This is a genomic window from Alkalinema sp. FACHB-956 (assembly GCF_014697025.1).
In the GTDB taxonomy this organism is placed as follows: domain Bacteria; phylum Cyanobacteriota; class Cyanobacteriia; order Leptolyngbyales; family Leptolyngbyaceae; genus Alkalinema.
The window spans coordinates 1-115,343 of sequence record NZ_JACJRC010000006.1 but is presented as its reverse complement, the minus strand read 5'-3'; the positions used below and the strand labels follow the sequence as shown (position 1 = coordinate 115,343).

Annotated in this window: 94 protein-coding genes and 1 pseudogene; 28 read left to right on the top strand and 67 right to left on the bottom strand. The window is 50.8% G+C overall.

Annotated features, from left to right (window positions below):
• Positions 1-77: 77 nt before the first annotated feature.
• From H6G21_RS09475 to H6G21_RS09460, 4 genes are all read right to left on the bottom strand, one after another.
• Complete coding sequence (locus H6G21_RS09475) at positions 78-338, bottom strand: hypothetical protein (protein WP_190573064.1); 261 nt, start codon at positions 336-338, stop codon at positions 78-80.
• 112 nt (positions 339-450) lie between these two features.
• Entirely contained in the window at positions 451-2,076 is a 1,626-nt protein-coding gene (locus H6G21_RS09470) for a C39 family peptidase (protein ID WP_190573061.1), read from the bottom strand.
• A gap of 64 nt (positions 2,077-2,140) precedes the next feature.
• On the bottom strand, positions 2,141-2,320 hold the full coding sequence (locus H6G21_RS09465) for a hypothetical protein (RefSeq protein ID WP_190573059.1): 180 nt from the start codon (positions 2,318-2,320) through the stop codon (positions 2,141-2,143).
• A gap of 60 nt (positions 2,321-2,380) precedes the next feature.
• Entirely contained in the window at positions 2,381-2,830 is a 450-nt protein-coding gene (locus H6G21_RS09460) for a peroxiredoxin (protein WP_190573057.1), read from the bottom strand.
• Positions 2,831-2,996: 166 nt separating this feature from the next.
• Between H6G21_RS09460 and H6G21_RS09455 the strand changes: the two genes are divergently transcribed.
• Positions 2,997-3,710 carry a TPM domain-containing protein gene (locus H6G21_RS09455; RefSeq protein ID WP_190573054.1) on the top strand — a complete coding sequence of 238 codons (714 nt, stop codon included), beginning with the start codon at positions 2,997-2,999 and terminating at the stop codon, positions 3,708-3,710.
• A gap of 80 nt (positions 3,711-3,790) precedes the next feature.
• On the opposite strand, the gene H6G21_RS09450 is transcribed toward H6G21_RS09455, so the two are convergent.
• The 13 genes from H6G21_RS09450 to argS form a co-directional block, all read right to left on the bottom strand.
• Positions 3,791-4,177, bottom strand: a complete 387-nt coding sequence (locus tag H6G21_RS09450; RefSeq protein WP_190573052.1) for a DUF4346 domain-containing protein — start codon at positions 4,175-4,177, stop codon at positions 3,791-3,793.
• Positions 4,178-4,402: 225 nt separating this feature from the next.
• Positions 4,403-4,903, bottom strand: a complete 501-nt coding sequence (locus H6G21_RS09445) for a hypothetical protein (protein WP_190573050.1) — start codon at positions 4,901-4,903, stop codon at positions 4,403-4,405.
• Between the two features lie 175 nt (positions 4,904-5,078).
• Positions 5,079-5,756: a hypothetical protein gene (locus H6G21_RS09440; protein ID WP_190573047.1), complete on the bottom strand. Its 678-nt coding sequence runs from the start codon at positions 5,754-5,756 to the stop codon at positions 5,079-5,081.
• Positions 5,757-6,309: 553 nt separating this feature from the next.
• The gene (locus H6G21_RS09435; protein ID WP_190573045.1) at positions 6,310-6,681 is read right to left on the bottom strand and encodes a clan AA aspartic protease; all 372 of its coding nucleotides are present in this window, start codon (positions 6,679-6,681) and stop codon (positions 6,310-6,312) included.
• On the bottom strand, positions 6,678-6,977 hold the full coding sequence (locus H6G21_RS09430) for a hypothetical protein (protein WP_190573043.1): 300 nt from the start codon (positions 6,975-6,977) through the stop codon (positions 6,678-6,680). Before H6G21_RS09430 ends, H6G21_RS09435 begins: the two co-directional genes overlap by 4 nt.
• Positions 6,978-7,254: 277 nt before the next feature.
• Positions 7,255-7,767 carry a universal stress protein gene (locus H6G21_RS09425; RefSeq protein ID WP_190573040.1) on the bottom strand — a complete coding sequence of 171 codons (513 nt, stop codon included), beginning with the start codon at positions 7,765-7,767 and terminating at the stop codon, positions 7,255-7,257.
• Between the two features lie 60 nt (positions 7,768-7,827).
• A complete protein-coding gene (locus H6G21_RS09420; protein ID WP_190573038.1) occupies positions 7,828-10,557 on the bottom strand; it encodes a cation-transporting P-type ATPase in 2,730 nt (909 codons plus the stop codon).
• A gap of 453 nt (positions 10,558-11,010) precedes the next feature.
• Positions 11,011-11,229, bottom strand: coding sequence for a hypothetical protein (locus H6G21_RS09415; RefSeq protein ID WP_190569303.1), 219 nt, complete (start codon positions 11,227-11,229; stop codon positions 11,011-11,013).
• Between the two features lie 403 nt (positions 11,230-11,632).
• On the bottom strand, positions 11,633-12,259 hold the full coding sequence (gene ruvA, locus H6G21_RS09410; RefSeq protein ID WP_190573036.1) for a Holliday junction branch migration protein RuvA: 627 nt from the start codon (positions 12,257-12,259) through the stop codon (positions 11,633-11,635).
• A gap of 43 nt (positions 12,260-12,302) precedes the next feature.
• A complete protein-coding gene (locus H6G21_RS09405) occupies positions 12,303-12,857 on the bottom strand; it encodes a hypothetical protein (protein WP_190573034.1) in 555 nt (184 codons plus the stop codon).
• A complete protein-coding gene (locus H6G21_RS09400; RefSeq protein ID WP_190573031.1) occupies positions 12,854-13,585 on the bottom strand; it encodes a hypothetical protein in 732 nt (243 codons plus the stop codon). Before H6G21_RS09400 ends, H6G21_RS09405 begins: the two co-directional genes overlap by 4 nt.
• 2 nt (positions 13,586-13,587) lie before the next feature.
• Positions 13,588-18,567 (bottom strand): CHAT domain-containing protein, encoded by a 4,980-nt coding sequence (locus H6G21_RS09395; protein WP_190573029.1) that lies wholly within the window; start codon positions 18,565-18,567, stop codon positions 13,588-13,590.
• A gap of 297 nt (positions 18,568-18,864) precedes the next feature.
• Positions 18,865-20,616, bottom strand: coding sequence for an arginine--tRNA ligase (gene argS, locus H6G21_RS09390; protein WP_190573027.1), 1,752 nt, complete (start codon positions 20,614-20,616; stop codon positions 18,865-18,867).
• A 403-nt stretch (positions 20,617-21,019) separates the two neighbouring features.
• Here argS and H6G21_RS09385 point away from each other — a divergent pair, with 403 nt between their 5' ends.
• Positions 21,020-21,805, top strand: coding sequence for a C39 family peptidase (locus H6G21_RS09385; RefSeq protein WP_190573025.1), 786 nt, complete (start codon positions 21,020-21,022; stop codon positions 21,803-21,805).
• 324 nt (positions 21,806-22,129) lie between these two features.
• On the opposite strand, the gene H6G21_RS09380 is transcribed toward H6G21_RS09385, so the two are convergent.
• The 14 genes from H6G21_RS09380 to H6G21_RS09315 form a co-directional block, all read right to left on the bottom strand.
• The gene (locus H6G21_RS09380) at positions 22,130-22,951 is read right to left on the bottom strand and encodes a metallophosphatase (protein ID WP_190573023.1); all 822 of its coding nucleotides are present in this window, start codon (positions 22,949-22,951) and stop codon (positions 22,130-22,132) included.
• A gap of 29 nt (positions 22,952-22,980) precedes the next feature.
• Positions 22,981-23,655, bottom strand: a complete 675-nt coding sequence (gene folE, locus H6G21_RS09375) for a GTP cyclohydrolase I FolE (RefSeq protein WP_347277999.1) — start codon at positions 23,653-23,655, stop codon at positions 22,981-22,983.
• A 199-nt stretch (positions 23,656-23,854) separates the two neighbouring features.
• Complete coding sequence (locus H6G21_RS09370) at positions 23,855-25,096, bottom strand: GTP-binding protein (RefSeq protein WP_190573021.1); 1,242 nt, start codon at positions 25,094-25,096, stop codon at positions 23,855-23,857.
• 203 nt (positions 25,097-25,299) lie between these two features.
• Positions 25,300-26,463: a porphobilinogen synthase gene (gene hemB, locus H6G21_RS09365; protein WP_242041739.1), complete on the bottom strand. Its 1,164-nt coding sequence runs from the start codon at positions 26,461-26,463 to the stop codon at positions 25,300-25,302.
• A 121-nt stretch (positions 26,464-26,584) separates the two neighbouring features.
• A complete protein-coding gene (locus H6G21_RS09360; protein WP_190573019.1) occupies positions 26,585-27,412 on the bottom strand; it encodes a metallophosphoesterase family protein in 828 nt (275 codons plus the stop codon).
• Complete coding sequence (locus tag H6G21_RS09355; RefSeq protein WP_190573017.1) at positions 27,409-28,362, bottom strand: hypothetical protein; 954 nt, start codon at positions 28,360-28,362, stop codon at positions 27,409-27,411. The genes H6G21_RS09360 and H6G21_RS09355 overlap by 4 nt, the downstream gene beginning before the upstream one ends.
• Positions 28,363-28,577: 215 nt before the next feature.
• Complete coding sequence (locus tag H6G21_RS09350) at positions 28,578-29,858, bottom strand: SufS family cysteine desulfurase (RefSeq protein WP_190573233.1); 1,281 nt, start codon at positions 29,856-29,858, stop codon at positions 28,578-28,580.
• 146 nt (positions 29,859-30,004) lie between these two features.
• Positions 30,005-31,390, bottom strand: coding sequence for a Fe-S cluster assembly protein SufD (gene sufD / locus H6G21_RS09345; protein WP_190573015.1), 1,386 nt, complete (start codon positions 31,388-31,390; stop codon positions 30,005-30,007).
• Positions 31,387-32,163, bottom strand: a complete 777-nt coding sequence (gene sufC / locus H6G21_RS09340; RefSeq protein ID WP_190573013.1) for a Fe-S cluster assembly ATPase SufC — start codon at positions 32,161-32,163, stop codon at positions 31,387-31,389. Before sufC ends, sufD begins: the two co-directional genes overlap by 4 nt.
• Before the next feature lie 123 nt (positions 32,164-32,286).
• Entirely contained in the window at positions 32,287-32,907 is a 621-nt protein-coding gene (locus H6G21_RS09335; RefSeq protein ID WP_190573011.1) for a restriction endonuclease subunit R, read from the bottom strand.
• A 211-nt stretch (positions 32,908-33,118) separates the two neighbouring features.
• The gene (locus tag H6G21_RS09330) at positions 33,119-34,153 is read right to left on the bottom strand and encodes a hypothetical protein (protein ID WP_190573009.1); all 1,035 of its coding nucleotides are present in this window, start codon (positions 34,151-34,153) and stop codon (positions 33,119-33,121) included.
• A gap of 23 nt (positions 34,154-34,176) precedes the next feature.
• The gene (locus tag H6G21_RS09325) at positions 34,177-34,611 is read right to left on the bottom strand and encodes a clan AA aspartic protease (protein ID WP_190573007.1); all 435 of its coding nucleotides are present in this window, start codon (positions 34,609-34,611) and stop codon (positions 34,177-34,179) included.
• A 33-nt stretch (positions 34,612-34,644) separates the two neighbouring features.
• The gene (gene sufB / locus H6G21_RS09320; protein ID WP_190573005.1) at positions 34,645-36,087 is read right to left on the bottom strand and encodes a Fe-S cluster assembly protein SufB; all 1,443 of its coding nucleotides are present in this window, start codon (positions 36,085-36,087) and stop codon (positions 34,645-34,647) included.
• 62 nt (positions 36,088-36,149) lie between these two features.
• Positions 36,150-36,506 (bottom strand): ferredoxin-thioredoxin reductase catalytic domain-containing protein, encoded by a 357-nt coding sequence (locus H6G21_RS09315; RefSeq protein ID WP_190573003.1) that lies wholly within the window; start codon positions 36,504-36,506, stop codon positions 36,150-36,152.
• Between the two features lie 259 nt (positions 36,507-36,765).
• Between H6G21_RS09315 and sufR the strand changes: the two genes are divergently transcribed.
• Positions 36,766-37,413, top strand: a complete 648-nt coding sequence (gene sufR, locus H6G21_RS09310; protein WP_190573001.1) for an iron-sulfur cluster biosynthesis transcriptional regulator SufR — start codon at positions 36,766-36,768, stop codon at positions 37,411-37,413.
• Between the two features lie 61 nt (positions 37,414-37,474).
• Here sufR and H6G21_RS09305 read toward each other — a convergent pair whose 3' ends face one another.
• The 4 genes from H6G21_RS09305 to H6G21_RS09290 all read right to left on the bottom strand — a co-directional run bounded on the left by H6G21_RS09305 (position 37,475) and on the right by H6G21_RS09290 (position 41,246).
• The gene (locus tag H6G21_RS09305; protein ID WP_190573000.1) at positions 37,475-38,068 is read right to left on the bottom strand and encodes a Uma2 family endonuclease; all 594 of its coding nucleotides are present in this window, start codon (positions 38,066-38,068) and stop codon (positions 37,475-37,477) included.
• Between the two features lie 41 nt (positions 38,069-38,109).
• Entirely contained in the window at positions 38,110-38,703 is a 594-nt protein-coding gene (locus H6G21_RS09300) for a Uma2 family endonuclease (RefSeq protein ID WP_190572997.1), read from the bottom strand.
• Positions 38,704-38,745: 42 nt separating this feature from the next.
• A complete protein-coding gene (locus H6G21_RS09295) occupies positions 38,746-39,360 on the bottom strand; it encodes a Uma2 family endonuclease (RefSeq protein ID WP_190572995.1) in 615 nt (204 codons plus the stop codon).
• 221 nt (positions 39,361-39,581) lie between these two features.
• On the bottom strand, positions 39,582-41,246 hold the full coding sequence (locus H6G21_RS09290; RefSeq protein WP_190572993.1) for a CTP synthase: 1,665 nt from the start codon (positions 41,244-41,246) through the stop codon (positions 39,582-39,584).
• Positions 41,247-41,407: 161 nt separating this feature from the next.
• On the opposite strand from H6G21_RS09290, the gene H6G21_RS09285 reads away from it, so the two are divergent.
• Positions 41,408-43,408, top strand: coding sequence for an N-acetylmuramoyl-L-alanine amidase (locus tag H6G21_RS09285; RefSeq protein WP_242041738.1), 2,001 nt, complete (start codon positions 41,408-41,410; stop codon positions 43,406-43,408).
• 22 nt (positions 43,409-43,430) lie between these two features.
• Here the strand turns inward: H6G21_RS09285 and glnT are convergent, their stop codons facing one another.
• The 5 genes from glnT to H6G21_RS09260 all read right to left on the bottom strand — a co-directional run bounded on the left by glnT (position 43,431) and on the right by H6G21_RS09260 (position 48,632).
• A complete protein-coding gene (gene glnT / locus H6G21_RS09280; RefSeq protein ID WP_190572991.1) occupies positions 43,431-44,732 on the bottom strand; it encodes a type III glutamate--ammonia ligase in 1,302 nt (433 codons plus the stop codon).
• An 86-nt stretch (positions 44,733-44,818) separates the two neighbouring features.
• Positions 44,819-45,832: an alpha/beta fold hydrolase gene (locus tag H6G21_RS09275; RefSeq protein WP_190572989.1), complete on the bottom strand. Its 1,014-nt coding sequence runs from the start codon at positions 45,830-45,832 to the stop codon at positions 44,819-44,821.
• 48 nt (positions 45,833-45,880) lie between these two features.
• Positions 45,881-46,933: a fatty acid desaturase family protein gene (locus H6G21_RS09270; protein ID WP_190572987.1), complete on the bottom strand. Its 1,053-nt coding sequence runs from the start codon at positions 46,931-46,933 to the stop codon at positions 45,881-45,883.
• 174 nt (positions 46,934-47,107) lie between these two features.
• A complete protein-coding gene (locus H6G21_RS09265) occupies positions 47,108-47,611 on the bottom strand; it encodes an NUDIX domain-containing protein (protein WP_190572985.1) in 504 nt (167 codons plus the stop codon).
• A 157-nt stretch (positions 47,612-47,768) separates the two neighbouring features.
• Positions 47,769-48,632: a tetratricopeptide repeat protein gene (locus H6G21_RS09260; protein WP_190572983.1), complete on the bottom strand. Its 864-nt coding sequence runs from the start codon at positions 48,630-48,632 to the stop codon at positions 47,769-47,771.
• A gap of 908 nt (positions 48,633-49,540) precedes the next feature.
• Here H6G21_RS09260 and H6G21_RS09255 point away from each other — a divergent pair.
• A complete protein-coding gene (locus H6G21_RS09255; protein ID WP_190572981.1) occupies positions 49,541-51,016 on the top strand; it encodes a glycosyltransferase family 2 protein in 1,476 nt (491 codons plus the stop codon).
• A gap of 159 nt (positions 51,017-51,175) precedes the next feature.
• Here H6G21_RS09255 and H6G21_RS09250 read toward each other — a convergent pair whose 3' ends face one another.
• The gene (locus H6G21_RS09250) at positions 51,176-51,664 is read right to left on the bottom strand and encodes a hypothetical protein (protein WP_190572979.1); all 489 of its coding nucleotides are present in this window, start codon (positions 51,662-51,664) and stop codon (positions 51,176-51,178) included.
• A gap of 278 nt (positions 51,665-51,942) precedes the next feature.
• Here H6G21_RS09250 and H6G21_RS09245 point away from each other — a divergent pair, with 278 nt between their 5' ends.
• The 3 genes from H6G21_RS09245 (at position 51,943) to metK (ending at position 55,552) form a co-directional block, all read left to right on the top strand.
• Complete coding sequence (locus H6G21_RS09245) at positions 51,943-53,184, top strand: sensor histidine kinase (protein ID WP_190572977.1); 1,242 nt, start codon at positions 51,943-51,945, stop codon at positions 53,182-53,184.
• 50 nt (positions 53,185-53,234) lie between these two features.
• Entirely contained in the window at positions 53,235-54,047 is an 813-nt protein-coding gene (locus tag H6G21_RS25660; protein WP_242041737.1) for a response regulator transcription factor, read from the top strand.
• A gap of 272 nt (positions 54,048-54,319) precedes the next feature.
• Positions 54,320-55,552, top strand: coding sequence for a methionine adenosyltransferase (metK, locus tag H6G21_RS09230; protein ID WP_190572975.1), 1,233 nt, complete (start codon positions 54,320-54,322; stop codon positions 55,550-55,552).
• A 163-nt stretch (positions 55,553-55,715) separates the two neighbouring features.
• On the opposite strand, the gene H6G21_RS09225 is transcribed toward metK, so the two are convergent.
• Positions 55,716-56,492 carry an HAD family hydrolase gene (locus tag H6G21_RS09225; RefSeq protein ID WP_190572973.1) on the bottom strand — a complete coding sequence of 259 codons (777 nt, stop codon included), beginning with the start codon at positions 56,490-56,492 and terminating at the stop codon, positions 55,716-55,718.
• Between the two features lie 172 nt (positions 56,493-56,664).
• Entirely contained in the window at positions 56,665-57,618 is a 954-nt protein-coding gene (locus H6G21_RS09220; RefSeq protein ID WP_190572971.1) for a 30S ribosomal protein S1, read from the bottom strand.
• 1,169 nt (positions 57,619-58,787) lie between these two features.
• On the opposite strand from H6G21_RS09220, the gene H6G21_RS09215 reads away from it, so the two are divergent.
• Positions 58,788-60,557: an EAL domain-containing response regulator gene (locus tag H6G21_RS09215; RefSeq protein WP_190572970.1), complete on the top strand. Its 1,770-nt coding sequence runs from the start codon at positions 58,788-58,790 to the stop codon at positions 60,555-60,557.
• 111 nt (positions 60,558-60,668) lie between these two features.
• On the opposite strand, the gene H6G21_RS09210 is transcribed toward H6G21_RS09215, so the two are convergent.
• From H6G21_RS09210 to H6G21_RS09200, 3 genes are read right to left on the bottom strand one after another with little or no spacing between them, the layout of a single operon-like run.
• Complete coding sequence (locus H6G21_RS09210; RefSeq protein WP_190572968.1) at positions 60,669-61,499, bottom strand: sulfite exporter TauE/SafE family protein; 831 nt, start codon at positions 61,497-61,499, stop codon at positions 60,669-60,671.
• A gap of 2 nt (positions 61,500-61,501) precedes the next feature.
• Positions 61,502-62,323 carry an ABC transporter permease gene (locus H6G21_RS09205; protein ID WP_347277998.1) on the bottom strand — a complete coding sequence of 274 codons (822 nt, stop codon included), beginning with the start codon at positions 62,321-62,323 and terminating at the stop codon, positions 61,502-61,504.
• Positions 62,310-63,242, bottom strand: a complete 933-nt coding sequence (locus H6G21_RS09200; protein WP_190572966.1) for an ABC transporter ATP-binding protein — start codon at positions 63,240-63,242, stop codon at positions 62,310-62,312. Before H6G21_RS09200 ends, H6G21_RS09205 begins: the two co-directional genes overlap by 14 nt.
• A 257-nt stretch (positions 63,243-63,499) precedes the next feature.
• Here H6G21_RS09200 and H6G21_RS09195 point away from each other — a divergent pair, with 257 nt between their 5' ends.
• Positions 63,500-64,042, top strand: coding sequence for a phycobiliprotein lyase (locus H6G21_RS09195; RefSeq protein ID WP_190572964.1), 543 nt, complete (start codon positions 63,500-63,502; stop codon positions 64,040-64,042).
• A 104-nt stretch (positions 64,043-64,146) separates the two neighbouring features.
• Here the strand turns inward: H6G21_RS09195 and H6G21_RS09190 are convergent, their stop codons facing one another.
• Positions 64,147-67,431: a phycobilisome rod-core linker polypeptide gene (locus H6G21_RS09190; protein ID WP_190572962.1), complete on the bottom strand. Its 3,285-nt coding sequence runs from the start codon at positions 67,429-67,431 to the stop codon at positions 64,147-64,149.
• Between the two features lie 267 nt (positions 67,432-67,698).
• Positions 67,699-68,214: a hypothetical protein gene (locus H6G21_RS09185; RefSeq protein ID WP_190572960.1), complete on the bottom strand. Its 516-nt coding sequence runs from the start codon at positions 68,212-68,214 to the stop codon at positions 67,699-67,701.
• Between the two features lie 408 nt (positions 68,215-68,622).
• Between H6G21_RS09185 and H6G21_RS09180 the strand changes: the two genes are divergently transcribed.
• Entirely contained in the window at positions 68,623-70,917 is a 2,295-nt protein-coding gene (locus H6G21_RS09180) for a tetratricopeptide repeat protein (RefSeq protein WP_190572959.1), read from the top strand.
• A 12-nt stretch (positions 70,918-70,929) separates the two neighbouring features.
• Here H6G21_RS09180 and H6G21_RS09175 read toward each other — a convergent pair whose 3' ends face one another.
• Entirely contained in the window at positions 70,930-72,312 is a 1,383-nt protein-coding gene (locus H6G21_RS09175; protein ID WP_190572957.1) for an ATP-binding protein, read from the bottom strand.
• A gap of 1,451 nt (positions 72,313-73,763) precedes the next feature.
• On the opposite strand from H6G21_RS09175, the gene H6G21_RS09170 reads away from it, so the two are divergent.
• Positions 73,764-74,504, top strand: a complete 741-nt coding sequence (locus tag H6G21_RS09170) for a hypothetical protein (protein WP_190572955.1) — start codon at positions 73,764-73,766, stop codon at positions 74,502-74,504.
• 72 nt (positions 74,505-74,576) lie between these two features.
• Here H6G21_RS09170 and H6G21_RS09165 read toward each other — a convergent pair whose 3' ends face one another.
• Positions 74,577-75,935, bottom strand: a complete 1,359-nt coding sequence (locus tag H6G21_RS09165) for a tellurite resistance TerB C-terminal domain-containing protein (protein ID WP_190572953.1) — start codon at positions 75,933-75,935, stop codon at positions 74,577-74,579.
• 490 nt (positions 75,936-76,425) lie between these two features.
• Between H6G21_RS09165 and H6G21_RS09160 the strand changes: the two genes are divergently transcribed.
• The 5 genes from H6G21_RS09160 to ftsY all read left to right on the top strand — a co-directional run bounded on the left by H6G21_RS09160 (position 76,426) and on the right by ftsY (position 81,910).
• Positions 76,426-77,262, top strand: a complete 837-nt coding sequence (locus H6G21_RS09160; protein ID WP_190572952.1) for an HpsJ family protein — start codon at positions 76,426-76,428, stop codon at positions 77,260-77,262.
• Between the two features lie 172 nt (positions 77,263-77,434).
• Positions 77,435-78,376, top strand: coding sequence for a glycosyltransferase family 2 protein (locus tag H6G21_RS09155; RefSeq protein WP_190572950.1), 942 nt, complete (start codon positions 77,435-77,437; stop codon positions 78,374-78,376).
• A gap of 283 nt (positions 78,377-78,659) precedes the next feature.
• Positions 78,660-79,403 carry a DUF502 domain-containing protein gene (locus H6G21_RS09150; protein WP_190572948.1) on the top strand — a complete coding sequence of 248 codons (744 nt, stop codon included), beginning with the start codon at positions 78,660-78,662 and terminating at the stop codon, positions 79,401-79,403.
• Between the two features lie 37 nt (positions 79,404-79,440).
• Positions 79,441-80,082 (top strand): transcription antitermination factor NusB, encoded by a 642-nt coding sequence (gene nusB, locus H6G21_RS09145; protein ID WP_190572944.1) that lies wholly within the window; start codon positions 79,441-79,443, stop codon positions 80,080-80,082.
• A 106-nt stretch (positions 80,083-80,188) separates the two neighbouring features.
• Positions 80,189-81,910 (top strand): signal recognition particle-docking protein FtsY, encoded by a 1,722-nt coding sequence (ftsY, locus tag H6G21_RS09140; RefSeq protein ID WP_190572942.1) that lies wholly within the window; start codon positions 80,189-80,191, stop codon positions 81,908-81,910.
• 88 nt (positions 81,911-81,998) lie between these two features.
• On the opposite strand, the gene H6G21_RS09135 is transcribed toward ftsY, so the two are convergent.
• Both H6G21_RS09135 and H6G21_RS09130 read right to left on the bottom strand, forming a co-directional pair.
• The gene (locus H6G21_RS09135) at positions 81,999-82,673 is read right to left on the bottom strand and encodes a response regulator (RefSeq protein ID WP_190572939.1); all 675 of its coding nucleotides are present in this window, start codon (positions 82,671-82,673) and stop codon (positions 81,999-82,001) included.
• Between the two features lie 46 nt (positions 82,674-82,719).
• Positions 82,720-83,865, bottom strand: coding sequence for an ATP-binding protein (locus H6G21_RS09130; protein WP_199307122.1), 1,146 nt, complete (start codon positions 83,863-83,865; stop codon positions 82,720-82,722).
• Positions 83,866-84,218: 353 nt separating this feature from the next.
• Between H6G21_RS09130 and H6G21_RS09125 the strand changes: the two genes are divergently transcribed.
• The 3 genes from H6G21_RS09125 (at position 84,219) to nblS (ending at position 89,035) form a co-directional block, all read left to right on the top strand.
• On the top strand, positions 84,219-85,538 hold the full coding sequence (locus H6G21_RS09125; RefSeq protein ID WP_199307121.1) for an FAD-binding oxidoreductase: 1,320 nt from the start codon (positions 84,219-84,221) through the stop codon (positions 85,536-85,538).
• Between the two features lie 17 nt (positions 85,539-85,555).
• A complete protein-coding gene (locus H6G21_RS09120; RefSeq protein ID WP_190572937.1) occupies positions 85,556-86,983 on the top strand; it encodes a heterodisulfide reductase-related iron-sulfur binding cluster in 1,428 nt (475 codons plus the stop codon).
• Between the two features lie 96 nt (positions 86,984-87,079).
• Positions 87,080-89,035 carry a two-component system sensor histidine kinase NblS gene (gene nblS, locus H6G21_RS09115; RefSeq protein ID WP_190573228.1) on the top strand — a complete coding sequence of 652 codons (1,956 nt, stop codon included), beginning with the start codon at positions 87,080-87,082 and terminating at the stop codon, positions 89,033-89,035.
• A gap of 277 nt (positions 89,036-89,312) precedes the next feature.
• Here the strand turns inward: nblS and ribBA are convergent, their stop codons facing one another.
• On the bottom strand, positions 89,313-90,968 hold the full coding sequence (gene ribBA, locus H6G21_RS09110; protein ID WP_190572936.1) for a bifunctional 3,4-dihydroxy-2-butanone-4-phosphate synthase/GTP cyclohydrolase II: 1,656 nt from the start codon (positions 90,966-90,968) through the stop codon (positions 89,313-89,315).
• A 432-nt stretch (positions 90,969-91,400) separates the two neighbouring features.
• The gene (locus tag H6G21_RS09105) at positions 91,401-91,862 is read right to left on the bottom strand and encodes an SRPBCC family protein (protein ID WP_190572934.1); all 462 of its coding nucleotides are present in this window, start codon (positions 91,860-91,862) and stop codon (positions 91,401-91,403) included.
• Positions 91,863-92,515: 653 nt separating this feature from the next.
• Between H6G21_RS09105 and H6G21_RS09100 the strand changes: the two genes are divergently transcribed.
• Positions 92,516-94,090, top strand: a complete 1,575-nt coding sequence (locus H6G21_RS09100; protein WP_190572933.1) for a mechanosensitive ion channel — start codon at positions 92,516-92,518, stop codon at positions 94,088-94,090.
• Between the two features lie 180 nt (positions 94,091-94,270).
• On the opposite strand, the gene H6G21_RS09095 is transcribed toward H6G21_RS09100, so the two are convergent.
• Positions 94,271-95,890, bottom strand: coding sequence for a SpoIID/LytB domain-containing protein (locus tag H6G21_RS09095; protein WP_190572931.1), 1,620 nt, complete (start codon positions 95,888-95,890; stop codon positions 94,271-94,273).
• Positions 95,891-95,986: 96 nt separating this feature from the next.
• Positions 95,987-96,250, bottom strand: coding sequence for a sulfiredoxin (locus H6G21_RS09090; RefSeq protein WP_190572929.1), 264 nt, complete (start codon positions 96,248-96,250; stop codon positions 95,987-95,989).
• Positions 96,251-96,369: 119 nt separating this feature from the next.
• Here H6G21_RS09090 and H6G21_RS09085 point away from each other — a divergent pair, with 119 nt between their 5' ends.
• Positions 96,370-97,674: a glutamate-5-semialdehyde dehydrogenase gene (locus H6G21_RS09085; protein ID WP_190572927.1), complete on the top strand. Its 1,305-nt coding sequence runs from the start codon at positions 96,370-96,372 to the stop codon at positions 97,672-97,674.
• A gap of 66 nt (positions 97,675-97,740) precedes the next feature.
• On the opposite strand, the gene H6G21_RS09080 is transcribed toward H6G21_RS09085, so the two are convergent.
• From H6G21_RS09080 to H6G21_RS09055, 6 genes are all read right to left on the bottom strand, one after another.
• Positions 97,741-98,568 (bottom strand): hypothetical protein, encoded by an 828-nt coding sequence (locus H6G21_RS09080; RefSeq protein ID WP_190572925.1) that lies wholly within the window; start codon positions 98,566-98,568, stop codon positions 97,741-97,743.
• Between the two features lie 161 nt (positions 98,569-98,729).
• Positions 98,730-99,440 carry an HAD family phosphatase gene (locus H6G21_RS09075; RefSeq protein WP_190572923.1) on the bottom strand — a complete coding sequence of 237 codons (711 nt, stop codon included), beginning with the start codon at positions 99,438-99,440 and terminating at the stop codon, positions 98,730-98,732.
• A gap of 199 nt (positions 99,441-99,639) precedes the next feature.
• Positions 99,640-100,512 (bottom strand): class I SAM-dependent methyltransferase, encoded by an 873-nt coding sequence (locus H6G21_RS09070; RefSeq protein ID WP_190572921.1) that lies wholly within the window; start codon positions 100,510-100,512, stop codon positions 99,640-99,642.
• Positions 100,513-100,894: 382 nt separating this feature from the next.
• A complete protein-coding gene (rpmA, locus tag H6G21_RS09065) occupies positions 100,895-101,164 on the bottom strand; it encodes a 50S ribosomal protein L27 (protein WP_190572919.1) in 270 nt (89 codons plus the stop codon).
• 125 nt (positions 101,165-101,289) lie between these two features.
• On the bottom strand, positions 101,290-101,625 hold the full coding sequence (gene rplU / locus H6G21_RS09060) for a 50S ribosomal protein L21 (RefSeq protein WP_190572917.1): 336 nt from the start codon (positions 101,623-101,625) through the stop codon (positions 101,290-101,292).
• 90 nt (positions 101,626-101,715) lie between these two features.
• Positions 101,716-102,945 (bottom strand): metallophosphoesterase, encoded by a 1,230-nt coding sequence (locus tag H6G21_RS09055; protein WP_190572915.1) that lies wholly within the window; start codon positions 102,943-102,945, stop codon positions 101,716-101,718.
• Between the two features lie 175 nt (positions 102,946-103,120).
• On the opposite strand from H6G21_RS09055, the gene trmB reads away from it, so the two are divergent.
• A complete protein-coding gene (gene trmB / locus H6G21_RS09050) occupies positions 103,121-103,753 on the top strand; it encodes a tRNA (guanosine(46)-N7)-methyltransferase TrmB (RefSeq protein WP_190572913.1) in 633 nt (210 codons plus the stop codon).
• A gap of 62 nt (positions 103,754-103,815) precedes the next feature.
• Here the strand turns inward: trmB and H6G21_RS09045 are convergent, their stop codons facing one another.
• The 3 genes from H6G21_RS09045 to H6G21_RS09035 all read right to left on the bottom strand — a co-directional run bounded on the left by H6G21_RS09045 (position 103,816) and on the right by H6G21_RS09035 (position 107,790).
• Complete coding sequence (locus H6G21_RS09045; protein WP_190572911.1) at positions 103,816-105,483, bottom strand: phospholipid carrier-dependent glycosyltransferase; 1,668 nt, start codon at positions 105,481-105,483, stop codon at positions 103,816-103,818.
• Positions 105,484-105,597: 114 nt separating this feature from the next.
• Entirely contained in the window at positions 105,598-106,962 is a 1,365-nt protein-coding gene (gene codA / locus H6G21_RS09040; protein WP_242041736.1) for a cytosine deaminase, read from the bottom strand.
• 447 nt (positions 106,963-107,409) lie between these two features.
• A complete protein-coding gene (locus tag H6G21_RS09035) occupies positions 107,410-107,790 on the bottom strand; it encodes a hypothetical protein (RefSeq protein WP_190572902.1) in 381 nt (126 codons plus the stop codon).
• A 584-nt stretch (positions 107,791-108,374) separates the two neighbouring features.
• On the opposite strand from H6G21_RS09035, the gene H6G21_RS09030 reads away from it, so the two are divergent.
• The 5 genes from H6G21_RS09030 to nuoK all read left to right on the top strand — a co-directional run bounded on the left by H6G21_RS09030 (position 108,375) and on the right by nuoK (position 112,740).
• On the top strand, positions 108,375-109,511 hold the full coding sequence (locus H6G21_RS09030) for a citrate synthase (RefSeq protein WP_190572900.1): 1,137 nt from the start codon (positions 108,375-108,377) through the stop codon (positions 109,509-109,511).
• A 355-nt stretch (positions 109,512-109,866) separates the two neighbouring features.
• Positions 109,867-110,985 carry an NADH-quinone oxidoreductase subunit NuoH gene (gene nuoH / locus H6G21_RS09025; RefSeq protein ID WP_190572898.1) on the top strand — a complete coding sequence of 373 codons (1,119 nt, stop codon included), beginning with the start codon at positions 109,867-109,869 and terminating at the stop codon, positions 110,983-110,985.
• A 59-nt stretch (positions 110,986-111,044) separates the two neighbouring features.
• A complete protein-coding gene (gene ndhI / locus H6G21_RS09020; protein ID WP_190572896.1) occupies positions 111,045-111,659 on the top strand; it encodes an NAD(P)H-quinone oxidoreductase subunit I in 615 nt (204 codons plus the stop codon).
• Between the two features lie 79 nt (positions 111,660-111,738).
• Positions 111,739-112,347: an NADH-quinone oxidoreductase subunit J gene (locus H6G21_RS09015; protein ID WP_190572894.1), complete on the top strand. Its 609-nt coding sequence runs from the start codon at positions 111,739-111,741 to the stop codon at positions 112,345-112,347.
• A gap of 87 nt (positions 112,348-112,434) precedes the next feature.
• Positions 112,435-112,740 carry an NADH-quinone oxidoreductase subunit NuoK gene (gene nuoK / locus H6G21_RS09010; RefSeq protein ID WP_190572893.1) on the top strand — a complete coding sequence of 102 codons (306 nt, stop codon included), beginning with the start codon at positions 112,435-112,437 and terminating at the stop codon, positions 112,738-112,740.
• Positions 112,741-113,300: 560 nt separating this feature from the next.
• Here the strand turns inward: nuoK and psbC are convergent.
• Positions 113,301-114,683, bottom strand: coding sequence for a photosystem II reaction center protein CP43 (psbC, locus tag H6G21_RS09005; RefSeq protein ID WP_190572891.1), 1,383 nt, complete (start codon positions 114,681-114,683; stop codon positions 113,301-113,303).
• A pseudogene (locus H6G21_RS09000) lies at positions 114,667-115,343 on the bottom strand (photosystem II D2 protein (photosystem q(a) protein)); the annotation flags it as partial. The pseudogene H6G21_RS09000 and the gene psbC, both read right to left, overlap by 17 nt.

Here is a 115,343-nt window from a genome sequence, read left to right as displayed (position 1 = left end):
ATCTAGCCATTTGCAACTCAACAGAAGATTGTTGGGAATAGCCATTGTTCTAGCAATCTTAGCTGTGACGGTCTTCATTAAGCCCAGCGATTCACTTCCTGTTGTAGCCACTCATCTACCGGCTGTCCATCTTTACGTTTCAGTTCAATCTCCGTGACCATAACTTCTCCCGATCCTGGAGGAGCCGGTTTTTGGTGAAACAGAATGCTATATTCTGCGGGATTGTGGCCCCGTTCCTTGAGCCATTCCTGTACCTTCATGGGTGCAAACAAGGATTGTCCCTGCTGGAACATGCGGGTAATTTGCATTTGCAAGGTGTATGGATTGATGCGGGGCATAGTTGGCTCAGTCCTCTTGATGACAAATCGGCGGTCCCATCCCCCAACCTAACGCCGTTGGGAAGATGGGAACTCAAGCGGGATGGGGTCTGAAGTTGGGTTTTGGGGATCTTTAGGCTCTCCGGATAAAGTGCGCCCACACATCCCCATCGACCCCACACATCTGCGTCGTGTAGTCGTAGGGATAGATTAACTTACGGCCTTCGGTGCTGGCATAGCCGTAATAACCATCCCCCCAGGGATCGTTCACAATGTAGCCTTGCGGCGTGTAGCCCACAACGGTAACAATGTGGCCCCCGTGGGTGAAATAGCCGCAGAGCACCACGGGTCGGCGATTGATCAATTCTTCCTTGATGTCCTGCCATTTATAGGTTGTACTAAATTGGCTCTTAAATCCGTAGGCTTCGATTAGCTTAATCAATACACTGTGGTCAGTTTGGGAGCCTGCCCCGTAGCGATCGAGGCACCATTGCAGCAGTTCATCTTCCAGTTGCCCACCATCCTTCGATCGCACGCCGTAGTAGTAAAACACCATGGCGATCGAGGTGACGTTACAAGTAGACCAATAGAGGCGTGGATTATCCCGTTGGGAGAAGTAGGGCACGTTCAATTCCACCTGGGGCGGAATGGGATTAAACGATCGGCCCCCCCGCTGCATTTGCACAAAGTTCGGGAAAATATAGCCCGTGTTGCCAAAGCCGGGGAATTCTTCGGTGGTCGAGAGCTTGATGTGACCGCCTTCGATCGTGTAGCTGGAGACGCCGTAGACCCGACCCGCAGGCAGGCTGACCTTGTCTTGGGCCGCGAGCTTGGAAGAATCCACGGGGGATTTTTTCAGCACTGTATCTTGGAGAATCCGAGCGGTGAGGGCATCGGGATCGAAGGGAATTTCCTGGCCGAGGCGGGTTAAGCGCACATGCCGCCAGTAGATGAATCCCACATCGCCAAACCCGGCGATCGGGTCTGCCAAGGTCACCCGAAAATGTCCCCCCAGGCAGGCATAGCCTTTGATCTGCAAGGTTTGTCCCTGCATCAGTTGGGCTTTCTGGTTGCTTGGCAGACTATCGGAATCTTCCCGCGATTTCTTCAGAAACGTGGTGGTGGTGACCAGCATTTGGATGCCATCGCCGGGGGTGTCGGGCACATCGTCCACCGTAAAGCGCAACACCTGGGTGCCTTTGCTCAGTTGGACGTGGGCTTCGTAGAAATAGCCAAAGTTCCCCACTGGGGCAATACTTTCCGCCAGTTCCAATTTCAAGTGGGCATCCATGGAACCGTAGCGGTTAACGTGAAAGATTTGCCCTGCCTTGACCAGAACCTTTTGTTGGTTATTTAACTTAGAGGAATCCTGGGGCGTGGCTTTAAAAAAAGTATCTCGTAAGACTTTCAGGGTCAGCGCCTGGGCCACCGTCAGGGGATCCCGGCTAACCGTCATATAAAAAATTCGACTTTCAACTTGTTTGCCAGCTTTGTCGAAGCCTTGGACGCGGAACCAGCGTGCCCCCGGAGAGGAAAAGCCCTTGGGCATATTGACTTCCCAGGTGCCGTTTTTGAGGGTGACGGGCAGGGCAAATTTATCCTCTGCTCGGATGGTTAATTTGGTAATCCGCGAGGCGTCATAACTGCCTTTAAGAAGCACGGGTTTCCCCAGGAGCACTTCTTTCGGCCCGCTGTAAACGGGAGGATTGGTGACCTTGGGGGCGAGGTTAGTGGTGTCCAGATTTGCTGTATTCGTCATAGGAGTATCCGGGAGGGATGCACAGGCTGCTGGCCTAGGTTTGCAAGAGTGTGAATTGCAGATTTTAAGTTGCAAGTTCTAGGGCAGCTTCAACCTCTTCAGGGTAACCTACGGATTTTCGATCGAGCCAATTTCCACCACCTGATCCACCAAATTGCTCTGGATCCTGGAAAGCCCAAGCCACAAAAATTGACAAAAGTTTACGCTTGGTGATTTCTCCATAGAGAAGCCAAAAGGGAGGCATAGAAAACCCGATCGAAACTTCGATCGGGGTTCTGCGTTCCTAAGAAATTAAGACGTGACCTTACAGGCCCAACGCGCTCAGGATATCCGTGGCGTGGGTTTCGGTGTTGACCGTTTCATAGACCTGCTGGATGTTGCCATCGGCCCCGATCACATAGGTCACCCGCTTCGCATATTTGAAGCCGTTCATTTCTCCGGCTACGTCGTAGGCTTGGGTGATTGCGCCATCGGTGTCGGCCAGGAGGGGAAAGGGCAGATTGAACTTGCTGGTAAACGCTTGGTGGGAGGCGGAGTCATCCATGCTGACACCGAAGACCGTAATGCCCTGATCCAGGTATTGCTGGTAGTTGTCCCGGAAGCTGCAAGCTTCTTTGGTGCAACCGGGGGTGTCATCTTTGGGATAGAAGTATAGGACGACGGTTTTGCCTGCGTAGTCAGCTAGTTTAACCGTGTTGCCGTTGGTGTCTTGAACAGTAAAGTCGGGGGCAGTTGCGCCAACTGGTAAAGCCATATGCTTCAAAGCCTCTTGATTCTCGTTCAAGATTGTACCGTGGGAACTTCCTGGAGAAAATTGTGGGGGAGGATTCTCGATCGGTTTTCCCGGAGCTGGCCCATCTTTTGACCCACTGAAAACGGTAACCTAGTGAAAAGAATTATCATGGCAATATTTTGAACTTATGAATCAACTCCTCCACCGGACTGATCAAGCCCTGCGGCGGCTTTGCACGATCGGTCTGATCTGCCTGTTGGCAACCCAACTGTTCCTGGCTCCCGCTTGGGCAACCAGTATTTACGAAGTGCCAGATTTTGAAGAAAATTCCCATGTGGTGGATCAGGCGGAAGTGCTGAGCCGCTCGACGGAAGGGCACATCAATGGGACGTTCCGTGACTTGGAGAAAAGCACGGGGCAGGAAGTGTATGTGGTGACGATCCGTCGTTTGGATTATGAAGAGACGATCGAGAGCTTTGCCCAGGCGCTGTTTAAGCGGTGGTTCCCCGATGCGGCGGATCAAACAAATGTTACCTTGGTGGCGATCGATGTCTTGACGGACAATAGCGCGGTGGTGTCGGGCGAGGGTGCCAAGGCGCGGTTGACCGATGAGATTGCTGAAAGTGTGGCGAAGGAAACGATTTTGGTGCCGCTGAAGTATGGCAATCGCTACAATCAAGCGTTCAATGATGCGACCGATCGGATTGCGGCGGTACTGTCTGGCCAAGAGGATCCTGGCCCCCCTGAGGTGAAGGATACGGTGAATGTAGAAAGTACGTTTGCTTCGCCGGAGGAAACGGAGGAAAGTAATGCAACGGTCTGGGTGATTGTGTTGCTGGTGTTGGCGACAGCGATTCCCATGGCGACCTATTACCTCTACGTTTATCTGGGGAATCGCTAAGGTTTGTTCCCATCCCGTGAATGAGTCAGGGCGTGAATGATGTCATTCACGCTTTTTTATGGGTTGGATTGGGTGACAGTTTAATCTTGGACGTATTCCTGGCCTGCGTAGAGGGCGATTTCTGCCCGTACGAATTCCCGGCCTAGGTAGGCGGCATGGTCTAGCCGCAGCACGAGGGGGGGGGCTGGTTTTTCAAACAGTTCGATGCAGAGTTCTTTGGCGGTTCTGCCCCGAAAGACGGCGATCGGTTTGCGTTCTAATGGGCCGTTGCAGGGGAGGGGTTCTCCGGTTTCGGGGTCGCAGGCGAGTCCTTTGTCGTTGATGGTGTTGCTGTAGAGATCGGCGCAGATGTGGCCAGCGGTTCGATCGAGGTAAATCAAGAAATATCCGGTTTCGTCTAGTTCAATGAAACGGTTGGATAGTTTGTCGTCTAAAACTTTGGCGTCGGTGAAGGCAAGGATGGTCATGGGCTTTTTCAATCTGAGAGGGTGGAAGGTTGGATAGAGGATGGGGGCGGTGAGCCTGCTGGGGATAGGGCGTTTCGATCGTATTATAGTTCTGTCCCGTTGGCAGCGATCGGTCTAGGATGTCCGATGGAGAACTTCGGGATTGGCATGGGTGCGTTGCGTGACTAAAGATGGTTTCGACAACCCGCTAGTCGTACAAAACATTCCCGCTAATCGTACAAAGCATTAGCGACAAAGCTTTTCAAATCGATCCAAATCTGTTTTAGGCACTGAACATTGATAGGTTCCTATGAGAGTTCGACCGTTTGAACTGATCTGAAAGTGATGTAATTCCACTGGAGGCGGATTTGCGCCTACTCTGGAAGCTTCCACCTGGAGATTCTCAAAGGTTGACATCATACAGAAGTTACGGTCAGCAGTCGGAACCTTAGCGTTACTGTCTGGAGGACGGGTAATTACAGATAGAATGAGTCGATTATCGCTGGCACTGGGACTTTTCCACTCATAAAATGCAAGCGGTACATTGTCTAGGCTGTAAACACCACAGGGTGTGTTTTCTCCCTTGCCACCCTTTAAATTGAGAAAAAGCCATTGCAGGCGAGTAGGGGTATAAGGTTGTTGCCATAGGTCTTGAGAGGGTGCAACTTCAGCCCAAACGGGTTGCTGAAATAGGGCTGTAATGCACATAGCTGCAATCTTAGAGAGAACGAGAACTTGCTTTTTCATAAAACCCAGTACTACACGCTTAATCAAACACTCGACTTATCAAACACTCGACTAACGGATCTCACAACCTTGTTTGACCCAAAGATCGGCAGGGTAAAGTCAAATTCTCATCTGAGCCTTATGAGGTCTAATGTCCTGCCTCACCGGCTGCTAGTGCTCTCGCGGATTGGGCTCACTACTCGGCCTTCATGCATTCAAGCATGGCACTGCGTGCTTTCATAAATCCGGTCATACTGGCACGGAATACCTCTTTGCCGTCAAGTTGCAGTGTGACTTCATTTTCTGCATTTGCACGACGCATCATTCCGACCATGTCAGTTAAGACTAGAATGCCAGAATTTTTGCCGTAGGGGATCAGTGCTGCATCGATCGGTATCGGTTGAGCGCCTTTGAAGGTGAGAGTGGGTTGAATCTCTTTGATTTCAGGGGTTGCAGGCATGCCAATTCCTTGAAAGAGGATTGCCCCTGCGCCCTTTTGCGTTGGGCCGGAGAACAAGACAATGTTGGATACGTTGGGGGTTTCGGTAAATGAGACGGCACAATTTTTTCCAGTTCCATCCCCTTCAGAAGTCATTAACCAGATTCCTACGTTCGGTTCGTAAAACAGAATTCTTCCGTATTTTGCTTCAAATTCTGCCCGTTGAACCAGCGAGTCTAGCACGTTCATCATGGCTGGGTCTGGAGGCAGTTTGGGGAAGTCGGGGGCTGGTTGCTTGGGTTCCGGAAGATCTGGGTTGATCGGTGGTGCTTCTTCGACCCACGCGCAGGCAATCCCAGAATTGTTGGGTTGACCGCTGCTAGGCTCTGGCACCCCGACTGGGCATTGCCACCTAGCCTGAGCTTGAGTTGTCATGATTGCGCTGGTGGCAACGATCGAGAAAGCAGACAACGCTAGTTTTGTAGATAGAGAAGCAATTCTAGTGAAATTCATAGGTACTTGGTGGCAACGAAAGAAACTTAGTTGTCAATATAAGCAACTTGGACTGAGGCTGCTTTGTGGGCTGAGGATGGTTTGGATAGATTTACGTTTCGTGTCTAGGGAGGTTATGCAATTTTATTGTTGAAGCGCGTTTCTACGATCGCTGTTAATGTCTGATGAATTGTTCTGAGTAATTCATAACGGCACAATTGGGGTGGATTTCCAAGACGAAAGACCCTGTTCTAGGATGTTTCCCAAAGGATGTTTCCAGCGTCGATCGAAATCTATCAATATTTGATTGACCGATCGCTGGACGATCGGTATTTACAATAAACTCTGCTGTAATATCTCTAAACCGTACCTCTGCCTTCTTGCGGTTAGCTGGCAAATTACCGTCAGTTTGATGCTACTTCGATGCTATCTGGACGACTTTGCTTAAGGCTTGCTCAACGACTGGTTGACTGTGCCTCAACGGAGAGACTGGTAACTACTCAACAGGCTTGATGGTGACGTTACCACCTTCTACCGCCCGGATATACAAATCGTAGCCATACAGTAAACTCATTCCGACTAATGGATCAGTCTCCGCTTCATTAACAGGAATATTCCGGTATTGTCCGTCCCAAATAATGGTTGCGGCATAAACCTCAAAAGTAACTTCGCTACCATCGCCTAAAGTTCCACGATCGAACCCTGTCCAAGGAAGGTTTAGGGTAACAATGATTTCACGCGGCAGGCTCAAAAATCCTGTATAGCCTGTATCAATTACTGCATCAATCAGGTGGGTCTGACGATTTGTATTGCTCACAACTAGAGAAATTGTCGCCTCACAGCTTGAATTGACGATACCGTGCATCATATGGGTTTTCTCAAGCTCCGTGCGCCAAAGCGATGAACGGCGCGATGTCCGATTCGGACGATCCACGGCTGGGCATCTGGAACACGTTCAAATAGGCGATCGGTGGCCTCTAAAATTTCGTCTGCGACTTCAAAGGCTCCGGTTTCGATGTCGATTGCGACAATTCTCCCGTGGTTGCCTGCTTCGACCTGCGATCGCACCTGGGATTCGTAAATTTCATCTCCCCGTCGGGTAAATTCTTCTTTGCTGTATCGGGGTTGGCGTTGGTGAAATCTCTCTTCTGAAGAAACTGCCATAGGGGTGACCTCGCTAGGACTTCAGTGGCCTCATTATAGCTTGGGGGGATGGGCAACCATAATTCACATAAAGATGCCACAGTGCTGAAGCATGCGCTTATCCTTGAGTTGTGTTAGGAGATAGGTAAAGACCTGACCAGTGAATTGATTAACAATTGACCCGATCGGAAAAGTATCAGCAACAGTAACTCGTTAGTCGCCCACCCTACAACATGAATGGTTTTAAAGGGAGAAGGATTAGAGTTGCTCATCCCCTGACCCTATCTCGCTGGAGCGTTTAAGAATGCACGATGAGTACTGAGCAGGGTGCATGGTGCATGACATAATTACTCACACTGCCTAAAATCAGCTCACTCAGCCCTGTACGACCCCGGCTTCCCATCACAATCAAGTCGGCTTTCCAGGTTTGTGCTATTTTCTTGATTGCTTGACCAGGCTTGCCTGGAATTTGAGTGAACTCGGTCTTGATCCCCATCGCGATCGCTTGTTCGCTGTAGGATTGGAATTTCTCACGGCTTTCCTTCTCATATTGCTGCCACTGCCGCCGATGGGCTTCCCAATTAATCTCATCATAAACTGAGAAGAACATAGGGGTTTCTTGACATGTCCCTGATTGATCACTACCCTCGACCATGCCCAGAGGCCAACCCGGACTACCTTCATCCTCCGCAGACAATACATGTAACACCATGAGACTAGCGTTCATTGCTTGGGCTAAAGCAACAGCCTTTGTAAAAACAGCTTGGGCTGTGGGTGTACTGTCCATTGCAACTAGAATTTTCTGAAACATAAGCGTGTCCAAGAATTAAGTATTTATGGTTGAAGAACTTGAAGAACTGATCTAGATACTTCATCTTTGTCTGCAAGGGGGGTCAATCGCATTCGCAAACATTGCCCACGGCACCATCGGCACCATTGGCAATAAACAGATTACCCATTGATTCCAGGTGAGCGGTGCGGTTTCAAAGAGCGTGTTCATCACCTGCCACTGGCTAAACACAACTTGCAGGACAACCGCCGCAACAATACCCACCATGAGAATGGGTGCAGTTGTGATGGATGGAGTTTGACGGCGCACATAGGCGATTAAACTGGTTCCCAATTGACTAATACTGATCAGGTAGATGATGCGTGCTGCCACAAGGGATTGAATGGCCATTGTGCGGGCGACAGCAATATTACCTGTTGTGGATTGAGCCCATTCAAACATCCCGAAAATCAGAACCCAGTTAAATGATGAAACAGCTACGATTCGGCGTAATAATTTCTGGGTGAGCAACGGTTCGTTAGGGTTGCGGGGGGGGTGTTGCATCAAGCCCTGAGATCTTGGTTCAAAGGCGAGGGGAACTGTCATGGTAATGGAGTTGATCATATTCAGCCAGAGCACTTGCAGGGATAGAATCGGCAACTCCCGTGCCAACAGAACACTGATTAGAATTGTTATGGATTCTCCCCCATTCACAGGCAGGAGAAAGGCGATCGCCTTTCGCAAATTCTGGTAAACCGTGCGCCCTTCTTCCACAGCTGCTTTAATGGAAGCAAAATTATCATCGGTCAACAACATGTCAGCGGATTCGCGGGCAACTTCTGTACCGCCTTTGCCCATCGCAATACCAATATCCGCCTGCTTGAGTGCTGGGGCATCGTTTACCCCATCTCCCGTCATGGCGACGATATTGCCTCTGGCCTGGAGTGCTTCCACTAGTTGCAGCTTTTGTGCCGGGGCGACTCTGGCAAAGACAGATCCTTCGACGGCAGCATTATGAATCTCTAACTCATTCATTTGGGCTAACTGTTGCCCAGCAAAGGCGACAACCCCTGAGCTGGTTTGAATTCCCATGCGTTGGGCGATCGCCCGTGCGGTGGCAATGTGATCGCCCGTGATCATCTTGACTTGAATCCCGGCGGACTGGCAGGCATGAACGGCAGCGATCGCCTCTGGACGGGGTGGGTCAATCATGCCTTGGAGTCCCAGAAACACGAGATCAGTGGCAATATCTTCATGATCGATGGCATGTTGCTGTATCGATACCGTCTTTTGGGCAAACGCCAGCACCCGTAGCCCCTGTCCTGCCATGTCATCAACTTCCTGTTTGATCAGGGTAGAGTTGAGGGCGATCGCCTGTCCCTGGGCATCGAGCATCTGGGTACACCGACGCAGCAGGGCCTCCACCGAACCCTTCACATAAATTATGTGCGGCTGCGCCTCATGCAGCGTTGCCATGTACTGATACTCCGACTCAAAGGGAATAGCATCCATGCGAGGGGTGTCAGTCGAAAGTCCAGCCTGACTCAGCCCTGCTTTTTCCGCCACGGCAATTAAGGCTCCTTCCGTTGGGTCGCCCACCACCGTCCAATCTGTCCCCGTTTGTTTGAGTTGGGAATCGTTACAGAGAACCCCTGCCGTCAAACACTGGGCTAAGGCAGGGGGTAATTCCGCCGCATCCAGCCCTATCTCCTTGCCGTTGCTGACCTGGGTAATGTCGCCTTTGGGACTGTAGCCCCCGCCGCTGACGCGATAGGGTTGTCCCCCTGCGTGAATTGCCTGAACCGTCATCTGGTTTTCCGTCAACGTCCCGGTTTTGTCGGAACAAATTACCGTGGCACTGCCCAACGCTTCCACCGCTGGTAGTTTCCGAATGATGGCGTTGCGGTTTGCCATCCGGTTGACGCCGATCGCCAGCGTGATGGTTACAACCGCAGGTAAACCTTCGGGTATCGCACTGACTGCCAGGGCGACTGCCGCCTCAAACATATCAATCCAGGAGCCTCCCTGCCCCAACCCCACTGCAAAGGTGAAGGTCGCCAGGGGCAAGATAATGTAGAGCAGAGTACGGCTGAATTGCTCAAACTTCCGGGTCAGGGGGGTGGTGAGGCTAACCCGATTTTCCATCGATCGCGAAATTTGCCCCATTTCCGTGGCATTGGCAGTCGCAACGACGATGCCCTGTCCCTGCCCAAAGGTGACAAAACTACCTGCGTAAGCCATATTGCGCCGTTCAGCGAGAGGAGTATCCTCAGGTAACACCTGGACAGATTTTTCAACTGGAACGGATTCCCCGGTCAGAGCAGATTCATCTATCTGTAGGGTGCGAACTCGCAGCAACCGCAAATCTGCCGGGACTTTATCGCCCGATGTCAGCACCACTAAATCCCCCGGCACCAAATCCCGTGAGGGAATCCGCAGCGGTTGCCCTTCTCGCAGAACGGTGGTTTCAGTGGTGACGGCTTTGGCGAGAGAGGCGATCGCCCCTTCTGCCTTAGCTTCCTGGACATAGCCGATAATGGCGTTAATCAGCGTTACCCCCCAGATGACCCAGGCATTCGTCCAGGAACCCAAAAACGCTTTAACAGCTCCAGCCAGCAGCAAAATATAGAGGAGTGGCTGATGAAATTGCACCAGAAACCTTAACCACGCAGGTTTCGCAGGCTTAAACTGCAACTCATTCCAGCCATGCTGCTCATAGCGACGAGCAACTTCCTCAGGCGTTAAGCCGCTTTCTGCGCTGCTTCCCAAGCTTTTTACGATTTCGTGGTCAGTAAGCGCATGATAAGAACGTGAATGGAATTGAACAATCATCACATCCTCCAACTTCTAAACTTACTTTCCCAGATAACCCATTACTCAGGGAATTGACAATTACTATTTTGAATAGTTGCCATTCATAGAGGCTAGACCAAAAATCAAGTTCAGTTTTTGGATAAGCGGTTAGAAACGTGCATTTGGCACACAAGGCTAATAACTGCTTATGCGGAAAATTTCTGTATATCCCCGATTTGGCTGGATACCCCGAAAATTTCTGTATATTTCCCCGATCGGGGTGGATACCCCGAAAGTTTCTGTGTCTTTCCCTCTGTTTCCCATCAGATATCCTGATTTTATCGGGAGATACAAGCTATTTGTTTTAAGAAAAGTGAATGATCATGGATACTTGTCACCAACTGTTGATCGCAGTAGATTGTGTCCTGAGATTGCAGTGCCCGCAGTCTATGGGAGCATTAACGCACCTGCGGGACACTGATGCTACAACTGTTATCGCAGCCGTTCGCGACTGAGGATGCTGATGTATTGCCCGTCGGAATGCACGATCTTCATCGGTTGACTCCAATGAATCCTGTCCGCGATCCGATGCGCATGGAATTGATTAATCGTGTCCTGCACGAACTCCTTGTGACCGATTAAGTGAATCTGTAAGCGTTGTTTCTCATGTTGAACTTCACGATCGCTCCGATCGCTAGAACCTTTCGCCATAACTGAGCTTCTCCTTGTTGTAGTGAATCCCTTCCCCCACGGCAAACTTGCCCCCTTCTCCTGCAGGAGAAGGGCCAGGGATGAGGGCGAAGAAAGCCCAAAAATTTAGAGCCACCCCGTTTGACATCACAAACAAGAGTGGCTCGGTCAGATGCTAAAATCCTCATCAAGCCTCCTTGCTGCACTCTCAGCGAGGGGGAATAGCTACTTGGGGTTGTTGGCCCAATCCCGAGTAGTGCCCTAAATTTTCAGGATCCCAGCGACCCCGTGCTTCATGTTTAACCATCTCGCGAAAGAAGGATGTTCACGGAACCGCTATGAAATGCTAGGTTACGAATAAACCCCTAGCCCTGTCAATCCGTACTGCAAAAAATAATTTAGGTATCATTTAACACCTCAACCCTCACTGACTCAACCACGCGATCGCCAACCGAATCCACTCCTCCCCATCCGCCGTCTTAGACAACGTACTGCTCTGCCCCACCGCCGTCAGCGCCTGCGTAATCTCCCGCTCCGTATAGCCCAACGCCAACAGCGTCATCTCCACATCCTCCTGAATCGACGCCACCGGCCCCGCTCCCGGCTGCATCGACAATCCAGAACTCTGTCGCCACTCCGCCAGCTTCGTCTTCAGTTCCAGCGCAATCCGTTCCGCCGTCTTGCCCCCCACCCCCGGCGTCTTCGACAACAACCGCGTATTGCCATTCACGATCGCCTGCACCAACTCCTGCAAACTCAACGTATCCAACAACGCCATCGCCAACTGCGGCCCAATCCCACTCACACTAATCAACTGCCGAAACAAATCCCGCTCCGCCGCATTCGCAAAGCCAAACAACGTAATCTGATCCTCCCGCACACTCAAATGACAAAACGCCTGTGTTACCTCCCCCGGTGCAGGCAACTGCTGCCAATGGCGCGTCGTAATCTGCAAATCATAGCCAATCCCATTCACCTCGATCGTCAGACCCACCCGATTGTTCTGACTCTTTTGCGTACAGACAACTTTGCCCTTCAGATAACTCAGCATGGAATTGCACAATTAATATAACCAAGAGACAAGTGATAAGTAGCTACGGTTGATCTGGATCTTGTTCATTGGATTTTTTAGCGCGTATAGCTGCTACTCCTCCACCCCCCGCAACAAGTCCCAACGTCCCTGTCCAGACTCGATCTGCCAAGGTTGCATCTTTTGAAAAAGTCGCATATCCCACAGAAGCGAGGAAAGAAATAGCGAAGGTAGCAATCATCAGTCGAATATTGTTTTTACTGGCTACATCAGCTTTGGTTTGGCGATCTTCAACCTTAAGTGCCAATTCATGCTTATTGTTGATTTCTTTTTCTCGCAAGCGACGCTCTTCCCGACGTTCTTCTTGTTCTTGTTGGAGTTGCTGGTCGCGAAGGGAAACTAATTTCTCAAAAATACCTGATTTTCCAGCTTGAAGCTCTGCTTGGATAGCTTGGCTGACTAAACTCATTAAGTCTGAGCTGGGTAGGTCTGGGCTTTTGGGGATAACAATAGTTTCAATAACTTCGATAGGTTTGGTGGTTGGTTCTTGGGGCGTGCTATTCGCTGAAGCAGAGATTGGCGTTGACTGATCGCCCGTTTGGGCTTGCGAATCACTCATAGTTTAAAACCTGCAAAAAGATCCTGAATCAGTTGGCTAGTGATGTAGGTTGCGTAGAGCGTCCTATATTTTTCGTTGTTGCAGACCATCACATAAGCCTCACTTTCGTTATCTGTACAGCGGTCGCGAGTGAGAATCCAGGAGGGATTGAGGCGCTGGAGTTCGGTGACGTAATTCTGAAAGTAATGACGATCGTGCTCTGTTGTATTGCTGGGCAGTACAAAACGATAGATTGGTGGTGGGGATGTTTCCTGTTGGTCAGATTTGGGAAGGGGGAGGGGTTCCTGGAGTGATGGAGAGTTGGGTTGAGTATTGTCGGGATTTGGCGTGCTATTAAAGATTTCCTCCGAGTAGGAGAATGAGTTAACACTCACTAAGTCAGGCTGGGACACACCATAACTAGACACACCATGACTACCAAAGGTGTTGATTCTGACTAAGTCAGATTGGGACAATCGATGACCTGTTTCTGTTGTCATCATGTTTGGTGTGAGGCGTTTTTGACGATCGCCCTCTGCTTGGCGTAATAGCTTGCGAGCAGTGCGATAAGCAGTATTCAACTGGGGATGCTGCTTAGCAATCTCGCCTAGCGATTCAACATGGCGGTCTGGCGATTGGGCAATCAACCAAACGCTTTCGGGTAACTGAATACCTTCTTCGCGGCAGGTTTCCACAGCAGCGACAAAGGCATCCACTGCAAGTTGTTCAAGCGGTTCAAGCGGTTGCATGGTTAGCCTCCGAGTCCTGTAAGCGTAAAGGCGGCCCAGTAGTAAGGATGACGATAGCGGCATTCATCTGGCTCTATTCTATCAAGCTCATTCCGCTCCTCTTCCAGAAACTCCCGAACTTGGCTAGGGAGGTCGAGGCTGAGCCAGTTATCGTAGCGGGTTTTCAGTTGAGTGACGGTGAGGCATCTTAGGGTTTGACGTGTGTGGTGATAGGCAGCAGCGGGGCCAAGATGGAGGTGGCTGTAAAATTCGGCCATGAAGACCATGCTGGCGGCAGATTCTACTGTCCAGAGGGTGCTGAGAATGTCAGGAACCCCCTGAGCAAGAAAGGCGCTGGTGATGCCAACGTATTCACTGGTGATGGTTTGATTGCCACTGAGAGCGGTTTCGCAACTGGCAAGGGTGACTAGGCTATAGCTATTTAGGGGAACTTGGAGCAGGTTTTGAACAGTGAGTTTATCTGTTGCGGCAAGCGCTAGGGCAGAGCTTTTCGGGTCTGCAAAGTTGTAGGCAGCGTGGCCATTAAAGTGAAAAATTTGGTGGGGCTGAGCTAGGGCGTGACTGACAGCCGCCTGGGTTGCTTTACGGGCGTCGATCGATTCAACGGAGTAGGTTTTTGCTAGGAGTTGATTGATCAGGTGAGTTTCAGCTTGGGCATGGTAGAGGGGAGATAGGTCTTGGTGGATGGGGGCGGTAATGGTGAGTCCGGAACTATTGGATTCACTTGATTTGAGGGGCAAGGCTGAGGGACGGAGGCTATGACCGATTTGGAGGCTGGGTAGGGTGGTGGTTGGATAGGCTGGGAAGAAGGAGTGCAGCGGCAGGCGATGGATGTCGCGGTGGGGAATGAGGGTAAGGTGGGTGAGATTTGGGGGGAGATGGGTTTTGATCTGATCAATTTGGAGAATTTCGGCGAGTTGATCCAATAGATCGGGCAGGGTATTGAACCAGTCAGATTTCTCGTGAGGGTCAGTATTTTTGCTTTTGTTGATGTGATTTTGGTAAGTCTGGTTCCAAGTTTTGAGCCAGGTTTCCAGTTGACTGACCTGTTGCAGCTCCGCTTGACTATTGCTAGTAGTGCGGCTGATCACGGTGGGGTGTAATCTGTCCCAGCGTAAGACGAAGGTGGTGAGGGCATCAGGACTGAGGTGCCAGTAAACCATGGCGGTATGGGGGCGGAGCAATTGCCGCATGGCTTCGTAGCTGGCAGTGGGAATATCGTCTGGGTTTTGCCAGTGCAGTAACCAAGTCATCAGCCAGTTTTTATCTTTTTCGGCAGTTTCCAGTGCTTGAATGAGTTCTCCTTGCTGAACCAATAGGTCAACCGTGGCTTGCCCAAAGCTGGCAAATTGCAGGCCCAGTCTTTGCTTTTGGGCATCAGAAGAGCTTTCCCTTAAGATTCGTTTTAGGAGTTCAGTACCCTGGCGTGCCAGTGCATCTACAATCTCATCTTTTTCCTGGAGAGCACGATGGGTGCGAATTAGGAGAGCAAGAACCTCTAGCTGTGCCTGGGGAAAGGTGTCTGCTGTGAAAATATCCAATGCCTTGTTGTAGCAGGCAAGCGCTTTTCGCCAAAACGGGAAGGAACTTTCCTGGCGATTGCCCCAGAGTCGATGGGCTTCGCCTAAGGCTCGGTGTAATTGACCCCAGGCTTCACTGCCTTCTGGGCTGTGCTTGAATCCCTCCTGGATGGAAGCTAGGCAGCCCTCATAGCCCCGCAAATCTAGATCGGGGTTTTGGAGTTTTGGGGGCAGGGATGCCGTTACCAAGGTAGGATTGCTCCAACCCTCGTTCATGGGGTTAAGGGCGGAATTGAAGGCGGCGAATCCGCGACTAATCCAGGCATCAGTGAAGTTAGGTCTGAGGCTTAAGGCTCGATCGTAGTTGGCAATTGCTTCTTCATAACGCCCCAGATTGGCGAGGGCAAACCCACGACCATGTAAGGCTATAGACATATTGGGGTTGAGTTGTAATGCCCGATCGAAGTCAGCGATCGCTTCCTCATTACGCCCCAAACTAATTAAAACGGCACCGCGACCACCCCAAGCTACGAGGAGATCAGGTTCATACTGCAATGCCTGATCGTGATGCTCAATGGCTTCCTCATAGCGCCCCAAGTCTGCCAGCACCCCACCACGACCTGTCCAGGCTGCAGCATTATCTGGTTCGTAGTGCAATGCTCGGTCATAACTAGCAATGGCTTCTTCATAGTGAGTTAGCCCATCTAAGGCAAAACCTTTGATACGCCATCCTTCTGCTGATTCTGGCTGGAGCGCAATCCCCCGTTCAGTAGACTCAAGGGCTTCTTGAAACCGTCCTAAGTTGTTTAACGCTGCTCCTCGATTGTTCCAAGCACTGGAGAAATCAGGATCAAGTGTCAATGCCTGGTCGTAGCTTGAGACTGCCTCCTCATAGCGTTCCAATGCCCCCATTACCCCGCCACGACCTGTCCAGGCTGAGGCATTGTCTGGTTCGTAGTGCAACGCCTGGTCAAAGCTTACCAACGCCTCTTCGTAGCGCCCCAATTCAGCCAAGACAACACCGCGATTTCGCCAAGTAGTGGGATGATCCGGTCGATAGCGCAATGCCTGATCGCAACTGATGACCGCCTCTTCATAGCGTTCTAACTCAGCTAATGCAGCACTACGATTACTCCAAGCTTCATAATCGTCCGGTTTACACTGCAATGCCTGATCATAGTTGGTAAGTGCTTCTTCATAGCGTCCTAACCTAACAAGGACAACTCCTCGGTTGCTCCAGGCTGAGGAGAAGTTAGGTTCATGCTGCAAGGCTTGGTCACAATTGGCGATCGCTTCCTCATAGCATTGCAATCCAGTTAGTGCTGCACTACGACCACACCAAGCGTTGGCAGAGTCCGGCTTACAGTGCAATGCTCGATCGTAACTAGCGATCGCCTCTTCATAACGTTCTAACCTAACCAGTGCAGCTCCACGATTACTCCAATCTTGAGAATCGTTAGGCTTATAGTGCAATGCCCGATCAAAGCTAGCAATTGCTTCCTCGCTGAGTCCTAAGCTATGCAAGGCAAACCCTCGATCACCCCAAACTTGGGCAGATTCCGGCTGATACTGTAATGCCTGATCAAAATTCGAGATTACCTCTTCGTAGCGCTCTAAACTGAGGAGTGCTAGCCCGCGATTGTTCCAGGCAAGGGCGTGGTCTGGCTGATACTGCAATGCTTGATCTAAATCTGCGAGAGCCTCTTCATATCGTTCCAACTTAATCAGAGCCAATCCCCGATTATTTAAAGCCATCGCATCGTCAGGTTTGTACTGCAATGCTTGGTCACAACTATCGATCGCCTCTTTATAACGCTCTAGCTGGGCTAGAGCAGCGCCCCGATTTGTCCAAGCAAGGGCAAGGTCAGGCTGATATTGTAATGCTTGATCCAATTTCACTAGAGCCTCTTCATAGCGCCCTAATTGAGCAAGTATCGCACCAACCTCTCCCCACACTTCAGGGTTGTCCGGTTGATACTGCAATGCCTGGTCGAAACTAGCGATCGCCTCTTCATATCGCTCTAGGTTAAGCAGTGTAGTCCCTCGGTTAACCCAAGTTTGAGGTTGCTCAGGGTTGTAGTGTAAGGATTTATCAAAGCTAGCGATCGCCTCTTCATGACGATTTAACTCGAGCAATATATAACCATACTCTTTCCAATAATCAGGGGCATCAGGTTTACATTGAAGTGCTTGATCGTAGATAGTAATCGCATCCTGATAACGCTCTAGTCTCTTCAGTGCATAACCTTTAACATACCAGCCATGGGCGTCTTCAGGTTGGAGTGTAATAGATTTTTCGGCAGATTCAATCGCTTCTTGATACCGTCCACAATTATTTAGACTCACTCCCCGACTAATCCAAACTGTAGATAATTCGGGGGTGCGTTGCAACACTTCATCGTAACTAGCGATCGCCTCCTCATAGCGCTTTAATTCGTCTAATGCAATACCACGAACATACCAAGTTCCAGTATTATCTGGTTGATACTGCAATGCATGATCAAAGGCAGCGATTGCCTCTTCATAGCATTTCAGTAACATCAATCCTGCACCTCGACGAGTCAAAATATCAGGATCATCTGGTTTATGCTGCAACGCTCGGTCAAAACTCGAGATCGCTTCCTCAAAGTGTTTTAAGTTGGCGAGCGATGAGCCTCGATCGCGCCAAGCCAGAGGATCGCTAGGATTACGTTGCAACGCTTGTTCGTAACTGTTAACGGCATCTTGGTAATGCCCCAATTTATCCAATGCATAGCCTTTAACATACCATCCGTGGGCCTCTTCAGGCTGTAGGGAGATGTACCTTTCCGCAGATTCAAGTGCTTCTTGATACCGTCCAGTGTTATTGAGTGCTGCTGCCCGACTACTCCACACCCAGGATAATTGGGCATTGAGATGCAATGCTCGATCGTAACTGGAGATCGCCTCTTCACAGCGCCCTAAGTTAGAAAGTGCAATACCACGATTGCTCCAAGCCAAAAAATCATCAGGTTTGTAGTGAACTGCCTGATCGTAACTGACGATCGCGTCCTCATAGCGGCCTAAGCCATTTAGTGCAAAGCCACGATAATACCAATCTTGTGCATTCTCAGGTTTGTATTGCAGTGCTTGGTCATAGCTAGAGATCGCCTCCTCGTAGCGCCCTAAGTTAGTTAGCGCTCCACCTCGATTGCTCCAAGTTTCAGAGGCACTAGGGTTATGCTGCAAGGCTTTGTCATAGTTATCGATAGCCTCTTCATAACGGTTGAAGAAGTAGAATGCATTACCCCGGTTTACCCAGGCTTCAAAATAGTCAGGTTTCAGTTGAATAGCCGTGTCAAAGGCAGCGATTGCATCCTCACAGATGCCTATATTCACCAAGGAATTGCCCAAGTTATTCCAAGCTTCCGGGAAATCAGGTTGGAGCGCGATCGCCTGTTTAAAGCTCAACACAGCTTGCTGGTGAGCTTCTTGGTTATCCATGCAACGCCCCTCAGCACTCCAAAGCCTACCAATCTGTCGCCAGATCTCGGCTGGTGGGGGATTGGAGTATCCGTTTGCCAGGAGTTGCTGTAACTCAGCAATCTTGGTATGCCTTTCCGGGGAGGTGAAACCGCAGTAAGTATCCCAATCTTGATCTCCTACAATCCTCCCCCAATCATTATTTGGATGAGTCTTTGGATTTACCATATCAGTTGTTCCCAGCTAACAATTATCAGCATCAAACCCGAAAAGGCCAGTTCCTGAAAAAGTCAGTTAATCAGTCAGTTGATTTAGACTCTACATCCGCTCCAACACTGGAATACCCAACAGCGACAACCCTAACTTGAGCGATCGGGCAGTCAAATCACACAACACCAACCGCGAAGTCTTCAACGCTTCCTCCGCCTTCAACACCGGACAAGCATCATAGAACGTATTAAACTTCTGACTCAGCTCAAACAAATACTGACACAAACGGTTGGGATACAGATCCTCACCCACCTGCGCAATCACTGACTCCAACTGCAACAAATGCTTCGCCAGAATCAACTCCGACTCCTCCTGCAATTGTAACTGCGCCGTTAATGATGAGAAATCAATATTTCCCTTACGGCTAATGCTCTGCACCCGCGCATAGGCATACAGCATATAGGGAGCCGTATTGCCCTTATCCGCCAGCATCTTGTCATAGCTAAAGATGTAATTGCTCGTGCGGTTCTGGCTCAAATCCGCATACTTCACCGCACTGATTCCCACCCCTTGGGACACCTGCGCCTTAAATTCCGCCGTCTCCTCGCGGCCTTCCTCCTCCGCAATCTTCGTATCCAAATTCGCCCGGAACCGCTCCACCGCCTCATCCAGCAGATCCCGCAGCCGCACCGTATCCCCCGATCTGGTCTTCAAGCGCTTGCCATCTTCCCCCTGCACTAGGCCAAAGGGCACATGCACCACTTCTACCGTCTCCGGAATCCAACCCGCTCTCCTCGCCACTTGAAACACCTGGGCAAAGTGATTACTCTGTCCGGCATCCGTCACGTAAATAATCCGTTGGGCTCCGTCTGTGCCAATGCGATAGCGAATCGCTGCCAAATCCGTTGTCGCATAGTTAAATCCACCATCGGATTTCTGAATAATTAGCGGTAACGGCTGCCCTTCCTTATTCGTAAATCCTTCCGTGAAAACGCATTGCGCGCCCTGATCCTCAACCAATAACCCCGTCGTTTTCAAATCTGCTACCACCGCAGGCAAATAGGGATTGTAAAAAGATTCGCCCCGCTCTTCCAGTTGAATATCTAGCAGGTCATAGATCACCTGAAACTCCCGGCGGGACTGATCGCACAGCAGCTTCCAAGCCCGCAGCGTGTCCTCCGCCCCAGATTGCAGCTTGACCACTTCCTCCCGCGCCGCCTGTTGGAACGCTTCATCCTCATCAAACCGTGCCTTGGCTTTTTTGTAGAACGCCACCAAATCCCCCAGGTCGATCGCGTCCGCTTGGGTCAGTGCCGCCGGAGCCACTTCCCGCAGGTAGGTGATCAACATGCCAAACTGCGTCCCCCAATCCCCCACATGGTTCAGCCGCAGCACATCATGACCCTGGAACTCCAAAATCCGTGCAATGCAATCCCCAATAATCGTCGATCGCAGGTGCCCAACGTGCATTTCCTTAGCAATATTCGGGCTGGAAAAATCCACAATCATCCGTTGGGGCGTCTGGGTGGGGGCAATGCCCAAGCGATCGTCCGCCTGCATCGCCTGCAAACTGGCTTGCAAATAGTCCGTCTTAAACCGCAGGTTAATAAACCCTGGCCCCGCAATTTCCGGCGTTTCAAACCACTCCGCCACCTCTAAGCGATCGATGACTTCCTGGGCCACTTGGCGCGGTTGTTTCCCTAACTTTTTCGCCAAGGACATCGCCACATTGGCCTGATAATCCCCAAACTTCGGATTATTCGTCGCGGCCAACAGGGGATCGGTGTCCGCAAATTCTGGCCCAAACGCAGCAACGAGGGCTTGTTGAAGACGGGTTTGCAACTGGGCGACGGCGTTCATAGGGAAATACGCAAGGTTCAACTAAAAGGTTCAACTCAGAAGGTTCGACTCAGGGCGACTTCAGGTGACTCCGGCCTTACAATGTCCAAAAACGACGGTTCATCCCCCGTTCGAAGCCGTTGTAAACCCAGTCAACCCAGCACGCCCATAAGCCCATCTAGTTTACCCTATGGCCTTCCCCCTCGGTCGATCGCGGAACTTTCCATCCTTCCGAAAAGCACTCCGATTCCCGTGAATCTACTCTCCGTCTTCCCCAGATCAATTTATCTAGAATGAAAATAGTGGGCTTGAGAGCAATTGCCGATGCCTTCTATTGTTCTTCGAATATTGTTCTTTGAACGCTTGTTCTCTGAACGCTTGTTCTCTGAACGCTTGTTCTTCAAAATTCCCTAGCTGAAGTTCTATGAAAACCATTCTCCGCACCGTCACTACTACCACGTTTAAAAAGAAACCCATCCAATCCTCCGAACTGCCTGAGGATCTCAAAGCCAAGGTCGAAGCCAACCAAGAATTCGAATTGGCCTCCTTCACGATCGAGCGGGATCACCTGCGCTGCACCTTCGCAACTCCCTTTAAAGACAGCGTGCAGTGGTATGTCTTTAGCAAGCATGTCGAGATCCGCAACGACAGCCAACTCTCCTTCCCAGCGGTGCTCCCCACCAGCGTCAAACTCGACATTCCCTACAAATCCCAGCGGGATAACGTACTGAACCCCGATGGATCCTGTAATGTCACATCCATTGCCATGTGTCTGCGGTTCCTGGGTGCCCAGCGCAAGAGCACCGTTGGCCAGTTTGAGGATGAACTGTACGACTATGCCGAACGCAATCGCCTCAGTCGCCACAGTCCCTACGATCTAGCACGGATTGTGGAAGCCTACGGTTACCGCGATGACTTCCGCCCCGATGCCACGATCGAACAGGTCAAGGCTTGGCTCGCCAGCGGCAAACCTGCCGTTATCCATGGCTACTTTACCGACTTCGGGCACATCGTCGTCTTAGCGGGCTACGACGAATACGGCTTTATCGCCCACGATCCCTATGGGGAATGGTATTCCTGGGGCTACGATTCCAACGATGCCTGGGAATTCGACACCAAGGGGAAATTTGTCCACTATTCCTACGATCTCATTAAACGACTCTGCATCCCCGACGGTAACTTCTGGGTGCACTTTATCTCTAAGCCCTAATTTCTAATGCCCAATTGAGTTATCAATTTGAGTTATCAATGCTACAACCCCGATTCTCCTAGCCCTCCTTAAAAAGGGAGGAGCCAGAAATATCTAGGAAATTGATGGAATTGTTGTGAAATCTGAAGATTCTCCCAAAATCCCCCTTATTACGGGGGATCTAGGGGGATCGTCATGGGTTGCAAGCATAAATTGATTGGGTATAAGGCGTTATCTCTAAAGCGTTATCTCTAAAGCGTTATCTCTGGCGTGTAATTCGCGTATCTGCTGCACGCTACACGCTGAATCCTGCACCCGCAATGCTAAATCCAGGGTACAACCGGGCTACGATCGCGACTGCGATCGACTTTGCGAGAATCCTTTGGCAGTGCCATAACGGACTGTCCGAAATTCAAGATTGCCCGCATAGGGTTGATAGAGCGTATAGGTCGCCTGTCCGGGTACCCGTCCCACATTGCCAACCCCAATAATTTTTCGAGGTCGTAATGTCACGGTTTCAGCCTCAGTTAACGGCTCCGATCGTGGGTCTGCTAGATGGGCTGAAACTGGTGCTGGAACTGGTGCTGGAACTAGTTCTGGGACTGGCGTGAGGGTGGTCATTTCAGAAACCACACTACCCCGGTGAATGGCATATTCAAACGCCAAACCCGATCGACCGCAAAATAAATAATTCGCATCCATCCTCAACAAGCGATCGAGCATGAAAATTGCATCGGTATCCGGCGTTAATTCATCACTGACACTAATGCTGCTACCGTGAACCAACAAACAATCGAGTTCAAACAAGCCAAAATCTAAGGACTTGATCCAATCAACCAACGATCGTGAACTGCCATCCCAGAGTTGTTTCACAACGGACAGGCCATACCGATCGATCAGTTCTGTGGGTTCTGCCGATCGTCCTAGCCCGTGCAAAGTCAGTAACTGCTCCTCCCACCAGCCCTGGCAAACCTGGGGTTCGAGTTCTCCCGATCGTGGATAGCACAGCCGTTGCATGATGGCGGTGTTATCCGCAACGGGCGAAATCACATCCCCCAGGATATAGAGAGCGTCAATGGGCGATCGTTGGCGTTTTAGATCAGCCAAAACCGCTTCATAGGCGGCCAGATTTCCCTCAATACCACTCAAAATCGCCCACATAGTCACTCCTTAACAATCTTGATCAACCGCCGCAATTAATGAAAAGCAGGCCGATGTTGAATCAGGCTCATAAATTCCTGGCGAGTTTTGGGATCCTCTGCAAAGACGCCTTTCATGGCGCTGGTTGCGGTCCAGGAACCGGGCTTTTGCACCCCGCGCATGGCCATGCACATATGCGTGGCTTCAACCACCACAGCCACCCCCTGCGGCTTGAGCAAGCCCTGCAACGCATCAGCAATCTGTGCGGTCAGTCGTTCTTGCACCTGAAGGCGTCGGGCGTACATTTCACAAATGCGGGCAATTTTCGACAGCCCAATCACCTTCCCATTGGGAATGTAGGCAACATGAACGCGCCCAATAATGGGCAAAATATGGTGTTCACAGGAGCTAAATAGGTCAATATCTCGCACGAGCACCATTTCATTGGTATTTTCGTGGAAAACAGCCCCATTGAGTAATTCATCGAGGGATTGGTGATAGCCCTGGGTGAGGAATTGCAACGCTTTGACCACTCGTTTGGGCGTGTCGCGCAGTCCTTCCCGATCGGGATCTTCCCCCAGTCCAATCAGCAAAGTTCGCACAGCCTGCATCATTTCTGCATCGGAAACGGGAGGGTGGGCTTGGGTCTTCAGGGCTGCGATCGTGCTATCTGCCGTGGGTTCAACCAGGCTACGTTCGATCGACGATTCGGTCATGGAAGGATAATTCATGGGGGTCTCTAACAGAGTTTGCAGTAGATAAGGGTGGGGAACGGGTTACCTGATCAAGAACCAGACAGGTTTTCTACACAGGCAGGTTTTCTACAAGGGTGGCGAGCACTCTTGCGAGATATCTCACCATAGGCCCTGCGAAAATGTCATGAAAGTCTCGATGAACCTTCGCAACTGTAGAAACTTAGGAAGTTACGCCTTAGGAAGTCACGCCACTGAGGGGAACTGTGGGGACCGTCGTAACTTGGCAATCGGCCAGGGCTTTTCGAATACCTTCCGTATCCAAATCCCGCCCGATTAATACAATTTGGTTGCAGCGTTGAGTTTTCCATTCATCGACCTCTAGGCTACACCGTTTTCCACTGAGTTGAAAAATGTGTCTTAATTGGCTTTCCGCAAACCACAGAATCCCTTTGCCTCGAAAAATCGTCTGCGGCAAGTGATCCAGAAATGCTTGAAACTTAGTCAACTCAAAGGGCCGATCGCTAGTGTAGGAAACCGCTACAAAGCCATCATTTGCTAAATGATGAGAAATAGGATGGGCTTGATGATCATGATCGTGGCCGTGATCGTGGCTGTGGCTATGACCGTGGCTGTGATCGTGGTTATGACCGTGGCTGTGATCGTGACTGTGATCGTGACTATGGTTATGAGCATGGTGAGCATGGTGATCAGAGTGATCCTGCTCGTGCTGACCATGATGCTCGTGATGCTCGTGCGCTTGGGCTGAGCGATCGACGGAATTTCCTTCTCCCAACAGTTCTGCGTAGGCATTGGGGTTGTTATAGCCCACATCTAGAAGTAACGGTAAGGGAACCTCCCCATGCTGACAGCGGATGATTCGTGCACCGTCTTTGATCGTATGAATGTAGGTTTCTAGGGCTTCTACTTGTTGCGGGGGGGCTAAGTCCGTTTTATTCAGAAGCACAATATCGCCGTAGAGGATTTGGTGAATGGCGGCCTCGCTGTCAAAGTGATCCGGCGTAAAGGTTTCTGCATCCACTAGGGTCAGGATGGAATCTAAACGAACCAAATCCCGCAATTCCGTCCCAAGGAACGTCATGACGATCGGTAGAGGATCAGCCACCCCCGTCGTTTCAATCACGAGGTAATCCACCCGATCGTCCCGTTCCAACACCCGATACACCGCATCCACCAAGCCATCATTAATCGTGCAACAAATGCAACCATTACTCAGTTGCACCATGTCTTCGTCGATCGAGACGAGGAGTTGGGTGTCGATATCAATATCGCCAAACTCATTGACCAACACCGCCACTTTCAAGTCATTGCGGTTATTCAAAATGTGATTGAGCAACGTGGTTTTTCCGCTGCCCAGAAAGCCCGTAATCACCGTGACGGGCATTCCTCGCTTCGGCAAATCGATAATGGATGGCAGGGTTTGATGTTTACCAGTTGGATGATTTTCCGGGTGTTGCATTACCTTTCCTCCAAGGAATGTTTAGGGCAACTCTAGCAGGAATGCTGACAGGTCATCACTGATTTCTAGGAACTTGTAAATCTAACTTGTAAATCTAACTCGAAACTCAATCCTGTGACTTGAAGATCCGGTTAGTTCAAACGGTTCTGTTAGTTCAAACGGTTCTGTTGGTTTCAACGATTCTGTTACTTCAAACGATTCTGTTAGTTCAACATCTTAGCAACGGTTTTGGCAAAGTAGGTAAGAATCAAATCTGCGCCCGCCCGCTTCATGCTGGTCAAGGTTTCCAACACGACTTTGGATTCATCAATCCAACCCTGCGCGGCTGCCGCCTTAATCATGGCGTACTCACCACTGACGTTGTAGGCCGCGATCGGTAAATGGGTTTGCTGTTTAATCTGACAAATCACGTCTAAGTAAGCCAAAGCGGGTTTGACCATCAAGATATCTGCGCCCTCAGCAATGTCCAATTCCACTTCCCGAATCGCTTCCCGGATGTTAGCGGCATCCATTTGATAGGTTTTCTTATCCCCAAATTTGGGCGCAGAATTTAGGGCATCTCGGAAGGGGCCGTAATAGGCCGAAGCATACTTCGCAGAGTAGGCAAGGATGCCCACATGAATCCAACCGGCTTGATCTAACGCTTGGCGAATCGCTTTGACTCGACCATCCATCATATCCGAGGGTGCTACAAAATCAGCCCCCGCCTCCGCTTGGGTCAACGCTTGTTTCACTAAAATGGCAACGGTTTCATCATTGAGAATTTTGCCGTCTTGAACAATACCATCATGCCCTTCACTGCTGTAAGGATCAAGGGCTACATCCGCAATGACAATCATCTCCGGAACTGCTTGTTTGATTGCCCGAATGGCGCGGGGCACGAGCCCTTCGGGATTATAACTTTCGGTGCCTGCATTGTCTTTTTGGGCATCAGAAATCAATGGGAAAAGGGCGATCGCGCCAATTCCCAAATCGTAGGCTTCCTGTACTTCTTGCAGCAACAAATCTAGGGTATAGCGGTAACATCCCGGCATCGATTCCACTTCGATCGTGCGATTGTCGCCCTCCATCACAAAGACGGGATAAATTAAATCTTCCACATGCAACGTTTGTTCCCGCACCAGACGGCGCAAGGTTTCCGTCCGGCGTAACCGTCTAGGCCGATGGGTAAGATGGAGTTGAGCAGAAGCCGCTGTTGCTGCTATTGATTCTGAAGCTGACTCTAAAGTTGACTCTGAAGTTGATTCTAAAGTTGATGCTGGTAAGGAGGCATTCGTTGGTAGCTCAGTTGAGACTGCTGTAGATTCAAGCTGTTCCAGGGGGGTGGTCATAACATTCAGTGTTGATTCTTGGGAATTAGCAACCATATGGTTAACCTCGTGTTCTAAGTTGTATTGAGCGTGATATTAATGCAGGGTGATATTAGTGCAGGGTGATATTGATGGATGGGTAATGCAATGCCCGATCGCGTAAGCCAGCGCTTCGCATTTATCGCTCACAGATATGGGTTGGGTCATCCGCTCGCTCTGCAAACTCCAATCCCCGCGCCAACCGCCATGCAAAGATTGCGGGCAATCCTTTTTCAATAATGTCAGCACAGGTTTTTTGATAGTTGTATTCCACTTCCCGCAACGTGATGCGATCGCAATTCGTGTCATACATCACATAGGTCGCATTAGGCCGACCATGGCGTGGTTCCCCCACGGAACCTGCGTTAACAATGCGTTTTAGCGGTGTTGTCACGGTGCGATCGGTGACAATTTGGGACTGACCATTGGGCTGAGCCATTTGGACTTTAATGTGGAGTTGTCCGCTGTCTAAGGTGCGGACATAGGGGATGTGGGTGTGACCACAAAACAAAATATCTGCTCCCGCCGCCATCACCCGCTCCATGGCCACAAAAGCATCCATTCCGGGCATGAGATATTCGTGCTGGTTATGGGGACTGCCATGGACAAAGCAGAGGTTATCTTCCCGGAGGCTGAAGGGAAGATCGGCTAAGAACGATCGCGTTTCAGGGTGAATGACTTGATTCGTCCATTCGTGGGCCAGTCGGCCCCGTTTCTCTGCCAGCACGGATGGATAGCTACATTCACAGGCATTCAACCCTTCCACAATGTCCTCATCCCAGCAGCCCTGACAGGTGGGAATATCCAGCGATCGAATCATCTCAACCACCGCATTGGGATGGGGGCCATAGCCGACTAAGTCCCCTAAGCAGTAAATTTTGTCGGCATTTTGCGCATCAATATCTGAAAGAACGGCATTGAGCGCTTCGTAATTGCCATGGATACAGGATATCACCGCAATTTTCATGACACGGTTGCTCCTTGGGATACGCTTTGGGATACTTCTGGAGAAGCTGCTTGGGATGCGCGGATTTGAGCTTGGTAATAGGCGATCGCTGCATCCTCTAAACAACAGTCAGTCAGGGTTTGTACAATGCTGGGTTGATCTAACTGTGTCCCAACCACTTCCAAGCCACTGAACCGATCGGGTGGCCCCTCCAACCAACGGGGTAGCGAAAGCTCCAACGGTTCGACAGCAGCATGGCCTGCCCGATAGTTCAACAAGAGCGCACGGCCATCCACGAGTTCAAAAATTCCCTTAGCCCGCTGGAGGTGACCGTAGGCTCCATGAGTCAGTTCATCCCAAAAGGTTTCTAAACTATTGCCGTCTAGAATTTTGCCCCGGAGGTACGATCGACGGATTTGCAGAGTTGTCTCTGGTGTTAGATCAATTGATAGCCGTGATGATTCATAAGCTTCCGTCGGCAAGTGATCTAGAAAATCTTCCGGTGACGCCACAGGCGAGATACAAGTCCATCCCGTCCACTCATCGTTCTGTTGGTCTTGATGCAACAATTCCGATGATTTAGTTGATGAAATCAGCAATTGCGATTGAGATTCCGATCGTGATTCTACATCTGTAGACTGACTTAATTGTGGAGACTGCACCAAGAGAATTTTTCGACAAGCATCAGGTTCGATCGGCAATTCCAAGGAAGCGGGATCGATGTGAAACCCAAGTTCAATAAACAGCGGTATGGACTGATCCGATCGCTGGAGAAATTCACTCAACTCATCAACCGCGATCGCAGTCAGTTGAGGGCATTCTGTGCTCAGGTAGGTGGTGTCGATCGGGAAATTCTCTGCCCCTAAATTGAGGTAAGCAGCAGATTGAGCCAAACTGGCCTGCTGGTAAATCCAGGTGGTTTTGCCAACCCCTGGGGCACCGGCGACTAAGGTAACAGGAAACGATTGCATAGCAGCTTAAGGGAATTCCCGAAAAAACCTGCCTTGGAGACGCACCACTGGCTGATTGATTCGATCAGCTTGATCAGCGCTCTTGATAGAACAGAGGCTTTGGGTGGGAGTCACACAGGAGGACTTGTAGGATTGATTCAAACCCTTGCTATGCTAACACAAAATCAGATAATGATAATCATTATCATGTCTGACAAGCTGTGGAGCTACTGGATCTACAGTAATTCTGAGAAAAATTCGATCGTCTCCTTCAAGGCACTAACAAAGACATCAATTTCCTCAAACGTATTGTAGAAATATAGGCTGGCCCGTGCGGTGGAACTGAGATCCAATTGATTGTGTAGGGGTTGGGTGCAGTGATGCCCCGATCGAATCGCCACACCGGATTGATCCAGCAACGTCGCTAGATCATTGGCGTGTAACCCTTCATAGGTAAAGGCCGCTAGGGCCGCCCGTCCGCTGCCGTTAGCCTGGGGTTTAGGGCCGTAGATGCGCAGATTGGGAATCGTGGCCAATTGCTGGAAGAGGTAGGCGGTCAGTTCTTCTTCGTAGGCGTGAATTTTATCCATGCCGATCGCCGTGAGGTAGTCGATCGCTGCACCTAGGGCAATCACCTCGGCGATCGCGGGCGTCCCGGCTTCGAACTTGTGAGGCAATCCCGCATAGGTGGAATGATCCAAAAAGACATCTTGAATCATTTCCCCACCGCCTAGGAAGGGATTCATCGCTTCCAGAATCGCCTGCTTGCCGTAGAGAAATCCCGCGCCCGTTGGCCCGCACATCTTATGGCCCGACGCGACAAACCAATCACAGTCGATCGCTTGAACGTCGATCGGTAAATGGGGCGTACTTTGGCAACCGTCGATCAGCACCTTCGCGCCGACTTGGTGGGCCGCAGCACAGATTTCTGTCACCGGGTTAATGCAACCCAGAGTATTCGACACATGAACAACCGAAACGAGTTTAGTCTTTTCCGACAGCAGCGAGGTGAAATGCTCGAAGTCGAAGCCCTCTTCTGCATTTAACTGCACATGTTTCAGCACGGCCCCCGTCCGCTGGGCCACAAACTGCCAAGGCACCAAATTACTGTGGTGCTCCATCACCGTCAGAATAATTTCATCCCCCGGCTGCAAGCTCCCCATGCCCCAGGCATAGGCCACCAGGTTGATCGCTTCCGTGGCGTTGCGGGTGAAGACGATCTCGTTACGGGAGGCTGCATTGACAAACTGGGCCGTTTTATCCCGTACCGCTTCGTAGGCTTCCGTGGCCCGCGCGCTCAGGGTATGGATGCCGCGATGGACGTTGGCATTGTCCCGCTCGTAGTAATGGTGAATGGCGTCTAACACCGCGATCGGCTTTTGCGAAGTCGCCGCATTGTCCAGATAAACCAAGGGTTTGCCGTTGACTTCCTGGTGCAGGATGGGGAAGTCCGATCGGACTTGTTGGGCCAGGGTGGGCGTGGCTTGGGCGGAAGGGGTGGCTTGGGTGAGAGTCATGGGTGGCGGTGGGAGAGAGGGCGGCGGAGACGTTGGCAATTTTATCGTTTTCCCGAGAAGTTCGATCCCCCCTAGCCCCCCTTAAAAAAGGGGGAACCGGATTACTTTCAAAGTCCCCCTTTTGAAGGGGGATTTAGGGGGATCAACTACGATGCAGCTTGCCGATCGCGCATCATTTGGGTGAGGGATTGCCGCAGGGAGGCGACGGGAATTTGGTTGATGATTTCCGTGGCGAAGGCAAAGGTCAGTAACTTGCGGGCGGCGTCTGCACCGATGCCCCGGCTCTGGAGATAGAAGACTTCATCGTCCTCCAGTTGGCTGACGGTGGCTCCGTGGGCGCATTTGACGTTATCCGCCACAATTTCCAACTGCGGTTTGGTGTCGATCCGCGCCTTGGAGGACAGCACCAAGTTTCGGCTCATTTGGGAGGCATCGGTTTGTTGCGCCAACTTCGGTACGTAAATCCGCCCGTTAAAGACCCCGTGGGCCTTGCCATCTGCGATGCACTTGTTCACCTGGGTGGCGGTGCAGTAGGGCTTGCTGAAGGCGATGAGGCTATGGGTGTCGGCGGTACGATCGCCATCGACGATCGTCAAGCCCATCAACTGGCTATGGGTCTGCTCACCCTGGGAATACACCTCAAAGTGATGCCGGGACACTTGGCCGCCGAGGCTAATCGCAGTGCAGATGTAGCGCGCATCCCGCCCTTGGGAAACGGCGGTTTTGCCAATGTGGAACGCCTGTTGGTTTTCCCATTGGATGCGGGTGTGGTTCACCTGGGCATTGTCTCCCACCACCACTTCCGTCACGGCATTGGTGAAGTAAGTTCCTGGCGCATCAGCGGAGGAATATTCTTCCACTAGGGTGACTGCACTGCCCGTTTCCGCCAGGACTAAGCAGCGGGGTTGGGCGATCGTCGTTGTGCCAGCGGTTCGGGAGAGAAACACGAGGTGAATCGGTTTTTCCACTGCGACGTTACGGGGAATACAAACGATCGCGGCATCGGTCAAGCTGGCGGTATTGAGGGCGGTAAAGACTTCCTCTGCGCCGGTTTGGTGACCTAATGCGGCTTGAACGGCGGCAAGGCGATCGCTGGGCAATTGCGCCAAGTTGCCGACAAACACGCCTGCGGGTAAGTCTTCCAGCTTGGACAGATGGGGCTTAAACACGCCATTCATGAAGACCAAGCGACAACCCGCTTCTGGCAGGACAATGCTGTCACAGGCTTTCAGGTCGATCGCGGGATCAGGTTGCTGCCAGGTTTGCGCCACCAAAGCCGACAGGTCGGTAAAGCGCCAGTCTTCGTCGCGGGTGGTGGGGATGGCTAATTCCTGAACGATCGCAGCGGCTTGGTTGCGCAGTTCCTGGAGCCAGGGCAGATTTTCCACGGGCGATCGCAGGCTGAGCAAATTGCCCAGGTAGGCAGCCCGATCGACCTTGGTGGAGACTTTGGCCGTCCCGACTTCGGGGTTCGTCAAAATTGAGTCAGTGGGGGTAGAGACTGCCATAGGGGTAGAGACTTCGATCGTCATGCCGCTGCTCCTTCCAAAATCCAGTCGTAACCCTTCGCTTCCAGTTCCAGTGCCAGTTCCTTGGTGCCCGTTTCCAAGATGCGACCGTTGGCCATGACGTGCACGTAGTCGGGGGTGATGTAGTCCAGCAAGCGCTGGTAGTGGGTGACGAGCAACATGGCGTTATTCTCGTTGGATAACGCATTGACTCCGCTGGCGACAATCCGCAGCGCATCGATGTCTAAGCCGGAGTCGATTTCATCCAGAATGCCTAAACTCGGCTCTAGCAGCGCCATTTGCAGGATTTCGTTGCGCTTTTTCTCCCCACCGGAGAAGCCTTCGTTGACGCCCCGATCGAGGAATTCCGCATCCATTTTCAGCAGACCAAGCTTTTCGTGCACTAGGTCATCAAAGTCGAAGGCATCCATTTCTTCCAAGCCTTCGTGTTTGCGTTTGGCGTTGTAGGAGACGCGCAGAAAGTCGAGGTTGCTGACGCCGGGAATTTCTAGGGGGTATTGGAAGGCCAGGAAGATCCCCGATCGGGCGCGTTCTTCCGGTTCCAGTTCCAGTAGATTTTGGCCTCGGAAAATAATTTCGCCTCCGGTCACTTCGTAGGCGGGGTGGCCTGCGAGGATTTTGGAAAAGGTGCTTTTCCCGGAACCGTTCGGCCCCATGATGGCGTGGACTTCCCCTGCTTTGATCTCTAGGTTTAAGCCCTTAAGAATCTGGGTTCCGTCTACGTTGGCGGTCAAGTCTTTGACCGATAGAATAACTGGTTGATTGTCCGTTACCACCGTGTTCTCTCCCTCATTAACTGCGTCAAAACTGCGTCAAGTTTGCGTTAAATTTAGTCTGCAAGGCAAATCGTTTTCGTTCGTTTAGAATTCCATTGATGATTAGCGTTTCATATCAGCAATTCATAATTGAGCAATCCGTTTCAAAATCTTCAAGACATCATACAGGTCGTTACCGGGATTCCGAATTTCAAAAATTCGAGATAATCCGTATTGATTCACCGCTCCTTGCACTAATTTGATGAACATAAAGCTACCGCCACTGACAATTAACCCGTAGCTAGGTTTCTCCCGATCGGGGTTTGCTAGCAGGTAGCTGAGAGTTTGAGGCAGTCCCGCTTCAACGGAGAACTCCGCTTCCTTGGACTCAATCACCAGTACCCAAAAATCGGTCTTGATTAAGAGGACATCAATGCGACCTCGAATCAGTTGATCACCATCTTCCGCCGCAATTTCGATCGACTTTTCAGCTTGGATGTGAAAGGGCGGTAGATAAAAATCGCCTAGCAACAAAATGGGGCCGAGGACGGAAATTTGAATGGCTCGCTCCAGCAGAGGCGGATGTTCAACCAAATTCCAGTAACCCGTCTGGATTTTGTCGAGGACTTGCCGCTCATTGTCCGTCAATTCGGTGAGCCCTTCTCGCCATTCTGGGAAGAAGGCCGGGTCGCGGGTTGCCTGGAGGTTAAACCGCTGGGTCAACTCCCTCAAATCAACTTGGCTGGCTGAGATGGCTTGCACCATGGGCACCTCACATCAACATCATCTTGGCAACATCCGGGCTATCGGGATTGACGATCAATCGTTCTCGCTCTTGATCTTAAGCCCTTAAGGATTTAGATTTCATCTACATCGGCAGTCAAATTTTTGACCAATAAAATCAACTCTGCATTATTGCGAATCACAAATCATCTCCTCTGTAATCAAAATTTAGTCTCAGGGCATGACTCAAGGGCTAGGCGCTGTTGAGCAGTTCGGAAATTGTCATCGGATGTTTGATCAAACTTGAGAGGGGAACATAGCGTTGACCGTAGGTGAAAGCATAGGGTTTCCCAGCGTCATTTCTTAAGTCATTACGGATATCTTGCTTTAACTGAATCGTTTCCTGGGAATCCATTGCTGATAGCAGGAAAACTTTCACGGTATCTCTATAGGCCCATGCTTGATCGATTTTTACCTTCTGAACTAGATCTCGTAGACTAGCGCGGATAGTGTCATCTAGGTTACTGAGTGCCTCAGCCTCAATTCCCTCTTCATCCAATACCACACTCTCGATTGGAGGAGCTAGAACTTTTGCAATTCTGCGATCGATGACACCGTTGTGATAGAAACCGATGTATTCGACCTTTTGAAACGATCGATTAGGCTGACACAGATAAACTGAATAGTTTTCATAGTCCTTAATTGCTCCTCTAGCTGGAACAATTAATACGGCATCAGATTTACCTGAATTGAGCAAACCTTCCGCCAAAAACATCTGCACCAGTTCTCGCAGCAGAAATCTCTCTTGTTCACTGGCTAAGGGAAAATCAGAAGTCAACCAGGATTCATCGGTTTTCAAGACTTCTGCGATCGCATTTGCCAAACTGTTGAAACTCGCCCAAACAACTAAAGGTGAATTGAGCTGCGTCACTGCTTCAGGTGTCTTATCATCGGGCGTCAGAACAATCAGTTTTTTCTGGGCAATATTTGGGTATTCCTGAAGAGCCTTAAGATGTTCCTGAAGTTGGCCATACCAGACAGCATTAGGCACAACTTTTGTCTCAATCCAGTAGGCAAAGGATGCTTGAATAGCCCCATCCGGAATAGACTTAGCGCCCTTGACCTTTATCTGATTTTTGACTTCTAAAAGAGCTTGGTTAGGCTCTTCACAAAGAATTTGTAGAATCCGCTCAACCAAGGAAAATGAAATTCGCTCGAATACCGCCAGAATACTTGCAGTCACTCGATTTTCTCCTTGGCTATATCGCGAGAATAATGGATTAGACATAAATTACAACCAATTCCGGGTACCTACATTAATAAAACCTTGGCAACATCGGGGCTGTCGGGATTGACGATCAATCGTTCTCGTTTTGGATCAATCAAAACATCCATCCCTTCCATGGGAATTTCCCCTAGCAACACTTTGGTGGAATTGGGGATAACGAGGGCCTCAACGGAAGTTCGACGGTTTTGGAATCGTACTTCAACGGGGCCAACTACGCCATATGGTTCACTAGAACCGTCAGCAAACTCAGCTTCTACGCTTCTGATGACTCGAAGATTAAGCTGCTGCTGAACTTCCGGTGAAATGACCAACATCGTTGATTTGCGATCGACGGTTGCAGTCACGACACACCGATGAACCTCTAGCTCTGTGAGATGGCCTGCTCGCAATAGCGCTAGATCGATTCCCGATACAAGCTCAATTTCAGCGTCAACTAACTCCAGTTCCAGCGGTTCCATCAGCACGCCTCCGTTGAGACCGGAACGATCAACCTACCCCACGCTACCTTCCAACTTCAGCGCCAACAGCTTATCAGCCTCCACCGCAAATTCCATCGGCAACTGATTAAACACATCCTTACAGAAGCCGCTGATCATCATCGACACCGCGTCTTCCATGGAAATGCCCCGCTGAGCAAAGTAGAAAAGCTGGTCTTCCCCAATCTTAGAAGTTGACGCTTCGTGTTCCACCTTACCCGTATTATTCTGCACCTGGATGTAGGGGAAGGTATTGGCCTCCGCACCATCGCCAATCAGCATCGAGTCGCACTGGGAATAGTTGCGCGCCCCCGACGCCTTCGGGCCAATTTTCACTAAGCCGCGATAACTATTTTTGGAATGCCCAGCGGAAATCCCCTTGGAGACGATCGTGCTCTTGGTGTTTTTGCCAATGTGCACCATCTTGGTCCCCGTGTCGGCCTGCTGGTAATTATTCGTCAGCGCCACGGAATAAAACTCACCCACAGAATTGTCACCCACCAGTACACAACTGGGGTACTTCCAGGTGATGGCCGAACCCGTTTCCACCTGTGTCCAGGAAATTTTGGAGTTCTTGCCCTGACACAGACCGCGCTTGGTCACGAAGTTGTAAATGCCACCCTTACCGTTCTTATCCCCGGCGTACCAGTTTTGCACGGTGGAATATTTAATATCCGCATCATCCAGCGTCACCAGTTCCACCACCGCTGCGTGGAGTTGGTTCGAGTCATACATCGGTGCCGTGCAACCTTCCAGGTAGCTCACCGACGCCCCTTCCTCCGCCACAATCAACGTCCGCTCAAACTGCCCCGACTCCCCGTTGTTAATCCGGAAATAGGTGGACAGTTCCATGGGACACTTCACGCCCTTGGGCACAAAGACAAACGAGCCATCGCTAAAGACCGCCGAATTCAACGCGGCATAAAAGTTATCGGCGATCGGAACCACGCTGGCCAAATACTTTCGAATCAACTCAGGATGGTCTTTGATCGCCTCGGACATCGAGCAAAAGATCACGCCATGCTCTGCCAACTTGTCCTTAAACGTCGTCGCCACGGACACACTGTCAAAAATGGCGTCCACAGCCACATTCACGTTAGCCAAGCGCTTCTGTTCCGACAGGGGAATGCCCAATTTCTCAAAGGTATCGAGCAGTTCCGGATCGACCTCATCCAGGCTCTTTTTCTTTTCCTTCACCTTAGGCGCGGAGTAGTAAATGATGTCCTGGTAGTCGATCGGGGGATAGTCCACATGGGCCCACATCGGATCAGTCATCTTCAGCCACTGGCGATAGGCCCGCAGCCGAAACTCCAACATCCATTCCGGCTCTTCCTTTTTGGCGGAAATGAGCCGAATGACGTCTTCGTTCAACCCTTTGGGAATCGTGTCGGACTCAATGTTGGTCACGAACCCGTACTTGTAGGGCTGATTGACCAGGTTCTGAACAGTTGCACTCATGGTCGTGTTCTCGCAGTCTCTCGCGGGCAGTTGGTTGAGTGGGCAGGATGAATGGGCAGTGATTAGTGGCCGGTTAGGGTGCGAATTTCTTCAACGGTGATGGATTGTTTGTCGCCAGCGAAATCATTGTCCGGCGTCAAGAACAGCATACAGTGGCACTCCTTACGCTCCCGCATGGGCACGCAGGGGCAGTTCCAATAGGTGGCTTTCACCTCGGCTTCCTTGTCCTCGTAGTGACGACAGGGACAGAGCGCAGCACCCAGGTCTTCCTTATGCTTGGCCAATCCTTCCAGCACCACCGCAGTCACGCCAGGATCTACGCAAAAGTAGGTTCCTGTCCGCTTCGCATAGCTTTCTGCGAAGCTTTTCATGATTTCGAGGTTCTTTTCAGAGGCTTGCTTGGGGGGTTCTAAACTCATAGCAACAGCGTAATTCGCTTAAACGACAACAGTTAACCGTTGATCTTATAATTAAAACAACACCTATGTTGCTCAACTTTAATTGTAGAGTACTTTGGCAACACCCATGTTGTCAAAGTATGTTGTCAAAGTCTTTCGTGGCATCCAGCCATTCAATTTCATCGTCTAATTCTCACGATCTAGGTTTTCAGGATCTAGATTTCGTCATCAGTTAAGTGCGATCGCTTATAGACTCGCTTAGTAGAGACTGCGCAACGGTATGACCCAAACACAGCAGCCATCGACAAAGCAAGATATCCTGCAATTTCTATTGAAGCAGGGTGAATCTTCCGCGCAGGATTTGGCGCAACAACTCCAGGTGTCCCCCCAGGCCATCCGTCGTCACCTGAAGGATTTGGAAATTGAGGGACTGATCCACCACAAAACGGTGCAGGCCGGGATGGGTCGCCCTAATCATATTTATGAGTTGAGCAAAAAAGGCCGATCGCAGTTTCCCGATCGCTACGATGAGTTTGCGGTGTCGCTGCTGGATACGCTGGCGGAAACGGTGGGGAAGGATCAGGTCAACGACATTTTGCGGAAACAGTGGGAACGTAAGGCCCAGGATTACCAGGACGCCCTCGGGAGTGGCACGCTGGCGGAACGGGTGCAGGCGTTGGTGGAACTGCGACGGGCGGAAGGCTACATGGCGGAGTTCTATCTGGTGGATGAGGATGCGACTCGCCCGAAATATGTGATGACGGAATATAACTGCGCCATTTCCCACATTGCGGAATCCTTTCCCAATATTTGTGGCCATGAGTTGGAAATGTTCGCGATCGCCCTTCAGGATTGCTCGGTGGAGCGTACCCATTGGCTGGTGGATGGTGAGCACCGTTGTGGATATCTGATTCAACTCAAGGGTTGAGGTTAAAAAGCAACTGGAGAGAACGGTTAAAGGGCGATCGAACAGTTTCCAAGAACTCGCTTCAGCCTAAAGTTCCAGCATTGAGCACTTGCACGGCGGTCAACGTGAGTCCGGGAAACGTGGGAGACACGATCGGATAATCCCCGCGATACAGGGCATCTTGATACCGTCCGTTCTCCAGTCTACAAATCGTGATGGCTGCGTCAGTCGGATCCACAATCCAATATTCAGGAATGTTTAGCACTGAGTATTCTGACCATTTCGCGCCATAATCATCCGGCTTAGTGGACGTACTGACGACTTCCACAACTAAGCTAGGCGGGGCTTCCGATAGACGAATCACCGCTTCTCGCCCTTTCATCTCGGCCCATTGGCTAGACGATAGCACGGTAATATCGGGAATCCGTGAAGTATCCCATCGTCCTCCCCGAGGCGACTGAACACCGATTAAGGCCGGTCTCGCCACCCAGTCAAGGTCTAACCGTTGAATCTCTTGCTCCAATACACGGGTTAAATCCCAGATGATTTCGCCGTGCAACCCCGTTCCTAGACTCATAGGGATTAAGTCACCATTGACCAATTCGTAGCGGGTATCTGTTCCATCCTCAAAGGTCAAATACTCCTCAAACGTTAGCTTGTGAGTCGCGATCGTCATCCCGCACCTCTTCTATATTCTGCTTATGATACTTTTCCTACTTAAAACCCCTGTCCTGCTTGCAACACTTGTTCTGCAGTCAACGTGAGTCCGGGGAACGTGGGAGACACGATCGGGCTGTCGCCTTGAAAGGGTTGAAACTGGTAACGCTGATCCATCAGAACCCCGATCGAGACAACGGATCGCTCCGGATCGACAATCCAATATTCGGCAATGCCCCGTGCTGCGTACTCAGTCGGTTTCTGCACATAATCCCGTTGGTAATTATCACTGGATTCCGATCCAGGGGAGACCACTTCTATCACCAATTGGGGCGGGGGCATATCTGGGGTGATGATCGATCGGGCTGTTCCCTGTAGCGCGATTCTTCCTGGCACTGTTAAGACTGTGAGGTCAGGCTGGCGACTGGTCGCAACTTGGCTAGAGACTACCAATTCCGTTCCTCGCCGCAACAGATAGTGGGGGACAAACTGAAGCAGAACCGAAAAGAGAAATCCTGCAATTTCAACGTTAATATCACTTTCCGCACCCATCTCTACTAATACCCCATCCACCAATTCATAGCGGGTATCAGTCCCGTCGTCATAGGTCAGATATTCCTCAAGGCTCATTTTTTGGGGGGTCGCGATCGTCATCCCGCACCTCATTCTATATTCTGCTTATAATACTTTTCCTACTTAAAACCCCTGTCCTGCTTGCAACACTTGTTTTGCGGTTAACCGGAGTCCGGGAAACGTGGGAGACACGATCGGGCTGTCGCCTCGAAGGATTTGTTTTTCATAGCGATCGTTGTGTAGGGTGCAGATCGTCAGGGTGGGTTGCTTCGGTTTACCGATGAAGTCAGTTCCGCCTAGCCCTGCATAGTCCACAATCCAATATTCAGGAATCCCCAGGATGGCATATTCATCGGTTTTGCGAGCGTAGTCGTTTTGCCAGTTGCCACTCACCACCTCTACCACCAGCTTAATTGACCTACCTAAGGTGATGATCGGTTCCCGTTGCCAGAGGGGTTCGGCCTCCCAACTGTCCCGATCGAGCACCACCAAGTCCGGACGCAACCCTGTCCAATCCCCAGACGGTTTAATCACACAGCGCTGGGGAATGAAGTAGGGCAAATCCAGGATGTCGATCTGGACGTTTAGCTTCCTGGCAATAAAGGCTCCTACCTGCTCGTGGTTGCCCGTCGGTTCCAAGTCGAATAGCTCCCCATCAATCAACTCATAGCGATCGTTGTCGCCATACTGTCCCCAAAATTCATCAAAGGTTAACGGTCTATGCTTGGCGATCGTCATCCCTCAGCTCCTGTCTTGGGTGGGCCAGTGTTGCCTTTTTCCCGAATGTGTTTCCCAAATGTCAGCATTCCTAACCAGCACTCACATTAAAAAGTGCTAGCACTTCCTTGCAAAATGCTAGCACTTTCAATTCATGGCCGAACTGCTGGAGACTAGAGGGTCTTTGAATCCGGCTCCCCTTCCTATTTTGGAATAAGGGGCTGGGGGATGAGGGCAAATCCCTAGCCCACGGTTGCAGCTTCTGGTTGGGTTTCTTCCGTAGGAGGCGAGATCGCCTCGGATAACGGTTGCACCTGTTGTACTGCTGCTTCCATAAAGCCTCGGAACAGGGGATGGGAACTGCTGGGTCGGGATTGGAACTCGGGGTGGAACTGGCTGGCGATAAAGAACGGATGGTTCGGGAGTTCGATAATTTCTACCAAGCGGCCATTGGGAGAAGTCCCGCTGACTTGATAGCCCGTTTCCAAGAACAGCGGACGGTATTGGTTATTGAACTCGTAGCGATGGCGATGACGCTCGTAGATAATTTCTTGACCGTAGAGTGTCATCGTCTGGGTGTCCGGTGTCAGCTTACAGGGATAGACCCCTAACCGCATCGTTCCGCCCAAGTCCACCACATCTTCTTGCTCCGGCAATAGGTTAATCACCGGGTGCTCCGTTTCTCCGTTAAATTCCGCACTGTGGGCATTGGGTAACTTCGCCACATTGCGCGCCCATTCAATCACCGCACATTGCATCCCTAAGCAGAGGCCCAGGAAGGGAATTTTATTTTCCCGAGCGTAGCGAATGGCATCAATTTTTCCATCCACACCTCGGATGCCAAATCCACCGGGCACCACCACCCCGTGAACGCCCTTCAGCAAGGCTTCAGCGCCCCGAGTTTCAATGTCCTCGGAGTTGATCCAGCGCAAATTGAGGCCGCTGCCCGTGACGATCGCGGCATGGCGCAACGCTTCCACCACCGACAGGTAGGCATCGCCTAACTGGATATATTTGCCCACCAGCGCAATTTCAATCTGCCGCGCGGGGCTGTAGAGCCGTTCCACTAGGGTTTGCCACTGTTGTAGATCGGGTTGGCGAGGCTCCAAATTCAGCAGCTCGATCGTTTGGGTGGCCAAGCCTTCCTGCTCCAAAATCAGCGGTACTTCATAAATGCTTTTGGCATCGGGAGATGTAATGACCGAAGAAACTGGCACATCACAGAACTCTGACAGTTTTGCCTTCAAACCTTCGCCAATTTCCCGATCGCAACGGCAGACCAAAATGTCCGGTTGAATCCCGATCGATCTCAGTTCCTTCACGGAATGCTGGGTGGGCTTGGTTTTTAATTCTCCAGAGGTGGGAATATAGGGAACCAGCGTCACATGCATATACAGCACGTTCTGCCGACCGACATCCTTACGGAATTGACGAATCGCTTCCAGAAAGGGCAAAGACTCGATGTCGCCCACCGTACCTCCAATTTCCGTAATCACCACATCGGGATTCGTGTTCCGCGCCACCCGATGCACCCGCTCCTTAATCTCCGTGGTGATGTGGGGGATCACCTGCACCGTGCCGCCGTGGTAGTCCCCCCGCCGCTCCTTATTAATCACCGCTTGGTAAATCGATCCCGTGGTGACACTATTCAGCCGCGACATGGACGTATCGGTGAAGCGCTCATAGTGCCCCAGGTCTAAATCCGTCTCCGCCCCGTCTTCCGTGACAAACACTTCCCCATGTTGGTAGGGACTCATGGTGCCGGGATCGACATTAATGTAGGGATCGAGCTTGAGGATTGAAACAGAATAGTCACGCGATTTCAGGAGTCTCCCCAAACTGGCTGCTACGATTCCCTTCCCAATGCTCGAAACCACGCCACCAGTGACAAAGACAAATTTCGTCATAAGACCTTAGAGTGCCCACGCCGCAGAATTACCCCAGATATTGTAGGGCAACGATGGGTCAGATCGGAGGGGCGATCACAGCTAACCCTGGATCAACGACGTAGACTACGGAAAGAATCGTTTGACAATCTTGTTCTCGGTGCGGGTGAACCGATCGTAGTATGCAAAATTTTTTGGGCAGATATTTAGTAGATCAAGTAGATCAAAGAGTTGGCAAGCGTGACCGATCGGCGGTGATTCTGACTTCCTCGATGACACTGGCTCTAGGGTTACTGGTCATGGCGCGATCGGTGCAGGCCCAGCCAGCCAGCCAGCAGCCTGCTCCAGGAAACCCGCTGGAAAAAACCGCTGAAGCACCGCAACCCCAGTCAGTGCAATCCCAGTCAGTGCAATCCCAGTCAGCGCAATCCCAGTCAGTGCAATCCCAGTCAGCGCAACCGCTCCAAGTGGTGTATCCCCGACCTAACCACGAAACCACAGCGCAACAGATTTTTTTAATTGGCACTGCGCCCCCCGAGGGACAGGTGTGGATCAACGGTAAAGCGATCGTGCGTAATGTCGCTGGACATTTTGCGCCTAGTTTTCCATTACAGGTCGGAAAAAATCAATTTGTTCTGAAACACAGTAATGGGCAAGTCTTGACGATCGAAGTCACCCGCAAAACCAGCCAAGCAGAGCTGCCCCAAGGGTTAGCCTTTGGCAAGGATTCTCTACTTCCCGCAGTGGATATTAGTCGGCAACCGGGGGAACCCATATGCTTTAGCGCGATCGCTCCTCCCCAGGCCAAGGTTCGAGTCAAACTAGGCCAACAAACAATTCCGCTTCAGCTTCAGCCCGTGGTGGAACTCCCCAGTAATTTAGGGGTTCTGACGGGCAAAACCCATCCCCAGGAATTGCCGGGACAATTTACGGGTTGTGGCAAGTTCGATCGGGACAGTGCGGTTAAATCAGAGGGTTCCTTGACCAGCGGAATGGTGAATCTAGGTCAACCGGAATATCAACTGGAATGGAACCAGCAACGGTTGACGCAACTGGCTCCGGGGAAAGTTGAAATTCTCTCGCCAACCCAGCCCTTGACGATCGAAGTCACAGCAGCAGCAGGCACAGCCCGCACGGGAGCCAGTACGGATTATTCCCGCATGACGCCCTTACCCAAGGGAACTCGCGCCACGGTGACCGGAAGCGAAGGGGACTGGTATCGCTTGGATTACGGCGCTTGGATTCGTAAGTCGGAAACGAAGCCGATCGCGAGTGCAACCCCCGTGCAATCGATGATTCGGGGGATTCGATCGCAGAGTAAAAACGGTTGGACAGATGTGTTCTTTCCTTTGCAAGCGCCGGTGCCGCTGACGGTGCAGCAGCGCGATCGGGAATTTACACTCACGTTGCATAATGCGACGGCACAAACGGATACGATGCGGCTGGTGACGAATCCGGTGATCGATCGCTTAGATTGGCAGCAGACGCAACCGGGTCGGATTGACTATCGTTTTGCGCTCAAATCTGACCAACAGTGGGGCTACAAACTGCGCTATGAAGGCTCGACGTTGGTTCTCTCCCTGCGCCACCCACCGAAACTGACGGGCAATGCCGCCAAGCCATTAACGGGGCTGAAAATTTTGCTCGATCCGGGCCATGGGGGGCCGGAGGATTTGGGTGCCGTTGGGTTTACAGGCTTGCCGGAAAAGGATGTGGCGTTGAAAGTCTCCAAGCTGGTTCGCGATCGCTTGGTGCAACGGGGCGCAACGGTGATCATGACCCGCGAGGCGGATGTGGATCTATGGCCCAACGATCGGGCGGCCATGATTAATAAAGTTGAACCCACCATTGCTGTAAGTATTCATTACAATGCTTTACCGGATGATGGCGATGCCATTAGCACCAAAGGCGTTTCTGTATTTTGGTATCATTCTCAATCCCAGAGCTTGGCGGCTTTTTTACATGATGGATTGGTCAAACGCTTGGGGCGATCGTCCGATGGCGTGACTTGGAATAACTTAGCGTTGACCCGTCCAGCGGTGGCCCCATCGATTTTGATGGAATTGGGTTATATGATCAACCCCGATGAATTTGAATGGATTCGCAACGATCGGGAGCAGGTGAAACTAGCCGATACGTTGGCCGATGGCATTACCCAATGGTTTCAACGATCGGTTCCCTGATTCACCTCACACCGCTATCACCTTAACAATCTAACGTATGACGGAGTTCCCAACTGCTGAGGTGGTTGGTATACTCCGACCATTCGTGATGTTTGAGTTTTAGATAGGCATCTACAATTTCATTGCCTAATCGATCGCGCATGATTGCATTGCTATCTAAGGCCCGTAATGCATCGAGTAAATTATTGGGCAATCTTTTCACATTTAGTGCGACTGCATCGGTATAGCTATTGATGTTCGATCGTGCACCGGGATCGCGTTTTTCCACAATGCCATCTAAACCTGCCGCCACCAACGCAGCGGGTAGCAGATAGGGATTCGCCGCACCGTCGGGCAAGCGACACTCAAACCGTCCTCGATCGGGAATCCGAATCATATGGGTCCGATTGTTGCCCCCGTAGGTAATGGTGGTGGGTGACCAAGTTGCGCCGGAATGGGGCGTAGCAGCATTCAGCCGTTTGTAGGAATTCACGGTGGGGTTGCTGATGGCACAAAGGGCACTGGCGGAATGTAACACTCCAGCGATGAACTGATAGGCCAGGGCCGACAGTCCGAGTTCACCGTGGGCATCATCAAAAAGGTTAGTGGTCGTCTCGCGATCCCAGAGGGAGAGGTGCGTATGGCAGCCATTGCCGGTTAAATCCGAAAAGGGCTTAGGCATAAAGGTCGCGCGATAACCCTGCTTCTGGGCGATCGATTTCACCATGTATTTAAAAAAAGCATGGCGATCGGCAGTTACCAAGGCATCGGCATATTTCCAATTCATTTCAAACTGACCATTGGCGTCTTCGTGGTCATTTTGATAGGGTTCCCAACCCAGTTCCAGCATGGCATCACAGATTTCTGCAATTACGTCATAGCGCCGCATCAGAGCCTGTTGGTCGTAGCAAGGCTTGGCAGCCCGATCGTAGGGGTCGGAGAGCTGTTCTCCATCGGCTTGCAGAAGAAAATATTCGCACTCCACGCCAGTTTTGACGCGATAGCCTAACTCGTCGGCTTGGGCCAGCACGCGCTTGAGTGTTAACCGGGGCGTTTGGGCGATCGCGTCCCCAGTTCCCCAGTACAAATCCGCTGGCATCCAAGCCACATCCCGCTGCCAGGGCAATTGAATTAGGCGATCGGGATCGGGAATCGCCAGAATATCAGGATCGGCTGGAGTCATATCCAACCAGGCTGCGAACCCAGCAAACCCGGCTCCCTCTGCGGCAATTGGGTCGATCGCAGCGGCGGGAACTAATTTCGATCGCTGTACCCCAAAGAGATCGGTAAAGGAAATCAGGAAGTAGCGAATTCCTTGGGTGCGGGCCAATTCCGACAATGCCATGGTTGTGTTGAGTCCTTAAGAAGAAACATCGAGTCCGTCAATAGAAATCTGAATGGCTGAGGAAGCACACACCAATCCTTCGCAAATCACTCCGCTAACAATGCTGCAATCGCCGATCGAATAAATGTTGCATCTGGGGGATGTTGGTAGGGGTTGCCTGCACGGTGTCCCCACAGGGAAGGAATCGGTAGATATTGTGCGTTGGGAATCAAGTCGGCCTCAGCTTTGCAGTCCTCCGGCGTAAAATACAGATCCGTTGCTCCCGGCATAATCAGCGTTTTTGCTTGAATGGCAGCGAGCGCGGCCCGGTAATCTCCGTGATAGATTGGATTATCGCTGACATCGCAGCGCAACCATGTATCAATCATTGCAATTAGGTTCCGTGGATCGCGTTTCCGGTAGCCCGCCTCCCAGCCTCGCAAAAGATAGTCATCTAAAGAAGAATAACCAAGGGGCAGGTAGAGGCGATCGCGGTAAAAGGCTTGAGAAGCGGCCCAACTGGCATAAATTCGAGCGAAGGTTTGCAATCCGCGATCGGGCACACCATCAAATCCACAGCCCGTCCAAGTGGGATCGCTTGTCAGGGCATGGCGCAAGCTCTGCAAAAAGATTTGGTTGTGCTCCGTGGTGCGGGCGGTGCCACACAGGGCTGCAATTCGAGCGACCCGATCGGGGTAGCAAGCGGCCCAGTGGTAAGCCTGTTGTGCCCCCATCGACCAGCCATAGACTAACGCAAGTTGCTGAATGCCGAGGTGGTTAAGGACTAGGTGGGCCTGTAGACGAACATTATCCCAATGGGTAAACCAAAAATTTTGTTCGGCTAAACCACAGTGGGCAGAATTACTAGGCGAAGTGGAAAGACCATTGCCTAGCATATTAACCATGATGATGCAGTATTGATCTGGATTCAGAATGCCATCCGGGGCGATTAGCCAATCTAAATCTAGGTGCTGTGCTCCATAGGACGTGGGATAGAGAATGATATTAGTGGGATTGCTAGGATGATTGAACTCACCATAAATCTGGTATGCCAGACAAATTTCTGGCAAAACGATCCCACACTGTAAGGGGAACTCTGTTAACGTCAGAAATTCAGTCATGGAGGCACAAAAAGAAGAACGATCTATCTTGTAGAAAAGACAGCCAATTTATTGAGGAAGATGGCCCAGGTTTTGAATGATATTCAGGTTGACAGCGGTGTAACCTGGAGCAACGTGCTGCAACTGCGATCGTAATTGTTGGTGAGCTTGGCCAAGGGCATGGAACGGTAGGGAAGGGCAGAAGTGATGTTCCGCATGAAAGGGCATATTCCACATCAACCAACGCAGGGGTGGCCAGGTGAGGGTCGTGCGGGTATTTGTGAAGGGGTTGGCATCGAGGGTGCAGCCAGTGTGCTCTGCTAAAAGGATGAGGCGCAAGATGGGTTGCCCGATCGCGAGGGGTAAAACCCAACCCAAAACGAACGCAAACGAGTGGAAATAAATCGATAGGCCGATCGCGAGGCCATAGCAAGCCAGTTGAAGTTGTACCGATCGTTGGACTTCCGATCGAGCTGTAGCTGGAATATAGGGGAGATCTTCCATTTGGCCGATCGCGCAGCGGTAATGGCCTTGCACCTTACCCATCCACCAGGGAATGCCGCTCACTTGCCAGAGGTATTCACCAAGATGGTTGGGGGTGGGATCGGTGAGTTCGGGGTCTTTGCCAGGGATGCGGGTATAGCGATGGTGCCACTTGTGATAGCGGCGATAGAATGTACTGTTATACAGGGAGAGCAATCCTGCCAGCCACGCAACAATATCATTAACCCGACTGTTGGCAAAAGCAGTGCGATGAACGCATTCGTGGAGAGGTGCAAACATAGCTGCAATGCTAAAGCCATAGGCCATTAAAGCCGGAATGCCAATCCATGGGTCCTGTAAATGGGTCAACCAGAGATAGCCACTCGTCCCTAGGATGCTGAGGTGATAGAGGAGTTGCAGTGTGCCTTTCAGGTCAGAACGCTGATTCAATTGTTCTAGACCTTCGGGGGAAAATACTTGTCGCGGCGAGAGGTAGGCGGAAGCTGCGGGAGCCGATCGATCGAAACTGGCCTCAGCCTCTCCTGGTTCCGCAGAAGGCCCTGTTAGCGGTGGGGCAGAACTGAGTGGATGTAGGAGCGGATCTGGACTAGGCTGATTAACCTCTTGTTGACTGGCCATGGCACCCCCGATCGGGATTGACTTCAAAGTTTCACTTGTTATAACAAGTTGCCTAGAAGCTGTCAAGAAAGGGGGCAGACCTTGAATCAGTAGCTTTGGGAATGACTCATTGGATTCATGGTTCAGCGGTATTGAGCCATGGTGAGTGAGTGCGATCGGGAATTCGTTAATGCATTAATGGCCGTACAGTTCAGGAATAGCGTCAGAGTTAAGAAAATAGCTCAACTCTGGGGATTGAAATAATTCCGATCGGGGTTCTCCCCAAAAGTAGGAAAATTGCATACCCGAATCAATGCCTGTGCCTTGCACGGACTGTTGCCAGCATTCCGGTGTTGGTTGTTGGGTACGGAGTAGAAAACAATGGCGATAGGAAATCTGTTTGCGTGGCAATCGCCAACACGTTTCCACAACGCCCAATTTACGAATTACAGTCAGATGACTTAAACCCGATTCCTCCCAAATTTCCCGGTACAAAGCCGTTTCGATCGATTCATTAGGCTCCACTCCGCCCCCCGGAATCTGAATCGGTGCCTCCGCACAGTCCGGATGCTGGAACATCAGTAATTGTTGCTGACCTAGGGAATTCTGACGGAGAATATAGGCCGCCACCCGGATGGTTGTTTTGACGTTAAATGGCAGGCTATAGCAATGTCCACGATCGCAAGGTTGCATTGGCATTATCGATATGGGGTTACGTTGGAATTATTTCAGTCCAATAACCTCACCTTGCAGAAATGTCATTCCGCAAATTCAGCCTTGATCTGGTTGTGCCAAGGAATTTAAGGAACCAAATTGTTAGGTCCCAAAATTGAGTGCAGGATACTGAGTCCAGGATTTAGTTTAGGCTTGCCACCAGTTTTTGTGTCGGTTCCTCTTCGCCCACGATCGCGTGAAATGCTGCAAGGTGCCGAATAGAGTCAAAGTTGGGATCACTGCTGAGCATGACACGACATAAATTGGGCGCATGGGCAACCGCTTCCTCTAAAGCCTGAATGGCTTGTGCAGCTTGATCTTGACACACATAACAACTGGCCTTGCCATACCAAGCTGCAAAGTTGTTAGGACAGAGGGAGAGCGATCGATCAAAACTGTCCATTGCCTGTTGATATTTGACTAACTTGATCAGCACTGACCCCCGAGCACTCCAAGCGTAGTAGCAATCGGGCTTGATTTGTAATGCTGTTTCTAGACTAAACAATGCCTGTTTGGATTGGTTCAAGGCATCCTGGCACATGCCTCGGTTGTACCAAGACTTGTAATTCTCGGGTTTGAGCTTCAAAACTTGTTCAAAACTTTTAATCGCCTCTGCATAACGGCACAAATTCATCAAGACTTTGCCTTGGTTGTACCGTCCGCGATAGTCCTGAGGGGCAATCTGAATGACCGTGTCAAACATTTGTAGGGCGGCTTCGTACTGACCCAGTTCTCCCAGGGAAATTCCCTTACCTTGGCAAGCCAAAACATTTCTTGGATCCAGAGCTAAAACCTGCTGAAAGCTGGCGATCGCCTCTTCGTGAATGCCCCATTTTTGCAAGAGATATCCCCGTGCCAGCCATGCGGGTTGGTGATTGGGGTGATGCATCAACACCTTTTCATATTTCGTCACCGCTCCACCATGCCGTCCAAAAACTGGCAGTACCTGGGGAAAAGGGGCCGTTGGCAAATTGGCTGTTGGTAAATTGTCTGCACCCAAATTCATAGGATGTGAGATAGGTATCCGGTAATTGAACTAGTGAACCCAATCATTTCGTCTCGGCAGGGGGATGCCTGGGGATTTCCTGCGGTCAGACCCGTCAGTCAGTCTGACCGATCCACCAAGAGATTCCGTCAACAATCTCTTTGTTTTAAAGTGCCCAACCTGGTATCAGCCCGCAATGCTTTGCGATCGAGTTTACAGAACCTTTATATGCATCCGCGATATCGCTTCCACCGTCAACGATATCTATAAAATCCATAGAGTTTTTCCTAGGACGATTCGAACGCGATCGGTGGATCAGATGTTTTCTGTGAGTGGATCTAGCAGGAGTGGATCTACATGTGTGAATCTAGTCGTCGTGCGGAGGTGATGTCCAGCTTCCAAGGGGCTGTTGATTGGGACTGTTGATGGGGCTGTTGATTGGGGCTGTTGATTGACTGTGGTGCGGCTCAACGTCAGATCTCAGATTAGGCACCTTGAGTCATTTCAATCCCAACCCTTTCAATTTAAACGTAATTTCGTTGAATGGAATGCGTGTATGGAATGCGTAATCCATTTCTGACTGCATTCTGACTGCATTGGCATTCTGACTGCATTGTGTGGGTAATGATGGCTGAGCCTGTTGCAGGACAGGAATCGATCCTGCTGGACAACTTCCCACAGACGAGTCTCAGGAAATAGAGAAGGGTCAGTTACAATGAAGGCTGTTTTGCCAGGGAAAATGAGCGAGAGGCAATCGGCTTCATCTCGCTATAAAACAATCCATGAGCACAATGCATGAGCAGGATTAATGAGTCGTGCTCAAAGAACGTGTCCTTGTCCTGCTATGATTTTGCCCAAATGGGTACTCCGTTTGGGAGTTCCCCATGGACAGTCTAGACAAGTATCGGGTGTTTTGAATCAGGTCACCTATGTCGGAGAATTCTTGGCCAGAAAACGATTCCTGTCAGTCGCTAGAGTTGGCTGAATCAAGCCCTGCGGGGCTGTCGGAGGCGATCGCGCTTCCCCTCACTGCTGAAGACGAAGATTTTGAGCCTTCTCCCCTGGATCAAGGATTTGCAGGGCGTCGGCTCAAGGCGGCCTTTGTGCTCACAGGGGCTTGGAGCTTAATGTATTTGCTCCATTCGATCGCTTGGGGCTTGTGGATTGTCTGGGCGATAACCGGTTTGATGACACTCCATTTGGTGCGGGCTTTTTTTGCGAAGCCGATGGTGCATGCCCCCACACCCGATACGACAACGGAAGATTGGCCCACTGTCTCCGTACTAGTGTCTGCCAAAAATGAAGAGGCCGTGATTGAAAAGCTGGTGCGTAACCTCTGTGCCTTAGATTATCCCCACGATCGCTATGATGTCTGGATCATTGATGATGCCAGCACCGATCGGACGGCCCAGATTCTCCAAACCCTGAAGCCAGAATTTGCGAATCTGAATGTTTTCCGCCGTTCCCTAGGGGCTACGGGGGGGAAATCTGGCGCGTTGAATCAAGTGCTGTCAAAAACCCAAGGGGAATTTCTGGTGGTATTTGACGCAGATGCGCAAATTAAGCCTGATTTTCTCCAACAGACACTCCCGATCTTCCTGGCAGACGATCGGGTTGGAGCCGTCCAGCTTCGCAAAGCTGTTGTTCAAGCAGAGCAGACGGACTCTCCCGAAGCTGAGAATTTTTGGATCCAAGGTCAACATGCGGAAATGTTGTTAGACGCCTTCATGCAACAGCAACGCATTGCGATCGGTGGGCTGGGAGAACTGCGGGGCAATGGCCAAATGGTTCGTCGCCAAGCCTTGCTAGACTGCGGTGGCTGGAACGAAGAAACCATTACGGATGATTTGGATTTAACCTTCCGCCTGCATCTCAATCACTGGGATATTCATTGCTTTACATTGCCGCCGGTCTACGAAGAAGGGGTCACCACGGTTAAAGCGCTGTGGCATCAACGCAATCGCTGGGCAGAAGGCGGCTATCAACGCTATTTGGACTATTGGCGGTTGATCTTGAGAAATCGGATGGGTACTCGCAAAACCCTCGATCTCTCCACCTTTTGGATCATGCAATATTTCATGCCAACGGCGGCGGTTCCGGACTTTGCCCTAGCCCTGGCCCGTCACCACAGCATGATGTTGACACCGCTCTCCATGCTGACCTTTCTATTTTTTGTTGCCAGTACTGTGCGGGGACTGCGCCGCAAACGCTTAGCCCATGGCCAACACTTTAAAGGACCCTGGGAAGCTTGGGGGGAGCCGATTCTGCAATCCCTGCAAGGTTTTCTCTACATGATGCATTGGTTTGTGGTGGTCAGTAGTGTGACAGCACGGATGGCGATCGTTCCCAAACGTCTGAAGTGGGTGAAAACTGTGCATACTGGGTCTTTACATACTGGGTCTTAACGGAAAATGAGAATAGAAAAGAGGGCGTTCCCTAGGGAATGCCCTCTTTTTAACTGACATGGGATGTCATTGAGTGGTGTGAACTAGTGGTGTGGACTAGTGGTGTGGACTAGTGGTGTGCTCTCAATGAGGTAGATCGAAGCGTGTTAGGTGTTTCACCTAGCTGGCTCCTTGGCCTGTTCTTGCCTTGTTGCCCCGTCGCTCCTGCATCTTCTGTTGCAGCTTCGCTTGCTGTTCGGGAGTCAGAACCTGCTTCATCTTTTCACGGGAAGCTTTCATAATTTCCTTCATCTGAGCCTTCTGAGCATCGGTCAAGTTGGCTGCTTTCATGCCGCCCCGACGACCCTGGCGATTGCCCGCAGCTGCTTTAATTTGAGCCTTTTGTTCCGGGGTTAAGAGGGCTTCAATTTGACTCCGGGTCGATTGGCGAATCTGCTTGATTTGATCGATTTGTTGCTGGGATAAATTCAACTCCTGTTTGAGTTTCTCGATGCGATCGCCTTTACCTTCACCCAATTGGGCAATCTGCATACCAGAATCACCATTCCACGCAGGGCGAGCAAAGGCACTCGATGCCACTAAAGGACTGGCTAACACCGCCATACCGGCAACTAGGGTGACCCATTTACGATTGAGTTGGAAATTCATGCCTATCTCCTTGAAAGGATTCTCATTGAGGAAAATCGTTTAACATGCCTCGTTGCAAGGGGAGAAGCTACCGCTTGCTTCGATAGTTCTATCCTAGCCACTGCCCTTGATTCATCCCTGAGGCGATCGTCCTAACTTAGGGCTCTACTCCGACTAGGACTTCAGACCCATTGACAGAAGCATAGAAAATCCGCAATGAAGGAGTCATCGGGAGTCTTACCGAACTCGATTGTGCCTCTCCATCTTACGTTTACCCTTACGTCCCACCTGACAGCACCATGCTCACCCCCCGCAATCATCCCCTTAAATTTTTGCTGTATTTTGAATGGATCTTATTAACGATCGCTCTGATTGCGGAACTTTCGATCGGGGGTGTGCGTTGGGTTCCGCGAGAACCCTTCTTAAATATGCTCTGTATTGTCATGGTGGGTCTCTTGGGGCTCCGCATCCCCACCCAACAAGTCGGGGCCAAGGTTGGCTATTTGTTGCTGAATGCAGGGTTAATTGTTCTCAGTAGTTTACTGAGTGGTCTACAATTTTTTCCGTTATTATTTGTAATCTTTGTGATTCGATGCTGTTTGATTTTTGAATCAAAATACCATCTTGCTATCATTTCTACGACATTTTTGACAGCATTTTCAATTCAGATCTACCGATTGTTAATTTTCCTGCCCTTTCGCTACACCAATTTCTCGATCGCGGCGCGACCCAGACCTTTAGTTGCAACTCGAATTCCAGAATTTGCTATCTCGCGTCTTTGGTTGATTTCCATGAGTGGGATTGTCTTACTGGGACTTGCGCTAGTTTTTCTATCCCCCATGATTAGTGCAGTATTGGCAGAACGCAAAAGTCGTGAAGAACTCGCGATCGCCCATGAGCAATTGCGGAAATATGCCCTCAAAATTGAAGACGTCGCAACCTTGCAGGAACGCAATCGCATTGCCCGCGAAATTCACGATTCCCTCGGTCACACCTTAACAGCCTTTAACCTCCATTTAGAGGCGGCGATTCGTTTACTAGACAGCGATCCGCAGGAAGCGAAAGATCTCCTTTTAGAGGCTAAACAACTCAGTGCCAAAACCCTCCAGGATGTGCGCAGTTCTGTATCCACCCTGCGCAGTGATCCTTTAAAGAATCAACCTTTAGCAGCCTTGTTACAGGAATTAATGGAAGGTTTTCAGCGATCGACCCAGATCCTGCCTAAAATTGAGGTGACTCTTCCCCACGATCTGCCCTATCCGCTCAAAACATCGACCTATCGCATTATCCAAGAAGCCCTGACGAATATCCAAAAATATGCCAATGCAACCACCGTCCAAATTGATGTGGTGCTCCAGGATCGGCTGGTTGTAAAGATTCAGGATAATGGAAGAGGATTTGTGCGATCGCAGACCACAAGCGGTTTTGGACTGAAGGGGATGGAGGAGCGAGTTTCCGCGTTGGGCGGCACCTTAGACATTCTGACCGCTCCTGGCCAAGGCTGTCAGATCACCGCAACCTTTCCCTGGCCCCCCACTTAACTCCTTGCTTAACTTCTCGTCCTCCGGTTTGCTATTGGAGAGATTCACCCATGATCCGTTTATTCCTAGTAGATGACCAAACCCTGATTCGACGAGGACTGCGCGCGCTGCTTAAACCGGAACCGGATTTAGAAGTGATTGGCGAAGCAGACAATGGCGAAGCCGCGATCGGTCAACTGGCGACGTTGCAACCGGATGTGGTCTTAATGGATGTGCGGATGCCCGTGATGGATGGCGTTGCAGCAACGCGGGAAATTTGTCAGCACTTTCCCCAGGTCAAGGTTCTCATTCTCACAACCTTTGATGATACTGACTATGTGACCCAAGCCTTGCAACACGGGGCTTCTGGCTATTTATTAAAAGATACACCGGTTGAAGAATTGGTGCAGGCCATTCATCTAGTGGCGAAAGGCTATACCCAATTAGCACCAGGATTAGCCCAAAAAATCCTGATGTCCAGTGGTCTGTCTAGTGCGGGGTTATCCCAGAGCCCTGCCCATGAGTCCTCTCTCCATGACAATTCTCTCAAGACGATTTCCTACGAAAAAGTGCCCTCTGAACTTGACAATCCCCATAGTTCCCAGTCCGCAATTTCCCATCCTACGAATCTTGCATGGGACAAACCTTGGGACGGCACAATAGAAGGAACAGAACTACTGGAATCCCTAACGCCGCGCGAACGGGAAATTTTGCAATGGATTGCTCAAGGAGCCAGTAATCGTGAAATTGCTCAACAACTTTATATTTCCGAAAAAACCGTCAAAAACCATGTCACCAATATTCTGAGCCGTTTAGGATTGCGCGATCGGACCCAAGCCGCCATTTTTGTTCATTCACTTTCTAAAAATGAATTCAAAGAGTGAATGAAGTTCACAGTTTTTTCTAGCATCGATCTCCGTAGAATTGCTAGGATGCCTGTCAATCCCATGAATTTCCATTGAAGATTAACGATTGGGTATTGTTGTTTCCAATCAGGTCATAGGCGTTCTAGCCTGTTTCTTGGAATTGAGCTGGCTTCAGTGGAGCTGTGGAGTGAGCTTGTTTACTCCCCTCGGCAATTGTACCCACTGAACCTGCTAGGATGAAGTGCTAAGTTTTTCGATTGTTCCTAACGAGCGAAAGAGAGGGTATTGCCTTGTCACGCCGATATTTCTTTACGTCTGAGTCTGTTACTGAGGGGCATCCTGACAAGATTTGTGATCAAATTTCTGACACGATTCTGGATGCGGTATTAACCCAGGATCCGAAAAGCCGAGTTGCGGCGGAAGTGGTTGTCAACACAGGACTCGTGCTGATTACGGGTGAAATCACAACCAAGGCCCAGGTCAATTTTATTGAGTTAGCCCGCCAAAAAATTGCGGAAATTGGCTATACGCTGTCCGAAAATGGCTTTGCATCCAATAGCTGTGCTGTTTTAGTGGCGTTGGATGAGCAATCCCCCGACATTGCCCAAGGGGTAGACACCGCTCAGGAAACTCGCGAACAACTTAGTTCTGAGGAACTGGACAAAATTGGTGCGGGCGACCAAGGGATTATGTTTGGCTTTGCTTGCAACGAAACGCCAGAACTGATGCCCCTGCCCATTAGCTTGGCCCACCGAATTTCCCGGAAGCTGGCGGAAGTTCGCAAGCTTGGCATTGTGAACTATCTGCGTCCGGATGGCAAAACTCAAGTTACGATTCTCTACGAAGATAATCAACCGATCGGAATTGATACCATCCTGGTTTCGACCCAACATGATGAAGGAGTCAGCCAAGAACAAATCAAAGCAGACCTCTGGAAGCATGTGGTGGAGCCTTGCTTTGCAGATATTGCCATCAAACCCGATGAAAATACGAAGTATTTGGTGAATCCCACCGGCAAGTTTGTGATTGGTGGGCCTCAAGGTGATGCTGGTCTGACAGGTCGCAAAATTATTGTGGATACCTACGGTGGCTATTCCCGTCACGGGGGTGGGGCCTTCTCCGGTAAGGATCCTACAAAGGTCGATCGCAGTGCAGCCTATGCAGCTCGCCACGTAGCTAAGAATATTGTGGCTGCGGGTTTGGCGGATAAATGTGAAGTGCAGTTGAGCTATGCGATCGGGGTGGCTCGTCCGGTGAGTTTGTTGGTGGAAACCTTCGGCACTGGCAAAATTGATGCTGACAAGCTGACCGAATTGGTCAATCAGCACTTTGAATTGCGTCCCGCTGGCATTATCCAAACCTTCAATCTCCAAACGTTGCCCGGAGAGCGGGGTGGTCGGTTCTTCCAAGATGTAGCTTCCTACGGCCACTTTGGTCGTCCCGATTTGGAACTGCCTTGGGAGCAAACGGATAAGGCTGAGGCCCTGAAGCAAGCGGCTACGAGTCTGTTAGCAACCGCTTAAAGCGGAATCTAGGCACATGACTTAGCACATGACTCAGCATATGCCTCAGCGCATGGCGACTGGAGTCTGAGTCACGAAATTTTCTTCAGGAAAAAAGAACCGATCGCATCGATCGGTTCTTTTTTGTAGCCCTGATTTGTGGATCTCTGATTGGGATGCCTGTTTACCCCATTCCTGACAAGACTGTAATTTCAGCCAGACTGGCGATCATGACATCTGCATTGGGGATGGTAAAAGGCTGTCCCCATGCACCCCAAACCCCGATCGCGCCTGCTGCGTCCGCCCGCTTGGCCAATTCAATATCAGCAGCGGAGTCTCCCACCACTAACGTTTGCGAGGGCGGAACGCCGATTGTCGCGCAGGCTTGGTGTAGCAACTGTGGATCAGGCTTGCTTAACCCCTCTTGGGCACCCATGACCAACGAGACATAGGGCTGTAACCCATAGGTATTGACAAACGCTTCAACATTGGGTGTGGTGTCTGCCGACAGTAGCCCCAGGTGCAATCCCTGTCTGTGCAGTGCCGCTAAATAAGTTGGCCCCAGGGCTACGATCGGGGTCAGTAAATCTTTGCGCGGAAAGAATTGATTCGCGGCTTGAAAGGCGGTTTGCACGATCGTCAGTGCCTCGACCCAGGCAAACCCCAATCCTGCCACATATCCCGCCGTGACAATTTCGTTATCCCGCCGGGAGCCCACGGCCATCAGCCCTGCTGGATGAATCTGAGTTTCCGCCACCCCCCATGCCTGAAATAACCGATCGGTTAACTGCTCCATTGCAGCGGGGGAAAGAATTTCAGCCAGATGAGTTTCTAAACAGTCAATCCGTTTTTGAGCCTGCGCTACTAAGTAAGCCCGTGAATCTGCCAGGGTTCCATCCTTATCAAAAATGACCGCTTGGATATCCTCGAACACGCGATCGCCACACTGTATTACTACCATCCCTATTACCGCTATCCTATTACCGCTATGCGTGACCATCCCACAGGTTGACCCGCGCTCTCATATCCAATCAAAATCCCAGATCCAACCAAAAAGGGGCGTTCGATCGAACGCCCCTTAAAGCTCAAGCTTGTGTAGCAAGTTCAAGCCAAGTTAGGTGAATGCTGCAGAACTATTCTGCAATCACAGCTTCTTCCGTTGTAATTTCCATGGAAGGAACGGGAGCACCCTGCTCCTTCAGCTTTTCACGGTACTTCGCAGCCATTTCTTCAGCTTGTTCGTAGACCGCTTGGCGATTCTTCACCATATCACCAGGTTCCGGCTCCAGCTGCTTAGTAGACAGCGAAATCCGACCCCGTTCTGCATCGAGGTCAATAATCATGACCTTAACTTCATCGTTCACGTTAAACACGCTGTGGGGCATGTCAATGTGATCGTGGGAGATTTCAGAAATGTGTAACAGACCGCTGACGCCACCGATGTCGATAAACGCACCGTAGGGTTTGATCCCGCGCACAGTCCCGATGACCACTTCACCCACTTCTAGGCGGTTCATCTTACGTTCAACCAACGCACGACGGTGGCTCAAGACGAGACGATTGCGCTCTTCGTCCACTTCCAAGAACTTCAGGGGCAGCTCTTCGCCGACTAATTCTTCCTTGGGTTTACGGGTACTGATATGAGATCCAGGAATAAACCCGCGCAGACCTTCGATCCGCACCAAGGCCCCACCTCGGTTGGTTGCGAAGACGAGGGAGCGTACGGTTGCATCTTCTGCCTGCAACTGACGAACCCGTTCCCAGGCCCGCATATACTCAATACGGCGGATCGAGAGGGTCAACTGACCATCTTCGTTTTCGTCAGCCAGAATGAAGAACTCGCGGGTTTCGTTGGATTGCAGAACTTCTTCAGGAGCGTCGATGCGGTTGATCGACATTTCCTGAATGGGGATGTAGGCTGCGGTTTTAGCACCGATGTCAATCAGTGCACCCCGTGGCTCAAGACTGAATACCGTTCCAGCCACCACATCTCCAGGGCTGAAATGGTAGTCATACTTATCCAATAACGCTGCAAAATCTTCGTGGGTAAAGCCCACATCCACTGTTCCTGCTTTCTGATTGACCATGCTAATGATTTCCTAGTTCGTATCTCTAGTTAAGATTCGCCTCCTGTCGATGCATATGCAGCCCCCAGAACTACCCTGAGAACATGCAGCCTACACCTTCATCCCCTGCTTATAGATAGTTGCAAGAGATTCAACTAGACGTTTCAAGAGTTCAGAAGTCATATCATAGCTCAAGTGGTACCCCCAAGACCAGAGTTTCCAGAATTCCTCAATCGGATCTGGAGGCTCCTCGATCGATCGCCTCAGCTGACCACTGGTCTATCTTCAACTTAATTCAAATTTACCTTAGGACTGAAGCTAGGACGCATCACCCATACGATTTTCTCTCCAGAAATCTTTAAATTCCTTTAAGATTTCTCCGGCAGACACGCTAGGTTAACCAGGCTGTGCTGTGTTCCATTGTGTATAGCTGGTGTGTATAACTGGCTGTGTATGACTGGCTGTGTATAGCGAGTGCTACGGCTGCAAAGTTCAAGCTAGCCTTGATTTTTGAGAACTGATTGCTGAAAGTTTTACTAAAAGAATGGGTCAAAAATGTGTCGGAATATTATCCGAACTGGTTTGAACCTTGTCTCCTATCCTAGCCTATAAGCACAATCTATTTAGAGAAGTTGATTCAATCAGTTCCCTCCTGAGTTGAGGTGGGGATCACACCTGTGTTGGATTGAGGATCACACCAGGAGCGATCGGGCAACTAAGGATTTTTAGGCGAGGGAAGCTGACTCACCCCCAATCGAGTCACCTCCAGCCGAGTTCCCTGCAAGCTGAGTCACCCCCGCTCTGAGTCAGCTTACTGAAAGCTGTCTACTTGATTCTGCGGATCGACATCCCCTTCTTCTCCTTGATATAATCGGTCGGTGATGTTGCCCAACATACACTCAGTAAAAGTACCATCAGATACATACTGAAATATCTATCTGAAATATCTATTCTTGAAGTTTCGTCTACACGTGCTTACGGGGAGACTCTGTGCCTATGCTTAGCTATGCCCCATATAATCACCTAAGACCAAATCACCTAAGACAAAAGGCAATGTTTTTGAAAGGCAATGTTTTTGAGTAGAAGAGTGATTATTTCAGGGTAGCGACTTTCTGTAATTTGACTGCTATTTTACATTCTCCTCACAATCACGCAAGGCTCTGCACTACCGTTTGACTAAGTTTAGTGTAATGAAAACAATTTTGTTGATTGAGGATGAGGATGCAATCCGGGATAACTGGGTGAAGATCCTAGAAATCAATGGCTTTCGTGCGATCGGCGTTAATCATGGGAGAGAAGGAATTCAGCAAGCCTTAGTTCTCCGTCCCGATCTCATTCTATGTGATATTTCGATGCCGGAGTGTGATGGATACGAGGTGTTGGAGACGCTGCGCAGTCATCCTGCCACGACTGCAATTCCCTTCATTTTCCTCAGTGCTCGGACTAGCCATGCTGAGGTGAGGCAGGGGATGAACCAGGGAGCTGATGATTATCTCACCAAGCCCTGCAGCAGTCAGGATTTGTTGGCTGCGATTCATTCTTGCTTTCGCAAAAAATCAGTTTTTGCCCAAGGTTACTTAGAGCAGGTTGCCCAGGCTAAGGCTGCCTTTGAGAAGGTTGCCAACTGGGATAGTGTGACCAATCTCCCCAACATTAATCTGTTTCAACGCCATTTGACACAACTTTGTGAAGTGACGCTTCAACACACGGAGTCGATCGCAGTGCTGTCGTTGAAAATAACCTCCTACCGCGTCATTCAATTGACCTACGGAGGTTTGATTAGTAATCGTCTTCTCCATGCCATTGGTGAGCGTCTGCAAGTGACGGGTCGTCCAGGACTGGCGGCCCGGTTGCATGAAGAGGAATTTGGCCTAGCTCTGCCCGATGCAGGTGATCCTGAAGAAATTGAAGAATTTGTTCAACTGTTAATCAACATTCTCACCGTTCCCTACTCGATCGACGGACAGGAAATTCGGATTCAACTGAGTGTTGGCATTGCACTGTATCCTCAACATAGCTTGTCTTCTGAGGAGCTCTTGACTCAAAGTAATGCGGCGATGCGGTGGGCCAAAAAGCGCCATAGTTCCTATCGATTTTATAGCCCACAGTTGGCTGCGGTGGAAGCTAAGCATCATTTAATTGCCAATGAACTTGCCAAGGCGATCGAACGATCGGAACTCCGTCTCTACTATCAACCTCAGGTAGATCTCGCGAAGGGTTGCATGATTGGTGCAGAAGCCTTAGTGCGTTGGCAGCATCCTGAACGGGGGATGATTCCGCCGAATCAGTTCATTGCGATCGCGGAAGAACAAGGGCTGATTTTAGCGTTGGGGGAATGGGTTCTGCGGCAGGCGTGTCACCATGCGGCTCAATGGCAAAGGCAGATGCAGTTCCCCCTCCAAGTGGCAGTTAATCTGTCCATGGCGCAATTTCAACAAGCAACGCTGCCAGAGCTAGTGGCGAGTATTTTGCAAGAAAGTGGGCTAGCGCCGCATCTACTTGTGTTGGAACTTACGGAAAGTTGTTTGATGGAGCAGGTTGAATTGACAATTCGTAAACTGCAACAACTGAAAGCCTTAGGTGTGAATATTGCTATTGATGATTTTGGTACAGGCTATTCATCACTGAGCTACTTAAGTCAGTTGCCGATCGATGAGATCAAAATTGATCAATCATTTACCCATAAAATCAATCGCGATCGTAATGCAACCATGATTTGTAAAGCAATTATTGCCATGTCCCGCAGCTTAAATCTAAAAATTATTGCGGAAGGCATTGAAAATAGTAGTCAGTTATCATTTTTGCGCCATCAAGGCTGTCATGCCGGACAGGGGTTTCTCTATGCACCACCCTTATCCTTAGAAGCTTTCCAGGTGAGGCTTCAGGAATTGCCATCTCCAACGTTGATGGCAAATGGTTTCCTGCCCTATGAGCCTACGTACGAATATTCATCTAGCTAGCTGCATTGGGTATTCAGCTGTGCCTTGGACTCTCTAGTGGAACCTCTAGAGTTGCAAAACGAAATCCCCTAGCTTTTTTGGCCATCCTTAGGAAGGAGCGTGAGGAGAGCCTTAACTACTAAACCCCTTCCAAACCATATACACGGACAGTAAAATCAGCAATCCTCGAAAGGTTCGATCGACCGCTTTCGAAGACAATCGATTTAGTAATCGCGTTCCCAACTGTGCTCCTAACATCCCACCCAGCGCGATCGCAATCCCTGGAGGCCACAACACATTTCCATTCAGCGTATGACTGACCAACCCACTCATCGCAATCAATACGATCGCGCCTAAACTGGTGCGGACCGCTGACTTAATCGGCTCCCCCAGAAACAGCATCTGCAACGGTACCATAATCGCACCGCCACCCACTCCAAACAACCCCGACAAAAATCCTGCTCCCAACCCGATTCCAGCGACCTGCGGCAACCGTAACGGTTCAGGCGGCCGTCGATCGGACAGACTCTCAGTCGCATCAGTTATCGTCTTTTCCCGCACCTTCAACTTCTGCTTGAGATCCATCAAATAAATAATCACCCACATCAACCCCGCAAAGCTAAAGGCGATCGCGGCATTGGGCAAAACTTTTCCCACCCAAGCCCCTAGTGATGCCGTCACCATTCCAAACACCGCCAACACGATCGACGATCGGCCATCTAATTGCCCCTTGCGCCAATTCTGGACGGTTCCCGACACCGCACTCATCCACACCCCCACCAAGCTCGTTGCCGTCGCCTGCACCAACGGAATCGACCACAGGCTCAACACGGGAACAATCAGCAATCCCCCCCCAATCCCCAAAACGCCAGCCACCGCTCCCGTAAAAATTCCTAACCCGAATAGCCCGAGCAAACTTTCCGGCGTTGCGATCGTTGCCGTATCCAATAATCCCAACAGCACCCCTAATACCCCCCTAACTTGCCGCGACGCTTTGTTTCCCGTTCCGCCCAACCAAATAACACCAAGCCGATTGCTAGATAAACACCCCCATTGACCAACGCGATCGCCAATGCCGTGGCATCTAGACCCGACTCCCGCGCCATCAAATTCCGCAGCAGCCCTGCCCCCGGACTCATCGGCAAAAAGTATCCTACGATGTGCCCAATCCCCGTCCATTCCTCTGTTGGTGCGGTCAACAGAAACAGTAATGCAAACTGAAAGATTGCTAGAATTTGCTGTATCCGCTTAAACAATAGCGAAATACCGCCCATGATAAACCCTAAACCATAGGCTCCCATTAATACTGTTGCCAATGGCAAAACTAGCACGATCGGGAACGATAAATACCGTCCCGTCAATACCATAATGATCAACAAAATCACGCCCAGCAAAATCAACTGAATTGCTAAATCCGCGATCGCCCGTACCAGAAATAATGTCCTCGCCCCAAAGCTGGTTAAAAACAACTGCTCCAGCGTTCCCGTTTGCGCCTCACTTTGCAATGTTCCCGCAATATCCGTAATCACGAAAATCGACAACGACCATAGTAAATACCCCACAATTACACTATCCAACTTATCGCCAAACTGAATCGGCCCCGCAATATACTGTGCACTCAAAAACAAACCATAAAACACCGACGTAATAATAAAGACACCCCCGATCGACTCCGCCGGATAGCGCTTAAACTGAATCCAAGCCCGCTTAAACTCCGCCAGAAATAACCGAAAAATATCTAAAATCTGCGCCGATCGCTTCACCTGCATACCCTTAATCTTCGCCACTCGACCGCTCCTGAACCAGTTGTAAAAAAATATCCGTCAAATTTGCCCGATCGCGCTCGATTCTCAGAATCGGTAAAGGTTGCAGAACTGCTAGCACGGTATACAACAGTTCTGTATCTACTACATGTAACGTCTGGGAAAATGGATCGATGTCTAAGCCCAATAGTGCTAACTTAGTTTGTCGATCGACTCCGATCGATTGCTCCAGCTCAATGCGGTAGGCACTGCTGGAAAATTCCTGAATCAGTTCCGCCGTCCGCTTTTCTGCCACAATGCGTCCTTGCCGAATTACCGCTACCCGATCGCTCAACTCCTCTGCAATGTCCAACTGGTGGGTCGTCAGTAAAATCCCCCGCCCCTCCGCTGCAATTTCCCGCACCAAGCGCTTTACCGTTTGCGTCGCTTCCACATCCAATCCTAAGGTTGGCTCATCTAGCAAGATCAACTGTGGTTCGTGAATGAGTGCCACCGCGATCGCTACCTTTTGCTGCATTCCACGGGATAACCGCTGCACCACTGTTGTCCGCTTGTGCATTAACTCAAAGCGCTCTAACAACCGTCTCCCGCGTTGCCGAGCTTCCCGCGCCGATAATCCCCGCAGTACCCCAAAATATTCCAAATTTTCCTCGGGGGTTAAGCGCCAGTAAAGATTGCGATTGCCCTCCAACACTGCCCCTAACGATCGCAGCGCCGATGGATCCCGATGGGGATTCTTACCCACGACCGTCACTTGCCCCCGATCGGGCACAATCAACCCAGCAATCATCTTAATTGTCGTGGTCTTACCCGCGCCATTGGGCCCCAAAAATGCTAAGACTTCCCCCGCCGCCAAGTGCAACGAGACATTATCCACAGCTTGGATCCATTTTCCCTGGTTGGAGTACTGTTTTTGCAAATGGGTGACTTGGAGAAGCTGCATAACCGATTACATTGCACCAAAAGATAGGCATTGATCTATCCTACGCAGCCCTGTCCCAAAATGGCGGTCGATCGGGAAATGACTCCAGGGATTGGGAAGATGATCGGTAGATTCAGAAAAACTGATCACTGTTTTGGCAAATTTGTCAATAATTTGTAGAAATTGCTACGCCACGAATCTGGATTTATATTAAGAATTGTGACCATCAAGTGATGATTTCGTAACTGAAGTCGTGTCTTCTACTCTCTCAAGGAAGGATGCCTGTGAATTCAACTCTGCAACGCCATGCGGTGGGTGATGATCTAATTGCTCAGTTTTTCAAAAGTTCCTCCGGGCAGTGGCGATCGGAACGTCGCTACTTCACCTTGCCCGATGGGGAAGTCCAGGAAGTCGAAAGCCTGATTACGGTTCAGTTTCTTGAGCAGGGCTGCGATGAGTTGCGGCACTTAGCACAGTTGCATGACTTGGAAGATGTGGATTTCATGACCTGCGGGGCTAGCGTCACCTGGGATAGCAAAAATTCCATCCTGGGCAAAAATATGTCTAAAGGATCCACTCTATTTGGCATTGCCGATGGATTAATGTACCGAGATCGCGGCTTTGCCACCCCCAAGCCGATCGTTGCCACCTTCTCCATGACCAATCCAGAAACCCTCTGCCTCCGCACCGAGTACCAAGGCTCCGTATTTGAAGAGGAAGTCAAACTCATCGGCAGCAAATACCGCACGCGCCAAACCATCATTTCCCGCGCCGGGGAAGAACAAATGATTGGCCAATACCTGGAAAAACGGGTTGCTTAGCTTCCCAGCGATCGGCCCCCAGCCACAGAAAACCCCTAGACGAATCCCGTCTAGGGGCTAATTTTAGAATCGAGCTAAACAGTCAGATTCCAAGGGAGTTGAACTTACACCATATCGGCAGGCAGAGATGGGAAGCGCTTGTAGGGCACCACATCTTCGCCGAAGAAGCGATTGTACTCAGCACTATTGAGCAACGCTTCCACCGCAGCCGCCAACCCTTCCGTTTGGATCAATTGGCTGTACTGGAGTTTCTCCACATCTGTGGCGATCGCGCGACCCAGCAGATGGCGGAACAACAATTCAGCCTGTTTCGCAACGGGGAATTTGCCAAACCGTGCGGTGTAGGCATCCGAAGTTACAACGGCCCGGACGAACTCCCGCACGCTTAGACCTTCCAGGAGTTGAGCTTCCCCAGCGGCTAGCCGGAACTCAGCCGGAATTGCATCCACGGCCACGTCCATCACCTGAGCGTAGACTGCATTCGCCACTGCCGCAGATCCATCCACAGACAGGCGCACAATCTTCGTTGGTGCTTGGCTCACCACAACTGCTGCACTCGCTCCAGACATCCGGGCGGAACCCGCCAGAACCGCTTCATTATTCGCTGCGATCGCGCTGGCGGTTAGTGGCAGACTGGCCCCATCCACTTTGGACGTCACAGGATCAAAGCTGGGCACTTCCAAGCGCTTGTTTTGCTTGGTGAGCTTGTTGTACAGCCGTTGGGTATTGGGGTAGTTAGCAGCCGGCAGGGTCAGATAACGGTTGTAAGGCACCGTATCTTCGTTGAAGGCCGACAGGTACTCGGGGCTGTTCACCATGGCATGGATAAACGCCTTCAAGCCTTGGCTAGACAGAATGGCATTGTACTTGCGGATTTCAGCCTGAGCCAGCGGAGCCCGACCGAGGAAGTGCTTGGTACCCAGTTCGATCACCTTGGTGTTCGGGTAGGGTGCGTAGAACTCCTTGATGTAGAGCTTGGACGAACCCATGCCTTCGATGAATTCCTTGACGGTGATTTCGCCGTTGCGCAGGCGGCTTTCCAGGACGGTGAACTCGTTGTCGGTGATGTAAGGCGCAATGTCGCGCTCGAAGATTTGCCGATAGGCCGCGTTGATAACCACTTCCAGGTTGGGCTTGTCGGCCAAGCTGGTGAGCTTGAAGACCTTCGTTTGTACCCGCTTCTTGCTGACCCCTTGGTTGGAGCGGAAGGCAATGTCGGGCTGAGTCCGCATTTCGGTGACTTCGCCCAGGGTGACAAAGCGTGGCGTTGGCTCTTCGGACGTGGTCTTGGCTAACAGGCGATCGCCCATGGACCCGACGCGGTTGTTCCGAGCGGAGAAGCCAGCGGCAGTAATGTAACGCTCGTAGGGAACGGTGTCCTCACTGAAGGTTTGGTAGTACTCTTCGGTGTCGAGGATGGCATCTACCACGGCATAGAAGCCCTGCTTGGATGCGATGTCGAAGTACTTATTCGTTTCCTGACGACCGTAGGTGGGACGACCCAACAGACGACGGTGCAGGTACTCGATCGCCTTCATGACATAGAGCGGCGTCCAGTACAGCTTGCGATACAACTCAGACTTGGCCAAGCGACGGATAAACTCCCGGACGCTGATGTCACCATTTTCCAATTGGATCTCATCAACGGTCAGGCGTTGTCCCGCATAGACATCGCGACCAATCACTTGCAAGTAGCAAGCGCGGATGACTTTTTGAGCTGAGCTTTCCGAGAACTTGGTGCTGATGCCCTTGGTGGAAGGAGACTTATAACCGCTTACACCACTGCGGGAAATGCCGGTGAAGCTAGGCAGCTGATCCAACTTGAAGACCTTGGGCCCCAAGGTTCCGGGGTTGACGCCACGGGCACCGGGGTTGCCGAGTTGGTTGTTGATACCAGGGCCTCGGGTAATCAGAACCCGACGAGTATCCTTGCCGAAGGGGGCAGGATTGCTGTTGGGGTTGCGGGTTTCCTTCGGGAAGATTGCGCCAAACTGATTTTCGATCGGATCGTGACCGCGACCGTAAACATGCTGTTCCGGCAGGGGCTGATCGTAGGCGGCAAAGGTGGTGATGAACTGAGGCACCTTGCGGAAGGGCGCACTGTAGTTAAACAGGTCTTGCTGCGGACCCCAGTTGCGGCATTCCTGGGCTTCTTGACCCAACCCACGCAGGTAGGGAACGGTTTCTTCCCCGAAGTAGTCTGCGTACTCCGTGGAGTCTACCAAGGCATCTACCAGGGCAGACAAGCCGCCGGAAGAGACGATCGAGAAATATTTTTGAACTTCTTCACGGGAAGATGGCCCACGACCCAGGATGTGACGGAATGCCAACTCCAGCGCACGGCTGTTGATGTAGGGTTCAAAGAAATTCTTGCGATATAGCGGAGACTTGCAGAGGCGACGAACAAACTCCTTCATGGAGATTTCGTTGTTCTTCACCTTGGATTCCAAGTCAGAAATGCTCAAGGAGTAAGCACGGGTAATGTCGCGCTCAAACACTTGGCGGTAAGCAGCCCGCACCACTTCGTTTTTCTCCGAAGCAGAGAGACCGGGCTTCATGACAAACTTTTGGCGGCGCTCAGCGGCGTTGAAGTAGATCTGGGGTAGCTTCAACCCTTGCTGATCGGAAGAGGGCCGTTGACGGAGCTTATCGGAGGGTGCTGCGGCCTGGAATTCGTTCACCAACACGGTGAAGTACTGATCCACAATTTCCGCTGCGGCGTCATCGCCTTTAAAGTAAGCTACTGCCGCTGCCCGCATTTCTTGCAGGGCCACAATGGTGGCTGCTGCCGAGCAGACACCTTCAATAATTTCCCGTAGACCGCGAGTGTTCACTTCAACGATGCTGGGATCTCCGGCCACGATCGCATAGGTCGTATAGCGCAGGAACCAGCTTAAATCCCGCAGGGACTTGGCCATGTTCGATGGGCCATAGCGGGCCACGTTGATCGGACGGAATCCGGCGGGGATGGGGCCAGTGCTGGAACCCGACACAACCGATCGCAATCCACCAAAGAAGCCACCGCCACTGCTAGCAGCTTCGGCATAGGTGACGGTTCCCAGTTTCATGCTTTCCTGCATGTCCAGAACCGTTCCCGCGATCGTCATCGTTGGGGCATCCGCCGGGGGCTTCTCCAGGAAGGCCATCGGCGAACCACCCGTAAAGATACGGTTGGCAGCGCGGGATACGATCAGTTCAGAGTTCCGAGTCAAAATATCTGCAATCTCAATCCGCTTCGCACCGGATGCAAAAAACTGAGTGAGTTGCTCCAGCTCGCTGCGACCCAAGTACCGATCTTGCTGTTCAGCTTGGGAAATCGCAGATAGGGCGGCGGTTTGATAAAGTTGCGGGCGTGCTAAAGAGCTTCCACCACTTGCCTTAACACTCATCGGATTCTAAAGCTCCCTACGGATCTACGGTGTTAAATCTGACTTTCACTTGAAGCAGCACAGAATAGGCAGCCCAAGCGCTAGCTCATATATTTCAGATTAGAACGATTCATGTCCCCAAACGAGCTTTGTAAACAACTGTGTAGAGCTATGAAAGGTTCATTAGTAGACCATCATAGGGAATTACGGAACCGCTTCTGAGAAGGCGTATACGTTTCGTTACAAAAAGAGGGGTGGGCAAAAGGAGCATCCCACCCCCATGGATCCTTATTTAAAGGATTCCTGAACCACCGTGATAAACCAACCCATGAGGACAATGATGGCTAGCGGTGTCAGGAGAGTCTTCATCAGTCCTACCCAAGTCCCGATCGCGGGATTAGCGGCCCCAAACCCAGCGGAGAATAGCAGGACTAATGACAGTCCTGTGACAAAGAAAAACATCCACTTCAGGCTCAGGAAAGACAACTGCACCGGCGCAGAGTAAGGGAGTGGGGCTTTGGCGTGGGAAGAACGGTAGCTGCGAGGGGACGCGGATTTTTGGCCCGATTGTGTGGTCATGGCGATAGACTGGAGTTGAGTTTCAAGTTGAGTTTCTAAGCGAGTCAGGCGTCGATCGGTGTCATCTTGACGAACGTGAAGTTGGTCGAGCCGCTTGAACCAATCCGTCACTGCTTGAGAACGCTCTAACGCGGCTTCAGACCGTTGGCCGATCGGGGCTAAGCTCTCAGATAAGGTTTCATTTCTGGTACCCATTGCAGGGGGTTGAGGTACATCGCGAGTCATAGTGTTTCCTCCGTGGTAATCCGTAAGCGTCTGATGTCTGATCGTCTTGACTCCTCACTGAAAAAGCCAAACTGAAAAATCAAACTGAAAAATCAAACTGAAAAATCCAGGTTAAAAGTCCAAGTTATCTGTTAGGAAAACTCAAGTTAAGCGATGGATTCACTGGCTAACGCTTGCCTAACACCTGTAATTGTCGTCAGATACTACAGAGATGACAATCCGATCCTGTCGGATATTCCAGATACTCTGAAATCCTTGAATGTTGGGAGTTGTCGGGTTTTGTCGGATCTTGTTCCCTTTCCTGACAACTGAGGCGATCGAGGTCTGGAAAAAAGAAAATCGAATCGTTAGATTAAGGAGAAGAAATACTTAGCGGACGATATGGAGTGTGATGAAGCGCTAAGGCTGATGAATGAGCTATTTCATCAAGCCACCGGCGAACCCTTGAGCAATTTACACCAAGATATTTTTCGTTGTGCTTGGGAAAATTGTACCTACGAAGAGATGAATTTAGGGTACAGTCCCAGTCACATTCGCGAAGAAGGCTCCAAGCTATTTCGAATTTTGGGGCAAACGTTAGGCCAACCCGTGAACAAAAGAAACTTTCGCGCGGTGCTGGGCCATTATGCCCATCAGTACTGTGTGGGGAACGGTAATTCCTGTCGAACGGATACCCTTTGGATTCCCCGTGATCCCGAATTTACCCAACTGGATGCTCTCATCGATCGCGGGACTAAAATCATTTTGATCCATGGGGAAGGCGGATTGGGCAAAACGCGTTTGGTGCGGAAATACCTGGAGCGACGATCGTTCGCTAAAACCCTAATCTTTCAAATGGGCACCGATCCGGAACATTTAACCAACGCTAAAAGTTTAGTGGGGGACTGGCTTAGCAAAACCTTTGGGGACAGAGCAGGGCGGGACTTTATGCTGAACTTGATGCAACTGCGGCATAGGCTAAGCGATCCCCAGCAGTTTGTCGGTATTCTGATTGACGATTTAGATACGGCTTTGGATGGGGACTCGCGCTTTGTGCCGGACTGTCGGGACTATGTGCAATTGTTGGAAATGCTGTCCGATCCGCAGGTGAATGCCGTGACGTTTTTAGTCAGTCGGACGCGCCTCCATGAAGAACGCTTGGACGTTGAAGCCTTGGCCCTGGATGGGTTGCCCTTGGCGGCTTGGCAGGATTACTTTCAACGATCGCAGCTTTCCCACACAACCCCTGCCCTGGTCGAAATGTGGCGCACTTGGGATGGGAATGCTTTGGCCATGCGCATCCTAGCCACAAAGATCCAGCAGGATTTGGGGGGCGATGTTGAAGAAGCTTGGCAGGATGGCAATCGGGGGTTGTTGCACAGTGGCGAACTTCAGCACCTAGTGGCTCGCCATTTTGATGATTTATACCGCATTGCTCCGGAAGCTTATCGGTTACTTTGCCGCTTGGGAGCCTATCGTTACCAGGAAATTTCCCATGTTCCGCGCAAAGGAGTGGAGTGTTTGCTATGGGATGTGGCTAACCTCCAGCGTCATCCTGCCATTTTGCAATGTCTTCGCGATCGCTCGCTTTTGGAATGTCGGGATAATGGCAAATTTTGGCTCCACCCCATGATGCGGATGGAGGCCCGCAGTCGGCTCCGGGACGATCGCCCCGGTTGGGAAATGACCCACCGTAAATTAGCTGAATTTTGGTTGAATTCTATTGTCCATGTCGATCGGGTAGAAGATGCGCTGCAAATCCTCGAAGCTTATTATCATTACTTAGAAGTTAGCGATTACGATAAAGCCTGTGATGTATTAATTACCCTGCGTCCTAGCCGTTGGGGTAAAGAACTCCAATTAGGTTGGCTGTTCTATCGCTTTGGTGAAGTCCAAAAGATTACTGAAGCGATTCATCGAATCGCCCCCCACCTGCTGAATGACACGCGGTTGGGTCTGTTGTTGAATCTGTGTGGTTACATTTATCGAATCGCTGGCGACTTAACCAATGCGATCGAAATTCATCAACGCGCCCATTACATCGCCAAACATAACCGTAGTGAAGATTTAAAACTCTCTTCACTGTTGAATCTAGGACTGTGTTTGATGGAGTTATGGCACATTGAAACGGCTCTTATGTTATTCCGGCAGACTTACCAACTGGCCGGACAACTGCAATCAGAAGGATATCGGCTCTATTCTGCCTGTTGCTTAGCCTATCTCTATGCCTGCCAAAATCAACCGGAGGCCGCCCGATCGCAACTCCAGACGATCAACTTGACCGCCCCCGATCGTTCCGCTTCGATGATGGGACGGGGCTACAGTTGGCTCTTTTTAGCCCATACCTACCGCCATTTGGGGGAGTACGATCGGGCCCTGCAAGCCTATCAGCAAACAATTCGTTATGCGGAGGAGCAGGAATTTACTCAAATTCGAGCGAAGGGATTTCATGGCCTCGCCCAGATTTATCGGATGCAAGGCAACTTAACCCTCGCATGGGAGCACCATCTCAAAGCCATTAGTCTATTGCAAGCGATCGGCGCAAAATGTGACCTCGCCAAAGCCTATGCCCAATTGGCCCTCACCTTCCAGCAAATGGGGAATTGGGAACAAGCGGAGGGATTCTATCAACAAGCTCGACAGATGTTTAGTGATATCCCAGCCCCCCGGCGCGTTAGTTGGGTGGATCAATTGCTGGGGCGATCGCCCCGAGCTTCCCTGTAATAGGAAGGGGGGTTACAGGGTGAACTCTGCAAATTCTGGGGTAACCATGGGCGTGCCCATCGGTTTCGATGAGTTTGGTTTCGATGAGTTCGGCTCAGCCTCGGTTGGGGCTGCTGCATTCCGTTCGGGTTGATTCCTAGTGGTTTGCAACAGCTGACTCACCGAGAGGTTGGGATTCTGGTGCAGCACGTTTAACACGCCGATCACATCGCGTACGAGTTCCCCTGGGGTCAGCAATGCCTCCGCCCCCAGCCGATCGGTCATCGTTTGCAAAATTTGTTGTAAATCCTTAGGTGCAACCGGTTTGGCATAGTCGTAGTGCGATCGATGGATTTCTGCTAAGCGCTGTAAGAGTTCTAGCAATTGCCCATGGCTCAAGGGTTCTAGCCGCACCACAGGGGCGATCGCGTCTGTTAAGCCCGACTGGCTCAGTAAGCGATTCTGACTAGTACGTCGCTGCCAAGCGGGATCGCTATACAGTCCCCGGCGCGGATCTTCAAGAAACTGCGGTGTCCCCCCGACAATAATTCCCAGATAGCTCACTCGCCCCTGCATCGTGTCATTAAACATGGCCAGCAACTTATCGTAGTTATTCTGGCGGGTAACGGTCGTCGTAATTTTTGTTAGGTGGATCGCCTCATCCAACAGAACAATTAAACCTTTATAGCCAATGTCCGCTACAAATTTTGCTAACAGCTTAATGTAGTCATACCAAGTTTCATCATCGACGATCACCCGCACCCCCAAGGCGGATTTCGCCTCGGTTTTCGTGGCAAATTCCCCCCGTAACCAGCGTAAGGCCGCTTCTTTCTGCGCTTCGTTATCGCTGCGATAGCCCGTCCAATAGGCAATGATGACGTTGGCAAACTCAAAGCCATTCACCAAATCCGCCACATCCTGAGTCACCTCTCGGATCTTGGCCTCCACCTCACTGTCAAACCCTTCATCATTGGGTCGCTTGCCGCTGTCCTGCGCTACCTGGGTTTGAATCGCCGCAATCCAGCGTTCTAGGATGGTTTGCAGCGCGCCCCCATCGGGACGACTTTTGGTAGAGAGGTGGTGTAGTAATTCGCGGTAGGTGGCCAGACTCGCGCCCCCTGCCCCGGCCAACCGCCGTTCAGGGGTAATGTCCGCATCGGCAACCACAAACCCTTGTTCCAGGGCTTGCGATCGCAGCAATTGCAGCAAAAAGCTTTTACCCGCGCCGTACCGCCCAATTACAAAACGAAAACTAGCCCCACCAGCCTCGATGTTGCTGAGGTCATGGCTGAGGGTGGCCAACTCCCGATCGCGTCCCACAGCAATGTGTTCCACCCCAAGACGAGGGACTACGCCCGATCCCAAAGCATTGACTAAGGCCGTCGAAATGCGTTTTGGGAGTTTGGTTTGCGTCATTGCACACCTCAAGCTAGGGGGAGTTAGGCATCTGAGAGGTTCAGTCTACACAAATTTTTTCCTTTCAGCATGGCTTTCCCCAGAGAATTTGGCAAATTCTTCGTTGAGCAGGGGGCAAGAAGACATCAGCAGGAAGATATCAGTAAGAAGACATCGGCAAGAAGATATCAGTAAGACCCCTTAGGAGAGGCCCTAATCAATGGATCTTGATATGTGGCCAAATCGCATTAACATTGCGATCGAAATGTAGCCAAATCGCACCGGAATTCTGGAAAAAACTTTGTATTCCTTAGAAAGAGCGAATTAACTTGAGGGTCTAAATAGTGAAGGAGGGCAGCGATTCAACTTTCTAATCGTTCAGAGGATAAATAAGGGAAAATTTAGGATTTCCTGCGAGTTTTGGGCAATTCAATCACCTTAACTTGGTTGACTAAGTTGGGACGATCGGCAATGTCGATGTTCCCCTGCAACGATTAGAATAAGCGAATATACGTAATATGAAATATACGTATTACTACACTGGATCAATAATGAGTCAGTCAATTGCAGGAAAAGTCATCACTGACTTCTGCATTTAGGATGGTTCGTTATGTTGATTTTGGTTCATTTCCCCTGTTGATTGTTGGTTCTCTCTGCCCTGTTGGTGATTGACGGTGAGTCTGATTGCTGACTGTGAGGCAAAGTCCGTTATGCCTAACGTTGGTGTTCGGATGGTTGACCGTTAACGCATCTATAAGTTTTCCCAAAGTTATTTAAATACTTAATTGAACATTGTTCAGACCATTTAGGGTGCCATCGTTGAATCTTGGCTGCTGCGTCTCAGTACGTTGCTGGCAAGGATGTTTACGCAGGGACACAACAGTCTAGGGCCGTTCCTTGTTTCCGCTTGAGTGATCGCAATCAGTGAATATTTGTGGTGCAAAAATCTAGCTGTCAGAATCGTTAGTTGTAGAAATCTGCGGTAAGTCTGCAAAGAGCTCAGTTAGCCCAAGCAATTTTGGGAACCTTCTGAAGGAGAGCGACTTGGCCATAGCGATCCGACCATGGGGAGTGTTCACTCAAGGGTTGTTCTAGCAGATTAGTTCTAATTGCGTCCTTCTATCCGCGTCCTTCTAATACAAGCAGTTCTAACGTAGTGCAGTTTTACCCAAAGGGAATTTTCAGTCACTGGCTACACCGACTGGGGCTGGTTACCACCCACAGGGCTCCAAAAATCTTTGTATAGAGATATTTCGTAGCATTGGGGTACTCATAAGGGTAGGGCATTGAGGGGAAGATACGAATCTATCAAACGTCAGATATTGAACTGACATCCCCATTCACCTCGCAAGCTTGCACACAAACAGGGACAAGGGTTTTGCAGTGGTTTGAGGAAAGTAAAGATGGCAAGGCGGTTTAAATTATCTTCAATAGTATTGAAACTAGCAGCGATCGGAGTCTTGGGATGTGTCATGGCACCCACTAGCCAAGCCGCTGTAACCTATAGACTTGATGACATTGACGGAGATACATTGCCTGAAGATCTCTATCCCGTCGGCATTACACCAGAAAATGTAAATTACAAGGGCAATATTGTCGGAGATTGGATGTGGATGAACTCCTATCAGGTGCAGCAAGGGGGAGATCTTCTCAAATCGATCTCCTTGACCTGGGGGGCTCCGGGGCTCTGGACGGGTTACACCGGGTTATCCGACTGGAAGACTCGTCCCTATCCCATCAGTCTTTTCCTCTATAGTGACCCCAACAATGATGGACGGCCTGATGATGCACAGATTTTGACCCAGGCAGAAACCACCATCACCCAGCCTGATACCCTAACGTTCACCACGGTTGATATCCAACCCACTCAGTTAGCTGTGGGTAGTAATTTCTTTGTGGGAGCGTTGTTCCGCAATCAACTACGGGGGCAGCTTCCTGCCACAGTCGATTCATTTAATTCAGTGGATAACCGCTCTTGGTATGTGATTGCCAACCATGGGGATAATGAGCCAAGTAATTTTGATCCAGTCAACCTCAATAACAACTATGGCAAACCCACCCCTTTAGCTCCGGGTTCTGGCAATTGGGTTTTGCGGGTTAATGGCACAGCATCCCAGCCCCCCCGCAAAATTCCAGAATCGGGAGCGGGTTTGGCATTGTTAGGAGTGGGGGCTTGGTTGGTAGGGCGTACAGTGTCCCGTCGTGCTCGGTAATCTATCAGCAATCTATCGGCAATCTATCAGCAATTTCAGAGGGCAGAATTAGCAGGGCTGCTAAGCGGGTTGCTAAGCGGTTTTCTGGCTTGCTTCGTAGGCTTGCACCACTTTTGCGACTGTGCTGCGATACTCCTGGGCAATGATGGGGGTGTTGGTTTCGGACGTGGTTTCCAGAATCAGATCCCCGATCGCTTCTAGGGCTTGTTCATTGATGGCATCAATCAGCAGTTCTGGCATCGTCAAATTCGATTCTGCGATTTGCTTCAGGGTGCCTGCCGGATTGGCTTCCTGGGCGATCGCGCAGAGGGCCTGCAACTCATAGTGGGGCAGCTGATGAACGAAGGTGATCCAACCTGGACTCAGGGCAGCTTGACTCAGATCGAGGTCGATGGGGGCTGATGGATCAGTGGGGACAGAGTGACCTGACGAATGGCCATTCTGAGCGATCGACCCCTGCCACGCGGTCGCGAAGGAGGGATGGGTTGCCGCCGAATTAGCACCCTGGAGAACGGTGGCTGAAGTGGATAACTGTTGTTGCTGTTGGCGCAGGCTGGTGAGTTCCCGATCTAGATCGTCCTTCTGCGTCCGGCGCTCTAAGATTTGCTCTTCCAACTGCCCCAGTTCCCCATGGAGGGAGCGGATTTGTTGTTGCAGTTGATCGATCGCCCCCTGAAGAGATTGAGCCCCTGCTTCCACCTGTTGGCGCGTGGGTTCGGCAGCAGCCACGAGGCGATCGAGTTCACTGCGGTACTGTTCTAGGGTGGCGACTTGTTCTTGTAACTGGCTTAATTCCTGCTCTAACTGGTGCTTCGTGGTTTGGAGGTGTTGAATATCTTGTTGCAGCCGCATTTGGTGTTTCTGCTGCTCGGCAACTTTTTGTTGAACTTGTTTGAGCTCCGCCTGGGTGGTGGTGAGACTCAGTTCAGCCCGTTGCTTGGCAGCTAGGGTAGTCGTCAAGGATTCATTGACCGCCGCTTCTTCCTGCTCCAGTTCCTTAATCTTGCTGTCTAAGTCTTGAATTTCTGCGGTGGTGCGGCGTTGGGTGGGGACTGAGAGATCCCAACTGGGAAAAGGCTGGTTCGATCGATGACTGACCGCATTTTGCGCCTTCATCTGCTTGGTCTGGGATTGCAGGGAATTAATGTTGGCGATGATGCGATCGTGTTCTTCAATCACATCCAGTAGGTCAATATAGGCTTCCGATCGTTTACGTTGTAGGGCTCGGATGTGGCCTTTGAGTTCATCAATCCGCCAGGTCAGCGCATCTTCTGCTTGGCGCGAGGCGACGATCGCGCCCACTTGGCTACCCAAAAAGGTCAAACACCCCGTTCCCAATGCTTTACCCCAATCGCCCTTGCTAAAAACCAAGCTGACACCAAAACTGATGCCAAAGGCCACGGAAGAGAGCAGAAAGCGATTTCCAGACATAGGTCGTCAAGGTTACGGAGAACGTGAGCGTTGAACTTAAATGTTGAACTAGAAACGTTGAACTAGAAACGTTGAACAGCGGACGTTAAACGGTTGATCAATAGGGAACAATGGGCGTTTTTATTTTATCGAGGATAGATGAACTGGACTGTCATCGATCGACGGATTTTGCCCATGAACCAGCGGCTGGCAGACGGTTTGGCTGACGACTGGCAACAATAAGAGTGTATGGTTCTTACAGTGAATGCATGGGCTGACCGCGATCATGACGAGCGGTGACTGTAATGTAGCCTAAACCGCCTAATCCCGATCGATCCCCGAAATCAATTCCGTATTTCTACGAATAGTTTAAACGTACCAATCAAGCTGCGACCAAAAACTTTCTACCGGGATTCTGAAATAATCGTCGGTAACACAAAGAATTTGGGGTATCCTCTCTTAGATTCAAACCGTTTAAGGTGCCGAAATTATATTCAATTTGAGTAATTCGATGAAATCAGCAACCTCCGCCCTCTCAGCCCCCTTTATTCTCAAAGTTGCCGGATCAGTCATTCTGTTATCTGCACTTGTAGATTATCTTTCACTTCTGATTCCCTTCCAGGCATCCAGCAAGGAGTGGGTGATCACCACCGTTAGCCAATCGATCGATCGAGGGTTTGTCCCTTTGATTGGTTTGGTTCTGCTTTATGTGTCTTACTTTCTAGAAAGTGGGACCCTCGCCCCCCAAGGCAAATCGCCCTTCGTGACTGGACGGTTTTGGGCGATCGCGCTCTCCTGCCTCTTTGGTCTCGGCTTTCTCTTTTCCAGCCCTGCTTATTTCCTTAACAGCGGTGACTTAGTGACCAACCGCCTCAAAACCATTTCTGAAGAGCGCGATCGCATCGTTGCCCAGACCGAACAGGAAGAAAAGATTCTAGAGGCTCAGATTCCGCAACGTCTAGCCCAGTTACAGGAACAAGTCAAGGACAAAGCCAAGTTAGATCAAGAACTCAAAGCCCTGACCGACGCTGTGAACAGTGGGCAACTGAAAGGGGATCAACTAGAGCAGGCTAAAAAAGCTCAGCAGGATCTAGAAAAGCTCAAATCGGATCCCAATCACCTCAATAATATGGCTAAGGACTTTAAAGATAAGGAATTAATGCGGATCCGAGAAAATCGGAAAAAAGCAGAAGACCAATCTAAAAAACTGACCGATCAAACCAATACAGATGTTACGAAGACCCGGATCCGCATGGCGTTAAACAGCCTACTGTTTGCGATCGCTTATACGATCGTGGGCTGGGTCGGTTTGGCGGAAATGGGTACTTTCAGCAAGTCCAATCGTTAACCCGTTCCCCAATTCGGGCAGTCTAAACAGAGAATTGAGCGAAGCCGGTTGTTATGAACTGTCAACGCTTGATTCTCCTTTTTTATGATCTAAACTGCGGGTCAAACGGACGATGACTTGTGATGCTGGGATAAATTGTGACGCTGGGACAAATTGTGACGCTGGGGCAGCCATGTTTTCCATCTACATCCTGACTTACAACGAAGAACTGGATATTGCAGCCTGCCTGGACTCGGCATTGCTGTCCGACGATGTGATTGTGGTGGACTCCTTTAGCAGCGATCGCACGGTTGAAATTGCTCAGCGCTACAGCCACAAGCATCCTGTCCGTGTTGTGCAGCACGCCTTCGAAAGCCACGGCAAACAGCGCACTTGGATGCTGCGATCGATCCCCACCAAATATGAATGGGTTTACATCCTGGAAGCCGATGAACTCATGACGCCGGAATTGTTCCAAGAATGCCTCCGCAGCATTCAGCAGCCGGAACACATCGGTTACTACGTGGCGGAACGGGTGATGTTCATGGGTCAGTGGATCAAGTACAGCACCCAATACCCGCGCTATCAAATGCGCCTGTTCCGCAAAGACAAGGTTTGGTTTTCCGACTATGGCCATACGGAACGGGAAGTTTGCGATGGCTCCACGGGCTTTCTCAAAGAGACCTATCCCCACTACACCCAGGGTAAGGGCTTTGAGCGTTGGTTCGATAAACACAACACCTACTCCACCAACGAAGCGAAGGAAACAATTCGTCAACTAGAGCAGGGCAAAGTGGACTGGCGGAAAATCTTCTTTGGAAAAACAGAAGTTGAACGACGCCACGCCCTGAAGGATCTCTCGCAACGAGTCCCCTTTCGGCCCCTAGTTCGCTGGATCTATATGTATTTCTTCCTGGGAGGCATTCTAGATGGGCGTGCGGGATTTGCCTGGTGCACGTTACAAGCCTTTTACGAATACATGATCCTGCTGAAGGTCTGGGAGTTTCGCCACATGCCCGTCCCAACCGTATCCGGTGCTGCGCTGCCGGACGCAACCCTTAACGGCAACAGCAACGATGCGCTCCAGCCCTTGGACAGAAATGATCCCACTACGATCGTAGAAAATGTCAATTAAGCTACAATAGGTTCACAAAATTAATCAGTTTACGATCGAAATATTCAAGATCTTTAAGTCGATCCCGATAGACTTCACGGAAAGCACACCGCTAAAATGAAGCCAACTCAGATTTGCAACATTTCTTTACTAGTTTTGCAACTGAATGTAAAGATCAAGCGCAAGCGGCTTAATTTTAGTCAACGCTAAAGGACGATTCCTTGGTTCAAGATTCACGAATTTGTTCAAGATTGGCTCCATCGGGATCACGACTGCCAATTTGCGGGGAGAGGCCACTACCGAAATGCTAAACCGCCTGAAGCAAGATCTGAAAAATGACCTGATTGCGGGTCTGTTGGTGATAATCCCACTGGCAACAACGATCTGGCTGACCTATACGATTGCGACTTGGGTTATTGAGTTTCTAACCCGCATTCCCAAACAACTGAATCCTTTTGATGGCTTGCATCCCCTGTTGGTCAATCTCCTAGATTTTTTAGTCGGGTTGACTGTCCCCTTGCTTTCCATCTTGGCGATCGGGCTAATGGCCAGGAATATCGCTGGGCGGTGGCTGCTGGAGCTGGGTGAAAGTGTTCTCCAAGCCATTCCCCTCGCAGGGCAGGTCTACAAGACCCTGAAGCAGCTATTAGAAACGGTCCTCAAGGACTCCGCTGGGAAATTTCGTCGAGTGGTGTTGGTGGAATATCCTCGGGAAGGGGTTTGGGCCTTAGGATTTGTCACAGGAACGATTAGCGCTGAGATTCAATCCCACTTTAGCGGTACGATGCTCAGTGTTTTCGTCCCAACCACCCCCAACCCCACCACGGGCTGGTATGCAGTTGTCCCCGAAACGGCGGTGATTAACCTCGCCATGCCGATCGAGGATGCCTTCAAAGTCATTGTCTCCGGTGGCATTGTCAGCCCCGATGCTTTAACCACCGTATCTCCCGGTAGCGCGATCGCCGGATCAGACGCCCTACCCATGAATCAACTTTTGGAGCGGGATTTGCAACCCGTGACGATCGAAGACCCATCTAATGTAAGATAAGCAAGCCAATCCGAACCTCGTCAATTTTTATCGCGCCATGCAAGCTCGTCGTATCGCCCGTGAACTCGCCCTTCTGAGTCTAAGCCAAATGCCCAGCAAGCCAGAACGGCTGAATGCGCAGTCTTTGCAGGATATTGTGGTGGCTGCGGTGCGTACCTTGGCATCGGAGGCACGGGATACGTTGGAAACGGCCTCAGCGGAACTGCAACGTAGTAATAGTCAACTGCTGGATAGCGAAACCCGCGCGAGCAGTCCGGAAGCCGCCAAGGAAATGTTGAAGGAATCCATTCGGTTGACGCAGGAAGCCATCAACCGTCTCGGCCATACGTTAGAGATTCCTGAATTTTTGCAGTTGTCCAATCAAAAGGATGTACGGAATTACGCCCTTGAGATTTTGGGCCGTTTCCAGACCGATCGCGCCACGGTGGACGCAGTATTAAATCAATCCCTGGTGGATTGGCAGTTGAACCGTTTGGCAGGCATCGATCGGGATTTATTGCGCATTGCCGTCGTGGAAATGATGTTTTTGGGCACTGCGCCGGAAGTGGCGATTAACGAAGCCGTGGAATTGGCCAAACGCTACAGCGAAGAAGATGGTCACCGCTTTATTAATGGTGTTCTCCGGCGGGCGTACGAGCAAATCAAAGGGGGCGTTCAGGCGAGTGCATCCCAGTCCTAGCCAGCATGGTCGGCTTCGGAAAACCCCACTGAAGCCAGTCGAACGGGACAGCAGTTCATCTTGTAGGATTTAGAATGATTCCTTCGCAGTTGTTTGGGTAAGGTCAATGACGTTTAACTGGTTCAATCGCAAGCTCAACGAGCAGCCGGAAACAGACAAAGCCGCTGAACCAAGTGAGCCCACGTCGGAAACCAGTGAATCGGCGGCCCAACCTTCCCAGGAAGAGTATCTCAACTTTGCGAAGCTAGCCTACGAGAATCTCAAGAAAAAGCAGGCAGCTCAAGCGGAAGCACAGGAAGAATCGTCTCAAGAACAACCTGCTGCTACAGAGTCCACGGAAGCAGATTCTGGGGTTTCAGCAGCGGCCACCGAGGTGGAGCCAGACATTACTGAGCCAGACATTGCTGAACCAGACATTGCTGGATCACCCGTGACTGAACCAGGCGTTGCTGAGACAGCCGTAGCAGACGCAAATGTTGCTGAGGCAGCTGAGCCGGAAATTGCTGAACCAGGCGTAGCTGAGCCGGAAATTGCTGAGCCAGAAGTTGCTGAGCCAGCAGCAGCAGAGGCTGGAACCCAGGCAACTCCTGTGCCAGAAGCACCTACGGAAGCTACACCCGTCCTGGCTGCGGATGCTAGCAGTGCGACGAGTGAGGCTGACGGGGCAACCGCTCAACCGCTTTGGTTACGGGCTGAAGCCGATCGGGAAGCACGGTTAGAGCGGCTCCGGGAAACCGCGATCGAAGAACCGGAACCGATCGTGGCTCAAACCCCAGCCGCCAAAAGTTCCACTCCGCAACCCATCTATGAACCGATCGATCTCGATGACGGCTTTATCTGGTCTGCGGAAGTGCTAGCAGCCCAAGGGCGGCGCATTGAAGACATCACGATCGAAGAAATTACCTGGCTGAAACGGCTGCGGCAGGGACTCGATAAAACCCGGCGGGGTCTGATTAACCAACTGAAGGCGATCGTGGGTCAGGGGCCGCTGAATGAAGATGCGGTTCTGGAAATTGAATCCCTGCTACTGCAAGCCGACGTGGGAGTTGCTGCCACCGATGCGATCATTGCAGGTTTACAAAGTAAATTGCGGGAAGAAGCTCTCCCCCCCGATCAAGCGATCGCCTACCTCAAGCAACTTTTGCGGGACATGCTGGAACAGCCCGTGCGGGAAGGGGGCTTCAAACGCGGCTTTGGCCCAGAAAAAGACAAGCTGAACATCTGGCTGATGACGGGTGTGAATGGTGCAGGTAAAACCACCACGATCGGTAAACTTGCCCATGTGGCCAGCAAATCCGGTTACCAATGCTTAATCGCAGCGGCGGATACCTTCCGAGCAGCGGCAGTTGAGCAGGTCAAAGTCTGGGGACAACGCAGTGATGTGGAAGTCATCGCCAACCCCGGCCAGAATACCGACCCTGCCGCAGTGGTGTTCGATGCGATTACCTCGGCCCAGTCGCGGGGCACGGAATTGCTGCTAGTGGATACCGCAGGCCGCTTGCAGAATAAGAAAAATCTGATGGATGAGCTAGCCAAGGTTCGCCGCATTATTGATAAAAAAGCAGAAGGTGCTAACGTCGAAGCCTTACTGGTGCTCGATTCCACCCTTGGACAAAATGGCCTTCAGCAAGCCAAAGTTTTTGCGGAAGCGGCTCAGTTAAGTGGTGTGGTGCTTACCAAACTGGACGGCACTGCAAAAGGCGGCATTGCCTTAGCCGTGGTTCAACAGCTAGGCTTACCGATTCGTTTTATCGGCGCGGGGGAAGGGATTGAAGATCTCCGTCCGTTCTCCAGCTATGAATTTGTCGAAGCCCTGATTAGCGGTTAATGCCGATCGGTCTGCCCCCTCGATGCAACGAAAACTCGATGTGCCTTCGGGGGGGACTTCCGTGGCTTGAACTAGTCTGCTGTTTGGACTAGGCTGCGAGGGGTGGGCTGTGGGAGAGCACCGATGAGATCGGGCATTCAGACAACAGCGCTGCACTTTCAGGGGTTAATGTTTCTCGCAGGGCGCAAACCTGTTGCAGGATTGCCAGTTCTTTGGCATAGTCAGAATTGGTCGCGATCGTTTGCCAGTCCTGATGCTCCTCTTGCAAAAGGTGAATCACAACATTCAGGTTAGACAAAGGATTACGGAGTTCTTGATAGAAGTAATTCAATAAACCATTGTGATGGTTACTGATGTCTTCTCCTGCTCCCGTATTCAAATGTTGGGTTAATGCAGCATATTTGTCCAATCGCGTTGCAATTGCTGCGAAGAGCTCATCCGGTGTAAATGGTTTGAACAGATAATCATCTGCGCCCAACTCCATGCCTCGGCGCAAATCAGCTTTGGTTGTCCGAGCTGTTAGAAAGATAAACGGCAATGCCGACGTATCAGGATTCTGGCGCATTTGGTGTAGAACCGTAAAGCCATCCACCTCCGGCATGTGCACATCACACAGCACCATGTCCGGTTGTTGCTGCTGGGCTAGCTCTAGTCCCGTTGGCCCATCACAGGCCGAGATCGTTTGAAATCCTTCAACTTCCAGTAGGTCTATCAAGCATTCCCGGACGTTTTTATCGTCCTCAATCACCAAAATTGTCTTCATAGTTCTTAGATGCACCTAAAGGGAACCAACTGCGAGTAGCACTGATTCAAGCCACCACGGAAGAAGGCGGATGTACCAAGGTCTGGGCCAACGGTAGGGTCACCGTAAACGTCGATCCTTGACCCACCTCACTGTGAAATTCCACATGGCCGTCATGCCGGTCAACACATTGTTTGACGATCGCCAATCCCAGCCCTGTACCGGGAATGGTGCGAACATTGCTGGCTCGGTGGAATTCGTGGAAGAGGTGAGCTTGGTCTGAAATCGGGATTCCAATGCCCTGATCTTGGATCCGAAAGACTACCTCTTCTTTGTTACACACTACGTCAAAGAAAATACTTTGACCTTGGGGAGAATACTTAATTGCGTTGGAGAGTAAGTTCCCCAAAATGTGGCGTAAAAGGCGTTCATCTAAGCAATGTTGAGTATTTCGGTCATGGAGCAAGTCGGGGGAGTACGTAAAAACCACAGGGTGGGTGAACCCCTCGGAGGGTTGGAGATCGTGCAGGACATCCTGGCACACCTGAAGAAGGTTCAACGGCTGTGGTTGGTAAGTCAACTTGCCAGCCTCCGCTTCTCCGATCGTCAGGACATCATCCAAAAGTTGATGCATGCGGCGAATCGATCCGTGGATTCGCTGAAAGTAAGCATCTCGTTTATCGTCAGCCAGTTGGGTACCGTAGCGATTTAATAATTCTGTTGAGAATAAAATTGAATTGAGGGGGTTACGAAACTCGTGGGCCACCATCGATACAAAGCGAGCTTGCATCTCGCAGATCTCTTGCTGTTGCTGTAGTGATTCCCGGAGCGCAGATTCTGCTTGATGCCGAGCGATCGCCAGTTCGATCGTGGTGATGAGTTCCCGATCACAACAGGAATGCAGAAGATACCCATAGGGATGGGTTGCTTTGGCCCGTTCAAAGGTTTGGGGCTGCGTCTCGTTGGTCAGGTAAACCACGGGGCGATCGCAAATCCCCCGCAGTTGATCCGCTGTCTCAATCCCATCGAGGGTACCCTGAAGGTGAATTCCCATCAGGATGAGGTCAGGCAACCGTTGCTGTACAAGGGCGATCGCTGTTGTTCCATCCGCTACTAAACCCGCGACTTCATACCCTGCCTGTAATAAACGGGTTTTGACCGCTTGGGCGAGGATGGCATCGGCTTCAACAATGAGAATCTGGAACTTGGGCATAGACTAACCCATGGGTACGGTTGATTGGCAGTGGGTAAGGACTGTCTGGTGAAAGGACGGGTCTGGTCAACGGTATTAGATCGATGGCGTTAGATCGATGGGTAGCCCCAACGGGTTGAGGGGCTTGGAGAGAGGGATTCCAGGACGCCCCTGGTGGGCTGGTAACCGGGATTCGTAAACTTCCTCCAGGCCGAACTAGACGGTGCGAAGATGAATGTCCGCAGAAAAATTACGGTGAGATAGTTTTAGCTTGCCCACGGAAACAGGTGGATGTACCAGGAAAACGGTAAATTAGTGGATGGCGATCTTAGATGTAGATCAAGTGATCTAAAGAGTGGGGCGGTGCAAAACACGTGCAAAACACGATCGTGAAAGAATTGGCAGCAAGGTGGGACGGCGATCGGATGCAGCTTTGGGACGAGGTGTCCCCAGCGCTACAAGCAACCTGGCACCGAGCGATCGCGCCCCAGCAAACGGTAGTTGGGGTGATGACGCCGCAGACGCTGGAAGAACTGAGTACCATGGTGGTGCAAGCGCAGGACTTGGGCTGTGCGGTGGTGCCGATGGGGCAGGGTAGTAAGTTGGGATGGGGGGGCTTGGCCCATTCCTCTAGGCCGATCGTCTTCCTCAGGATGGCTCCCTTCAATCGGGTGATTGACCATGCGGTGGGGGACTTAACCGTCACGGTGGAAGCGGGGTTGACCTTGGCGGAATTACAACGAAGTTTAGCCACTGCGGGGCAGTTTTTAGCGATTGACCCCAGCTATCCCAATCACGCCACGATCGGCGGCATCATCGCCACGGGGGATACGGGAGCCCTGCGCCATCGCTATAACAGCGTGCGGGATATGGTGCTAGGGGTGACCTTTGTGCGATCGGATGGGCAGCTTGTTAAAGCAGGGGGGCGCGTGGTGAAAAACGTAGCGGGCTATGACCTGATGAAGCTGTTAACGGGCTCCTATGGCACCTTGGGCGTCATCACCCAGGTGACGCTGCGGGTCTATCCTATTCCAGAAACGGTGCAAACGGTGGTGCTCTCCGGAGCGCCCGATCGTATTGGCCAAGCCGCGCAAACCTTATTGAATTCCGCCCTGACCCCGATCGCCCTGGATGCGATTTCAGCCCGTGTCAGTTCCCACCTCCAGCTAGGTGATGCCATAGCACTCCTAGTCAGATTCCAAAGTATTCGCGAAAGTGTGCAGGAACAGAGTCAGCGCTGCGTTGACTTGGCGACGACCTTAGGCTTAGCTGCCACGATCGTGCCCCCGGAAACGGAGGGCGATCTATGGAGACGCTTGGGAGAATGTATGACTCCAACGGATCAGACCGATCGCATAACCTGCAAAATAGGCATGAAGTCCTCAGGGGCGATCGCGCAACTCCTGCAATGGGAAACGCAATTGCCGGGATTAGGCGCAAGGCTCCATTTGGGTAGTGGCTTAGGTCAACTGGTTTTGCCAGCCACGATTCGATCGACGCAATTGCTCGCAGCCAGATCGATCTGTCAAGCCGCCGGTGGATTTTTGACCGTGCAAGAAGCGCCGATCGCCCTGAAACAGCAAATGGATATCTGGGGAGAGCGCGGAGCCGCCTTGGCCATGATGCAAGCCATCAAACAGCAATTTGATCCGCAGCGACTGTTCAGTCCCGGTCGGTTTATCGGTGGAATTTAAGGAAACGGAGCAGAATCATGCAAGCACCAGAGACTTCGACCGCCCCCTCAATCGGGGATACCCGTGAACCCACCCAGGCAAATTTGCCGATCGATGCAGCATCCACCTCAATCAGTGATGCGTTGGCCAGCTTAAAGGGCTTCGATCCACAAAATCCGCCCGATCCGAAACTGATTGACGCCTGTGTCCATTGCGGGTTCTGTCTGTCCACCTGTCCCAGCTACCGCGTCCTAGGGACGGAAATGGATTCGCCGCGCGGTCGGATTTACCTGATGGATGGGGTGAATGAAGGTCAGATTCCCCTGTCTCCAGCGACGGTGCAGCATTTTGATTCCTGTTTGGGCTGTTTGGCCTGCGTCACCACCTGTCCTTCTGGGGTGCAGTACAACCAGTTGATTGAGGCTACCCGATCGCAGGTGGCCCGCAACCATCCCCGATCGCTGCCTGAAAAGCTGCTGCGGAACCTAATTTTTCAGACCTTCCCCTATCCCGAGCGGCTGCGGGCGCTCCTGCGGCCTGTGGTGCTGTACCAGAAATCTGGATTGCAAAAGTGGTTGCGATCGCTCAAACTGCTCCCACGCATTTCCCCCCAATTGGCGGCCATGGAAGACATGCTGCCGGAGGTTTCCCCCCAAGCCTTTCAGGATCGACTGCCGGAAGTGGTTCCAGCGGTGGGCCAGCAACGCTATCGGGTGGGTCTGATTTTGGGCTGTGTGCAACGGTTGTTTAATCCAGAGGTGAACGAAGCAACGGTGCGAGTTCTGACCGCAAATGGTTGCGAAGTCGTGATTCCCAAAAGTCAAGGCTGTTGTGGTGCGCTGTCCCACCACCAGGGCGAAGAAACCCAAGCCCAAACCCTGGCCAAGCAAATGATTGATACCTTTGCCCAGGCGGGGGTGGATTATGTACTGATCAATGCTTCTGGTTGTGGCCATACATTGAAGGAATACGGCCATATTCTCCAAGAGGATGCAGACTATGCCGATCGGGCCAAGGCATTTGTCGATCGGGTCAAGGATGTGCAGGAATTTTTGGCGGACGTGGGCTTAACGGTTCCCTTGCAACCGTTGCAGACCGCCCCATTAACGCTGGTCTATCAAGATGCCTGTCACATGATTCATGGTCAAAAGATCAGTGTCCAGCCCCGGCAATTGCTGCGCCAGATTCCTGGGGTGCAACTGCGGGAACCGATCGATGCGGCTCTGTGCTGCGGCAGTGCGGGAATTTACAACATCCTGCAGCCGGAGGTGGCTGCGGAGCTGGGACAACAAAAGGTGACGAATCTGACCAATACGGGCGCACAAGTCATTGCCTCCGCCAATATTGGCTGTTTTGTACAAATTTCCAAGCATTTAGCCCTGCAAGGCAAATCGGTGCCCGTGCTCCATCCTATGCAGTTGCTGGACTACGCGATACGAGGCATTGCCTTAGACGCCGACCCCTAGATGACAAGACTGAGACTCCAGTCCGCTCGATCGGCCAATCACCTATAATTTCTAGCTGGTATCTTAGAAAGTAACAGAAGCATTAGGCGAAAAACGCTGGTGGAAATTCTCAGAACGTTGCGGAATGTGTTGTTGCGTTGGTGGTCGGACTTTACGCTCCAGACCAAGTTGATGGCTGTCGCCACGTTGGTGGTCTCATTGGTGATGAGCGGTTTGACGTTCTGGGCGGTCAACACCATTCAATATGACGCACGGCTGAACGATACCCGCTTTGGCAGTGACTTGGGCTTGCTGTTAGCGGTGAATGCTGCCCCATTGCTGGCGGAAGATAACAAATCTGAACTGGCTCGCTTTTCCCACCGTTTCTATAGCAGCACCGCCAGTATTCGCTATATGCTCTACGCGGATCCGGATGGCAATATCTTTTTTGGTATCCCCTTTTCCGACTCCGAGGTGCAAAATTCTTTAACCATCAAACGGCGCATTCAGTTGCCGGATGACTTTTCCGAGCGATCGGATTTGCCCATGGTGCGCCAACATCTCACCCCCGATGGTGAAGTGACCGATGTCTTTGTGCCGTTAGTCTACGAAGGCCAATATCTGGGCGTGTTGGCGATCGGGACGAACCCCAATCCCACGGCAGTAGCCTCATCCCATTTGACGAGAGATGTTACCACCGCTGTATTTGTTTCGATTTGGGTCATGGTGATTTTAGGTGCGGTGTTTAATGCCCTCACCATTACCAAGCCCATCAAGGAGTTACTGGTAGGGGTGCAAAATATTGCCAAGGGTAACTTTAAACAGCGAGTGGATTTGCCCCTGGGGGGAGAATTTCTGGCATTGATGTCCAGTTTCAACGAAATGGCGGAAAAGCTGGAGCGCTACGAAGAGCAGAATATTGAAGAACTCACCGCTGAAAAGGCCAAACTGGATACGCTCGTCTCGACGATCGCCGATGGGGCTATCTTGCTCGATACGGATTTTCAAGTGGTGTTAGCCAATCGCACTGCCCGTCGCATTTTTGGCTGGGAAAACCAAACGCTGGAAGGCGAAAACGTTCTCTATGCCTTTCCCGCAGCGGTACAGGCGGAACTCACGCGACCGCTCTATCAATTAGTGCGCGGAGAACTGAAGGAAGAAGCTGAATTCACGATTACCCTCAAGGAACCCACCCAGCGCACCATTCGTATCCTGCTGAATAACGTCTTGGATAGTGCAAGGGAAAATGTTAAAGGAATTGCCCTCACAGTTCAAGATATCACCCGTGAAGCTGAACTGAATGAAGCCAAGAGTCAATTCATCAGCAATGTGTCCCACGAGCTTCGTACCCCGTTGTTTAATATCAAGTCGTTCATTGAAACGCTCTATGAGTATGGGGATGCGTTGGAACCCGAGCAACAGCGGGATTTTCTGGAAACGGCGAACCGGGAAACCGATCGGCTCACCCGCTTGGTCAATGATGTCTTGGATCTGTCCCGGTTGGAATCGTCCCGGACCTATACCTTGGATGCGGTGGATCTGAACCAAACGATCGAGCAAACCCTGCGCACCTATCAGTTGAATGCCAAAGATAAGGGCATCACGCTGATCCAAGATGTGCAAGCGAATATACCTGCCGTTTTGGGGCATTACGATTTGTTGGTGCAGGTGTTTGCCAATCTGGTTGGCAATGCGATGAAATTTACTAGCTCCGGCGGTGAGGTGGCAATCCGAGCCTACCTACTGGATGAATGTGATGTGGATCACCAGTCCCAACGGGTACGTATTGAAGTGAGTGATACCGGCATTGGGATTGATCCGGAGGACCAAGAAGCGGTGTTTGAGCGCTTTTTCCGGGTGGAAAATCGTGTGCATACCCTAGAAGGGACTGGGCTAGGGCTATCGATCGTCCGAAACATCGTCCACGACAAGCATCACAGTCAAGTTAACATCATCAGTGAAGTCGGGGTTGGTACGACCTTCTGGTTTGATTTACTGGTCTTTCAAGATCAAACGGACTTGCTGATTGAGTCGGAGGAAATGCTCCAGGAAAATACTGCGATCGCCAGTTAATCTATCGCCAGTTAATCTATCGCCAGTTCATCTATTACCAGTTCATCTAATCGCCTAAGCGCTAGGTTCTGTACTACACATGCGCCCGCGAGACTGGGATGCCCCCAGGAATCCTGTAGAACGCGATCGCCCACAATACACGATCGGCCCTACAACAGAATATCCCCACAGTTGGATGCTGCGGGGCAATCTATATCACCTATATATTCGGGCTGCCCATCGAGCATATTCGGGCTGCCTATCAAGCTGACCGATCGCGCCAGTTGACCCACAAAGTTTAAGGACGAACAAAGTTGTAAATCACTTGAGGTTGCAAGTGGTTTAACTTCTCCTCTAAGTCGCTCATCAGGTAGGTTTCGCGCTCTAACTGCACCTGTAAACCCGTTAAAGGATCGGAACCATTGGAAGCCAGCATCGAAATTTGACCAATATTCATCCAGTGGGGTAATTGTCGCAGCAATCCAAGGATGGCTTCGCTATCGGGATGGGTCGGATCCTCGTACCAGTTGGGATTGTTCCCTTCAGTATCCTCGGTTCCTAGGTTGACAATTAACGAAGCTTGCTGCATCAAAGCGGAGGCTACGGGTCGCACTTCCTCTTGGAGCATCAGGCCATAGCCACGGGCTAAAAATCGTAATTTTTCCAACCGTTCATAGCGCTCTGCCAACGATCGGGGTTCGTCTGCCCAGGCGATCGAGAGGGTAGCGAGATAGTTCCGCAGGAACATATGGCCCAATTTCTCAGCTTTGGTGGCCAGGTAATTGGCGTTGTAATTGGTGGCTTCGATCAACAGTGGAACGCGATCGACTAGTTCGAGGCCATATCCTTTCAAGCCCGCAATTTTGCGCGGATTGTTGGTGATGAGGCGAATTTGCTTCACCCCTAAATCATTCAAAATCTGTGCTCCAACGCCATAATCCCGCAGATCCGCTGGAAATCCGAGGCGCTCATTTGCTTCCACGGTGTCCAGTCCAATATCTTGCAAAGAATAGGCCTTGAGCTTATTGACCAAGCCAATTCCCCGCCCCTCTTGGCGCAGATACACAACAATGCCTCGGCCCGCCTGCTCAATCATTTTCATGGCTGCCTGCAACTGCATCCGACAGTCACACCGCAAAGATCCTAGGGCATCGCCTGTGAGGCATTCTGAGTGAACCCGTACCATCACCGGCTGCTCTGCAAAGGTTTTGGGATTGCCTTTGACGATCGCAATATGCTCCGATCCATCTAGGATATTGCGATAGGCATAGACCTGAAATTCCCCAAACTGGGTCGGCAAGCTGGCTACGGTTTCCCGTCGAACAAAGCGCTCATGCTTGAGGCGGTAGCTGATCAGATCCGCAATGCTAATAATTTTGAGGCCATGGATCTTTGCGTACTGAATCAACTCTGGCAGACGCGCCATTGAACCATCGGGATTCTGAATTTCGCAAATAACGCCCGCTGGATAGAGTCCCGCCAGTTCTGCCAAATCCACGGCTGCTTCGGTATGCCCCGCCCGTTTCAGGACACCCCCATCCCGCGATCGCAGGGGAAAAATATGGCCGGGGCGACGGAGGTCGTTGGGCTTGGTGTTGGGGTCGAGGGTGGCTTGAATGGTGCGGGCCCGATCCTCTGCGGAAATTCCCGTCGAAACCCCGAGGGATGGAGAGGCATCAATGCTCACGGTGAAGGCGGTTTGGTTGGTGTCCGTGTTTTCCCGAACCATGAGGGGTAAATCAAGCTCATCTAGACGCTGGCCCGTCATGGCTAAACAAATCAGACCGCGTGCCTCAACTGCCATGAAATTAATCATGTCGGGCGTAGCAAACTGGGCCGCACAAATGACATCCCCTTCGTTTTCTCGATTTTCATCGTCCACGACCACAACCGCCTTTCCGATCTTGAGGTCAGCAAGGGCGGACTCGATCGAATCAAAGGCGAAAGTCTGCATCAAACCAGTTTGGAGTTGGCGGATTGAGAAGTTCAAGGTGAAACACCATTAATTTTTGTGAAGCTTACTAGACTGATTGTAAGCGGTTGCAATCAGTGAGGTTGACTATAAGGATGAACTGATTTCCCCCTCTAGGTCAAGTGACAAGAACAACCTTATCTGCGTTTTTCACGGATTAAATGGAAATTCCGGAAAATTTGGTGGCTTGATTGAAAAGGTGCAAAGCCAGTGGTTCTTGCTGATTGGTGACATCTTGAGAGATCTCAAGACCTGTCTTGATTTTTTCACTGGCTCTGTATTTGTACGATCGAGAGGGGTGAGACCCCCTACTTCTATCCTGAAATAAGACGGAAAAAAAGTCTATCTTTTGGAGACTAGACATCCTGAGGTTAGAGCTTCGATCCCCAAGTTGTAAATTTGAACATCCCAGGGTTAGACTCCCGATCGTTGGTGGATCTCTTCTGCCACCCGTTTCAGTCGGCGTAGTTGCGTTTTCATATCCTCCGCTGTCCAACGTGCTGCAAACCACTGGAAGCCCAAGGACACCAGAGGATTGGGAATCTCAAATTCAAAACGATTCAGCAATAACGTGCCTTCGGGCGTGGGTCGGCATTCCCAGCGATCGCGCCCGCGAAAAAATCCTTCAAATTCCCAGACCACGAGTCCCGGTTGTCGTTCCACAACTCGATTACGCAGTGTGGGATTCAGGAAAGGAACTTTGACAATGAATAAACTTTCACTGCCTAAATCAGTACTCCAAGGGCCTAAGGGCTGACATCGCAAGGCAGGATTCAGCCAACGATGCATCAATTCGAGGTTGGTAAAGCATTGTTCAACAACGCTAGCGCTGGCATGGATAGGGATGGATTGCTCAAAAACTTGCCGATCGGGCATTGGAAAATTGCACTGGAAATCCCAGTGAAGACACAACTTTAGATACGGATATTTAACCCTAGGACACCACTCAAAGGAGGGGGACAACGAATTAAGAAATCGCTCCAAGGAATTTAACTGAAGAAATGGTTGATTCTATGAATGAACAATATAAATTTTTCGCTAGTTTAGCGCTTGATTAATCGTTTTAAATCAATTTAGTTTCTGATTTAAATCACATCTTTTATGATGCATGATATGCATAGGAATTTTTCCGTTTTAGCAAGCTTACTGTGGACTGAGGCCCTGGAGGAGTCAGAGCCCACAGGTCTACGGTCGGCCTACAGCGGTTAACAGTCTGTGGCTCAATGCCTGGGTTAACGGTCTGTGGCTCAATAGGCTCAGATGGATAAGGGAACGTCATGTCAGGTTTAATCTAAATTTCTTTAATCTAAATTTCTTTAGAGCATTCATAAATCAGCATAATTATATTGCTTAGTATTAATACTATCTTTCCCAGATTCGGCTAAGCCAGTACCCTATTAGCAACAACCCTTTTGTATTCCACACGCTAACTTTTTGACTTCAGTTCCTGCTGACTGCAACGCCCGTCCTTCAGTCCTCGTCATACAGCGCAAGCTTGTGCAGTCCGTTATGGTTGGAAGTTTTAACTTATGGATATTGTTTTGCAATGGGCCAACCCCAACAGCGTGAGCTGGCTGGGTGCGCTCGGATTGATGAATTTTGATGGCAGCTACTGGTTAAACATCTTGACCAATATCTTCATTGCCGTCGCGATTCTGTTCTTGGGCTGGCTGGTCGCCGTTTGGGTGTCCAGCGTGGTCAAAGGAATTCTCAAACAGACAAATCTTGACAATCGCTTGGCCGATTGGGTGGCGGGTTCCCCGCAGCCGGGTCTCAACATTGAGGCAGTGGCTGGCGGGATCACATTTTGGATCATCATGATCCTAGCGGTGGTGGCGGTTCTTAACTTTTTTAACCTCACCACGGTTTCCCAGCCCCTCAATAATTTTCTCTCGATTATTTTTGAATATTTGCCCAAACTAGGCGGGGCTGCGTTGCTCTTGGCGCTCGCTTGGGTGATTGCGACCGTGGTTAAGGGGTTAACCATTCAAGCGGCTCGATCGTTTGAGTTAGACAGTCGCTTCAACAGTGCATCCAATGAAACGCCGATCGTCCTGAGTGAGACGTTGGGTAATGCCCTGTATTGGTTCGTATTTCTCTTTTTTCTACCGATTCTGCTGGATGTCCTAGGACTCAAAGGCACCCTGGGGCCTGTGCAGAATCTGCTGAATGATGTTTTAGCGGCCCTGCCCAGAATTCTAGAGGCCAGTATCATCGCTGGGGTGGGCTGGTTCGTGGCTCAAATCGTCCGGGGTATTGTGTCCAACTTGGTCGCAGCCACTGGGATTGATCAGATGGGTTCCCGAGTGGGCCTCAGCCGATCGACCACCGGTCAATCCCTCTCTTCGCTCTTAGGTTTACTCGTCTACGTTCTGATTCTGATTCCAACGGCAACGGCGGCCTTGGCAGCGTTGAAAATTTCAGCGATCGCCGATCCCGCCACCAACATGCTGAATCAAGTGCTCAAGGTGATCCCGCAGATCTTCATGGCGGGGTTAATTTTGGCGGTTGCCTACGGGATTGGTCGGTTTATTGCAGATTTGGTGACCAGCTTGCTGCAAGGATTTGGCTTTGACAATATTCTGACCGTTTTGGGTATCCAAGCAGAACCCCGTCCCAGTGCTCCCATCTATCCAGAATCGGAGGGTGAGGTGAGCCGTACGGTGCAAACGCCGTCGGAAATTGCTGGGATCGTGGTGTTGGTTGGCATTATGCTCTTTGCCACGATCGCCGCTGTCGATGTGCTGCAATTACCTGCGCTCAAAACGGTGGTTCTGTCCGTGCTAGCCGTTGCGGGTCAGGTCCTGGTTGGCGTCTTAATCTTTGCGGTGGGCATGTATTTTGCTAACCTCTCGGCACGGCTGATCCGCAGTTCCGGGGTTCCACAGTCAGGCACCTTGGCCAATACGGCTCGCATCGTCATCCTAGCCTTCACCGGAGCCATGGCACTGGAACGGGCAGGGGTGTCTACCAATATTGTGAATCTTGCCTTTGGATTACTCCTAGGAGCCGTGGCTGTCGCGATCGCGATCGCCTTTGGCCTCGGGGGCCGTGAAGTTGCGGCGGAACAATTACGGGATTGGGTCAAGCCCTTTAAAAAGTAGATTTTTCAGGAGTCTGGGCAGTCCCAACTTTTTCAGGCCATTTCAGTTCGTCCAACAATGGGGCTCTCACTCTAAATCGTGACCCCGATCGCAGGAATCAACCTTGTTCGATCGGGGCATTTTTTAGCGGTTATCCGCTCACGGTTGTGGGAGCCATAGTTTTGTTTGCAAGCTGACGATCTAAGGCTGTGAGGGTTCTCGGTAGAAGGTGATCGAGGAATTGAGGGGTTGTAGCTGGGTGCCTGGGAAATAGAAGCTGAGAATGCGATCGTAGCTGTAGCCTTGCTTGGCCAAATGGTAAGACCCATATTGGCTAAGGCCCACTGCATGGCCCAGTCCTCCGCCCACAAAGGTATAGCCCTTGAGCTTGCGGGGCTTTTCCAGAATGGGATCGAAATAAAACAACATGCTATTGGGGGATTCAAAGGCCAACAGCACATCATCTTTCTCTAGCACCACAAACCCTAAATTCGTCTGCACCGCCATTTTCATGACCCGCCCCACCCGCGATCGCTCAACCACTTGCATATCTTGAATGGTGGTAAAGCCTGCGAGGGGATGGCGAATGCTTTTGAGATACTTTTGGAGGTCTTGGGTGACTTTCTCCAGGGATGCTTCTACCTTCCAACGGAAATAGCTAGACTCTTCCGATTCGTTAAATCCCTGAGTGAGCTTCAAAAAGTCCCGCAGATTATTTTCATCGGACAGGGGCCGTTCCATTAAATTCCATAGCCCATTGACCGAATCCAGTTTACCCATCAAGTAAGGGCGCTCTTTGCCACGCCACACTTCATGGAATGGAGCCATTACCCCTCCCGAAGTCGAGGAATACAACGCATCCACTAGCTCATTTTTATAGGTCAAAACCATGCCCCGAGTCGTCGCGATCGCTTGATCGGTGGCTGCCGTGACGCCGTTCAAGCCAAAGTACACCTGACATTGGGTGGTGGCACACAGTTGATAATTGTCGATCGCAAACCGCCGCAAATTCCGTAGGACGTAGGTACGGGCGAGGATGGCTTGGGCTTCCATGGCGGCTTTGGGCGCTCCGGTGCCAATTTCATAGGGCACGACACCCCGCAAGTACGTCTCCAGGTTAACCAAGTTGACCAAGCTGTAGGTGCCATAGGCGTTGGGTTGCAGCTTGAGGCTTCCGGCAAAGGTGCGATTGGGGGCATCATCTTTCTCCCGATCGACCTGAATCATGCCCTTGCTGGACGAAATTTCCAGGCGATCGCGGGTATATTTCAAGCCACTCAGCACAAACGTCGCGCGGGGAACTTCCTTCAGCGTTTGGGTCTCCAGTTGTGCGGTTTTAACGCCCTGGGCTTGCAAATTTTGCACCAGCATTCGCCGTACAGTGGGCGTTTTGTAAACCCCCCGTTTGGCCCAAACTTGCCAGCGATCGGGTTGGGCAATTTCCACTTCAATGCCCCGTTTGCGCCACTCTAGGGCTTGCTCCTCTGCGGTTTCAAAGCTGCGATGGGTGCTGAAGATGACCCGCTCTTCCACCCGTGGTTTCGGCAACGGCTGGAGGGCAATTTCCAGGGTTAACGCGTTGGTTGTCAGGGTTTGCACCTTGCCATCGTTGGCCGGAATTTTGATCGTGAGTTGATCCCCCGGTAAGGCTTGGAGGGTCAGCTTGTCCTTGGCTCCCTTATCCCCAAATCGCTGAATAATGCCGATCTGTAGCTCAACATCTTGCGGTGCTTGGGCTTGGGCTACGGGCACCAGCCCCCCGATCGCACAGGAACTCACCAACCCAATATAGGAAGCCGGACGCAGCAAACGGATCGCCATTCGAGCCACACACCAAAAATTACGCCTTTGATTGTAGTGCCAACGCTGGAACATGGTCTAACTCGTGGAAAGACAGTCTCTATTCATCGATGGCACCTAGGCTAGGTGACGGAGCAATACCGATCGAGGTGCCCGCCGAATCCGACAAAGAATGGTTTCGTGGCCCAGTCTGGTGCAGGCTTCATAGCGGTGACAGCCAGAGAAGCCGTAATATTCACCCTCCACTTCCAGCACTTCGATCGGTTCTTGTAAGCCAATTTCCGTGATCGAGGCCATGAGGGCTTGTACCTTAGCAGGATCATTACTACGAGGCAAGGGGCGGCGAATTTGGCTGAGGGGGAGGGCTTCAATGCGTGCCATCGTGCTTCACTCCGATATTCTATACAAACTCATAACGACTTCACTCTAACAAAGATTCCCCCAAACCGCTAATCTAGAAAGATAAAAATTGCAACCATCAAGATTCACCTCGCGCAACTATGACTGCTCTTCAGGCTCAGCCCGATCTTCTCACCCTGGCGCAACAGACCCGTACCGCCGCTCGATCGCTGGCGTCCCAGGCGACCGAAGCCAAAAATCAAGCCCTCCACGCGATCGCCGATGCCCTAGCCGCCCAAGCACCCGCAATTTTGGCGGCTAATCAAGCGGATTGCGAAGCGGCCCAGCGGGATGGTATCTCCTCGGCGTTGTATGCAAGGCTCAAGTTGGACGAAGCGAAGTTACAAAGCGCGATCGTTGGGGTGCGGGATGTGGCTAAGCTACCGGATCCGATCGGGCAAATCCAACTCCATCGGGAATTGGATGCGGGACTGGTGATGAAGCGGCTGTCCTGTCCTTTAGGGGTATTGGGGGTGATCTTTGAGGCGCGCCCGGATGCAGTCATGCAGATTTCTAGTCTTGCGGTCAAGTCGGGCAACGGGGTGATTCTCAAGGGCGGCAAGGAGGCTGTGCATTCCTGCGAAGCCTTAGTCAAGGCCATTCACCAAGGCTTGCAAAGGGCGGGATTAGATCCCAATAGTGTGCAATTGTTGACGACTCGGGAGGAAACCCTGGCGCTGCTCAAGTTGGATCAGTACGTGGATTTGATTATTCCTCGAGGATCCAACTCCTTTGTCCGCTTTGTCCAGGAGAACACAAGGATTCCGGTGCTGGGCCATGCGGATGGCATTTGTCATCTCTATGTGGACGCGGCGGCGGATTTGGCCCAGGCGGTGACGATCGCGGTGGATGCGAAAACCCAGTATCCGGCTGCCTGCAATGCGATCGAAACGCTACTTGTCCATCAATCGATCGCTGACGTGTTCCTTCCCCAAGTCGCCCAAGCCCTGCAAAGCAAACAGGTGGAACTGCGGGGCGATGCTCCAACCCAACAGATTTTGCCGGGAATACAGTCTGCCACGGAAACGGATTGGGCCACGGAATACAGCGATCTCGTTTTGGCCATTCGGGTTGTGGATTCCTTGGCTGCTGCGATCGATCACATTAATACCTACGGCTCCCGCCACACTGAAGCGATCGTGACTGAAGATGCCGCTGCTGCTGCCACCTTTATGGGCCAGGTCGATGCTGCTGGGGTGTATCAAAACTGTTCCACCCGTTTTGCCGACGGATTTCGCTATGGCTTTGGAGCGGAGGTCGGCATCAGTACCCAAAAAATGCCACCCCGTGGCCCCGTGGGCCTTGAAGGCTTAGTGACCTATAAATACCAAATGGTGGGGGCAGGTCATCTTGCCGCTACCTATGCAGGTAAAGAGGCTAAGCCCTTCACCCACCGGGATTTATGATGACTGATCTGCTGAAGTCGGTTTCAACGGTAGTTGGCTAAACGAGTTGCTATTCAGCCGAACGAGTTACTGGGCCGTTGGTGCCGCTTTTCGGCGTTCACCGACTGCAATGGGCCGATCGATACTTTGAGCAATGTATTGATCGGCTTTGTATTGATCCAAATGCTGGAATAGGGCGATCGAAGGCGTCAAGCGGCAGGTAAAGAATTCCACCACTGCCCGTCCATCGGGTAGTACCTTCACCTTGGGGGATAAATCTTTGATCGGTTCATTGCGCCATTGCCACTGTAATTGCTGGGGCACCGCACTAATTAACTGATGCTTACTCCAGACTGCCGCTTTGCCCAAGGCTCCCAATTCATTGAATTCCCGTCGGAGCAGTGAGGCAATGAGAAAGGACGCAGGCGTGCGATCGCCCTGCACTGACGCCATCCAGTTGTCTAGTGCGCCCTGGGGGTGGGGAGGTTGTTCAGCTTGGTGGATTTCTGGGAGTGCTTGTTCGAGCTGAGCGGTGCAACTCAGGTGTTCTGGAACGGCCCACAGCTTACCGCAGCCTTCTTCGCCCAGCCGATAGAGATAGGTCACTAAACGGAACTCTGGTTGCAACGATAGTCCGGGAAGTTTCATGAAAACTGCACCAGGATCAATCATGCTCAGGAACCAGCGACCCTGATTATTTGGCATGGGAACCCCTTCTTCCAAAGTGGCACCCACCCGAAATAAATCGCCCAATCCCACCAAGGAATCTGGTTCAGGTACTGCAAAGCTGGAGCTGCCCATTTCTAGCTTCGGCAGCCGACATGGATGATTTTCGGATTCTGGCAAAACAACATTAGATTTAATGTACTGCCGAATTTTCTGCAAGGCATCGAGGGGAATTTTCTGAGTAGACATGCAGATACATGGAAACCCTGGGGAATGTCCCCCTATAATGCCCGTATTTAGATTTGGTTACACATTTTGCAATTTGGAGCGGTCTTGCTATTTGTCATCTCTACGCGATGGGTGATCTCTGCTGAATCCATACTGAATCCATTCGGCTGGTGAATTGAAATTTAAGCCGCAGTTGGGTTGGCATAGAGATCTTGCAGGCGATCGAACTCGATATCCGACAGATAATCCACTGCCCAGTTAGCCCGCCGTTGCATCATATGAAAGGGGTAGGTATTGGCTACGCCTACGACTGGCATCTGGGCATTTTTAGCCGCTTGAATCCCCGCAAAGGTATCTTCGATCACCAGGCATTCCGAAGGCTGCAAATGCAAATCAGGGAACTCTTGGTTCAAGCGATCGACGGCTAAAAGATAGCCCGTTGGGTCGGGTTTGCTTGTGGTAATGTCATCCCCCGCAACAATGACGGTGAAACATTGCTGAAGATGACTGCGTTGCAGAATCCAGTCAATTTCCGATCGCAGCGCCCCACTGACGATCGCGAGTTTGCAATTGGCCGCGCGTACTTTGAAAATGAAGTCTTCTAACCCCGGATAAGTCGGGAGTTTTTCCAGTTCTGCTAATTGTTTGAAATAGGCCTCGGCCTTACGTTGAATTAAAGAAGTCAGCAACGACTCAGTGAGAACCCGTCCCCGGAGATTAAATAAATCGGTAAAGCAAGCTCGATCGCTGCGCCCGAGTCCATACTGCTTAAATTCACCGGGTTTAAGAATAAGGTTTTCCTCCAGCAGAATTTGTTCAACCAGCTTGGCATGGAGGGGTTCATCATTAATAATGACGCCATTAAAGTCAAATAAAACGGCTTTTAAAGTCATACCTGTTCTAACGTCGTCCCTGAAAATTCTAACGTCGTCCCTGAAAATGCGTGACCCAGATTGAGTTATGAATGCGTGACTCAGATTGAGTCATTGTAGAAGTATGAGGCTACACGATACTGTTCGATCAGCGATCGTTGATCGTCAAGCGATCGCCTTGCGACAGCGTTGCCCATTGCGCTATCTTCGCCCAATTGTCTCATCCTACCGCCCATTCCAGATCTTCCAATGCTTCTAAATCGGCAAACAACGCTTCCTCCGGATTGGGGTAATGAACCCCTTTAACCCCCCGGCTAATTTGATGAACGAGCCAGTGATCTTGCGTGCGTACAAAGCCAAACTGGGCAGCTCCGAGCCAAGCATCCAAGCTTTCTGCCGCATAGTTTTCTAGGTGCGGTTCTTCAAAGAGAGTCGTGATAAAAGAGGTTTGGCGCAGGGCTTTTTGGTTGCAGTCTAATAGAATGATTTCACCCCCCGATCGCAAGACTCGATGGGCTTCCTGGAGTACCGCTTGGGCGATCGCAGGGGGCAACTCGTGGAGCAACAGTGACGCAGTGACAACATCAAAGGAATTATCTGGAAATCCGGTTTGCTCTGCTTTTCCATGCCGCCAGTGGAGGTTCAATTGCGCTTCCAAGGCTTTTTGTTCAGCCATCGCTAACATGTAAGGCGACAAATCCAGCCCCACCACTTCAGCACTGGGAAAGGCTTCTTTCAACCGACAGGTGGTGGAACCCGTCCCACACCCCAAGTCGAGAATGCGGCTAGGGTGGCTTTGAATTGCATCAATGACGCCCTGTCTGACCCAATCTTCATTCGGGGGTAATGCATATTGGGTGATGGCATCGTAGGCAACGGCGGCTTCCGGGCACAGGTAGCCATCGGTAAAGCCATGGCATGAAAGTTCACGATAGTAGCGAGGATAGATGATCTGTGGATTGGTGAATTGGCTTAAGGCACTATCCCAGTCAATACTGTCCTGCTGTGCTTGCAGCTCCTCTCGATCGAGTAAGAAGTGTTGTAATACGGGGGCGACCCATCGCTCAAACAGGGTTCCGCTGTCGTCCCTCATGCTGTATGCCTCACTGCGTCACTCGTCTTCGAGTGTAGCGCGACCTATCTCAAATGAGGAAAACCCATCGAAATGAGTCGTCCCCATCAACCTGAACCATTGCCAGTCAATGCAAATCAACTTAATGCAAATCAACCAGTAATGTAGATTAACCAAATCAATGCAAATAAAAAGAGGAAAGCCGACATGCACTTTCCTCCTTTTGTTTCATCCTAAAGACAGATTGGAGAACTGAGCAGATACCCCGTTAACCCCTTGATTATCGTCGGCTAGGAAGTTTTCGATTGCTAGGTTTGTTGATTGTTAGGCGAGTTGCCTATCAGCCAGCAAACCTTACAGTTAGCGTAACTAGAGAGTTAGCGCAACTAGAGAGTTAGCGCAACTAATTAGCGCAAGCTTCTACAGGATAAACGCTGACTTTCTTCTTGCTCTTACCCAAGCGTTCAAAGGTGACAACACCGGGAACAAGGGCAAACAATGTGTCATCGCTACCACGACCCACGTTGTTACCGGGGTGGATTTTGGTGCCCCGTTGACGAACGATAATGTTACCCGCTTTAACCACTTCGCCACCGTAGCGCTTCACGCCGAGGCGTTTGGCATTAGAGTCGCGACCGTTTCTTGTACTACCTGTACCTTTCTTATGAGCCATGGTTTCCTCTCAAATCTGCTGAAAAAACTTCAAAAGTTTTCCGTCTTGGATAGGCTTTAACCGAATTACTCGTCTAAAACCTATGGTCTAACGGCCTACGTTTGGAGCGACCTCTGCGCAGAATTTTACGCAGAAATAGTTTGACCGCCGACGGTGATTGACTCGATCAGCAGACGGGTTTGCTCTTGGCGGTGACCCCGCTTTTTGCGGGTCTTTTTCTTGGGCTGCATTTTGTAAACCAGTACCTTTTTAGCTCGGAACTGTTTCAAAATTTTGCCTTGCACCGTTGCACCAGAGACGGTGGGCTGACCGACTGTAATTGCACCGTCGTTGCTGACAAAGAGAACTTTGTCGATCGTGATCGCGGTGTCTGCGTCGCCAACCAAGCGCTCTACATCGTAGAAGCGACCGGGTTCAACCCGCATTTGCTTACCGCCAGTCTCAATAATTGCGTATGCCATTGTCTTTGTCCTTAAACTGCCGTACAGGTAGCCCATCGAATGCGGATGAGGCATTTCGGTCAAAACCTGATCCGAGCAAATAAACGCCAGTTATCCAGTATGCCCTACGACGTTATGGGAAGTCAACTCAACGGCGTGTTCTTCTGTCTGAGGGGGTTGGAAAAAGAGGGGACAGGCATAGAGAGACCAAGGTTGTAAATCGTAGGACTTCCGATGACTGTCCGCCCCTCGACTCTGGCCAACATGGAGGGACGCTTGGTTATCGATCGCCCCATGGCTACTAAAGGCTGCAAAATAGCTCCGGGCTGGCTCTGGGAAGTGGGCAAAATCAAAGACGGCATCGCCATTGGCAACCGAAGGCCAAAACTGCTGTAAGTCACCAACGAGCCCTTCCGCTTCTGCTTGGGGTAGGTTGAGCGGTGGTTGCATGAGGAGTTGCAACATGTAGGAGGCGCTGCGATCGCTCATGAGGCGGTGGGTATCCTGGGCTAAGGTTTGCCATTCAGGAATCGCTTCTACCCGGCCTGAGTCCATATGGAGCCAGTGGCGGCCTTGGCGATCGGTCTGAAATTGAAACACCCGGTAGGGATGGGGATAGCTGACGAGCGAACCCGTTGTGATGTCGTAAACGCCATCCTGCAAGGCCACATCCTGGATATGGAGGTGCCCGGTAAAGACTACATTGACGTTATAGGTTTGTAACAGTTGACGCAATTCCGCTGCATTCTCCAACATGTAGCGCTTGCCGAGGGGCTGCTGGGATTGCTGGGGCATGTGCTCGCAAACATTGTGGTGGATCATCACCATGACAAATTCATGGGTGGACTGAGCCAACACCGCTTCTAGCCAGACGAGTTGTGCCTCCGTCAGTCGTCCCACCTGTTTGCCTTGGGCATCAAAGGTGTTGGAGTTCAGCCCGATTAACCGCACCCCAGGTAAAATCTCATGGCTATAGTCATGGGAGCGGGGATCCTCATAGCCAAAGGCGCGATAAAAGTGAGGGAACTCTGAGTAGGCGATCGACTGCTCATTCGCTTCCATCACCGGAATATCATGGTTGCCTGGAATCACATAGGCGGGGTAGGGCAACTGTGCCAACCGTTGAGCCATCCACTGATGATTTTCCGGTTCCCCATGCTGGGTCAGGTCTCCTGGAATCAGCAGAAAATCTAGGTCAAGATCCTTCAACCGCTCTAATACCACTTCTAGAGCTGGAATTCCCACTTCTACCAAGTGCATACGACTGGGATGCTGCCAAACGGTGGATGGAAGCGCAGCATGGATGTCACTAACAACCGCAAAGCGAAAATTCAGACTCATAGAAGTTCACTGACTAATTTCAAAAACAGGGAAGAAGAAGTGTCAGCAAGGATGAAATCCACTGCCTCTAAGTTAATGGGTTCCCAAATTTTCTAGCAACGGTCTCAAGTGGTAACTTAAGAAGTCGGAATGTAGCGGTTCTCTATCTTAAGTCCTACGTATACGCATCAAGACTATGTCCCTGATCCGGGTTCGTGAACATGTCAATCCGTTGGCACTAAAGTACCAACAACCCACTGAAATCCCTCACTGGGAGTCAGTTTACGCCGATTTATCCCGTCCGCTCCATCTGGATATCGGCTGTGCCAAAGGTCGATTTTTGCAAAAAATGGCTCAAACGGATCCAAGTTGGAATTACCTGGGCCTGGAAATTCGATCGCCCCTGGTGGTTCATGCCAACGAGTGGCGGGACGAGCAAGGATTGAAAAATTTACATTTCTTAGCCTGTAATGCCAACAAAACCCTGCGACCGCTCTTGCAATCTTTGGTTCCGGGACAGTTGCAACGGGTCACTATCCAATTTCCCGATCCATGGTTCAAGAAGAAGCACCATAAGCGACGGGTTGTACAGCCGCCCTTAGTCCAGGACTTAGCGGATTTTATGGCCCCTGGAACTGAGGTGTTTATTCAATCCGATGTGTTGGAAGTGGCGGAGGAAATGCGCGATCGTTTTGGTAATCACCCGGCCTTTCAATTGCAATCGATCGACTGGCTAGACACCAATCCCATGCTGGTACCGACGGAACGGGAATTGGCCACGCTGCGGGATGGCGATCCGGTCTATCGCCTACTGCTCAAGCATCGGTGATTCCGGGCTTGGTTGATTCCGGTCTGGTGACCCCCGATCGGTAGAAGCGACCTGTGGAAACTTTAAGGGCTCAAGCGATGCGTGGTTGCTTCCGGTGCGGGGGTGGTTTGAACGGGGCGGCCCTGAATCCACAGATCAAACCACATGCGCAGTCGGTAATCCTGTGAAGAGGCCAAGGGCAATCCCAAATAAATCGGCATCCACCAAATAAATCCCACGATCGACAGGGTAATGCAACTCTTGGCGAAATTGCTTGAAGGGGAATTGGGGTAACGCAGGGCGAGATCCAACCATAATGCTAGGGCGATCATGGCAAATACTGAAGCCCCCATGTAGTGGTAGATAAATGCACAACGGCTAATTTTCATCCAAGGAAGAAGATTGGCTGCATAGTTCATGACTAAATAAAGCAAAATCCAAAATCGATTAGTCAATAAAATTGATTGGCTCTGAGTTGATGGATGATGAGTGAGTGCCGCCATTCCCTTGCCCAAGCGAACTAGGACTGTCCCGATCGTGAACAAGATTGCGATCGTCGTCATCCACCATAGAAACGGATTGCCCATGGCGTGAACGGCGTAAATCGGTGTTTCAGATCCGGTAGACGGTGCATTGGGTTGCAGAAATTCGTAGGGGCTGATGCCCGTGCGGTAAAAATAAGCGACGGGAATGCCCATGATGAGCCAACTGATCCAGTTAGAACAGTAGGGATGCACTTGTCCAATGACATTTTTGCCCCGGTGGTAATTCCAAATCTGTTGTTGCATCTCCCACAGTCCAGGGTTGGGGTTTTGTTGTAAATGGGGGAGCCACAGTACCAGATAGGTGACGATCGGGAGAATGACCAACCCGAGAATCAGCGCGATCGGGGGAAGCTGTGTTATGGATTGGCAAAGATTGACTGGGGTGGGAGGCGCGATCGGGGCGTTAGATGGCGAGGCCGATGGTAAGTTATTGTGTACCGGGTGTAGCAGGTTTCCAGGGATTGCTTCTTGTGCCGTTAGGCTAGGTGACAAGGAGCTAGGTGACAAGGAGCTAGGTGACAAGGAGCCATTTTTGAAATGAACCATCCCTTTAAGTAGCCATGCCGCCCCTACAATTCCATAAATTCCTAACAAAAAAGACAGTCCATTCCATTTAATCGAAGCTGCACAGCCAAATATTAAGCCTGCAAGAAAGAGCCAAAGCCATTTTTGGAGTGATGAATGAATCCGAACAGCGATCAGGAAACAAATTTGACCCAATAGACCGAATAATACTAAATAAACGTTATTCAGTGCATAACGGGATTCAACTAGAAATAAACCGTCAATTGCTGCGATTAACCCTGCAATGAATGCAAATCGTCGTCGATCGCTCAGCTGATAGACCAGTCCTGCAATTACTAGGGGAATCAGGGAGCCTGTCAAGGCGTTTAACCAGCGATAGCTCCAGGTTTTTAGGACTGAACCCGTCAGGGAATTGGTGACCCCATCTCCAAAGGGTAACTTTTCGCCCAACCAAATCCCGATCGCGATGAGGTATTGACTCAAGGGCGGATGGGCATTGAAAAATGGCGTATGGGTGAGGTAATTATTGGCGAACTTCGCGTAGTAAACCTCGTCAAATACAAAGGTGTTTAAGCGCTCTAGCCCCCAAAATCGTAAACCGAGGGAAATGATAAAAATCCCTAACAATCCCCAGTAATAGGTTGCCTTGGAGAGATCGGACGATCGAGCAGCACCTTGCATACAGCAGCTTCCTGAACAATGAAATTCTTCCGTGCAGCTCATGTGGAGATTCACGGGAGTCTTGTCCGTTGTACCAGATTCTTTAGTCGCTGCCTAGATTCTTTCGTGACGGCCTCAGTTCTGGCCTCGCCATACGGGATGACTAGGAGGGGTTTCCGCGAGAATTCGGCCTTGGGAAATCACGGTTTGAACCGTGGCTCGACGCCGCAAAGCATCGTAGCGATCGCCAGCATCCAGCACCAGTAAATTGGCAGGCTGACCGATGGCAATCCCGTACTGATCCGCGACGCCCAAGGTTTTTGCCCCATTCCAAGTCACCATGTTGTAACAGGCATCGATTTCCGCTGTGCCTGTCATTTGGCAGACATGAATGGCCATCATCGCTACATCCAACATATTGCCCGTTCCTAGGGAATACCAAGGATCTTGCACGCAATCGTGCCCCAGACTGACATTTAAACCCGCTTGCCATAGCTCCTTGACTCGGGTCACACCGCGCCGTTTGGGATAGCTATCTGTACGTCCTTGCAATGTAATGTTAATCAACGGATTAGCAATGAAATTAATCCGTGATCGCTGCAAAAAGCCCAGCAGTTTAAAGGCGTAGGCGTTGTTATAGGAACCAAAGGCGGTGGTGTGACTCGCTGCCACGCGATCGCCCATCTCTCGCCGCAATGCACAGGCAGACACCACTTCTAGGAAGCGGGATTGGTCATCGTCAATCTCATCGCAGTGAATATCAATCCAGCGATCGTACTGCTCAGCAAGTTCAAAAATCCGCTGGATCGATCGCACGCCATCTTCCCGCGTCAACTCGTAGTGGGGAATGCCCCCTACGCCATCGGCCCCCTGCTTCAGCGCTTCTTCCAGCAAAGCTTCATTCCCAGGACTGCCATAAATCCCATCTTGGGGAAAGGCTACAACTTGCAAGGTCATCCAATCTTTGACTGCCTCACGAACTTCGAGAAGGGCTTGGAGAGCCGTTAGACTCGGTTCACTGACATCAGCATGGCTGCGCACAAAGAGAACGCCCTGCATTGCCTGTTGCTTGAGGGTCGCGATCGCCCGCTGTTTAACATCCTCTAGGGATAGATTGCGTTTACGATCGCGCCAAATTTCAATTCCTTCAAACAGCGTGCCACTTTGATTCCACCTGGGTTCTCCTGCGGTTAATGCAGAGTCCAGATGAATATGGGATTCCACAAATGGAGGACTGATGAGTTTACCTGTCACATCTAAAATCTGCTGGGCTGCTATCCCCGCTCCAGTGCCATCGACCTCAGAATTTGATGCAACTGTTGGACTTGATGGACTTGATGCACTTGATGCGATCGTGTCAGGAATTGCTGACTCGGAAGTCGTTGAAACATTGGGGACGATCGCAACAATTTGTCCCTGGGAAATTGCAATATCAGCCGAAATCCAGCGATCGGGCGTCACTAAAACTCGCCCACCCTGAAGAAGAAGATCACAGTTCATGTCTATGGTGGTTCCACTAGATACACCAAAGGGCTAGAGACAATGGCTCTAACCCTTTAACACCCCAACAAATTGGAATTTGACAACTCACCCAGTTCTTGCATGAACCACTGCAAAACACGACTAGATACCCTCAGTTTGGGTTGCAGTTAGCAATGGTACTGTGCAGAACAAAAAACAACTGGGATAGAAAACTAGCTTGTGCACTCAACTTGTGCACTCAATTTAGGCTGCTTGACTGAATGCTTTGCGGCCTAACGTTTTGCGACCTACTGTTTTTTAACCTACTGTTCTTCAACCGACTGAGGTCGTGATGCTGTCGTGCCCTCACAAACTGAGAAAATTGGGCAGTCGAAACGACTTCTTAAATCCTGCGCTGAATCCTGCCATTGGAAAGTCAATTTTGTAGGAATCTTCCGGTTAAGCCACTGATTCCGGTAAGGCGACCTAGGAAGCCTCCATTAACTGGTCAAACCAAGGTTGAAACTGGTCACGGCGAAACACTTGTGCCCTGCGGCGATAGTCGAATCGAACGAGACTGGGAATGCCATGCTTATGGATACAATCTTTTAACCAGGTTGCAACCCCTTGCCCAATTTCGGGCACCCACTCTGCTTGAAATGGGCCGTACATTAGCACTAGATGGTTGTGATCGCCAAGAGGCGCGTCTTGTTCAATTAACTGTGTCAAACTCTTTTGGGGGGGACGATGCCCTCTACGCTGCGAGGCGGCCCAACTTTTATCAGGGCGGGATTCTCCGTGGGCAAAGGAATGATTGGATTCTTGACTAGCTTGGTGAGACCGACGATAGGAATGTCTCTGAGGCATATAGCTCCTTAATGAGAAAGGACAAAAGTCGCCATTGCACATACATATATGCTGGTTCAGCCCAGACTGCGGTAGCCCAGATGACACAGGACTGACCTGTAGGACTGCTTCTGACGACTAGGTTTGTTCAACTGAATTTGTTCAACTGAATCAATTCAACCGAATGTGTTCAATTGATAATTGAAGGGAATTGTCAATCTTTATAACTTCATAATATTGCCTTTTACAAAAAACGGCAAATTTTTTATCATTTTTTGAAGTTTGAGCCACTAATCTCAATCCAAGTATGGTATGTGGCGATTGTGGATTGGTGACAACTGTGAACTGGCGGTGATTATGAACTACTGGTGATTATGAACCTTTGTAACCAGCGCCCGATCGAGGATTTCTTAGGTGAGGGAGAGAAGGAAGGCGATCGCAGGGATGTGCTTTTTGGTAATAAGATGTGCTTTTTGGCAATAAACTCTATATCCCATCTCCTGACATCACCACGCTTCTTTCTCCGAGAGTCTCCCCCCATCCTCCGGTAAAATCTGATAATTTAACTGCATATAGTTGAAATATTGCAGTAAGACGGTGTCCCCATGACAGTTTGCGAATACCGCGCTGGTTTAGAAGGCGTTCCCGCAACCCAATCCAGTATCAGTTTTGTTGATGGGCAAAAGGGAATTCTGGAGTATCGGGGCATCCCTATTCAGGAACTTGCTGAGAAAAGTACCTTTTTAGAGACAGCCTACCTCTTAATTTGGAACGAGTTGCCCAGTGCAGAGGATCTCGGGGCCTTTGAGACTGAAATTCGCTACCATCGACGGTTGAAATACCGCATTCGGGACATGATGAAATGTTTCCCGGAAAGTGGCCACCCCATGGATGCCCTCCAGGCCTGTGCTGCAGCCCTGGGTCTGTTTTACTCCCGTCGAGCGTTAGATGATCCGACCTATGTTCGAGCAGCGGTCGTGCGGCTACTCGCTAAAGTTCCCACGATGGTGGCGGCATTCCAACTCATGCGGAAGGGGAACGATCCAGTGCAACCTCGGGATGATTTGGGCTATGCTGCGAATTTTCTCTACATGTTGAATGAGCAAGAGCCAGATCCTTTAGCAGCTCATATTTTTGATGTTTGCTTGACCTTACACGCAGAACACACGATTAATGCTTCCACCTTTTCTGCGATGGTGACCGCTTCCACACTGACGGATCCCTATGCAGTCATTGCCTCGGCGGTGGGAACGCTGGCAGGCCCTCTGCACGGTGGAGCGGCGGAAGAAGTGATTCTCATGCTAGAAGAAATCGGATCCGTTGAAAATGTACGTCCTTACTTGGATCATTGCCTGGAACATAAGAAGAAGATCATGGGCTTCGGTCATCGGGTTTACAAAGTAAAGGATCCGAGGGCCAATATTTTGCAGGAGTTGGCCGAACAGCTATTTGCTAAGTTTGGCCAAGATAAGTACTACGATATTGCGGTTGAAATGGAGCAGGTTGTTGCAGAAAAACTGGGACACCGAGGCATTTATCCCAACGTAGACTTTTACTCTGGCTTGGTTTACCGAAAACTCGGTATTCCTACGGATTTGTTTACGCCCGTATTTGCCATTTCCCGGACTGCTGGATGGTTGGCTCACTGGAAGGAACAACTGGCGGAAAACCGCATTTTCCGTCCAACTCAGATCTATACGGGGCTTCACAGTGCGCCCTACGTTCCGATCGAGCACCGATAAACCTAAGGTTTTAAAACCGTCGTGATGGGTCTCGCCCCTCTTCACGAAAAAAGAAAAACTTGCCAGGATGAAGGTGTGACGATTTTCAGGAACTCCAGCCCTCAGACAAAATCTGGGGGTTTATTTTTGTTTGTGATAGGAAACCGGCTTGGACTCTCAATGGATTCAGGAACCAAAGTATTTTCCCAATCCTCATCTAAGGACAAATCCTTTGCATAGGTCGCAATTCAGACCACGATAGGAAGATATACTGGTCAGGGGAGTTTATCGACCTAGCTTGAGCGATCGCCATTGACCAATCGAGTTAATCAGATAAACCCGTGGTACGGACTGATGATGATGCCAGTGGGAAGCAATGAACCCAGGAATTGATCTTCAAGGAACGTTTATTGAATCGCTTCGGGGTTTGGGGATTCCAGCAGGTGCTGCCAAGGCGCTGTGGATGCCCCTACCTATGTTAATTATGCTGGTTGCCTCAACGGTGGCCGTCTTGGTGGCGGTTTGGCTGGAACGAAAAATTTCGGCGGCAGCTCAGCAACGGATTGGCCCAGAGTTTATTGGCCCCTTGGGGATTCTTGCCCCCCTTGCGGATGGCTTGAAGCTGATCTTTAAGGAAGATGTCATTCCGGCCAAATCCGATCGCTTGCTATTCACCTTGGGGCCCATGATTGTGGTGATCCCGGTGTTTTTATCCTATTTAATTGTGCCCTTCGGACAGAACTTGGTAATCACCAATGTGACGATGGGGGTGTTCCTTTGGATTGCCTTTTCCAGCATTGTGCCGATCGGCCTGTTGATGGCAGGTTATGCCTCCAACAATAAGTATTCGCTCTTGGGGGGATTGCGGGCCGCGGCTCAATCACTGGCCTACGAAATTCCGCTAGCTTTGTCAGTCTTGGCGATCGTGATGATGTCCAACTCGCTCAGCACGATCGATATCGTGCAGCAGCAGTCGGGCTATGGTCTGTTGGGATGGAATATTTGGCGGCAACCTGTGGGGTTCATCATCTTCTGGATTGCAGCGTTGGCAGAATGTGAACGGACGCCCTTTGACCTGCCGGAAGCAGAAGAAGAATTGGTCGCTGGGTATCAGACAGAATATTCCGGTATGAAGTTTGCCCTATTCTATCTGGGCTCCTACGTAAATCTCACCCTGTCTGCGCTATTGGTCGCAATTCTCTACCTGGGGGGGTGGGAATCTCCTGTTCCCGTAAGTTGGTTGGCTAACCTAGTCGGGGTTAGTGAAACGACCCCTTGGTTACAGGTGATTACAGCTTCCCTGGGGATTGTGATGACCTTGGTGAAAGCCTATGCCTTAGTCTTCCTAGCCGTTCTGATGCGCTGGACAGTTCCCCGTGTCCGGATTGACCAACTGCTCGATCTGGGATGGAAATTCCTATTGCCCATCTCGCTGGTGAATTTGTTGGTCACGGCTGGCCTGAAACTCGCTTTCCCTGTCGCCTTTGGTGGCTAAGGTTTGTGATGAATTCCGTATTCCGTTTCCCTTGCAAGGTGAATTATAGAAGGTGAACCATGCTGAAGTTTCTTAAGCAAGTCAGCGACTACACCAAAGAAGCCGTCCAAGCTGCAAAGTACATCGGCCAAGGATTGTCGGTCACCTTTGACCACATGCAACGGCGACCTGTGACAGTCCAGTATCCCTACGAAAAACTGATTCCCTCAGAACGATTTCGAGGACGGATCCACTACGAATTTGATAAGTGTATTGCCTGTGAAGTTTGCGTGCGGGTTTGTCCCATTAACCTGCCGGTTGTTGACTGGGAATTTAACAAAGAAACGAAGAAAAAGGAACTGCGTCATTACAGCATTGACTTCGGTGTTTGTATTTTCTGCGGCAACTGTGTGGAGTACTGTCCCACTAACTGCCTGTCTATGACGGAGGAATATGAACTGGCCGCCTACGATCGTCACGAGTTGAACTACGACAACGTGGCCCTTGGACGGTTGCCCTACAAGGTGACCAACGATCCGATGGTGACGCCGCTGCGAGAATTTGCCTATCTACCTAAGGGAGTTGTGGAACCCCATGGTTTGCCATCAGGTTCGCAGCGGGCAGGTCAGCGGCCTGACGAGATTGCAGCTACGTTGAAAAAATCATCGGCCACTCCGACGGAAGAGGCCAAGTAAGTCTTTATCTCGTTTTTTGAGTAAAATCTGACTGGGTTTGGTATCGGTTTCAAGACTGGTTTGAGAGGGAGCAAGAGTTGTGAATCTAGCAGAAGGCGTTCAAATCGTCTCGTTTGGCCTCCTAGCAATCATGATGTTGGGATCCGCCTTTGGGGTGGTTTTATTAGGTAACGTAGTCTACTCGGCATTTTTGTTGGGGGGCGTTTTCATCAGCATGTCCGGACTGTATTTGTTGCTCAATGCTGACTTTGTGGCAGCCGCTCAAATTCTGATCTATGTTGGTGCGATTAACGTTTTGATTCTCTTTGCCATCATGCTTGTCAATAAGCGTGAAGACTTCAAGCCTGTCAAAGGGCTGGTTGTGCGTCAAGCAGCCACGGCCTTAATTTGTATTGGGCTGTTTGCGTTGTTGGGAACCATGATTGTTTCAACCCCTTGGGCCATTTCTCCTCTCGTCCCAGCGGGTGATAGCGGTATTGTAACGATCGGGCTGCATTTCTTCAGCGACTATTTGTTGCCCTTTGAACTGGTGTCGGTGTTGCTGCTGATGGCACTGATTGGCGCGATCGTGTTGGCTCGTCGGGAATTTATTCCGGAAATTCGCTCTTCGAAGGGTGAAGACGAAGCACTTATGTTGCCGGAACGTCCTCGGGAGTTGGTAGCAGCGTCTAAGGCTGAGCAGAAGTAACGAATCTTCAAGATGAGACCGCCCCAATCCTGATCACCTTTATCCCTCTCTATTCGTTTAGGAATTGAAGCGTAAGGAATTCAACCGATGCAACTCCAGTACTTTCTTCTAATTGCAGCTGCTTTGTTCTGCATTGGGGTCTATGGTTTGGTAACGAGTCGCAATGCGGTTCGGGTTTTGATGTCGATCGAACTAATGTTGAATGCTGTCAACCTCAATTTGATGGCGTTTTCCAATTATCTAGATCCTCAAGACATTAAAGGCCAAGTCTTCACGACGTTTGTGATTGCGATCGCTGCTGCAGAAGCTGCTGTAGGACTCGCGATCGTTTTAGCCATCTACCGCAACCGCGACACGGTGGATATGGAGCAGTTTAACTTGCTGAAATGGTAGGTCATTTAGATCATTTATTGGTGAATGAGATTTCCGATTTGGCAGGTATTACCGATTTGACAACAGTTTGATTCCCCTATGGATTCTGATTGAAAGCTTTGTAGTTAACTGCAAAGCTTTTTTGTCTTTCCGTTGGCCATCAGCTCAGATGACTCTTTGTTGGTATAGGTATTGCTGTCATAGGTATTGCTGTCATACTTTTGTTGGTCATAGCACTTTTGTTGGTCATGGCAGTCAGCGTCATGATCAGCTGAGTTCCGATAGTGCAATTATTCCTCTCCTAGAACCTTGTCTCAACCGAATTCCACCTGGAATTCCGCCTGAATGCCTCATAACCAACTCTTTTCTCACGCAACAGCAAGGCGTTGTAGATAACTGTCAGTCAACTGAGAGCATCTCTAACGGTATATCCATAGAACTCCAAAATCAAACTAATAAGACCCGACTCATCCCAACAAAAATGCTTGACTAAAAATAAAAAGGCTCCTGTAAGGAGCCTTTTTATCATCTTTGTCTAAACCAGACTTAAATCAACCTGTTGATCCAATCGAACTAGTTGATTAGTCAAGGTTAGGCATAGACAGTGCGGGTTCATTCTCACGATCGATCCCTCTCTCAAAGCCTGCAACCGCAGCCCGAGCACGACCAGCGTGCCATAGGTGACCAATCAAGAAGAAGAAACCAAGGATGAAGTGGGAAGCTGCCAACCAAGCGCGGGGGTTCACGTAGTTAAAGGAGTTAATTTCCGTTGCTACGCCACCCACCGAGTTGATGGAACCCAGCGGTGCATGGGTCATGTATTCAGCAGCCCGACGTACTTGCCAAGGCTGAATATCATTTTTGATCTTGCTCAAATCCAGACCGTTAGGTCCACGCAGAGGCTCCAACCAAGGACCACGGAAGTCCCAGAAACGCATGGTTTCACCACCGAAGATGATTTCACCCGTGGGAGAGCGCATCAGGTATTTACCCAGACCCGTGGGGCCTTGAGCAGAACCGACGTTAGCACCCAGCTTTTGGTCACGGATCAAGAAGGTCATCGCTTGTGCTTGGGACGCTTCAGGGCCAGTGGGGCCAAAGAATTCACTGGGGTAAGCCGTGTTGTTATACCACACCATGACGGAAGCAATGAAGCCCATCATGGACAGTGCACCAAGGCTGTAGGAAAGGTAAGCTTCACCAGACCAAATGAATGCACGACGCGCCCAACCAAAGGGTTTGGTGAGGATGTGCCAAACACCACCGAAGATACAAATCAACGCGATCCAAATGTGACCGCCGATGATGTCTTCCATGTTGTCCACCCCGATGATCCAGCCTTCACCACCGAAGGGAGCCTTGGTGAGATAGCCAAAGATTACCGCAGGGTTTAGGGTCGGGTTCGTAATCACACGAACGTCACCACCACCGGGTGCCCAGGTATCGTATACGCCACCGAAGAACATGGCTTTAGCGACCAAGAGCAAAGCACCGCCACCCAGCATCAGCAGGTGATAACCAATAATATTGGTCATTTGGTTCTTGTCTTTCCAGTCGTAGCCAAAGAAGGTGGAATATTCTTCCAGGGTATCGGGGCCACGAACTGCGTGGTAAATCCCACCCAGACCGAGAACCGCCGAAGAAATCAGGTGCAATACACCTGCAACAAAGTATGGGAAGGTATCAACAACTTCACCACCCGGGCCTACGCCCCAACCTAGGGTTGCAAGGTGAGGAAGCAGGATTAAACCTTGCTCATACATGGGCTTTTCAGGGATGAAGTGCGCGGTTTCGAACAGGGTCATCGCACCAGCCCAGAATACGATGAGACCTGCGTGGGCTACGTGAGCACCGAGCAACTTACCAGAAAGATTAATCAGGCGAGCATTACCCGACCACCAAGCAAATCCCGAGGATTCTTGGTCCCGGTTCCCCGCCACCATGCGATTAGAGAGCGTTACCACGGGGCAGTACCTCTTCGGGGAAAGTAAAGTGTTCGTGAATCTGGTCTTGAGGAGCCATCCAAGCACGGATCCCCTCATTCAACAGAATGTTCTTCGTATAGAAGGTTTCAAATTCAGGGTCTTCCGCTGCCCGCAATTCCTGCGACACAAAGTCATAGGCCCGCAGGTTCAACGCGATGCCCACAATCCCAACCGATGCCATCCACAACCCAGTCACGGGCACAAACAGCATGAAGAAGTGCAACCAACGCTTGTTGGAAAACGCAATCCCGAAAATCTGCGACCAGAAGCGGTTCGCGGTCACCATCGAGTACGTTTCTTCCGCTTGGGTCGGGTTGAACGCACGGAAGGTGTTCGAGCCTTCACCATCTTCAAACAGCGTGTTCTCAACGGTCGCACCGTGGATGGCGCACAGCAGCGCTCCACCCAGAATGCCCGCCACTCCCATCATGTGGAAGGGGTTGAGCGTGAAGTTGTGGAACCCTTGCACGAACAGGATGAAGCGGAAAATCCCCGCTACCCCAAAGCTCGGGGCAAAGAACCAGGAAGACTGGCCCAATGGGTACATCAGGAAGACGCTGACAAACACCGCGATCGGGCCGGTGAAGGCGATCGCGTTGTAGGGTCGCAGTCCGACCAGACGAGCGATTTCGAGCTGAC

Excerpts from the sequence above, each read along its gene's own strand:
- H6G21_RS09055 (WP_190572915.1), bottom strand. The coding sequence starts at position 102,945 with ATGAGTCTGAATTTTCGCTTTGCGGTTGTTAGTGACATCCATGCTGCG.
- H6G21_RS09215 (WP_190572970.1), top strand. The coding sequence starts at position 58,788 with ATGAAAACAATTTTGTTGATTGAGGATGAGGATGCAATCCGGGATAAC.
- H6G21_RS09290 (WP_190572993.1), bottom strand. The coding sequence starts at position 41,246 with ATGACGAAATTTGTCTTTGTCACTGGTGGCGTGGTTTCGAGCATTGGG.
- H6G21_RS09155 (WP_190572950.1), top strand. The coding sequence starts at position 77,435 with ATGTTTTCCATCTACATCCTGACTTACAACGAAGAACTGGATATTGCA.
- ribBA (WP_190572936.1), bottom strand. The coding sequence starts at position 90,968 with ATGCAGACTTTCGCCTTTGATTCGATCGAGTCCGCCCTTGCTGACCTC.
- H6G21_RS09265 (WP_190572985.1), bottom strand. The coding sequence starts at position 47,611 with ATGCCAATGCAACCTTGCGATCGTGGACATTGCTATAGCCTGCCATTT.
- codA (WP_242041736.1), bottom strand. The coding sequence starts at position 106,962 with ATGAACTGTGATCTTCTTCTTCAGGGTGGGCGAGTTTTAGTGACGCCC.
- H6G21_RS09420 (WP_190573038.1), bottom strand. The coding sequence starts at position 10,557 with ATGATTGTTCAATTCCATTCACGTTCTTATCATGCGCTTACTGACCAC.
- H6G21_RS09250 (WP_190572979.1), bottom strand. The coding sequence starts at position 51,664 with ATGAATTTCCAACTCAATCGTAAATGGGTCACCCTAGTTGCCGGTATG.
- H6G21_RS09370 (WP_190573021.1), bottom strand. The coding sequence starts at position 25,096 with ATGCAACACCCGGAAAATCATCCAACTGGTAAACATCAAACCCTGCCA.
- H6G21_RS09455 (WP_190573054.1), top strand. The coding sequence starts at position 2,997 with ATGAATCAACTCCTCCACCGGACTGATCAAGCCCTGCGGCGGCTTTGC.
- H6G21_RS09225 (WP_190572973.1), bottom strand. The coding sequence starts at position 56,492 with ATGGTAGTAATACAGTGTGGCGATCGCGTGTTCGAGGATATCCAAGCG.
- H6G21_RS09150 (WP_190572948.1), top strand. The coding sequence starts at position 78,660 with ATGCTAAACCGCCTGAAGCAAGATCTGAAAAATGACCTGATTGCGGGT.
- H6G21_RS09130 (WP_199307122.1), bottom strand. The coding sequence starts at position 83,865 with ATGCCCAAGTTCCAGATTCTCATTGTTGAAGCCGATGCCATCCTCGCC.
- H6G21_RS09075 (WP_190572923.1), bottom strand. The coding sequence starts at position 99,440 with ATGACTTTAAAAGCCGTTTTATTTGACTTTAATGGCGTCATTATTAAT.
- H6G21_RS09195 (WP_190572964.1), top strand. The coding sequence starts at position 63,500 with ATGCCTGTGAATTCAACTCTGCAACGCCATGCGGTGGGTGATGATCTA.
- H6G21_RS09425 (WP_190573040.1), bottom strand. The coding sequence starts at position 7,767 with ATGTTTCAGAAAATTCTAGTTGCAATGGACAGTACACCCACAGCCCAA.
- H6G21_RS09465 (WP_190573059.1), bottom strand. The coding sequence starts at position 2,320 with ATGCCTCCCTTTTGGCTTCTCTATGGAGAAATCACCAAGCGTAAACTT.
- H6G21_RS09295 (WP_190572995.1), bottom strand. The coding sequence starts at position 39,360 with ATGACGATCGCCAAGCATAGACCGTTAACCTTTGATGAATTTTGGGGA.
- ndhI (WP_190572896.1), top strand. The coding sequence starts at position 111,045 with ATGCTGAAGTTTCTTAAGCAAGTCAGCGACTACACCAAAGAAGCCGTC.
- H6G21_RS09095 (WP_190572931.1), bottom strand. The coding sequence starts at position 95,890 with ATGGCGATCCGTTTGCTGCGTCCGGCTTCCTATATTGGGTTGGTGAGT.
- H6G21_RS09170 (WP_190572955.1), top strand. The coding sequence starts at position 73,764 with ATGGCACCCACTAGCCAAGCCGCTGTAACCTATAGACTTGATGACATT.
- H6G21_RS09335 (WP_190573011.1), bottom strand. The coding sequence starts at position 32,907 with ATGGTGCAAGCCATCTCAGCCAGCCAAGTTGATTTGAGGGAGTTGACC.
- H6G21_RS09105 (WP_190572934.1), bottom strand. The coding sequence starts at position 91,862 with ATGCCCGATCGGCAAGTTTTTGAGCAATCCATCCCTATCCATGCCAGC.
- nuoK (WP_190572893.1), top strand. The coding sequence starts at position 112,435 with ATGCAACTCCAGTACTTTCTTCTAATTGCAGCTGCTTTGTTCTGCATT.
- H6G21_RS09255 (WP_190572981.1), top strand. The coding sequence starts at position 49,541 with ATGTCGGAGAATTCTTGGCCAGAAAACGATTCCTGTCAGTCGCTAGAG.
- H6G21_RS09245 (WP_190572977.1), top strand. The coding sequence starts at position 51,943 with ATGCTCACCCCCCGCAATCATCCCCTTAAATTTTTGCTGTATTTTGAA.
- H6G21_RS09160 (WP_190572952.1), top strand. The coding sequence starts at position 76,426 with ATGAAATCAGCAACCTCCGCCCTCTCAGCCCCCTTTATTCTCAAAGTT.
- H6G21_RS09330 (WP_190573009.1), bottom strand. The coding sequence starts at position 34,153 with ATGTCTAATCCATTATTCTCGCGATATAGCCAAGGAGAAAATCGAGTG.
- H6G21_RS09165 (WP_190572953.1), bottom strand. The coding sequence starts at position 75,935 with ATGTCTGGAAATCGCTTTCTGCTCTCTTCCGTGGCCTTTGGCATCAGT.
- ftsY (WP_190572942.1), top strand. The coding sequence starts at position 80,189 with ATGACGTTTAACTGGTTCAATCGCAAGCTCAACGAGCAGCCGGAAACA.
- H6G21_RS09200 (WP_190572966.1), bottom strand. The coding sequence starts at position 63,242 with ATGCAGCTTCTCCAAGTCACCCATTTGCAAAAACAGTACTCCAACCAG.
- H6G21_RS09275 (WP_190572989.1), bottom strand. The coding sequence starts at position 45,832 with ATGACTGAATTTCTGACGTTAACAGAGTTCCCCTTACAGTGTGGGATC.
- glnT (WP_190572991.1), bottom strand. The coding sequence starts at position 44,732 with ATGGCATTGTCGGAATTGGCCCGCACCCAAGGAATTCGCTACTTCCTG.
- H6G21_RS09260 (WP_190572983.1), bottom strand. The coding sequence starts at position 48,632 with ATGAATTTGGGTGCAGACAATTTACCAACAGCCAATTTGCCAACGGCC.
- H6G21_RS09070 (WP_190572921.1), bottom strand. The coding sequence starts at position 100,512 with ATGAGGGACGACAGCGGAACCCTGTTTGAGCGATGGGTCGCCCCCGTA.
- H6G21_RS09220 (WP_190572971.1), bottom strand. The coding sequence starts at position 57,618 with ATGGTCAATCAGAAAGCAGGAACAGTGGATGTGGGCTTTACCCACGAA.
- folE (WP_347277999.1), bottom strand. The coding sequence starts at position 23,655 with ATGAATTATCCTTCCATGACCGAATCGTCGATCGAACGTAGCCTGGTT.
- H6G21_RS09135 (WP_190572939.1), bottom strand. The coding sequence starts at position 82,673 with ATGAAGACAATTTTGGTGATTGAGGACGATAAAAACGTCCGGGAATGC.
- H6G21_RS09470 (WP_190573061.1), bottom strand. The coding sequence starts at position 2,076 with ATGACGAATACAGCAAATCTGGACACCACTAACCTCGCCCCCAAGGTC.
- H6G21_RS09435 (WP_190573045.1), bottom strand. The coding sequence starts at position 6,681 with ATGATGCACGGTATCGTCAATTCAAGCTGTGAGGCGACAATTTCTCTA.
- H6G21_RS09120 (WP_190572937.1), top strand. The coding sequence starts at position 85,556 with ATGCAAGCACCAGAGACTTCGACCGCCCCCTCAATCGGGGATACCCGT.
- H6G21_RS09180 (WP_190572959.1), top strand. The coding sequence starts at position 68,623 with ATGAATGAGCTATTTCATCAAGCCACCGGCGAACCCTTGAGCAATTTA.
- H6G21_RS09045 (WP_190572911.1), bottom strand. The coding sequence starts at position 105,483 with ATGCAAGGTGCTGCTCGATCGTCCGATCTCTCCAAGGCAACCTATTAC.
- H6G21_RS09325 (WP_190573007.1), bottom strand. The coding sequence starts at position 34,611 with ATGGAACCGCTGGAACTGGAGTTAGTTGACGCTGAAATTGAGCTTGTA.
- H6G21_RS09270 (WP_190572987.1), bottom strand. The coding sequence starts at position 46,933 with ATGGCCAGTCAACAAGAGGTTAATCAGCCTAGTCCAGATCCGCTCCTA.
- H6G21_RS09175 (WP_190572957.1), bottom strand. The coding sequence starts at position 72,312 with ATGACGCAAACCAAACTCCCAAAACGCATTTCGACGGCCTTAGTCAAT.
- argS (WP_190573027.1), bottom strand. The coding sequence starts at position 20,616 with ATGAACGCCGTCGCCCAGTTGCAAACCCGTCTTCAACAAGCCCTCGTT.
- hemB (WP_242041739.1), bottom strand. The coding sequence starts at position 26,463 with ATGGTTGCTAATTCCCAAGAATCAACACTGAATGTTATGACCACCCCC.
- H6G21_RS09360 (WP_190573019.1), bottom strand. The coding sequence starts at position 27,412 with ATGAAAATTGCGGTGATATCCTGTATCCATGGCAATTACGAAGCGCTC.
- H6G21_RS09440 (WP_190573047.1), bottom strand. The coding sequence starts at position 5,756 with ATGACAACTCAAGCTCAGGCTAGGTGGCAATGCCCAGTCGGGGTGCCA.
- nusB (WP_190572944.1), top strand. The coding sequence starts at position 79,441 with ATGCAAGCTCGTCGTATCGCCCGTGAACTCGCCCTTCTGAGTCTAAGC.
- H6G21_RS09090 (WP_190572929.1), bottom strand. The coding sequence starts at position 96,250 with ATGGCACGCATTGAAGCCCTCCCCCTCAGCCAAATTCGCCGCCCCTTG.
- H6G21_RS09350 (WP_190573233.1), bottom strand. The coding sequence starts at position 29,858 with ATGACTCTCACCCAAGCCACCCCTTCCGCCCAAGCCACGCCCACCCTG.
- sufB (WP_190573005.1), bottom strand. The coding sequence starts at position 36,087 with ATGAGTGCAACTGTTCAGAACCTGGTCAATCAGCCCTACAAGTACGGG.
- H6G21_RS09430 (WP_190573043.1), bottom strand. The coding sequence starts at position 6,977 with ATGGCAGTTTCTTCAGAAGAGAGATTTCACCAACGCCAACCCCGATAC.
- H6G21_RS09405 (WP_190573034.1), bottom strand. The coding sequence starts at position 12,857 with ATGAGTGATTCGCAAGCCCAAACGGGCGATCAGTCAACGCCAATCTCT.
- H6G21_RS09100 (WP_190572933.1), top strand. The coding sequence starts at position 92,516 with ATGGATATTGTTTTGCAATGGGCCAACCCCAACAGCGTGAGCTGGCTG.
- H6G21_RS09475 (WP_190573064.1), bottom strand. The coding sequence starts at position 338 with ATGCCCCGCATCAATCCATACACCTTGCAAATGCAAATTACCCGCATG.
- H6G21_RS09395 (WP_190573029.1), bottom strand. The coding sequence starts at position 18,567 with ATGGATAACCAAGAAGCTCACCAGCAAGCTGTGTTGAGCTTTAAACAG.
- H6G21_RS09305 (WP_190573000.1), bottom strand. The coding sequence starts at position 38,068 with ATGACGATCGCGACTCACAAGCTAACGTTTGAGGAGTATTTGACCTTT.
- H6G21_RS09355 (WP_190573017.1), bottom strand. The coding sequence starts at position 28,362 with ATGCAATCGTTTCCTGTTACCTTAGTCGCCGGTGCCCCAGGGGTTGGC.
- trmB (WP_190572913.1), top strand. The coding sequence starts at position 103,121 with ATGTCCCTGATCCGGGTTCGTGAACATGTCAATCCGTTGGCACTAAAG.
- H6G21_RS09450 (WP_190573052.1), bottom strand. The coding sequence starts at position 4,177 with ATGACCATCCTTGCCTTCACCGACGCCAAAGTTTTAGACGACAAACTA.
- H6G21_RS09400 (WP_190573031.1), bottom strand. The coding sequence starts at position 13,585 with ATGCAACCGCTTGAACCGCTTGAACAACTTGCAGTGGATGCCTTTGTC.
- H6G21_RS09315 (WP_190573003.1), bottom strand. The coding sequence starts at position 36,506 with ATGAGTTTAGAACCCCCCAAGCAAGCCTCTGAAAAGAACCTCGAAATC.
- H6G21_RS09300 (WP_190572997.1), bottom strand. The coding sequence starts at position 38,703 with ATGACGATCGCGACCCCCCAAAAAATGAGCCTTGAGGAATATCTGACC.
- H6G21_RS09035 (WP_190572902.1), bottom strand. The coding sequence starts at position 107,790 with ATGCCTCAGAGACATTCCTATCGTCGGTCTCACCAAGCTAGTCAAGAA.
- H6G21_RS25660 (WP_242041737.1), top strand. The coding sequence starts at position 53,235 with ATGATCCGTTTATTCCTAGTAGATGACCAAACCCTGATTCGACGAGGA.
- H6G21_RS09190 (WP_190572962.1), bottom strand. The coding sequence starts at position 67,431 with ATGAGTGTTAAGGCAAGTGGTGGAAGCTCTTTAGCACGCCCGCAACTT.
- H6G21_RS09415 (WP_190569303.1), bottom strand. The coding sequence starts at position 11,229 with ATGGCGAAAGGTTCTAGCGATCGGAGCGATCGTGAAGTTCAACATGAG.
- rpmA (WP_190572919.1), bottom strand. The coding sequence starts at position 101,164 with ATGGCTCATAAGAAAGGTACAGGTAGTACAAGAAACGGTCGCGACTCT.
- rplU (WP_190572917.1), bottom strand. The coding sequence starts at position 101,625 with ATGGCATACGCAATTATTGAGACTGGCGGTAAGCAAATGCGGGTTGAA.
- H6G21_RS09445 (WP_190573050.1), bottom strand. The coding sequence starts at position 4,903 with ATGAAAAAGCAAGTTCTCGTTCTCTCTAAGATTGCAGCTATGTGCATT.
- H6G21_RS09460 (WP_190573057.1), bottom strand. The coding sequence starts at position 2,830 with ATGGCTTTACCAGTTGGCGCAACTGCCCCCGACTTTACTGTTCAAGAC.
- H6G21_RS09285 (WP_242041738.1), top strand. The coding sequence starts at position 41,408 with ATGCAAAATTTTTTGGGCAGATATTTAGTAGATCAAGTAGATCAAAGA.
- H6G21_RS09385 (WP_190573025.1), top strand. The coding sequence starts at position 21,020 with ATGAAAACCATTCTCCGCACCGTCACTACTACCACGTTTAAAAAGAAA.
- sufR (WP_190573001.1), top strand. The coding sequence starts at position 36,766 with ATGACCCAAACACAGCAGCCATCGACAAAGCAAGATATCCTGCAATTT.
- H6G21_RS09030 (WP_190572900.1), top strand. The coding sequence starts at position 108,375 with ATGACAGTTTGCGAATACCGCGCTGGTTTAGAAGGCGTTCCCGCAACC.
- sufD (WP_190573015.1), bottom strand. The coding sequence starts at position 31,390 with ATGACGATCGAAGTCTCTACCCCTATGGCAGTCTCTACCCCCACTGAC.
- ruvA (WP_190573036.1), bottom strand. The coding sequence starts at position 12,259 with ATGCTGAGTTATCTGAAGGGCAAAGTTGTCTGTACGCAAAAGAGTCAG.
- H6G21_RS09185 (WP_190572960.1), bottom strand. The coding sequence starts at position 68,214 with ATGACTCGCGATGTACCTCAACCCCCTGCAATGGGTACCAGAAATGAA.
- H6G21_RS09080 (WP_190572925.1), bottom strand. The coding sequence starts at position 98,568 with ATGTCTACTCAGAAAATTCCCCTCGATGCCTTGCAGAAAATTCGGCAG.
- nuoH (WP_190572898.1), top strand. The coding sequence starts at position 109,867 with ATGAACCCAGGAATTGATCTTCAAGGAACGTTTATTGAATCGCTTCGG.
- H6G21_RS09085 (WP_190572927.1), top strand. The coding sequence starts at position 96,370 with ATGACTGCTCTTCAGGCTCAGCCCGATCTTCTCACCCTGGCGCAACAG.